113 protein-coding genes, 2 tRNA genes and 2 pseudogenes (2 of these 117 only partly in view) are annotated in these 112,819 nt (G+C 65.0%); 68 read left to right on the plus strand and 49 right to left on the minus strand.

The features are described from left to right. The 3 genes and pseudogenes from AAC645_RS07400 to AAC645_RS07410 all read left to right on the plus strand — a co-directional run. Positions 1-1,385: the 3' portion of an AMP-binding protein gene (locus AAC645_RS07400; RefSeq protein ID WP_340314953.1), read on the plus strand. It extends 205 nt beyond the left edge of the window; the window shows 1,385 of its 1,590 coding nt (coding positions 206-1,590); its start codon lies beyond the left edge, outside the window; the stop codon is at positions 1,383-1,385. Positions 1,386-1,763: 378 nt separating this feature from the next. Beyond that, positions 1,764-2,957 carry an aspartate aminotransferase family protein gene (locus tag AAC645_RS07405; protein ID WP_340314955.1) on the plus strand — a complete coding sequence of 398 codons (1,194 nt, stop codon included), beginning with the start codon at positions 1,764-1,766 and terminating at the stop codon, positions 2,955-2,957. Beyond that, positions 2,954-3,291, plus strand: a pseudogene (locus tag AAC645_RS07410) (ornithine carbamoyltransferase); the annotation flags it as partial. The gene AAC645_RS07405 and the pseudogene AAC645_RS07410, both read left to right, overlap by 4 nt. A 498-nt stretch (positions 3,292-3,789) precedes the next feature. Here the strand turns inward: AAC645_RS07410 and AAC645_RS07415 are convergent. The 3 genes from AAC645_RS07415 to AAC645_RS07425 form a co-directional block, all read right to left on the minus strand. After that, positions 3,790-4,266, minus strand: coding sequence for a DUF2274 domain-containing protein (locus AAC645_RS07415; RefSeq protein ID WP_340314956.1), 477 nt, complete (start codon positions 4,264-4,266; stop codon positions 3,790-3,792). Between the two features lie 51 nt (positions 4,267-4,317). Continuing rightward, positions 4,318-5,556 (minus strand): tyrosine-type recombinase/integrase, encoded by a 1,239-nt coding sequence (locus tag AAC645_RS07420; protein ID WP_340314958.1) that lies wholly within the window; start codon positions 5,554-5,556, stop codon positions 4,318-4,320. A gap of 191 nt (positions 5,557-5,747) precedes the next feature. Continuing rightward, a tRNA-Met gene (locus AAC645_RS07425) sits at positions 5,748-5,824 on the minus strand. A gap of 124 nt (positions 5,825-5,948) precedes the next feature. On the opposite strand from AAC645_RS07425, the gene AAC645_RS07430 reads away from it, so the two are divergent. Together AAC645_RS07430 and AAC645_RS07435 are read left to right on the plus strand one after the other, a co-directional pair. Then, positions 5,949-7,181, plus strand: a complete 1,233-nt coding sequence (locus AAC645_RS07430) for an NAD(P)/FAD-dependent oxidoreductase (RefSeq protein WP_340314959.1) — start codon at positions 5,949-5,951, stop codon at positions 7,179-7,181. A gap of 72 nt (positions 7,182-7,253) precedes the next feature. Next, positions 7,254-7,661: a DUF3775 domain-containing protein gene (locus tag AAC645_RS07435; RefSeq protein WP_340314961.1), complete on the plus strand. Its 408-nt coding sequence runs from the start codon at positions 7,254-7,256 to the stop codon at positions 7,659-7,661. Positions 7,662-7,694: 33 nt separating this feature from the next. Here AAC645_RS07435 and AAC645_RS07440 read toward each other — a convergent pair whose 3' ends face one another. The 5 genes from AAC645_RS07440 to AAC645_RS07460 form a co-directional block, all read right to left on the minus strand. Then, on the minus strand, positions 7,695-8,213 hold the full coding sequence (locus AAC645_RS07440) for a 2'-5' RNA ligase family protein (protein ID WP_340314962.1): 519 nt from the start codon (positions 8,211-8,213) through the stop codon (positions 7,695-7,697). 100 nt (positions 8,214-8,313) lie between these two features. Continuing rightward, entirely contained in the window at positions 8,314-8,553 is a 240-nt protein-coding gene (locus tag AAC645_RS07445; protein WP_340314963.1) for a hypothetical protein, read from the minus strand. 62 nt (positions 8,554-8,615) lie between these two features. Further along, entirely contained in the window at positions 8,616-10,550 is a 1,935-nt protein-coding gene (locus AAC645_RS07450; protein WP_422785806.1) for a potassium transporter Kup, read from the minus strand. A gap of 338 nt (positions 10,551-10,888) precedes the next feature. Continuing rightward, the gene (locus AAC645_RS07455) at positions 10,889-11,164 is read right to left on the minus strand and encodes a hypothetical protein (RefSeq protein ID WP_340314964.1); all 276 of its coding nucleotides are present in this window, start codon (positions 11,162-11,164) and stop codon (positions 10,889-10,891) included. 18 nt (positions 11,165-11,182) lie between these two features. Further along, positions 11,183-11,380 carry an Lrp/AsnC ligand binding domain-containing protein gene (locus AAC645_RS07460; RefSeq protein ID WP_340314965.1) on the minus strand — a complete coding sequence of 66 codons (198 nt, stop codon included), beginning with the start codon at positions 11,378-11,380 and terminating at the stop codon, positions 11,183-11,185. Between the two features lie 61 nt (positions 11,381-11,441). Here AAC645_RS07460 and ald point away from each other — a divergent pair, with 61 nt between their 5' ends. Then, entirely contained in the window at positions 11,442-12,539 is a 1,098-nt protein-coding gene (ald, locus tag AAC645_RS07465; RefSeq protein ID WP_340314966.1) for an alanine dehydrogenase, read from the plus strand. Positions 12,540-12,815: 276 nt separating this feature from the next. Here ald and AAC645_RS07470 read toward each other — a convergent pair whose 3' ends face one another. From AAC645_RS07470 to AAC645_RS07515, 10 genes are all read right to left on the minus strand, one after another. Beyond that, positions 12,816-13,244, minus strand: a complete 429-nt coding sequence (locus tag AAC645_RS07470; protein WP_340314967.1) for a hypothetical protein — start codon at positions 13,242-13,244, stop codon at positions 12,816-12,818. 171 nt (positions 13,245-13,415) lie between these two features. Further along, positions 13,416-14,042 (minus strand): tetratricopeptide repeat protein, encoded by a 627-nt coding sequence (locus AAC645_RS07475; protein ID WP_340314968.1) that lies wholly within the window; start codon positions 14,040-14,042, stop codon positions 13,416-13,418. After that, a complete protein-coding gene (locus AAC645_RS07480; RefSeq protein WP_340315190.1) occupies positions 14,042-14,389 on the minus strand; it encodes a cytochrome c-type biogenesis protein in 348 nt (115 codons plus the stop codon). Before AAC645_RS07480 ends, AAC645_RS07475 begins: the two co-directional genes overlap by 1 nt. A 248-nt stretch (positions 14,390-14,637) precedes the next feature. After that, entirely contained in the window at positions 14,638-15,165 is a 528-nt protein-coding gene (locus AAC645_RS07485) for a DsbE family thiol:disulfide interchange protein (protein WP_340314969.1), read from the minus strand. Next, complete coding sequence (locus AAC645_RS07490) at positions 15,162-17,087, minus strand: heme lyase CcmF/NrfE family subunit (protein ID WP_340314970.1); 1,926 nt, start codon at positions 17,085-17,087, stop codon at positions 15,162-15,164. Before AAC645_RS07490 ends, AAC645_RS07485 begins: the two co-directional genes overlap by 4 nt. Continuing rightward, entirely contained in the window at positions 17,084-17,578 is a 495-nt protein-coding gene (ccmE, locus tag AAC645_RS07495) for a cytochrome c maturation protein CcmE (RefSeq protein WP_340314972.1), read from the minus strand. Before ccmE ends, AAC645_RS07490 begins: the two co-directional genes overlap by 4 nt. Continuing rightward, entirely contained in the window at positions 17,578-17,709 is a 132-nt protein-coding gene (locus AAC645_RS07500; protein ID WP_340314973.1) for a hypothetical protein, read from the minus strand. Before AAC645_RS07500 ends, ccmE begins: the two co-directional genes overlap by 1 nt. A 13-nt stretch (positions 17,710-17,722) precedes the next feature. Next, positions 17,723-18,439: a heme ABC transporter permease CcmC gene (gene ccmC / locus AAC645_RS07505; protein ID WP_340314974.1), complete on the minus strand. Its 717-nt coding sequence runs from the start codon at positions 18,437-18,439 to the stop codon at positions 17,723-17,725. 232 nt (positions 18,440-18,671) lie between these two features. Continuing rightward, positions 18,672-19,721: a Glu/Leu/Phe/Val family dehydrogenase gene (locus tag AAC645_RS07510; RefSeq protein ID WP_340314975.1), complete on the minus strand. Its 1,050-nt coding sequence runs from the start codon at positions 19,719-19,721 to the stop codon at positions 18,672-18,674. A gap of 85 nt (positions 19,722-19,806) precedes the next feature. After that, a tRNA-His gene (locus tag AAC645_RS07515) sits at positions 19,807-19,883 on the minus strand. 150 nt (positions 19,884-20,033) lie between these two features. Between AAC645_RS07515 and AAC645_RS07520 the strand changes: the two genes are divergently transcribed. Together AAC645_RS07520 and AAC645_RS07525 are read left to right on the plus strand one after the other, a co-directional pair. Further along, complete coding sequence (locus AAC645_RS07520) at positions 20,034-20,447, plus strand: RrF2 family transcriptional regulator (RefSeq protein WP_340314977.1); 414 nt, start codon at positions 20,034-20,036, stop codon at positions 20,445-20,447. 218 nt (positions 20,448-20,665) lie between these two features. After that, positions 20,666-20,899, plus strand: a complete 234-nt coding sequence (locus AAC645_RS07525; protein ID WP_340314978.1) for a hypothetical protein — start codon at positions 20,666-20,668, stop codon at positions 20,897-20,899. Between the two features lie 87 nt (positions 20,900-20,986). Here the strand turns inward: AAC645_RS07525 and AAC645_RS07530 are convergent, their stop codons facing one another. From AAC645_RS07530 to ku, 4 genes are all read right to left on the minus strand, one after another. Further along, the gene (locus AAC645_RS07530; protein ID WP_340314980.1) at positions 20,987-21,841 is read right to left on the minus strand and encodes an SDR family oxidoreductase; all 855 of its coding nucleotides are present in this window, start codon (positions 21,839-21,841) and stop codon (positions 20,987-20,989) included. Between the two features lie 43 nt (positions 21,842-21,884). After that, positions 21,885-22,226 (minus strand): antibiotic biosynthesis monooxygenase family protein, encoded by a 342-nt coding sequence (locus tag AAC645_RS07535; protein WP_340314981.1) that lies wholly within the window; start codon positions 22,224-22,226, stop codon positions 21,885-21,887. Positions 22,227-22,397: 171 nt separating this feature from the next. After that, positions 22,398-24,917 (minus strand): DNA ligase D, encoded by a 2,520-nt coding sequence (gene ligD / locus AAC645_RS07540; RefSeq protein ID WP_340314982.1) that lies wholly within the window; start codon positions 24,915-24,917, stop codon positions 22,398-22,400. Between the two features lie 3 nt (positions 24,918-24,920). Beyond that, on the minus strand, positions 24,921-25,811 hold the full coding sequence (ku, locus tag AAC645_RS07545) for a non-homologous end joining protein Ku (protein WP_340314983.1): 891 nt from the start codon (positions 25,809-25,811) through the stop codon (positions 24,921-24,923). A gap of 284 nt (positions 25,812-26,095) precedes the next feature. Here ku and AAC645_RS07550 point away from each other — a divergent pair, with 284 nt between their 5' ends. Further along, positions 26,096-26,863, plus strand: coding sequence for a glutathione S-transferase family protein (locus AAC645_RS07550; RefSeq protein WP_340314985.1), 768 nt, complete (start codon positions 26,096-26,098; stop codon positions 26,861-26,863). Between the two features lie 208 nt (positions 26,864-27,071). Here the strand turns inward: AAC645_RS07550 and yghU are convergent, their stop codons facing one another. Then, the gene (gene yghU / locus AAC645_RS07555) at positions 27,072-27,938 is read right to left on the minus strand and encodes a glutathione-dependent disulfide-bond oxidoreductase (RefSeq protein ID WP_340314987.1); all 867 of its coding nucleotides are present in this window, start codon (positions 27,936-27,938) and stop codon (positions 27,072-27,074) included. A gap of 199 nt (positions 27,939-28,137) precedes the next feature. On the opposite strand from yghU, the gene AAC645_RS07560 reads away from it, so the two are divergent. Next, the gene (locus AAC645_RS07560; protein ID WP_340314989.1) at positions 28,138-29,016 is read left to right on the plus strand and encodes a TIGR03619 family F420-dependent LLM class oxidoreductase; all 879 of its coding nucleotides are present in this window, start codon (positions 28,138-28,140) and stop codon (positions 29,014-29,016) included. A gap of 53 nt (positions 29,017-29,069) precedes the next feature. After that, a complete protein-coding gene (locus tag AAC645_RS07565) occupies positions 29,070-29,969 on the plus strand; it encodes an LLM class flavin-dependent oxidoreductase (protein ID WP_340315191.1) in 900 nt (299 codons plus the stop codon). Between the two features lie 289 nt (positions 29,970-30,258). Here the strand turns inward: AAC645_RS07565 and AAC645_RS07570 are convergent, their stop codons facing one another. From AAC645_RS07570 to AAC645_RS07585, 4 genes are all read right to left on the minus strand, one after another. Continuing rightward, positions 30,259-31,164: an OmpA family protein gene (locus AAC645_RS07570; protein ID WP_340314990.1), complete on the minus strand. Its 906-nt coding sequence runs from the start codon at positions 31,162-31,164 to the stop codon at positions 30,259-30,261. Between the two features lie 151 nt (positions 31,165-31,315). Further along, a complete protein-coding gene (locus tag AAC645_RS07575; RefSeq protein WP_340314991.1) occupies positions 31,316-32,914 on the minus strand; it encodes a cisplatin damage response ATP-dependent DNA ligase in 1,599 nt (532 codons plus the stop codon). Beyond that, positions 32,914-33,906 (minus strand): ligase-associated DNA damage response exonuclease, encoded by a 993-nt coding sequence (locus AAC645_RS07580; RefSeq protein WP_340314993.1) that lies wholly within the window; start codon positions 33,904-33,906, stop codon positions 32,914-32,916. Before AAC645_RS07580 ends, AAC645_RS07575 begins: the two co-directional genes overlap by 1 nt. A gap of 33 nt (positions 33,907-33,939) precedes the next feature. Next, complete coding sequence (locus tag AAC645_RS07585; protein ID WP_340314995.1) at positions 33,940-34,314, minus strand: hypothetical protein; 375 nt, start codon at positions 34,312-34,314, stop codon at positions 33,940-33,942. Positions 34,315-34,438: 124 nt separating this feature from the next. Here AAC645_RS07585 and AAC645_RS07590 point away from each other — a divergent pair, with 124 nt between their 5' ends. After that, entirely contained in the window at positions 34,439-34,951 is a 513-nt protein-coding gene (locus tag AAC645_RS07590) for a hemerythrin domain-containing protein (protein WP_340315192.1), read from the plus strand. Between the two features lie 210 nt (positions 34,952-35,161). Then, the gene (purL, locus tag AAC645_RS07595) at positions 35,162-37,327 is read left to right on the plus strand and encodes a phosphoribosylformylglycinamidine synthase subunit PurL (protein WP_340314997.1); all 2,166 of its coding nucleotides are present in this window, start codon (positions 35,162-35,164) and stop codon (positions 37,325-37,327) included. 97 nt (positions 37,328-37,424) lie between these two features. Here purL and AAC645_RS07600 read toward each other — a convergent pair whose 3' ends face one another. The 3 genes from AAC645_RS07600 to AAC645_RS07610 all read right to left on the minus strand — a co-directional run bounded on the left by AAC645_RS07600 (position 37,425) and on the right by AAC645_RS07610 (position 39,686). Continuing rightward, positions 37,425-37,580, minus strand: coding sequence for a hypothetical protein (locus tag AAC645_RS07600; protein WP_340314999.1), 156 nt, complete (start codon positions 37,578-37,580; stop codon positions 37,425-37,427). 73 nt (positions 37,581-37,653) lie between these two features. Next, positions 37,654-39,279 (minus strand): chaperonin GroEL, encoded by a 1,626-nt coding sequence (gene groL / locus AAC645_RS07605; RefSeq protein WP_340315000.1) that lies wholly within the window; start codon positions 39,277-39,279, stop codon positions 37,654-37,656. Positions 39,280-39,398: 119 nt separating this feature from the next. After that, the gene (locus tag AAC645_RS07610) at positions 39,399-39,686 is read right to left on the minus strand and encodes a co-chaperone GroES (RefSeq protein ID WP_340315001.1); all 288 of its coding nucleotides are present in this window, start codon (positions 39,684-39,686) and stop codon (positions 39,399-39,401) included. Between the two features lie 265 nt (positions 39,687-39,951). On the opposite strand from AAC645_RS07610, the gene AAC645_RS07615 reads away from it, so the two are divergent. From AAC645_RS07615 to AAC645_RS07625, 3 genes are all read left to right on the plus strand, one after another. Further along, the gene (locus tag AAC645_RS07615) at positions 39,952-40,896 is read left to right on the plus strand and encodes an alpha/beta hydrolase (RefSeq protein WP_340315003.1); all 945 of its coding nucleotides are present in this window, start codon (positions 39,952-39,954) and stop codon (positions 40,894-40,896) included. 128 nt (positions 40,897-41,024) lie between these two features. Beyond that, a complete protein-coding gene (locus AAC645_RS07620) occupies positions 41,025-41,411 on the plus strand; it encodes a nuclear transport factor 2 family protein (protein ID WP_340315005.1) in 387 nt (128 codons plus the stop codon). An 85-nt stretch (positions 41,412-41,496) separates the two neighbouring features. Next, positions 41,497-42,075 (plus strand): nuclear transport factor 2 family protein, encoded by a 579-nt coding sequence (locus AAC645_RS07625; protein WP_340315007.1) that lies wholly within the window; start codon positions 41,497-41,499, stop codon positions 42,073-42,075. A 622-nt stretch (positions 42,076-42,697) separates the two neighbouring features. On the opposite strand, the gene AAC645_RS07630 is transcribed toward AAC645_RS07625, so the two are convergent. Then, positions 42,698-43,528 carry a 23S rRNA (adenine(2030)-N(6))-methyltransferase RlmJ gene (locus AAC645_RS07630; RefSeq protein ID WP_340315009.1) on the minus strand — a complete coding sequence of 277 codons (831 nt, stop codon included), beginning with the start codon at positions 43,526-43,528 and terminating at the stop codon, positions 42,698-42,700. A gap of 56 nt (positions 43,529-43,584) precedes the next feature. After that, positions 43,585-44,166, minus strand: coding sequence for a pseudouridine synthase (locus tag AAC645_RS07635; RefSeq protein WP_340315010.1), 582 nt, complete (start codon positions 44,164-44,166; stop codon positions 43,585-43,587). A gap of 339 nt (positions 44,167-44,505) precedes the next feature. Between AAC645_RS07635 and AAC645_RS07640 the strand changes: the two genes are divergently transcribed. Next, positions 44,506-44,796, plus strand: coding sequence for a hypothetical protein (locus AAC645_RS07640; RefSeq protein WP_340315012.1), 291 nt, complete (start codon positions 44,506-44,508; stop codon positions 44,794-44,796). A 237-nt stretch (positions 44,797-45,033) separates the two neighbouring features. After that, positions 45,034-45,174 (plus strand): annotated as a pseudogene (locus tag AAC645_RS20420) (HGGxSTG domain-containing protein); the annotation flags it as partial. Between the two features lie 102 nt (positions 45,175-45,276). Here the strand turns inward: AAC645_RS20420 and AAC645_RS07645 are convergent. Both AAC645_RS07645 and AAC645_RS07650 read right to left on the minus strand, forming a co-directional pair. Further along, entirely contained in the window at positions 45,277-47,931 is a 2,655-nt protein-coding gene (locus AAC645_RS07645) for an EAL domain-containing protein (protein WP_340315014.1), read from the minus strand. A 76-nt stretch (positions 47,932-48,007) separates the two neighbouring features. Continuing rightward, entirely contained in the window at positions 48,008-48,850 is an 843-nt protein-coding gene (locus AAC645_RS07650; RefSeq protein WP_340315016.1) for a metallophosphoesterase family protein, read from the minus strand. A 356-nt stretch (positions 48,851-49,206) separates the two neighbouring features. Between AAC645_RS07650 and AAC645_RS07655 the strand changes: the two genes are divergently transcribed. The 6 genes from AAC645_RS07655 (at position 49,207) to AAC645_RS07680 (ending at position 54,772) form a co-directional block, all read left to right on the plus strand. Beyond that, the gene (locus AAC645_RS07655; protein WP_340315018.1) at positions 49,207-50,031 is read left to right on the plus strand and encodes an FkbM family methyltransferase; all 825 of its coding nucleotides are present in this window, start codon (positions 49,207-49,209) and stop codon (positions 50,029-50,031) included. A 4-nt stretch (positions 50,032-50,035) separates the two neighbouring features. Beyond that, positions 50,036-51,235, plus strand: coding sequence for a hypothetical protein (locus AAC645_RS07660; RefSeq protein WP_340315020.1), 1,200 nt, complete (start codon positions 50,036-50,038; stop codon positions 51,233-51,235). A 160-nt stretch (positions 51,236-51,395) separates the two neighbouring features. After that, positions 51,396-52,388 carry a KpsF/GutQ family sugar-phosphate isomerase gene (locus tag AAC645_RS07665; protein ID WP_340315021.1) on the plus strand — a complete coding sequence of 331 codons (993 nt, stop codon included), beginning with the start codon at positions 51,396-51,398 and terminating at the stop codon, positions 52,386-52,388. 16 nt (positions 52,389-52,404) lie between these two features. Continuing rightward, complete coding sequence (kdsB, locus tag AAC645_RS07670) at positions 52,405-53,208, plus strand: 3-deoxy-manno-octulosonate cytidylyltransferase (protein WP_340315022.1); 804 nt, start codon at positions 52,405-52,407, stop codon at positions 53,206-53,208. Positions 53,209-53,218: 10 nt separating this feature from the next. Beyond that, positions 53,219-54,244 carry a phytanoyl-CoA dioxygenase family protein gene (locus AAC645_RS07675; RefSeq protein WP_340315024.1) on the plus strand — a complete coding sequence of 342 codons (1,026 nt, stop codon included), beginning with the start codon at positions 53,219-53,221 and terminating at the stop codon, positions 54,242-54,244. 51 nt (positions 54,245-54,295) lie between these two features. Further along, the gene (locus tag AAC645_RS07680; protein WP_340315025.1) at positions 54,296-54,772 is read left to right on the plus strand and encodes a YbaK/EbsC family protein; all 477 of its coding nucleotides are present in this window, start codon (positions 54,296-54,298) and stop codon (positions 54,770-54,772) included. A 50-nt stretch (positions 54,773-54,822) separates the two neighbouring features. On the opposite strand, the gene AAC645_RS07685 is transcribed toward AAC645_RS07680, so the two are convergent. Then, positions 54,823-55,152: a hypothetical protein gene (locus AAC645_RS07685; RefSeq protein WP_340315026.1), complete on the minus strand. Its 330-nt coding sequence runs from the start codon at positions 55,150-55,152 to the stop codon at positions 54,823-54,825. Positions 55,153-55,287: 135 nt separating this feature from the next. Continuing rightward, positions 55,288-55,803, minus strand: coding sequence for a DNA-deoxyinosine glycosylase (locus AAC645_RS07690; protein ID WP_340315028.1), 516 nt, complete (start codon positions 55,801-55,803; stop codon positions 55,288-55,290). Positions 55,804-55,884: 81 nt separating this feature from the next. On the opposite strand from AAC645_RS07690, the gene AAC645_RS07695 reads away from it, so the two are divergent. The 31 genes from AAC645_RS07695 (at position 55,885) to tatC (ending at position 87,944) form a co-directional block, all read left to right on the plus strand. Continuing rightward, the gene (locus AAC645_RS07695) at positions 55,885-56,883 is read left to right on the plus strand and encodes a cysteine synthase A (protein ID WP_340315030.1); all 999 of its coding nucleotides are present in this window, start codon (positions 55,885-55,887) and stop codon (positions 56,881-56,883) included. Positions 56,884-56,986: 103 nt separating this feature from the next. Next, positions 56,987-57,214 (plus strand): hypothetical protein, encoded by a 228-nt coding sequence (locus tag AAC645_RS07700; RefSeq protein WP_340315031.1) that lies wholly within the window; start codon positions 56,987-56,989, stop codon positions 57,212-57,214. 458 nt (positions 57,215-57,672) lie between these two features. Further along, complete coding sequence (locus AAC645_RS07705; protein ID WP_340315032.1) at positions 57,673-58,164, plus strand: division/cell wall cluster transcriptional repressor MraZ; 492 nt, start codon at positions 57,673-57,675, stop codon at positions 58,162-58,164. A 37-nt stretch (positions 58,165-58,201) separates the two neighbouring features. Next, entirely contained in the window at positions 58,202-59,143 is a 942-nt protein-coding gene (gene rsmH / locus AAC645_RS07710) for a 16S rRNA (cytosine(1402)-N(4))-methyltransferase RsmH (protein ID WP_340315033.1), read from the plus strand. Beyond that, positions 59,140-59,763, plus strand: a complete 624-nt coding sequence (locus tag AAC645_RS07715; protein ID WP_340315035.1) for a hypothetical protein — start codon at positions 59,140-59,142, stop codon at positions 59,761-59,763. Before rsmH ends, AAC645_RS07715 begins: the two co-directional genes overlap by 4 nt. Then, positions 59,760-61,517 (plus strand): peptidoglycan D,D-transpeptidase FtsI family protein, encoded by a 1,758-nt coding sequence (locus AAC645_RS07720; protein WP_340315036.1) that lies wholly within the window; start codon positions 59,760-59,762, stop codon positions 61,515-61,517. The genes AAC645_RS07715 and AAC645_RS07720 overlap by 4 nt, the downstream gene beginning before the upstream one ends. Next, a complete protein-coding gene (locus AAC645_RS07725; protein WP_340315038.1) occupies positions 61,504-62,961 on the plus strand; it encodes a UDP-N-acetylmuramoyl-L-alanyl-D-glutamate--2,6-diaminopimelate ligase in 1,458 nt (485 codons plus the stop codon). Before AAC645_RS07720 ends, AAC645_RS07725 begins: the two co-directional genes overlap by 14 nt. After that, positions 62,958-64,358: a UDP-N-acetylmuramoyl-tripeptide--D-alanyl-D-alanine ligase gene (locus AAC645_RS07730; protein WP_340315040.1), complete on the plus strand. Its 1,401-nt coding sequence runs from the start codon at positions 62,958-62,960 to the stop codon at positions 64,356-64,358. The genes AAC645_RS07725 and AAC645_RS07730 overlap by 4 nt, the downstream gene beginning before the upstream one ends. Beyond that, positions 64,346-65,416, plus strand: coding sequence for a phospho-N-acetylmuramoyl-pentapeptide-transferase (gene mraY, locus AAC645_RS07735; protein ID WP_340315042.1), 1,071 nt, complete (start codon positions 64,346-64,348; stop codon positions 65,414-65,416). The genes AAC645_RS07730 and mraY overlap by 13 nt, the downstream gene beginning before the upstream one ends. Further along, positions 65,413-66,693: a UDP-N-acetylmuramoyl-L-alanine--D-glutamate ligase gene (gene murD / locus AAC645_RS07740; protein ID WP_340315043.1), complete on the plus strand. Its 1,281-nt coding sequence runs from the start codon at positions 65,413-65,415 to the stop codon at positions 66,691-66,693. Before mraY ends, murD begins: the two co-directional genes overlap by 4 nt. After that, positions 66,690-67,907, plus strand: a complete 1,218-nt coding sequence (locus AAC645_RS07745; RefSeq protein ID WP_340315044.1) for an FtsW/RodA/SpoVE family cell cycle protein — start codon at positions 66,690-66,692, stop codon at positions 67,905-67,907. The genes murD and AAC645_RS07745 overlap by 4 nt, the downstream gene beginning before the upstream one ends. Further along, the gene (murG, locus tag AAC645_RS07750) at positions 67,904-69,064 is read left to right on the plus strand and encodes an undecaprenyldiphospho-muramoylpentapeptide beta-N-acetylglucosaminyltransferase (RefSeq protein WP_340315045.1); all 1,161 of its coding nucleotides are present in this window, start codon (positions 67,904-67,906) and stop codon (positions 69,062-69,064) included. Before AAC645_RS07745 ends, murG begins: the two co-directional genes overlap by 4 nt. Further along, positions 69,061-70,482, plus strand: coding sequence for a UDP-N-acetylmuramate--L-alanine ligase (gene murC / locus AAC645_RS07755; RefSeq protein ID WP_340315047.1), 1,422 nt, complete (start codon positions 69,061-69,063; stop codon positions 70,480-70,482). The genes murG and murC overlap by 4 nt, the downstream gene beginning before the upstream one ends. Beyond that, a complete protein-coding gene (locus AAC645_RS07760; protein WP_340315048.1) occupies positions 70,479-70,679 on the plus strand; it encodes a hypothetical protein in 201 nt (66 codons plus the stop codon). The genes murC and AAC645_RS07760 overlap by 4 nt, the downstream gene beginning before the upstream one ends. Continuing rightward, positions 70,679-71,632, plus strand: a complete 954-nt coding sequence (gene murB, locus AAC645_RS07765) for a UDP-N-acetylmuramate dehydrogenase (RefSeq protein WP_340315049.1) — start codon at positions 70,679-70,681, stop codon at positions 71,630-71,632. Before AAC645_RS07760 ends, murB begins: the two co-directional genes overlap by 1 nt. 118 nt (positions 71,633-71,750) lie before the next feature. Then, positions 71,751-72,692, plus strand: coding sequence for a D-alanine--D-alanine ligase (locus AAC645_RS07770; RefSeq protein WP_340315050.1), 942 nt, complete (start codon positions 71,751-71,753; stop codon positions 72,690-72,692). Beyond that, positions 72,689-73,600, plus strand: coding sequence for a cell division protein FtsQ/DivIB (locus tag AAC645_RS07775; RefSeq protein ID WP_340315051.1), 912 nt, complete (start codon positions 72,689-72,691; stop codon positions 73,598-73,600). The genes AAC645_RS07770 and AAC645_RS07775 overlap by 4 nt, the downstream gene beginning before the upstream one ends. Before the next feature lie 36 nt (positions 73,601-73,636). Then, on the plus strand, positions 73,637-74,899 hold the full coding sequence (ftsA, locus tag AAC645_RS07780; RefSeq protein ID WP_340315052.1) for a cell division protein FtsA: 1,263 nt from the start codon (positions 73,637-73,639) through the stop codon (positions 74,897-74,899). A gap of 139 nt (positions 74,900-75,038) precedes the next feature. Further along, positions 75,039-76,505: a cell division protein FtsZ gene (gene ftsZ, locus AAC645_RS07785; RefSeq protein WP_340315054.1), complete on the plus strand. Its 1,467-nt coding sequence runs from the start codon at positions 75,039-75,041 to the stop codon at positions 76,503-76,505. A 111-nt stretch (positions 76,506-76,616) separates the two neighbouring features. Continuing rightward, the gene (locus AAC645_RS07790; protein ID WP_340315056.1) at positions 76,617-78,008 is read left to right on the plus strand and encodes an SPOR domain-containing protein; all 1,392 of its coding nucleotides are present in this window, start codon (positions 76,617-76,619) and stop codon (positions 78,006-78,008) included. Positions 78,009-78,074: 66 nt separating this feature from the next. Further along, on the plus strand, positions 78,075-78,290 hold the full coding sequence (locus tag AAC645_RS07795; RefSeq protein WP_340315058.1) for a hypothetical protein: 216 nt from the start codon (positions 78,075-78,077) through the stop codon (positions 78,288-78,290). A 73-nt stretch (positions 78,291-78,363) separates the two neighbouring features. Next, positions 78,364-79,530, plus strand: a complete 1,167-nt coding sequence (locus AAC645_RS07800; RefSeq protein ID WP_340315059.1) for a deoxyguanosinetriphosphate triphosphohydrolase — start codon at positions 78,364-78,366, stop codon at positions 79,528-79,530. Further along, on the plus strand, positions 79,530-81,368 hold the full coding sequence (locus AAC645_RS07805; protein ID WP_340315061.1) for a M20/M25/M40 family metallo-hydrolase: 1,839 nt from the start codon (positions 79,530-79,532) through the stop codon (positions 81,366-81,368). The genes AAC645_RS07800 and AAC645_RS07805 overlap by 1 nt, the downstream gene beginning before the upstream one ends. A 60-nt stretch (positions 81,369-81,428) precedes the next feature. Further along, positions 81,429-83,159, plus strand: coding sequence for an arginine--tRNA ligase (gene argS, locus AAC645_RS07810; protein ID WP_340315062.1), 1,731 nt, complete (start codon positions 81,429-81,431; stop codon positions 83,157-83,159). Further along, positions 83,160-83,915, plus strand: a complete 756-nt coding sequence (locus tag AAC645_RS07815; protein ID WP_340315064.1) for an SPOR domain-containing protein — start codon at positions 83,160-83,162, stop codon at positions 83,913-83,915. A gap of 114 nt (positions 83,916-84,029) precedes the next feature. Next, positions 84,030-85,043: a beta-N-acetylhexosaminidase gene (nagZ, locus tag AAC645_RS07820; protein WP_340315066.1), complete on the plus strand. Its 1,014-nt coding sequence runs from the start codon at positions 84,030-84,032 to the stop codon at positions 85,041-85,043. A 94-nt stretch (positions 85,044-85,137) separates the two neighbouring features. Next, the gene (locus tag AAC645_RS07825) at positions 85,138-85,917 is read left to right on the plus strand and encodes a segregation and condensation protein A (RefSeq protein ID WP_340315068.1); all 780 of its coding nucleotides are present in this window, start codon (positions 85,138-85,140) and stop codon (positions 85,915-85,917) included. Continuing rightward, a complete protein-coding gene (scpB, locus tag AAC645_RS07830; protein ID WP_340315069.1) occupies positions 85,914-86,492 on the plus strand; it encodes an SMC-Scp complex subunit ScpB in 579 nt (192 codons plus the stop codon). The genes AAC645_RS07825 and scpB overlap by 4 nt, the downstream gene beginning before the upstream one ends. Positions 86,493-86,518: 26 nt before the next feature. Continuing rightward, complete coding sequence (locus tag AAC645_RS07835) at positions 86,519-86,776, plus strand: twin-arginine translocase TatA/TatE family subunit (RefSeq protein ID WP_340315070.1); 258 nt, start codon at positions 86,519-86,521, stop codon at positions 86,774-86,776. Positions 86,777-86,805: 29 nt separating this feature from the next. Beyond that, complete coding sequence (gene tatB, locus AAC645_RS20425) at positions 86,806-87,171, plus strand: Sec-independent protein translocase protein TatB (protein WP_422785807.1); 366 nt, start codon at positions 86,806-86,808, stop codon at positions 87,169-87,171. Then, positions 87,168-87,944, plus strand: coding sequence for a twin-arginine translocase subunit TatC (tatC, locus tag AAC645_RS07845; protein ID WP_340315071.1), 777 nt, complete (start codon positions 87,168-87,170; stop codon positions 87,942-87,944). Before tatB ends, tatC begins: the two co-directional genes overlap by 4 nt. Positions 87,945-87,995: 51 nt before the next feature. Here tatC and AAC645_RS07850 read toward each other — a convergent pair whose 3' ends face one another. From AAC645_RS07850 to AAC645_RS07860, 3 genes are all read right to left on the minus strand, one after another. Continuing rightward, entirely contained in the window at positions 87,996-88,136 is a 141-nt protein-coding gene (locus AAC645_RS07850) for an entericidin A/B family lipoprotein (RefSeq protein ID WP_340315073.1), read from the minus strand. Positions 88,137-88,436: 300 nt separating this feature from the next. Beyond that, on the minus strand, positions 88,437-89,978 hold the full coding sequence (locus AAC645_RS07855) for a sensor histidine kinase (protein WP_340315074.1): 1,542 nt from the start codon (positions 89,976-89,978) through the stop codon (positions 88,437-88,439). 60 nt (positions 89,979-90,038) lie between these two features. Continuing rightward, positions 90,039-90,248 (minus strand): NepR family anti-sigma factor, encoded by a 210-nt coding sequence (locus AAC645_RS07860; protein WP_340315075.1) that lies wholly within the window; start codon positions 90,246-90,248, stop codon positions 90,039-90,041. Between the two features lie 276 nt (positions 90,249-90,524). On the opposite strand from AAC645_RS07860, the gene AAC645_RS07865 reads away from it, so the two are divergent. Beyond that, complete coding sequence (locus AAC645_RS07865; RefSeq protein ID WP_340315193.1) at positions 90,525-91,319, plus strand: response regulator; 795 nt, start codon at positions 90,525-90,527, stop codon at positions 91,317-91,319. 164 nt (positions 91,320-91,483) lie between these two features. After that, positions 91,484-92,122, plus strand: coding sequence for a sigma-70 family RNA polymerase sigma factor (locus tag AAC645_RS07870; protein WP_340315077.1), 639 nt, complete (start codon positions 91,484-91,486; stop codon positions 92,120-92,122). A gap of 11 nt (positions 92,123-92,133) precedes the next feature. Here the strand turns inward: AAC645_RS07870 and AAC645_RS07875 are convergent, their stop codons facing one another. Next, positions 92,134-92,310: a hypothetical protein gene (locus AAC645_RS07875; RefSeq protein ID WP_340315078.1), complete on the minus strand. Its 177-nt coding sequence runs from the start codon at positions 92,308-92,310 to the stop codon at positions 92,134-92,136. A gap of 73 nt (positions 92,311-92,383) precedes the next feature. Here AAC645_RS07875 and AAC645_RS07880 point away from each other — a divergent pair, with 73 nt between their 5' ends. From AAC645_RS07880 to AAC645_RS07890, 3 genes are all read left to right on the plus strand, one after another. Continuing rightward, a complete protein-coding gene (locus AAC645_RS07880; RefSeq protein WP_422785808.1) occupies positions 92,384-95,074 on the plus strand; it encodes a bifunctional [glutamine synthetase] adenylyltransferase/[glutamine synthetase]-adenylyl-L-tyrosine phosphorylase in 2,691 nt (896 codons plus the stop codon). 231 nt (positions 95,075-95,305) lie between these two features. After that, entirely contained in the window at positions 95,306-97,237 is a 1,932-nt protein-coding gene (locus AAC645_RS07885; RefSeq protein WP_340315081.1) for a [protein-PII] uridylyltransferase family protein, read from the plus strand. Positions 97,238-97,442: 205 nt separating this feature from the next. Then, a complete protein-coding gene (locus AAC645_RS07890) occupies positions 97,443-97,904 on the plus strand; it encodes a peroxiredoxin (RefSeq protein WP_340315082.1) in 462 nt (153 codons plus the stop codon). Between the two features lie 49 nt (positions 97,905-97,953). Here the strand turns inward: AAC645_RS07890 and AAC645_RS07895 are convergent, their stop codons facing one another. Continuing rightward, the gene (locus AAC645_RS07895) at positions 97,954-98,430 is read right to left on the minus strand and encodes an RNA pyrophosphohydrolase (RefSeq protein ID WP_340315083.1); all 477 of its coding nucleotides are present in this window, start codon (positions 98,428-98,430) and stop codon (positions 97,954-97,956) included. Then, positions 98,427-99,377, minus strand: a complete 951-nt coding sequence (locus AAC645_RS07900) for an alpha/beta hydrolase (protein WP_340315085.1) — start codon at positions 99,375-99,377, stop codon at positions 98,427-98,429. The genes AAC645_RS07895 and AAC645_RS07900 overlap by 4 nt, the downstream gene beginning before the upstream one ends. Before the next feature lie 35 nt (positions 99,378-99,412). Here AAC645_RS07900 and AAC645_RS07905 point away from each other — a divergent pair, with 35 nt between their 5' ends. From AAC645_RS07905 to xth, 5 genes are all read left to right on the plus strand, one after another. Then, complete coding sequence (locus tag AAC645_RS07905) at positions 99,413-100,336, plus strand: histone deacetylase family protein (RefSeq protein ID WP_340315086.1); 924 nt, start codon at positions 99,413-99,415, stop codon at positions 100,334-100,336. Beyond that, positions 100,336-101,202: a ferritin-like domain-containing protein gene (locus tag AAC645_RS07910; protein WP_340315088.1), complete on the plus strand. Its 867-nt coding sequence runs from the start codon at positions 100,336-100,338 to the stop codon at positions 101,200-101,202. Before AAC645_RS07905 ends, AAC645_RS07910 begins: the two co-directional genes overlap by 1 nt. A gap of 51 nt (positions 101,203-101,253) precedes the next feature. Next, positions 101,254-101,934: a M23 family metallopeptidase gene (locus AAC645_RS07915; protein ID WP_340315090.1), complete on the plus strand. Its 681-nt coding sequence runs from the start codon at positions 101,254-101,256 to the stop codon at positions 101,932-101,934. A gap of 75 nt (positions 101,935-102,009) precedes the next feature. Beyond that, the gene (gene erpA / locus AAC645_RS07920; RefSeq protein WP_340315091.1) at positions 102,010-102,345 is read left to right on the plus strand and encodes an iron-sulfur cluster insertion protein ErpA; all 336 of its coding nucleotides are present in this window, start codon (positions 102,010-102,012) and stop codon (positions 102,343-102,345) included. A gap of 63 nt (positions 102,346-102,408) precedes the next feature. Then, positions 102,409-103,185: an exodeoxyribonuclease III gene (gene xth, locus AAC645_RS07925; RefSeq protein ID WP_340315194.1), complete on the plus strand. Its 777-nt coding sequence runs from the start codon at positions 102,409-102,411 to the stop codon at positions 103,183-103,185. A gap of 9 nt (positions 103,186-103,194) precedes the next feature. Here the strand turns inward: xth and AAC645_RS07930 are convergent, their stop codons facing one another. The 5 genes from AAC645_RS07930 to lptF all read right to left on the minus strand — a co-directional run bounded on the left by AAC645_RS07930 (position 103,195) and on the right by lptF (position 107,927). After that, positions 103,195-103,488, minus strand: coding sequence for a DUF1244 domain-containing protein (locus AAC645_RS07930; protein ID WP_340315093.1), 294 nt, complete (start codon positions 103,486-103,488; stop codon positions 103,195-103,197). A 120-nt stretch (positions 103,489-103,608) separates the two neighbouring features. After that, positions 103,609-104,757 (minus strand): GNAT family protein, encoded by a 1,149-nt coding sequence (locus AAC645_RS07935; RefSeq protein ID WP_340315095.1) that lies wholly within the window; start codon positions 104,755-104,757, stop codon positions 103,609-103,611. After that, positions 104,757-105,464: a sterol desaturase family protein gene (locus tag AAC645_RS07940; RefSeq protein WP_340315195.1), complete on the minus strand. Its 708-nt coding sequence runs from the start codon at positions 105,462-105,464 to the stop codon at positions 104,757-104,759. Before AAC645_RS07940 ends, AAC645_RS07935 begins: the two co-directional genes overlap by 1 nt. Before the next feature lie 169 nt (positions 105,465-105,633). Further along, positions 105,634-106,728 (minus strand): LPS export ABC transporter permease LptG, encoded by a 1,095-nt coding sequence (gene lptG / locus AAC645_RS07945; RefSeq protein ID WP_340315097.1) that lies wholly within the window; start codon positions 106,726-106,728, stop codon positions 105,634-105,636. Next, positions 106,725-107,927: an LPS export ABC transporter permease LptF gene (gene lptF, locus AAC645_RS07950; RefSeq protein WP_340315099.1), complete on the minus strand. Its 1,203-nt coding sequence runs from the start codon at positions 107,925-107,927 to the stop codon at positions 106,725-106,727. Before lptF ends, lptG begins: the two co-directional genes overlap by 4 nt. A 117-nt stretch (positions 107,928-108,044) precedes the next feature. Here lptF and AAC645_RS07955 point away from each other — a divergent pair, with 117 nt between their 5' ends. From AAC645_RS07955 to AAC645_RS07965, 3 genes are read left to right on the plus strand one after another with little or no spacing between them, the layout of a single operon-like run. Then, on the plus strand, positions 108,045-108,563 hold the full coding sequence (locus tag AAC645_RS07955; protein WP_340315100.1) for a DUF2141 domain-containing protein: 519 nt from the start codon (positions 108,045-108,047) through the stop codon (positions 108,561-108,563). Between the two features lie 3 nt (positions 108,564-108,566). After that, positions 108,567-109,529 (plus strand): diacylglycerol/lipid kinase family protein, encoded by a 963-nt coding sequence (locus tag AAC645_RS07960; protein WP_340315101.1) that lies wholly within the window; start codon positions 108,567-108,569, stop codon positions 109,527-109,529. Between the two features lie 11 nt (positions 109,530-109,540). Continuing rightward, positions 109,541-110,464: a hypothetical protein gene (locus tag AAC645_RS07965; protein WP_340315102.1), complete on the plus strand. Its 924-nt coding sequence runs from the start codon at positions 109,541-109,543 to the stop codon at positions 110,462-110,464. Positions 110,465-110,491: 27 nt separating this feature from the next. Here AAC645_RS07965 and AAC645_RS07970 read toward each other — a convergent pair whose 3' ends face one another. Together AAC645_RS07970 and spt are read right to left on the minus strand one after the other, a co-directional pair. After that, positions 110,492-112,441: an ATP-binding protein gene (locus AAC645_RS07970; RefSeq protein WP_340315103.1), complete on the minus strand. Its 1,950-nt coding sequence runs from the start codon at positions 112,439-112,441 to the stop codon at positions 110,492-110,494. 101 nt (positions 112,442-112,542) lie between these two features. Next, positions 112,543-112,819: the final stretch of a serine palmitoyltransferase gene (spt, locus tag AAC645_RS07975; protein WP_340315104.1), read on the minus strand. Its footprint extends 926 nt past the window's final position; only the last 277 of its 1,203 coding nucleotides appear in the window; its start codon lies off the right edge, out of view; its stop codon occupies positions 112,543-112,545.

Below are 112,819 nucleotides of genomic sequence, written 5' to 3' on the forward strand. Positions count from 1 at the left end.
GTGTTGCGGGCTTACTTCCTCGCGCGCCAGAACTGTTGATCACCATTCTTGCCGCTTGGAAATTGGGTGCTGTATACCAGCCGCTATTCACCGCGTTCGGTCCCAAAGCCATTGAACACCGCTTGAAAACCGGCGAAACAAAGGTCGTCGTTACCGATACAATCAACCGTCCTAAGCTGGTCGGTCTCGACGTTGACACGGCGATTGTGACCGTTGGTGCCGGTGAAGAGGCACAAGAGCCGGATTTTTGGAGCGCATTAAATGTAAAAAGCGATGCATTCGCGCCGGTGCCCTGTGCATTCGAAGATCCCTTTCTCTTGATGTTCACATCAGGTACGACGGGCCTTCCGAAGCCTTTGTTTGTGCCGATTTGCGCGATTGCTGCTTTCGTCGGCTACATGCGCGATGCCGTGGGGTTGCGCGAGGGTGACCGATTCTGGAACATGGCGGACCCGGGATGGGCCTATGGTCTCTATTATGCAGTTGTCGGGCCGTTGGCCATGGGCATCACGACGGTGTTCCATGAGGCTGGCTTCACTGTAGATTCCACATACGACGTGATCGCGGAATACGGGATTACGAACTTGGCAGGATCGCCTACAGCTTATCGCCTGATGGTAGGCGACGGGCCCGAAAAGGCTGACCGCGTCAAGGGCCAGCTAAAAAGAGTTAGCAGCGCAGGCGAGCCGCTAAATCCGGAGATTATCCGCTGGTTCGAGCAAAATCTCGAAGTAGCGATATATGATCATTACGGGCAAACCGAACTTGGCATGGTTCTTTGTAATCATCATGGCTTGGAACATCCCGTACATGTGGGAGCGGCAGGCTATTCGGTCCCAGGGCATCGGGTCGTTGTGCTGTCGCCGGAAGGACGCGAATTGGGGCCAACCGAACCCGGCGAATTGGCTCTCGATGTGCCTAACTCTCCGCTGATGTGGTTCAACGGCTATCATCGGCTCGGGACTCCCGCCTTTCAAGGCAGTTACTTTCTGACCGGCGACACGGCGGAAATAAATGATGATGGAAGCATATCTTTCGTTGGGAGGGCTGACGATGTCATCACAACGTCAGGCTATCGGGTCGGACCCTTCGATGTGGAAAGCGCACTGCTAGAGCATTCCGCCGTACTGGAGTCGGCAGTAATTGGGAAACCCGACTCAGAACGTACAGAAATCATTAAGGCCTTTGTGGTCCTGAAAACGGGCCTGAAGGCTGATGACGCACTTTCGGAAGAATTGCGGCAGCATGTGAAGCGTCGTCTGTCAGCTCATGCTTATCCGCGGGAAATCGAATTCGTCGACGCTTTACCCAAAACTCCGAGTGGAAAAGTACAGCGCTTTCTCCTGCGTAGTCAGGAACGGGCGAAAAGCAGCGCGCCTGCCTGATTGCTCGCCGCAGACAATGCAATAAATGCAAACTTCAACAAGGGACAGAACATGAAAGTGTAGGACGCACCCGTGATCGTGACTGGAGCCACTTCAGGACTTGGTCACGCTTCAGCACGTGCACTTGCTGCGGCTGGAGCAGGTCGACCGACGAGGAAGTACTCGGCGGTCAATTTGGTGCCGCGTCGGGGTTGATTCCGTCCGTACCGCCCCTGTCGTCTGACCAGAGGCTCGCGACAGCATAAACGCGCGCAAATGGCGGCCCCCATGAGTCTGCGGACGCGGGGACGCCATTTGTCGTTTGCGTTTCCCGAAGCATCGCAAAAGCGGCGATGTGACGATCAGACTTTCGATTTCGAAATGCAGAGGAAATTGACGATGTCCATCACCCCGCTCATGCCCGTCTACGGAAGGTGCGAGTTCCGGCCGGTGCGCGGCGATCACTGCCACCTCATAGGCGAGGACGGCCGGCGTTATCTCGATTTCGCCGCGGGCGTCGCGGTCAATGCGCTCGGCCACTCGCATGTCGGCTTGATCGGCGCGATCCAGCGCCAGGCGGGTGACCTGATGCACGTCTCGAACCTCTATGGCAGCCCGCAGGGTGAGCGCCTGGCGCAACGGCTGGTCGACCTGACTTTCGCCGACACTGTGTTCTTCACCAATTCGGGTGCCGAAGCGGTCGAATGCGCGATCAAGACCGCGCGCTCCTATCACCAGCACGGTGGCAACGAGCGCAAGTTCGAGCTGATCACCTTCAACCAGGCCTTCCACGGGCGGACCCTGGCGACGATCAGCGCCTCGAGCCAGGAGAAGATGCACAAGGGCTTCATGCCGCTGATGCCCGGCTTCAAATATGTCGAGTTCGACGATCTCGAAGCAGTGAAAGCGGCGATCGGGCCCAACACTGCCGGCTTCCTGGTCGAGCCGATCCAGGGCGAAGGCGGCATCCGCACGGCGTCCGATGCCTTCATGAAGGGCCTGCGCGCGCTAGCGGACGAGCACGACCTGATGCTCGCGCTCGACGAGGTCCAGTGCGGCTACGGCCGTAGCGGCACCTTCTTCGCCTATGAGCAGTATGGCATCACCCCCGACATCGTCGCCACGGCTAAGGGCATCGGCGGCGGCTTCCCGCTCGGAGCCTGCCTCGCCACCCAAAAGGCGGCGCGCGGCATGGTCGTGGGGGCGCATGGTTCGACCTATGGCGGCAACCCGCTGGCCATGGCCGCCGGCGAAGCGGTGCTCGAGGCCTTCTCGGCCGAGGACATCCTTGCCAACGTCTGCGACAAAGGTGCCAAGATAGCCGGCCGGCTCGAGCAATTCATCGGCAACTATCCCGAGTTGTTCGAGGAAGTCCGGGGCCGCGGGCTGCTGCTCGGCATCAAGCTCAAGGTCGAACCGCGCGGCTTCGTCGCTCATCTGCGCGACAACCACGGCCTGCTGACCGTCTCAGGCGGCAACAATACGATGCGGGTCGTACCCCCGCTCGTCATCGACGACAGCCATATTGACGAATTCATGGAAAAGCTTTCGGCCGGCGCCGCGAGCTATGGGACGGAGTCTGCAGGAAAATAACCCGGCATTTCATCGATCTCACCGACGCGGGCGGCGATGCCGCCGCCGCGATGCTGGCCGACGCGCTCGACCGTAAGGCCGCGGGCCAGGACTCTGCCGGGATTCCCTGGACGAAGGGCCGGCCCGATGCCGACGCGCCGCTCACCGGCCATGCCCTGTCGATGATCTTCGAGAAGAACTCGATGCGCACGCGCGTCTCGTTCGACATGGCGATGCGCCAACTCGGCGGCAGCCCGATCGTCATGGACGCGGGACCACGCAGATCGGCCGCGGCGAGAGCATCGCCGATACCGCGCGCGTGCTCAGCCGCATGGTCGATGCGATCATGGGCCGAGGATGACGGCGGCGGCCTTGGACGTGCTGAAGAAGCGGCAACGGTTGGCGCCGACTAGAGGGACAACCATCCGAAATTTGTGCCGCGTGCCTGTCAGCCGGGTCGAAATGCAGCTCCGGATCCGACGTCAGCCGTTTCCCCAACGGCGTGCTGCACATCCAGTCTTTCGGAAGTTTGGCCGCAGAGTGATATACGCGGTGTCAGACTTCAACAATTGGGCCGATGCCCGCGCATGCGCTTCGACTACCGAAGCAGCCTACAGAACAGGCGGATAGCGTATGCACTCGATGCTGTTCGTGATTCGCCGAAGGTCTGCCGACCGTCGGAATTGAAACGAGCCAGCGTGAAAGCGATGAGCGTATTTAATTTATTGAATTTTCTAGTTTCTCTAGAACGCATGGGCGGGAGGGATTCGAACCCTCGATACGTTCATTCGTTCTTGCTAGTTCTCATAGGTTCAGATTGGTTCGATGACTGCGCTGCTCGTACCGAGAGCCGTCAGCGCCACCGATGGCGCGAGCTAGTCGGAACCTTGAGGTTTTCGATCCATGCGAGAACCTCTGCCTCGCTCCAGCGCGAAGCGCCCGGAGAAAGCTTGTACGGAGGCGGGAAGCGGTTCTCCTGTATCATCCTGTAGATCATCGTCTTGCCCAGCCCGATAAGCTGCATCACCTCCCTCAGCTGAATCATTCTTTCCGGCGTATCAGTCAGCGGTTTGATCGGTTCGGGCGGTTCCTCAACCTTGGCCCTAGACCGCGCGGGTCCGCCGGCAGTTCCCGTCTCGAATTCCGCGTCGCTTGCCAGGAATTCTGAGAGGATCGCAGGTATCAAATCTGGGACCGAAATTTCCTCATCGTAGCTTGCACGATACAGCGCGGCATATCTGTCAAGCGCACGCCTCAGGTCGCCGGTGAGCCTGATCGTGACGTCGATCGGCTTTTGATCAGATTGTTTCGGCAGCTTCAACTGAGCCATCGAATTGCTCCTGGCAGGTGACGAGGTAGGGACAAGGCCATGAAGACACGATTACGCGTCTGGACGAGGGCACATCAACGCCTCTGCAGTCGACGTACACTCCACAAGCGACAGTAGGAATTCCTCCCACCGTCGAAAACCATCGGCGCGAAGGTCGAGTTGGGCGTTCTTGTCGTAGACCCCTTCAATGCCTCTGCGTTTATGGTTGAGCATAAGCTCGGCGATGTCCCGATCGATGCCCAGCCGGCGCGCATTCGACCTGAACGTCCGGCGAAAGTCGTGGAAATGCCATGAGGGGATTGATCGACCAGCCAGTTCCTCCATGCGCGCATGGACTCGATCGCGAACTTTGAACCAGCCCGACAGCTGCGGTCCGTCCACTCTTGGGGACGGAAAAAGCCAGACATGATTGGTTTGCGCAAGCGCCAGACTCCAAGGACCGAGCGCCACGAAATTGGGTTCGTTATTCTTCGATCGGTCCCCGGGCAACATCCAGACACCGCCAGCGACTTCGGACGTCGCTGCTCCGAAGAGCTCGTTCCGCCGCGCTGCCGTTAAAAGCAAAAGGACGAAGCCCCGCCGGTAGGGCAGAGACTCCGGGACCAGGGCCTGGAACAACCACTTCAACTCTTCATGGTTCAAAAAGCGTTGGTTTGCCTTCGGGCCGGTGTCGAACCAGTTCGAGTTCAGCGTGGGTGCGGGATGCGCGGCGAGTTTGATACCCGCCATCTGCCCTTCGCGGCCCGAGCACCACCTGAGGAAGCAACTCAACTCGCCGGCCATCTTGTTGGCGCGGACCTTTGACGCTTCGGCCTTGTCGTAGACGGCGTCCCAGCACTCGTCTTCAGTGAGGTCGTCAAGGAGGAGCGAACCCAATCGGGACTCGATGTCGCGGGTGAATATCACCTCCTTATCTTTGATGGTCCGAGGTTTGAGACGCTTGCGGTCTCCGCGGCGCATCGCCGCCATATATAGGCCGTGCGCCTTCTCGACCGTCATCGCTTTTCGGGATGCCTCCGCGCGCAACGCGACGCGGGGATCCTCTCCTCTTTCGACGGCCTCGTTGAACGCTGCAGCCCATTTGCGCGCAGCGGAGATGGCGAAGGCAGGGAAATATCCGAGCTGTGCCGTGACGATCGTGTGTGATTTCGTCACCCGGCGTCGATAACGCCAGACCTTACGGCCCTTACCGACAACTTGAATGTACAGACCCGGGATCAGCGGGTCGGAACGCTTGCCTTCGCTCAGCGAATCTATGCTGGATGGTGTGAAGCTCTGAATGCTTCCCATGGTGACCTCGACACTTCGAGGCGCATGAAGTCATGACACAAACCTCGACACAATATGTGTCACACGGTGGCATAAAACGGCTCGAAATGACCCGTGCCAGCAGCGACCCAATCGCGCGAACCTGACCAACCTCATCGCCTAAAAGCCGCGTAAAAGCGGCAGAAATGCGAAGTTTGGGCTGCGATTCGGAATGGTAGCGGAGGAGGGACTTGAACCCCCGACACGCGGATTATGATTCCGCTGCTCTAACCAGCTGAGCTACTCCGCCCCAAGGCGTCCGCCGATGCGGTGGAGCGGGCCTATAAGCGGGGCATCTGTCCCGGTCAACTGGACATTGGCGCTCCACTGGATAGATAGCGCGGACGAGAAGCCGGAGCAGGGGAGATTCGCAGTTGGCTCATTATGACGTGCTTATCGTAGGAGCCGGCCATGGCGGCGCGCAGGCAGCGGTCGCGCTCCGGCAGAACAAGTTCGAAGGCACGATTGCCGTGGTGGGCGACGAACCCGAACTCCCCTATGAGCGCCCGCCGCTGTCGAAGGAATATTTCTCCGGCGAAAAGGCGTTCGACCGCATCCTGATCCGCCCCGCCGCCTTCTGGGCGGATCGCCACATCGACATGCTGCTCAGCCGTCGCGTCGCATCGGTCGATCCCGCCGCGCATCTGGCGACGCTGACCGACGGCTCGACGATCGGTTATGGCAAGATGATCTGGGCCACCGGTGGAGCGCCGCGCAAGCTAGTCTGCTCGGGCCATGACCTGGCGGGCGTCCATGGCGTGCGTACGCGCGAGGATGTCGATCGCATGCTCGGCGAGATGGACGGCACCACCAACGTCGTCGTCATCGGCGGCGGCTATATCGGGCTGGAGGCAGCCGCGGTGCTCTCGAAGTTCGGCAAGAAGGTCGTCGTGCTCGAGGCGCTCGACCGTGTCCTCGCCCGCGTCGCTGGCGAGCCGCTGTCGCGCTTCTACGAGGCGGAGCATCGCGCCCATGGCGTCGATGTCCAGCTCGATGCAAAGGTGGACTGCATCCTCGGCGGTGCCGGAGATCGCGTCACCGGTGTTCGGATGCATGATGGCTCGGTGCTGCCGGCCGACATGGTGATCGTCGGCATCGGCATCGTCCCGGCGGTCGAGCCGCTGATTGCGGCGGGAGCAGCCGGCGGCAACGGCGTCGATGTCGACAGCTATTGCCGCACCAGCCTGCCCGATATCTACGCGATCGGCGATTGCGCGATGCACGCCAACGACTTTGCCGGCGGAGCGCGCCTCCGTCTGGAATCGGTGCAGAACGCCAACGACCAGGCGACCACCGCCGCCAAGGACATAATGGGCGTGGCCGAACCCTATCACGCGGTGCCGTGGTTCTGGTCCAACCAATATGACCTGCGCCTGCAGACGGTCGGGCTCTCGATCGGCTTCGACGAGGCGATCGTGCGCGGAGATCCCGGCGCGCGCAGCTTCTCGGTGGTCTATCTCAAGGACGGCCGGGTGCTGGCGCTCGACTGCGTCAACGCGGTCAAGGACTATGTCCAGGGCAAGGCGCTGGTCGTGGGCGGACTTTCCCCGGACAAGGCCAGCCTCGCCAACCCGGAGATCCCGCTGAAGACCCTGCTGGCGGCCTGAAAACGGCGCGGAACCGTAGCACCCCGTCCACGTTGGGGTCGGAATCCCCGGTGCTGGGGCGAGGATGATGCGATGGAATTGACGGTTTCACTGGAAACGATCTGCCGCTTGATAGCGCGCGCCCGCGAAATGGAAGCGCAGGTGCCCGCGATAGAGAATGACGATGAGGACGAGCCGACCGACACCGACGACCCCCTCGCCGCGCTCGAAGACGAATCCAACGAGGCGATCGAGGACGAGGTTCGTACCCTTCTCGACGATCTTTCCGACGATGAGGGGGCTGAGGTGCTGGCGCTCGCCATGGTCGGCCGCGGCACGTTCGACGCAAGCGAGTGGGACGAAGCGATCGAGGCCGCCAACGAAGAAGACGCCGATTCGATCATTGATCAGTTGCTCGATATGCCGATGCTTGCGGGCTATCTCGACGCCGGGCTGGCCGCGTTCGATCTGAGCTGCGACGGGCTCGGCCAGATCGACTGAATTGCTCCTGCGCGCTGCCGGCGCAAAGGCCGATCAGCCGCGAAATCGCCACTCGGCGATCGGCTCCAACGGCCCGCCGCGATACCAGTAGGCGGCAAGCCCGGCCAGCTTGATCGGGCGCGCTTTGAACTCCTCACGCAAAGCCTGGAGCAGTGCGCGCGCCTCGCTCGGCGCGGCCTTGTTCTGAATGGTGATATGCGGCCGCCACGCCGCCTGGTCCTGCGGGGTTAGCAGGCCATGCATCGCCTCGGCAATACGCGCGCGGATCGCCACCAGGCCGGGACTGTCGATCCCCAGCGCCACGCCGCGGCCGAGCGACAGCAGCCGCGCGACCCGCGCCGCGGGTGGCCTGGTCGAGCGGAGTTCCGAAGCGACCATGTGCTTCAGCGATTCGAGCGAAGACGGCGGCAGGTGGTGGAACAGCGTCAGGTGCGCGGGCCGCTGGTTGCGCTCGGCGGGAAAATGCGCCCGGCGCAAGCCGTCCGCCCAGGCAAAATCCTCAGGACCGATCGTGGCGGTGACGATGATGGGCGCATGTGCGGAGCCGGGCATTGGCTAGTGCTAGAGTGAATTTCAGCCTGGCTGAATAGTTATCCGCTCATCCTGAGTGGAACAGGCTCTATCATGCGTAGTCCGCCTGTGCCTACACTCTTCAGGCGGCGTTGCTGACCGTCTTGACGAAGCACATGCCCTCGCGGCCATCCCAGCTCATCGGTAGGCACTCGATGATCGAATCGGGTTTCTGCGCCAGCACCTGGAGGCGCGCTTCATCGCGCCATATGGTGCGGGCATAGCCGGGGAACTCGCCCATCGCGCTCCATGCCTGGCCGGCGCCGGCCGCCAGCCGCACTGCGATGTCATCGAGGGGGATGGTGTCGATCTTCTTGCTCATGATCCGCGTCTACGAGCCCGGCGAGCAGCCCGCTGTTGCAAAGATCACAGACTGTAAAATGCCTAGATTTCCACTTGGCTGCCCAGCTCGACCACGCGGTTCGTGGGCAGCTTGAAGAACTCCATCGCGCTTTCCGCGTTGCGCAGCATCCAGGAGAACAGCTTCTCGCGCCAGATCGCCATGCCGGGCCGCGCCGATGCCAGCAATGTCTGCCGCGCCAGGAAGAAGCTCGTGTCCATCATCTTGAAGTCGGCGCCGCAGCTCTTGGTCTGGGCGAGCACCCCGGGCACGTCGGGATCCTCCATGAAGCCGTAGTTGATCACCATCCGGTAGAAGCCCTGGCCGAGATCGGCGAACTCCATCCGCTGGGTGGAGACGACATAAGGGACGTCCGCGATCCTGACGGTGAGCAGGATGACCCGCTCGTGCAGCACCTTGTTGTGCTTGAGATTGTGGAGCAGCGCATGCGGCACGCCCTGCGCCTGCGAGGTCATGAACACCGCGGTGCCGGGCACCCGCACCGCCGAGCTCACCGCCGACTGGACGAACACCTTCACCGGCATCGCCGCCTCGCGCAGCCGGTCGATCATCAGCGCACGGCCCCGCGCCCAGGTTGTCAACATCGTGAAGGCGATGAAGCCGATCAGCAGCGGGAACCAGCCGCCATTGGGCACCTTGGTCAGGTTGGCGCCGAAATAGGCCAGATCGACCAAGCCGAATATCGCGATCAGCGGCGCGGCGAGCCACTTGTTCCATCCCCACAGGTGGATCAGCACCACCGCGATCAGGCAGGTGTCGATCGCCATCGCCCCGGTCACCGCGATGCCATAGGCGGCGGCGAGGTTCGACGAGGTGCGGAACGAGATGACCAGCAGGATCACCATCACCATCAGGCCCCAGTTGATCGCCGGGATGTAGATCTGCCCGATCGACCCGGCGCTGGTGTGGGTGATGCGCAGGCGCGGGATGAAGCCGAGCTGGATCGCCTGCTGGGTCACCGAGAAGGCGCCCGAGATCACCGCCTGGCTCGCAATCACGGTCGCCATCGTCGCGAGGATCACCAGGGGCAGGCGGAGCATCTCGGGGGCGAGCAGGAAGAAGGGATTGTGGATGGTGTGGAGCGCGGTCGCCATGTCCTGAGACAGGATCATCGCGCCCTGACCGAGATAATTGAGCATCAGCGCGGGCAGCACGAACACCAGCCAGGAAAGCCCGATCGGCTTGCGCCCGAAATGCCCCATATCGGCGTAAAGCGCCTCGGCGCCGGTGACGGCCAGCACCACCGACCCCATCGCCAGGAATGCCATGCGGCCCTCGCTGAGGAAGAACTGGACCGCATACCAGGGGTTCAGCGCGATCAGGACATGCGGGTTGCCCAGGATGTGCGAGACGCCGAGCACACCCAGCACGGTGAAATAGACCAGCATGATCGGCCCGAACAGCAGCCCGACCTTGGCGGTGCCCCGCGCCTGGATCGCGAACAGGCCGATCAGGATGCCCACCGACAGCGGCGTCACCATCGGCGCGAAGCCGGCCTCCACCGTCGTCAGCCCCTCGACTGCGGACAGCACCGAGATCGCCGGGGTGATCATGCTGTCGCCGTAGAAGAGCGCAGTGGCGAACACGCCGAGCAGGACGATGCCCTTGCTCCAGCGCCGCCCTTCCGACTTGCGGTTGATCAGCGCGAGCAGCGCCAGGCTGCCGCCCTCGCCCTTGTTGTCGGCGCGCATGATGATCGCGACATATTTGAACGTCACCACCAGCATCATCGACCAGAAGATCAGGCTGAGCACACCAAGGATGTGCAATTCGTCGGGCGGCAGTGGGTGATGGCCGGCAAAGGTTTCGCGGAAGGCGTAGAGCGGGCTGGTGCCGATATCGCCGAACACCACGCCGATGGCGCCCACCACCATCGCTCCCATGCTGCCATGGCCATGGGCGGCCGGCACCGGAGACGCAAGCGCCCCCTCTGCGCCGGCTGGCGTGCCGCTGGTCATGCGAGGGTGGACTTCATGTGAACAATGCCCATGTGGAGCGCCCTGGTCCCCCCAACGGCGCATAGCGGCGGGCAACTAGCATTTGTTCCCCGGCCCCGCAACACGACGCCGGAAAAGGCGAGGATAATCGGCTGAACGCGCGCATCCTTCCATACTCGTCAGCCCGACGAAAGTCGGGACCCATACCCGCCAAAATGAAGAGGAAATGCTGGGCTATTCGACCATATCCGCTGCATTGCGGCTATGGGTCCCGACCTTCGTCGGGATGACGGTGTGGGGAGGCCAGGGCACTGGCGTAAACGACTGTCGGCCGCGTTCGCACCCTGCCCGGGAGCAGCTCAGCTCCCCGACGGCGGCAAGGAACTGCTCTCCAGTTCGACGATGTCGACGTCATAGCCGGTCCAGCCCCGGTTGGCGGCGGCATCGGCGGTAGCGCTCCGCTTCTTCTTCGCCTCTGCGAGCGACTTGCTGTGCCCCCAGAAAACTTCGGTCTTCCCGTTGCCCAGCCGCGCGACGATCCGCCAATAATGGGTGAATTCGACCGCCGTGGGACCGATCGTCTTGATCGTGCCGTCCGGCAGTCTCGCCGTCAGGTACATCTTCTTCCTGGCCATCCGCCACCGGCTCCCGCCCTAATCTTCCGCCACCAGCGTCCGGATCGTGAACAGCGTCACCAGCCCCAGCACGCCGGGCAGCACCGACAATATCTCGCGATGGACACGCTCATAGCTGTCATCCTCGGGAATCAGAACCTTGATCAGATGATCGGACTGCCCGCTGAGCAGATAAGCCAACGCAAATTTATTGCGGGAGAGGTTCGCATCGTCCAACCTTCGCAAACTTTTCCTGCACCGGAAGCGTTATGATCCGCGACCGGCTTCGGAGGCAGCGATGCGGATCGGCGTTCCCAAGGAAATCAAGAACCATGAGTATCGCGTCGGCCTGACCCCCGCCTCGGTCGCCGAACTGGTCGCGGCCGGCCATGACGTCGTCGTCCAGACCGGCGCCGGCCTCGGCATCGACTTCGGCGACCAGGATTATCGCGATGTCGGCGCCACCATCGTCGCCGATGCGCCGGCGGTGTTCGCGAGCGCCGACCTGATCGTCAAGGTCAAGGAGCCGCAGCCATCGGAGATCGCGCTGCTGCAGCCGCACCAGACCCTCTTCACCTATCTGCACCTCGCGGCCGACAAGCCGCAGGCCGAAGGTCTGATGGCATCGGGCGCGACCTGCATCGCCTATGAGACGGTCACCTCGCGCTCCGGCGCGCTGCCGCTGCTGAAGCCGATGTCCGAAGTTGCCGGACGCATGTCGATCCAGGTCGGCGCGCATTATCTGGAGAAGGAACAGGGCGGCCGCGGCGTGCTGCTGGGCGGCGTGCCCGGCGTGGCCCCGGCGAGGGTTGCGATCCTGGGCGGCGGTGTCGCCGGGATCAACGCCGCGCAGATGGCGGTCGGGCAGCGCGCCGACGTGACCATCTACGACATCAACAATGATCGCCTTGCCGAACTCGACATGCATTTCGGCAGCCAGATCAAGACCGCCTATGCCAGCAAGGCTGCCATCGCAGCCGCCGTCTCCCGCGCCCATCTGGTGATCGGCGCCGTGCTGGTGCCGGGCGCAGCCGCGCCCAAACTGGTCACCCGGGAGATGCTCAAGACGATGAAGCGCGGCTCGGTGCTCGTCGATATCGCCATCGACCAGGGCGGCTGCTTCGAAACCAGCCATCCGACCACCCACGACGATCCGGTGTTCGAGGTCGAGGGCGTGATCCACTATTGCGTGGCGAACATGCCCGGAGCCGTCGCCCGCACATCGGCCTTCGCGCTGAACAACGCGACGCTGCCGTTCGTGCTGAAGCTCGCGAACCTCGGCGCCGAACAGGCGATGGCGGCCGATCCGCACCTGGCGGCCGGGCTTAATGTTTCAGGCGGCAAGATCCGTCACCAGGCCGTGGCCGAGGCGCTCGACCTGCCGTTCACGGCCTGATCGCCAGTTCCTCCCTGCCCCGGGGAGGATAGGGAGAGGGGCCGGTCCAGCCCCCCTGTCGGGCCGACGCGCGGTCCCCCCTGCGCGCCCTCTCCCGCAAAAGCTGGAGCGGCCGATCCGAAATCCAACGGTTCGGTCGCTCCAGAACTCGGCAGCGCCAAACGCTCGGCCGTCATCCTGAACTTGTTTCAGGATCCACCCCGCCACGCGGGACTGCCGGAGAATATGGGTGCGAGCCGCTAAGCGGGAGTGACCGAGATTCGTGAAAAGCGGTCATTACATGATCATGCCACCCGATAGCCGTCCGTTTCGAACGCGGCCGCACTTCCAGTCATAAACTCCCAAGCGCGAAGATAATGCTTGCTGCTTGCTCAGTGCAGCGGCTCGAAAACCGCCCTGCTTTGCGCTGATTTTTCCATGAAAGAGAATCATGCTTGAATCGTCGATGAAGTGCTGAGGAGACGGATTCGGGAGCGGATCGTGAAAGGTCGCTTCAAACTGATCAAGTAGTTGATTTGCTCGCCTATATTTATGGGTGGCTATAGCTTCCTCCGCGTGCCGCATAAGGGAGCGGCTACGCGCAACGCTCGCGTTATCGACGCACCTCCGAGGACTGGCCCGCGACGCCATTACCGTGGTCGGGCAGAACATCAGGCTCGCAGCGCAGACCATCCAACCAAGCGCAATGATTTTCACACTGGCCACCAAACATCCTCCCAGTTCCAGAGTGGCCATCAAGCATAGTGCCCGCAGGGGGTCGGAAACCGCCATTCCGCTTCACATGTTCGACTTGCAAGAACCGCCTGATCGAGCTCAAGTCTCCCGGTGGATGCGGAAACAAGTTCAGCATGACGTCGGAATATACCTCTTGGCCCCTCAGCGCATCCCCTGCTTCATCCGCTCGATCTCGAGCAGCCGCTGTTCGAGCTCGGGCCGGAAGGAGGCATTGGCGGGGCTGCGGTCGAGCAGCGCGCGCCAGACCGTCTCGGCCCGGTCGAGTTGGCCGGCCTGAGCATAGGCCAGCCCCATGAAGAAAGGCGGCCCCGGATGATCCGGCGCGATCGCCGCGGCGCGCTGGAAGGCGAGCTGCGCGGCCGGCGACATCATTCCGCCGCCATGGATCACCAGTTCGTTGCCCAGCCCCACCCAGAGGTCCGCGCTTTGTGGCCGCTTTTCGAGCCCGTTCTTGATGATCGCGATGGCATAAAGGGTGAGGCCCTGGCTCTGCAGGCCATCGGCGCTGCGCAGCACGTCGGCATCGCTGCCGATCTTGCTGAACATCTTCTGGCGTTCGACCGCGGCCTCGTTGTCCGGCGTCCTGACTTCGGCGGGCGGCGGGGTCGGCTTGCCCGATAAGCCGGGACTGCCCTGCCACGCATAGCCGGCGACGGCGAGGAACAGGGCCGCCGCAACCAGTTCGATGCCGCCCTTGGGAAGCTTGCCGAAGCGCCACAGCAGCCCGACGACGATCAGCGCCATGAACAGGAAAATCAGCCAGCCCATCAGCTCTTCCTCCGGCGCTTCAGCCGTCCGCTCACAATCCACAGACCGAAAGCGAGAAATATCACCGGCAGCGCATAAAGCGGCCAGGTCAGCGCATCGAGCGGCGGCGTGTAGCTGACCCAGTCGCCATAGCGCTCGATCAGCCATTTGCGGATCGCCTCGGGCTTCTCGCCTGCCGCGATCCGGGTGCGGATTAGCGCGCGCATGTCGCCCGCCATCTCGGCCTCCGAATCGGCGATCGACTGCCCCTGGCAGACAAGGCAGCGGATCGTCTCCATCAGCGCCTTGGCCTTCGCCTCCTGCGCGCGATCGGGAAGCTGCTCGTTCGCATATTTCGCGGCCGGCATCAGCGAATCGGCGAGGAGAGGCGAGGAGAGGAAGAGCGCGAGCGCGATCCCAATTCCTCCCCTGAACGCGGCAATCGGATCCGCATATCGTCTTGCGAAACCGCCGCTTCTTTTGATCGTCATCCCAGCGAAAGCTGGGATCTCAGGAGGATATGCGCGCGCCCTCAACCTCACGAAACCCCAGCTTTCGCTGGGATGACGCAATTTGAGGAGAAGATGCGTGAATGCCATAGGAACGGGGAAGCGCCTCATCGTGCCGCCGCCAGCGCCGACATCATGCCCGGCACATCCTCGGCCTTGATGTCGCCGATATGCTGCATCCGGATGATCCCCCTGCCATCGACCAGGAAGGTTTCCGGCACGCCCGAAGAGCCCAGCGCGATCTGGACGCTGCTGTTGGCGTCGCCGCCGATCGCCCTATAGGGATCGCCGTTGCGCTGCAGGAAACGGGACAGGTCCTCCGCGCGGTCGCGGATAGCGATGCCGTAGATCGGCGCGCCCGCGTCGGCCAGTTGCTTGAGCTGCGGCGCCTCCGAGATACACGGCAGGCACCAGCTGGCGAACACGTTGACGAGATGCGGTTCGCCACTGGCCAGCGCCTCGCTGTTCAGGCCCGGCTTGCCCGGCAGCGCCGCCGGCAGCGCGAAGCCCGGCATCGGCTTGCCCACCAGCTTGGATGGGATCGTCTTGCTCTCCGGGCTGATCAGCCCCCCCGCGAACACGCCGAGGAAAACGAGGAACAGCCCTAGCGGCAGCCAGATCAGCAGCTTTCTCATATATACTCGCGCGGCGGCGCATGCCGCATCTCGCGGCGAACCCGGCCGATCAGCGACAGGAAGCCGCCGAAAGCGACCATCGCGCCGCCCAGCCAGATCAGCGTGACGAACGGCTTCCACCATAGCCGCAGCTGCCAGCGGCCATCATCGTCGGGCTTGCCGACCACGACATAAAGCTGTCCGTCGAGAACGGTGGTGATCGCCGCCTCGTTGGTTTCGGTCTGCGGCGAGGGGAAGCTGCGCGTTTCGGGATGCAGCGTGAACGGCTGGTTGTCGCCGCGCTGCGCGGTCACCGTGGCTGCGACCGCGGTATAGTTCGGTCCGGCGACAGGCTCGACGCCGTCGAGCCGGATCGTATAGGGCCCGACGCGGTGGACCTCGCCGACGCGGGCGGCGACCAGCGTCTCCTGGTTGAACGCGCTTTCGGAGGCCATGCCGGCAAGGGCAACGGCGATGCCGAGATGCGCGACCACCATGCCATATATATAGAGCGGCGTGCGGCGCAGGTTGCGCTTCCACAGAGGCGCGAGGCTGGCGAGCGCCACGCCCGCGGCCGCGACCAGCCCGAGCAGCGGCAGGATGCGGATGCCCGGCGCCAGCAGCACCACCGCCAACAACGCCAATGCGGAGAGCAGCAGCGGCGGCGCAAGCCGCAGCAGCGTGAGCTTGAGGTCGTCGCGCCGCCACTTCATGATCGGCCCCGCCGACATCACCAGCACCAGGATCAGGGCGAGCGGTCCAGCCGCGCTGTTGAAATAGGGCGGGCCAACCGACAGCTTTTCGCCGGTCACCGCCTCGGCCACCAGCGGATAGAGCGTGCCCACGAGCACGATGCCAAGGATCGCCGACAGCAGCAGGTTGTTGATGACCAGCGATCCCTCGCGGCTGACCGCATCGAAACGCGATCCCTCGCGCACCGTGCCGACGCGCAGGGCGAACAGCGCCAGTGCCCCGCCAATATAGATGGCGAGCAGCGCAAGGATGAAGGAGCCCCGCCGCGGATCGACCGCGAAGGCGTGGACGCTGGTGAGGATGCCCGAGCGGACCAGGAAGGTGCCGACCATCGACATCGAGAAGGCGACCACCGCCAGCATCACCGTCCAGGCGCGGAGGCCTTCGCGGGTTGCAAGCACCGTCACCGAATGGAGCAGGGCGGTGGCGGCGAGCCACGGCATCAGCGATGCATTCTCGACCGGGTCCCAGAACCACCAGCCGCCCCAGCCCAGCTCATAATAGGCCCAGTAGCTGCCGGCGGTGATGCCGAGCGTCAGCAATATCCAGGCGCCGAGCACCCAGGGCCGCATCGCCCGCGCGAACGCCGCGCCGACATCGCGCGTTACCAGTGCACCGACCGCAAAGGAGAAAGCCACCGACAGGCCGACATAGCCCAGGTAAAGCGTCGGCGGATGGAAGGCGAGGCCGGGATCCTGCAGCAGCGGATTGAGGCCCTGCCCTTCGGCCGGCGCCGGGTTCAGTCGCGCGAACGGGTTCGAGGCGAACAGCAGGAAGGCGTAGAAGCCGAGGCCGATCGCCGCCTGCGCCGCCAGCGTGGCGATCAGCGTCCGTTCGTTGAGCCGCCGCTCGAACAGCGCGACCGCGCCGCCCGCCACGGCCAGGATCGTCACCCACATCAGCATCGAGCCTTCGTGGTTTCCCCAGGTGCCGGCGAATTTATACAGCAGCGGCTTGGTGGAGGCGTCATTGGCCGCGACCAGCGCCACCGACAGGTCGACCGTCACGAACAGCCAGATCAGCGCAAGAAAGGCGACCGCAGTCAGACCCGCCTGCACCAGCGCGATCGGCCGAACCGCACCGAGCAGATCGCTGCGTCCGCTCGCCACCCCCATCGCGCCGAGCACGAGTTGCAGCGCAGCAAGCGCCGCGGCCAACCACAAGGCGGCCAATCCTGCTTCGGCGATCACTTCTGCACCTTCTGCTGGTCGCCGCCCGGCTGGCCACTGCCGCTCTGGCCGTCCGCCTCCAGGCTCTCAGTCTTGTGCATCTCGCCGGCCACCTGCGGCGGCATGTAGCGCTCGTCATGCTTGGCGAGGATGTTGGTCGCGACGAAGCCGCCATCGGGCCGGAAGCTGCCCTCCGCCACCACGCCCGAATCCTCCTTGAACAGATCGGGCACGATGCCGGTGAAGCGCACCGGCACGGTTTCGGCATTGTCGGTGACGATGAAATCGATAGTGACGCCATCGGCCTGGCGCTTGATCGATCCCTTCTGCACCATCCCGCCCAGCCGAACCGCGCGGCCGGGCTCGACATGATCGCGCTTCGCGTCGGACGGCGTGTAGAAATAGGCGGCCTGATCCTTCAGCGCCGACATCGCGAGCAACGCCGCGCCGACGATCGCGACGAGCGCGAGCAGGGCCAGGATCAGCCGCTGGTTCTTGGCCTTGACCGCCATCAGTCGCGCCGGGTCAGCGCATCGGCCTGCCGCTCCGCGCGGCGCATGGCCGTGAAGCTGGCGATCGAAATGCCCAGGGTGCCGGTGATGGTGATCGCATAGGCCGCGATGATGAAGGGCCAGTGGTTCATGAGAATATCCGGTTCATTCCGCGGTCATCCGCTTGAGCCGTGCCACCACCTTGGCCTGCGCCAGCAGGGCGCGCATCCGCATCAGCACGATCGCGCCGAACAACAGGCTGAAGCCAAGCGCGGCGATCGGCAGCGGCCACAGGATCGAACCGTCGATGGTCGATCCGCTCAGGCCGATGCTCTGCCCCTGGTGCAGCGTGCGCCACCATTCGACCGAATAGTGGATCACCGGGATGTTGGCGGCGCCGACGACGCCGAATATCGCCGAGATGCGATCGTTGCTGCCGCGCTCCGCGCCCGCCGAAGCGAGGGCAATATAGGCGAGGTAGAGGAAGAACAGCACCAGCATCGAGGTCAGCCGGCCGTCCCATTCCCACCATGTGCCCCAGGTCGGCCGGCCCCAGATCGAACCGGTCACCAGACAGATCGCGGCGAACAGCGCACCCGGCACGGCAATCGCCCGCGCCGCGACCGCAGCCAGCGGATGGCGCCAGATCAGCTGCATCAGGCTGGCCATGGCGATGCCCGACCATCCCGCCATCCCCAGCCACGCTGCCGGGACATGGACATACATGATCCGCACGCTCTCCCCCTGGAGATAGTCGCGCGGCGTGACGAACAGGCCCGCATAGAGCGCGACGACGATCAGGACGGCGCCGGCCCAGCCGAGCCAGGGGGTCAGCGGGCGCGCGATCGACAGGAAACGGGCGGGGTTGGCGAAGATGTGCACGGAGGGTGGGGAATAAGGATCAATCGCGTAGACCGCAATGGGCCCTGGATCAGCCCGAGGGCAATCGGATCAATAGCGCGATCGGCTCTCCCCCACGCGTCATCCCGATGAAAATCGGGACCCGGACACGCTACGAAGAGGGCTGTGCCCTTATAGTGCGGCAATCTTGCTTGCTGCTCAGCGCATATAGATCCCGATTTTCATCGAGATGACGAACTTGGGGCAGGCAGGATCAGCCCCGCCCGATCAGCTTCATCGCCATCCGGTCGGCGACCACCGCCGCCGGCAGGTCCGCCGCCGCGCTCTCGGCCCAGATCTGGTCCAGCCGTTCGGGGATCTTCGCGACGCGCGCGTTCACCTCGGCCCGATCGCCCTGCCCCAGATATTCGAGCGCGACGTTGATAATGCCGCCGGCGTTGATCACATAGTCGGGTGCATAGAGGATGCCGCGGTCATGGATGCGGTCGGCGTCAGCCGGGGTGGCGAGCTGGTTGTTCGCACCGCCGGCCACGACCGGCGCCTGCAGGGCGGCGATCGACCGCTCGTCGAGGATCGCGCCGAGCGCGCAGGGGCTGAGTACGTCCGCCTCGACGGTCATGATCTCGCCGGCGCCGACCGCCACCGCGCCGAGTTCGGCGGCCAGCGCCTTGGCACGCTTGGCGTCTGCATCGGCAAGGGTGAGGCGCGCGCCGTCCTTCGCCAGCAGCCGGGCGAGTCCACCGCCCACGCTGCCGACGCCCTGGATCGCGACATGCACGCCGGCCGCGCTGTCCTTGCCGAGCGCGCGCGCAATCGCGGCGAGAACGCCCAGATAGATGCCTTGCGCAGTTGTCGGTCCCGGATCGCCGCCGGCGCTGCCCGCCGCAACCGGCAGGCCAGAGACGTGCTTCGTGGTCCGGGAGATCGCGACCATATCGGCGTCGCTCATGCCGACATCCTCGGCGGTGACATAACGGCCGCCCAGCGAATCGATCGCACGGCCGAATGCCGCCAGCATCTCCGGGGTCTTGGTGCGCAGCGCATCGGCCAGGATCACGCCCTTGCCGCCGCCCATCGGCAGGCCCGCCATCGCATTCTTGAAGCTCATTCCCCGCGACAGCCGCAACGCGTCGGTTATCGCGTCGGATGGATCGGCATAATGCCAGAACCGTGTGCCGCCGGCGCCCGGGCCGAGATGGGTCGAATGCAGCGCGATCACCGCCGTCAGGCCCGAAGCCGCATCCCGGAACAGATGCACGCCTTCGTGATCATCGAAATCGGGATAGGTCCAGGGAGCGGTCATGCCATTCTCGCGAAATTACATTACAGGCGAGCGCAATAATATTGTTAACGCTATATGGCTAGCGCCAAAGCAGCATCGCGAAAAATGGGGCGATCGACGGGGATTGAACCCGCAACCTCCGGTACCACAAACCGGCGCTCTAACCAATTGAGCTACGATCGCCACAGGGGACGCCCGCAGGCGTCGCCGATCCGGCGCTCCATAGGCAAAGGCCCCCCGAGACGCAAGCGGGTTACGCGCGCTCGTTAACTCTACCAAAGCATTATAGATGGGGTTGCCTCGCCTGCCCGCAGGTTCCACATAGGCATCACCGTGCTGTCCCAACGAACCCGCTATGCTATTCGCGCCCTCCTCCACCTGGGGGATCATTATGGCCAGGGCCCGATCCAGCTGGCGGAGATCGCCGACCGCCAGAATATTCCCGGCAAATTTCTGACGGTGATCCTCTCCGAAATGAAGCGGGCCGGCTTCGTCGAGACGATGCGCGGCAAGGAAGGCGGCTATTGGCTGTCGCGCCCCCCGAGCGAGATCACCTATGGCGACATCGTCCGTGCCACCCGCGGATCACTGGCGCTGGTGCCTTGTGCCGCGCGCCTTGCCTATGAACCGTGCGATCATTGCGTCGACGAAACGGAGTGCCGATTGCGCCGCGTGATGCTGTCGGTGCGCGACGAAACCGCCAATATTCTCGACCGGCTGTCGCTCGCCGAAACCGTTTCGATTTGAGCGACGGGCGCTGTCGGACGACGGCGCAACGATCCCCGATTTCTGCGGCGCTCGGCATGCCCGGCCGAGCCTGAACGCCTCGCGCAAACCTCTCCAGCTCACTGCTTAACCCTTCGATTCATGTCGATTTTCCGTTGACGGACTCTTCTTCAGCGTTATGTCAGCGGCAGGAACGGCATTCGAGCCGGGCCGATATAGATGCTATGGGAGCTGCTCGAATGAACAAGTTGACCCTCGTTTTGGTTGCCGCTGGCCTGATGTCGGTTGCAGCGTGCAGCAAGCAAACTCCGGCCGAAAACGCCGCCGACAACACGGCAGCTGCGCTTGAGAACCAGGCCGATGCGCTCGACAACGCCGCCGATGCAACCTCGAACGATGCGGCCGCCGCAAACCTCGAGAACGCAGCCGACGCAGCCGAGAACGCTGCTGACGCAGTCGAAGACAAGAAGTAATCGGCGGGCTCTTCGGAGCCGCCGTTACCAACAGGATGGGCGTCCCTTCGGGGGCGCCCATTTTGTTTGGGCTCGCGTGATCGCCCCCTACCCGTTGACGATCGTGCCACCGTTGGGATGCAGCACCTGCCCCGACATATAGCTTGAATCGTCACAGGCGAGGAACAGGAAGGCCGGTGCCACCTCATTGGGTTGTCCGGGCCGCCCCATCGGCGTGCTCTCGCCGAAATGCTCCAGTTTTTGCGAGCTGGCCCCGCCGAACGGGTTGAGCGGCGTCCAGATCGGCCCCGGCGCGACCGCATTGACGCGAATGCCCTCGCCGACGAGGTTTTCCGACAATGAGCGCGTGAAGGCGGTGATGGCGCCCTTGGTGCTCGAATAGTCGAGCAGCTCCCCGCTGCCCTGATACATCGTCACCGACGTGCAGTTGACGATCGTGGCGCCGGTCTTGAGGTACGGGCGCGCCGCCTGGGTCAGGAAGAACATCCCGAAGACATTCGTCTGGAAAGTGCGGCGGAGCTGCGCTTCGGTGATATCGGTGATGTCCTTGTCCGGATGCTGCTCACCGGCATTGTTCACGAGAATATCGAGCCGGCCGAGGCTGTCGATCACCTCTGCGACGGCGCGGTCGCAGAAATCCTTGTCGCCGATGTCGCCGGCGATCCGTACCGCCCGGCGTCCTTCGCCATGGACGATCTCCTCGGTCTTGCGGGCATCCTCATGCTCGCAGAGGTACAGGATCGCGATGTCCGCCCCCTCGCGCGCATAGAGCGCGGCCACCGCTCGGCCGATGCCGCTGTCCGCACCGGTAATCAGCGCGACCTTGCCCTGGAGCCGGCCGGAACCGGGATAACGCGGCACCCAGTCGGGCTTGGGTTCCAGGTCGGCCTCCCGCCCGGGAAGCTGATCCTCGTGGACCATCGGCTGCGGCTCGTCGGTCATGGCTCTCTCCTTTCGCGTTCAAACGAAAGGGAAACCTGCCGGTTCAGTCCGTTGCGGGCACAGCGCGGCGGGTGGTGAGGCGATCACTCACCACTTCCATTTGGAAGATCGGATCGGCATCCGGCGGCACCTCGGCGACCGCATCGACGAAGGCGGCGCGCGTCTCGGGATCGTCATAGACCATCTTGAGGTCGAACGCCTTGCGCCAGGTCGCCTCGTCCGGCCACTCGGCATAACCGACGAACCGGCCATCGCCGTCGCGATGCAGGCGCGAGCCATAGCTGCCGTAGATTTCACGGATCAGGTCGGTGCCGCGCGCCCAGGCGCGGACGAACTGCTCCTCCTTGCCGGGATGGACCCGCCACCAATAGACCGCGACGAACATGTTCGATCCTCCCTGGCAACACCCTTCATCTACCCCAACCGTAATTCCCGTACCCCCAACCGTCATTCCCGCGAAGGCGGGAATCCATGGACGGCGGAACATCCCGTCAAAACGTCCCGCTTCCGTGGATCCCCCTTTCGCGAGGATGACGATGAAGGAGAGCGCATTGGCTCATACATCCGGCAACAGCTGCTCCGCCTGCCCCCATCCCTTCAACGCCTTGGACGATCCGCGTTCCAGCAGTTTCTGTGCATCCCGAATCGTGAAGGCGCTCGCCTTGTCGAAGCTGTCGAGCTCGTCCCAGCTGATCGGCGCCGCCACCGGCGCATTCTCCCGTGCCCGCGCGCCATAGGCGACCACTGCGGTCGCGCCGCGCTGGTTGCGCAGATAATCGATGAAGATGCGGCCCACCCGCTTCGCCTTGGCCATGTTGGCGACGAACCGCTCGGGTTCCGACTGCGCCAGCGCCTCGGCGAAGCGATGGGAAAAGTCCTTCACCGCCGGCCACTCCGCCTCCGGCGTCAGCGGCACGACGACATGGACGCCCTTGCCGCCCGACAGCATCGCGAAGCTGACCAGCCCGATGTCGGCCAGCATCGACCGGATATCCTGCGCCGCCTTCTTCACATCGCCGAAGTCGAGCCCGACATCGGGATCGAGATCGAAGATCATCCGGTCGGGCTTTTCGATGTCCGCGATCCGCGATCCCCAGCCGTGGAACTCGATCGTGCCCATCTGGACACAGGCGAGCAGCCCCGCGACATCCTCGACATAGAGATAATCCTCGGTGCTGCCGTCCTTCTCGCGCACCGGGATGTGGTGGACATATTCACCGAAACTGCCGGAATCATGCTTCTGGAAGAAGCATTGCTTGCCGCGGCCCTGCGGACAGCGGACCAGACTGATCGGCCGCCGCGCCGCCCATGGCAGGATCAAGGGCCCGATCGCCTGATAATAAGCGGCCAGGTCGCCTTTGGTCGCCTTCGCCTCCGGAAAGATCACCCGGTCGGGATTGCTGATCATGACCAGCGGTGCCTCGGCGACGGCCTGCGCCACCGGCACCGGCTCCTCGCGCGTCACCTCCTCGGCCTTCTTGTCCGATCGCAGGCCGATGAAACTGGCATGGCGCAGCACATCGTCATGGGTGAACTCCGCGAAGGCGATCTCGGCGACGAGGTCGGGCTTGACCCAATGCGCCCCCCGCGCCTCCGCGCGCGGCACCGGCGCGGCGGGTGACGTCGCCTCGCGCTCCGCGAATTTCTCCGCAAGCATCTCCATGCTGTCCTGGTTGAAGCCGGTGCCGACCTTGCCGGCATAGACGAGCTTGCCGTCCTTATACTGGGCCAGCAGCAGCGCGCGAAACCGGCGGCTGCTGGCGCTGCTGCTCGACCAGCCGATGATGACGAACTCCTGCCGCCGCGTGCATTTGACCTTGAGCCAGTTGTTCGTCCGTGCGCCGCGATAGGACGCATCGGCCTTTTTCGAGATGATGCCTTCCTGGCCCGCCTTGCACATCGCCTCGAACAGCCGCTCGCCCGACCCGATGACATGATCCGCATAATGAACCATCATGTTGTTGCCGGACAGCAGCCCTGCCAGTCGCGCCTTGCGCTCGACATTGCTCAAGCCGGTAAGGTCTTCGCCGTCGAGCGACAGCAGATCGAAGGCGAACAGCTCGAAGCCGCCGCCTTCGCCCTTGATGGCCTTCTGCAGGGCAGAAAAGCTCGGATTGCCCTTCTCGTCGGGACTGACGATCTCGCCGTCGATCAGCACCGGCGGCAGGTCGAGCTTCGCCACCGCCTCCGCCACCGGCGCGAATTTGTCCGTCCAGTCCAGCCCCGAGCGCGTATAGATCTTCACCCTGTCGCCCGCCGCCGCGACCAGGGCGCGATAGCCGTCGAACTTGATTTCATGGAGCCACTGGCTGCCGCTCGGTACATGGTCGACAAGCGTTGCCAGCTGCGGCTTCTGAAAGCCCGGCAGGTCGCCGCCGCCGCGCTTTTGCCGGCTCGCTCTCCCGCTCGGGCGCCTGCTCACCGCCTTGCTGTGCGCATCGGCCTCGGCCATCACCATGTCGAACGCCTTGCCGCGCTTGCCTTTCAGGCTGGTGCTGCCCTTCTTGTCGGCGGCGATCTCGGCCATCGTCCGCCCGGTCTTCACGCTGGTCAGCGCACGCGCGACCAGGTCGTCGCTGCCGCCCGCCTCTTCATCGTCGATCTTGCGCAGCAGCCAGTTCTCGTTGCGCTCGCCGGGCTTGCCCTTCATCCGCACCAGCAGCCATTCGCCCTTCATCCGCTCGCCTTCGAGCGTGAAGTGGAGATGGCCTTCGTCCAGGTCGCGCTCGCTCTTGCCTTCGATCGGCGCCCAATGGCCCTTGTCCCACAACATGACGGTGCCGCCGCCATATTCCCCTTCGGGGATGGTGCCCTCGAACTCAGCATAGGAGATCGGGTGATCCTCGGTGCGGACCGCCAGCCGGCGATCGTCGGGGTTGAGGCTCGGCCCGCGCGTCACCGCCCAGCTCTTCAGCACGCCGTCCATCTCCAGCCGGAAATCATAATGGAGCCGGGTCGCGTCATGCTTCTGGACGATGAAGCGATGCTTGTTCTCGCTGCCCAGCTTGCCTTCGGGCTCGGCGGTGCGCTTGAAGTCGCGCTTGCGATTATATTCGGAAAGGGTAGCGCGGCCCATCGATCAGGCCCGCTTGCGCGCCGGCGCCTTCTCGGCAGCAGGCTTTGCCCGCGGCTTTTTCGGCGCCGGGGATTTCCGGGCCGCTGGCTTCGGCTCATCCTCCGTGCCGCCGCCCACCGACTTCTTGAGCGCGGCCATCAGGTCGATGACATTGCCCTTGCGGGTCGGCGTGTCGTCCTCGACATCCTCGAGGATCTTCTGGCCCTTGGCCTTGCGCTTCTTCTCGATCAGCGCCTTGAGCGCGTCGACATAGCGGTCGTGGAACTCGCTCGCATCGAACTTGGCGGTCTTCTTCTCGATCAGCGTCTCGGCCAGCTCCAGCAGGTCCTCGTCCGGCTTGGTGTCTGGGATGTCGCGGAAATAGCCCTGCGCCTTGCGCACCTCGTCGGCATAGCGCAGCGTCTCCATCACCAGCCCGCGCCCGCACGGCTTCAGGCTCACCACATATTCGCGCCCGCGCATCGCCAGCTGGCCCAGGCCGACCTTGCGGGTGCGCCGCAGCGCCTCGCGCAGCACGATGAACGCTTCTTCGGCCAATTCGTCGGCCGGAACGACATAATAGGGCTTCTCGAAATAGAGCACGTCGATCTCATCGGCATCGACGAACTGGATTAGGTCGAGCGTGCGCTTGCTCTCCAGTTTCACCGCATCGATCTCGTCCTGTTCGAGCAGGACGTAATTCCCCTTCGATACCTCATAGCCCTTGACGATTTCGTCGGTGTCGACCGGGCCGATCCCCGGCACCACCTTCTCATATTTGATCCGCTTGCCCGAAGGCTCGTGGATCTGGTGGAAGGCGACCTGCGCGCTGCTGCTGGTCGCATTGTAGATCTCGACCGGGATCGAAACGAGCGCGAGGCGGATCTGCCCCTGCCAATAGGCGCGCGCGGCCATGGTGATTCCTCCTGCGGAACGACAGGTGGATTCAAACCATCAGCGCGCGGATCGTTCCCGGTGGGTGATCGGCGGAGTGTGAAGGGTGAACGGAATGGCGGTGAGAGGTGGCTAGCGGCCTGTCGGCTAATCCGGTCAACGGCTCTGCGTCTGAAATACGTTATCTTACGAGGCAAAGACATCTCGCTACACGGTGCCCGCGCGGATTGCTGTTGCTGCGCGGGCGGCGTCCCGTGTAATCTTGCGCACCTTCGAGAACGGGGGCGTTTTTGAAAGATAAATTTATGGCCGACGGTAATGCTCCCAACTATGTTCCCATCGAAATAGCGAAAACAATGCCGGGGCTCCGTGTGGCGTTCACACGCGGTACGCCAGGAGCCTGGAGCGTCGCTATCAAGGCTATTCTCGACATCAAAGGCATAGAGTATATCCCTGTTCCGCAAGAAGTAGGCGGAGCCAATGAGGCCCTGAAGGACTGGACCGGGCAAACGTCGGCCCCGGTCGTCGTGTTCAACGATGACAGAGCCCGTCCGCACTGGTCGGAAATGTTGGCGCTTGCTGAACAGTTGCAGCCGGAACCCCGCCTCGTTCCCGTCGATGAAGAAGATCGTTTAACGATGCTGGGGCTGTGCCACGAAATCTGCAGCGAAGACGGACTGGGATGGAATATCCGCCTGATGTTGACGTCGGGCGAGCATGGCGGAGGCGGCCCCAGCCCTCTGGCTATCAAATATAAGTCTCCCGTCACAACCGATCATGCCCGGCAGCGTGTCTTAACGATCGTAAAAACACTGTCCGGAAGGCTCGAGCGTCAGGCCGCACTCGGCAATCGCTATTTCATGGGCGATCGGCTGACTGCCGCCGATATATACTGGACGGCGTTCAGCAATCTGTTTTCCCCGATGACGGCAGACCTATGCACCATGCCGGATGGCTATCGAGGCCTTGGCCCTCTCCTCGAACAATATCTCGGGGAGGCGCCGCCGCAGATATTGCTTGATCACCGGGACTATGTTGCCCGCCATCATTTCCAGATCCCGATATGCTTGTGAAGGACGATCGATCCTGTCGGAAGCAGGATCGGTCCGGTTCCTCGCAACCAGAGCCTGATCATCTGAGGTGGAAGCGCTATGCGCTTCCACCTCAGATGATCAGGCTCTATTCAAATAGTTACGACCTTGATTCAGCTTTCAGGCTGAATCACCTGAAACCATCAAGGTCTGGTCAAACCTTTCAAGCTCATCGATGATGAGCATCGCTCTATTTTGGGATGAGGGCGTCGAAATCGCTCGCGTCGTGTCGCTCGCGCAGCCCTTCCGATGAATCGCTGGACGAGCGGTTGACGATGGCGCCGCGGCGGACCCCCGGCCTGGCACCGACTGCCTTTACCCATCGCTGAAGATGCCGATAATCCTGCACGCTCAGGAACTGACCGGCCTCATATATCTCACCCTTGGCAAGGCCACCGTACCACGGCCAGATGGCGATGTCGGCGAGGGTATAGTCCGGCCCCGCAAGATATTCGCTCTCAGCCAGGCGCCGGTCGAGTACGTCCAGCTGTCGTTTCACCTCCAAAGCAAATCGATCTATGGCATATTGTATCTTTATCGGTGCGTAAGCGTAGAAATGGCCGAAGCCGCCGCCAACAAAGGGGGCGCTGCCGACCTGCCAGAACAGCCACGACAAGCATTCCGCCCGGGCTTTCTTCTGCTGCGGTAGGAATACGCCGAACTTCTCGGCCAGATAGACTAGAATTGCACCTGATTCGAAGATACGGATCGGCTCACTGCCGCTGCGGTCGACCATAGCTGGAATTTTCGAGTTTGGATTGACATCGACAAACCCGCTGGTGAACTGGTCACCTTGACCGATGTCGATGTACCAAGCGTCATACTCTGCTTCCTTGACACCGAGCGCGAGCAATTCTTCGAGAAGAATTGTCACCTTTTGACCATTTGGCGTCCCGAGCGAATAGAGTTGCAGCGGATGACGCCCTATCGGCAACGTCTTCTCGCTTATAGACCCGGAAATAGGCCGATTGAATCGATTGATGTTGGTGAACTTGCCGCTGCTTTCCGTATCCCAAACCCACACCGGGGGCGGGATATAACCGCTTTCGTCATTCATTGCGGACTCCTGCTGATCTCCAAGGGAAGAGCGAGCCGCAATCCTAGTTTGAAATGGTGCCAAGGGAAGGGACTTATGAAGGAACGCTCGCGTTGGCAGCGGCTCACGCACCGCCCCCTGATCGTTGCCAAGTCGCTACGAAACGGTAATAAGACGGCCGGCGGCGGGTCGATGCTAATGAGAGGATGAGAGGACAACCATGAGTGACGGACCAGTCTTCGGCATAACAAGCGCTTTCACGAAGTTCATGCTTCCGCCAAAGGAAGTCGCCCAGTGGGCGGAGGCGAATGGCTTTGAATCGATCTGGATCGGCGAACATTCCCATGTTCCCACCGGGCAGAAGTCGCTGCGTCCGGAATATAAGGAAACGCCCGCCACCTATCGCGAGCTTTACGACCCCCTCCTCACCCTGATGACCATCGCCAACGCGACCACCACGCTCAAGCTCGGAACCTCGATACTGATCCTTCCCGAGCATCATCCGATCCGTCTTGCGAAGATGATCGCGACACTCGATCAATTGTCGGGTGGTCGCGTCCTCCTGGGCATCGGCGCCGGCTGGAGCGCCGAGGAGATGGCGGACTACGGTATCGAGTTCAAGGATCGCTGGAAGTTTACGCGTGAATGCGTGCTGGCCATGCGCGAGATCTGGAATAACGAGATCGCGGAATTCTCGGGCGAAATGATAAAGTTCGATCCGATGTGGTGCGGTCCAAAGCCGGTTCAGCCCGGTGGCCCGCCGGTTCTGATGGGCTCATGGAACAGGTTCGGCTTACCCCGGGCCGCAGAATATTGCGACGGATGGCTGCCGGTCGACCAGGGCGAAAGAATGGCCAGCTATGTAAGCGACCTCCGCGCCGAGTGCGATCGCGCCGGCCGATCCTTCGACGATCTCGATCTCACCGTCCTTATCGATCCTCTGGCAGCCTTTTCGGCTTCGGGGAGCGTAGAAAAGCGAGTCGAAGAGTTGCACGCGATCGGCTTCCGCAGAATGCTCCTCTACTTCATGCAAGAACCGGCTGAGGTACAGTGGGCAAGCCTGGATGGTCTGGGGGCGATAGTGAAATCATTTCGATAGGCTCGCAGCCTGTCTGAGAAAGGTTGAGCGGCCGGGAGATTGAGATGAACCAGATGCCGGGCTTTAGTACGGGCGGATCATCTGTCATCGGCCATCGTCGGCAGATAATGGACCTCGCCGGTGAAATAGAGCGCCGGGGCTTTCCGTTGATTTCCACGCCGAGCTCAGGGGATTGCGTCGCAATGTCGCAGTCCATTCTCGAAGTTACCCGGTCCATCAAGGTGATGGCTGCGGTGCAGCCCATATATCACCGTGTTCCGGTATCGCTGGCGGAAACGGGGGCGCATCTGCATGAACTCGGCGGCGGACGATTCCGGCTGGGGATAGGGGTTGGCCACGAGCTGTCCAACCAGGTCTACCATGTCCAGCCGGGGCGGCCGCTTGACGATGTCCGTGCCTATGTCGCCCGCATGCGAGCGGCGATCGAGTGGACGGGACCGCAAGCGCCCATCATCATGGCCGCGCTAAGGAGCCGGATGTTCGATCTCGCGGTAGACATCGCGGATGGTGTGTTGACGTCCCGGGCGTGCAGGGCGGCTCTTGCAAAACAGCTCGCCCGCATTCCAGCCGACCGCCGCGCGGCAGGCTTTTTCGTCGGCAATGCGGTTCCGACCGTCATCGATGACGATCCTGAGATCGCGCTGAACGTCATGCGGCAGAGCCAGGTTTTCTACATGGGGCTTCCCAATTACCGCAATTATTGGCGCTCGGTCGGCTATGTCGAAGAGATGGATGCGGTCGAAGCGGCTTTGGCGAAGGGCGAGCACGATCGGATTCCCGCATTGTTAAGCGAAGCCTGGCTCAGAAACGTCACGCTGTTCGGTACGCCATCGACCGTGCGTGAGGGCATAGAGGCCTATTTCGACATCGGCGTCCTGCCTGTCCTCAGCCCGGTCTTGAGGGACGCAGGCCCATCGGCCCATTATGAGAGCGTTCTGGCGCTTTACGATTAGGGTCCAGGTGACGGATTTCGGGATTGGTGGCGATTTCCTATTTCGGAAATGCAGTCCACCATTGTGCAGTCCATAACTCTCACCATGGGCTCTCGCGGGTGGAATCACCTGATGACTCGGACATCACGGCAACGACAGGAAAACTGGACTCGATCCGGTTCAATCTGAACGGGATCGAGTCTAGCCGGGCAAAGCTGACTTCAGCCTCCGAACATCGCAGTTGGATGCCTTGGAGCGCGCGGTCAGGTCAGGCGTGGACTGTCCACTCCCGACCCTATCGCGCAGAACATTAGAAATGTTCGCTCGAAGCCATCTCGTCGACGCTCTTGCTGACCAGAATATTCACCGCAACGCGGCGGTTCTGCGCCTTGCCTTCTTCTGTGTCATTGCTCGCCGCCGGGTCCGCCTTGGCCATCCCGGTCGGAGTGAGCATGCGATAGGGCTTCCAGCCGCAGGCCTGCTGAAGGTAATTGATGACGCGGCCGGCCCGCTTTTCGCTCAGCTGCTGATTGAAATCATCGCTGCCGGTCGAATCGGTGTAACCGACCACCAGGATCAGGGCGTTTTCGGTCGCCTCGGCCGAGGTTGCCGTGCTGCAGAGATTGGCCTTGTCCTCAGCGGACAACTCCGACTTGCCGGTATCGAAGTGCACGTTCGTCGTGTTCTTGACGTTATATTTGTCGATATCGCCCAGGCGACCGCGCAGCGACTCCGTTGCCGCGGTCTGTTCATCGAAGCGCTGAGCTGTCGCGTTGTGGATCATCGTCGCGGTCTTGAGGTCGTTGTTCCGGAAAACGACCTGGCTCGCGACCAGGCCATCGCCCGATTGCCCATTGGCCGGTTGCATCGTCTTGACGGTCACGGGCAGCCCGTTGAGCAGCGAGGCTGCGGCCAGCTTGCTGCGATTGGCGCTGAACAGGCCGCCGCCGGTCTTGATCCGCGTAGCATCATTGATCGCAATGATCGTGCTGGTGCCGTCGGCGGCCGTGACTTTCAGCTTGTCGCCATTGCGCGCGGAGATGACGCCCTTGATCTCAGGCCCTGCGGTCATCACAGGCGCCTCCTGCGCGGCTACGCCATCGACCACGATAGCCGGATCCCGGCTCTGCTGCTGCGCATGCAAGCCACCCGACACAGGGACGGCCATCATGGCAAGCAGGACGTAAACATTCGGTCTCTTGGGAATGATATGCATTGGGCGACTCCTTCATCCTACCCCACTCGACCCGGCCTGTTCAGATCGACCTGTCTGGCACATGAACGCGCCCCGCATAACCATTGGCTATGCGGGCCATTCGAGCGCCCCGTGCGACGAACCGATGCGAACGGATGTCCCCGCACGGAACCTAAACGATCAGCTTCTTCAGCCCCGCGATCGTGTCCGCTTCCTCGGGCGGCTTGTCCTTCCTGATCCGCGCGATCCTCGGAAAGCGCATCGCCACCCCCGATTTGTGGCGCCGGCTCTCGTGGATGCTGTCGAACGCCAGCTCGATCACCAGCGTCTTCTCCACCTCGCGCACCGGACCGAAGCGGTTGACCGTGTTGTTGCGCACGAAGCTGTCGAGCCATTTCAGCTCCTCGTCGGTAAAGCCCGAATAGGCCTTGGCGACGGGTAGCAACTCGCCCTCTTCGGACCAGCAGCCGAAGGTATAGTCCGAATAGAAGCTCGAGCGTTTCCCGTGCCCGCGCTGGGCGTACATCATCACGCAGTCGACGGTGAGCGGATCGCGCTTCCATTTGTACCACAGCCCGGTCCGCCGGCCCGCGACATAGGGGCTGTCGCGCCGTTTGAGCATCACCCCTTCGATCGCCGCGTCCCGCGCGCCGGCCCGCGTCTCGGCCAGCGCCTCGAAATCGCGCGCCTCGATCACCGCCGAGACATCGAACCGCGCCGGATCGAGCCGCGCGGCGAAGGCTTCGAGCCGGGCGCGGCGTGCCGTCCAAGCCAGGTCGCGCAGATCCTCGTCGCCTTCGATCAGCATATCGTAGAGCCGCACGAACGCCGGATAGTCGGACAGCATTCGGGCGGAGACGGTCTTGCGTCCCAGCCGCTGCTGGAGCGCATTGAACGACGCCGCCGATCCGCCATGCTCGGCCGCGCCCTGCGCCTCGCCCTGCACCAGCATCTCGCCGTCGAGCACCGCGTCGAGCCCTTCGGCGGCGCGGACGATATCGGGGAAGGTCGCGGTGATGTCGTCGCCGGCGCGGCTGTATAGCCGCACCTCGCCGCCGGTGCCGACGATCTGGACGCGGATGCCGTCCCATTTCCACTCGGCGGCATAATCGGCGAGGTCGACCGTCCCCTCCTCGAGCGGATGGGCGAGCATGAACGGGCGGAAGAAGGGCGTGCCGCGCGGATCGGGCCGCTCGCCGCCATCGCCCCATGCGAACAGCTCGGCATAGGGCGGGCGCAGCGCGTGCCACACCTCCTCGACCGCATCGACATCCAGCCCGAACGCCTGCGCGAAGCCGGTCTTCGCCAGCCGCGCCGAGATGCCGACGCGGAGGCCCCCGGTGGCAAGCTTGAGCAACGCGAAGCGCCCGCTTGCGTCGAGATGGTCGAGCATCTCGCCGAGCGCACCGGGCGCCTCCGCACGCCCGAGCCGCGCCAGCCGGTCGACGATTGCGGCCAGGGTCAACGAGCCGTCGTCGATCTCGGCGGGCTGGTCGAGCCGCTTGGGCCAGATCAGCGCGACGGTCTCGGCCAGGTCACCGACATAGTCGCGGCTCATCAGGAACAGCACCGGATCGACCCGCTCGCCGACGATCGCATGGATCGCGGCACCCTTGACCGCCGGCAGGCTGAGGTCGCCGGTCAGCGCCGCCAGCGCCCAGCCGCGATCGGGATCGGGCGCCTCGCGCATATAGTCCGCGATCAACGCCAGCTTGGCATTGCGCGAGCGGGTGTAGACGAGGCCGTCCAGGAGTTGCGAGAAGGCGCGCATCACCCCTCGTCCTCATCCTCATAGCCGACCACCGCTAGCGCCCGCGCCTGCATCTGGTGCAGTCCGCACCAGTGGACCAGCGCCTCCTCGCGCCCATGCGTCACCCAGATTTCCGATGGCGCCACCTCCAGAATCGTCGCGGTCAGCTCGTCCCAGTCGGCATGGTCGGAGATCACCAGCGGCAGCTCGACATTCTTCTGGCGCGCGCGCTGGCGCACCCGCATCCAGCCCGACGCCATCGCCGTGATCGGATCGGGCAGCCGCCGCGACCAGCGATCGTTCAGCGCCGAAGGCGGGCAGACGACGATCTTGCCGCGCAGCTGGTCGATCGACGCGGACGTCGCCGGATGGAGCTCGCCCAGCTCCACCCCGAAGTCGCGGTACAGGTCGCACATCCGCTCCAGCGCGCCGTGGATATAGATCGGATCGCCATGGCCATGCGCGCGCAGTTCGGCGATCACCCGCTGCGCCTTGCCCAGCGCATAGGCGCCGACCAGGACGCAGCGTTCCGGCGTGGCGTGGAGCGCGCCGAGCAGCCGGTCCACCTCCTGCCCGATCGCCGGATGGCGGAACACCGGCAGGCCGAAGGTCGCCTCGGTGATGAAGATGTCGCACGGCACCGGCTCGAACGGCGCGCAGGTCGGATCGGCGCGCCGCTTGTAGTCGCCGGTGACGACCACCCGCTCGCCGGCATGTTCGAGCACGATCTGCGCGGAGCCGAGCACATGCCCCGCCGGTACATAGCCGATATCGACGCCGCCGAGCCGCACGCTCTCGCCCAGCGCCACCGGCGTGCCCTGGCTGGTGCCGTAGCGCAGCGCCATGATCGCCAGCGTCTCGGGCGTCGCCCAGCTCATGCCATGTCCGCCGCGGGCATGATCGGCATGGCCATGGGTGATCAGCGCGCGATCGACCGGCACGGTGGGATCGATCCAGGCATCGGCCGGCCGCACATATATTCCCTGCGCGGAAGCTTCGATCCAATGCGCCATCGCCCTACACGCTTAGCGGATCGAAGCAGGTCTTCAACGCCGGCCTCGGCTTTCCCGCTTGAGGGCGCGCGCGCCGAGGAAGTCGACCGCCGCGACACCCGCCACAATTCCCAGCGCCAGCAACGCCGTCTTGCGCTTCGGATTGGCCGGCGCCGCGATATAGCCGAGCGCGGCCAGGTCGAAGATATCGCCCGCCAGCCGCCACTGCACTGGAGCCGCGCTGGCCGGCGCGATCAGCCCGGCGACACCGGTCGCCACCTCGCGCGCACCGACCACCTGGAACAGCCGCCCGCCCATCTCCTCGCCGGCGCCGATGCCGCGGCCCAGCCGCTTGCCGAGAAGGATATCGGTGATGCCGAAGGCCAGGCTGGCCACCCCGATCGCCCGCCCGATAGTCTGCCTGTTCATCCTCGTTCCTCCGACAGCGCCTCTCTCCTTCCCTCCAACGCGGCGGAGGCGTTCAGGCTCCGCCGTGGCACTTCTCCGCCGTGCCATGCGTTGAGCGCCGGTCCCCCAACAGGAGTTCATGACCATGGCTCAAGCCGAGTTCACAGATGCCATCGCGCTGCTGAAGGCCGATCATCGCACCGTCGAGGAACTGTTCGAGAAGTTCGAGAAAGCCAGCGGGTCGTCGGCGAAGCAGAAGCTCTGTCACCAGATCTGCGTCGAGCTGAAGATCCACACCATGATCGAGGAGGAGATCTTCTATCCGGCGCTGCGCGGCAAGATCGAGGACGACACGCTCGACGAGGCCTATGTCGAGCATGACGGCGCCAAGGTGCTGGTCAACGACCTCGAAAGCGCGAGCCCCGACGCGGATTTCTACGACGCCAAGGTCACCGTGCTGTCCGAGGAGGTCAAGCACCACGTCAGGGAGGAAGAGGCCGCCAAGGAAGGCATGTTCGCCCAGGCGCGCCAGGCCGATGTCGACCTCGTCGCGCTGCGCGACCAGCTGCTCGCCCGCAAGAAGGAACTGATGGCTCAGGAAAAGAGCGCCGGCCTGCCGCTGGCCGTCCCGAGCGCCGTCAACCTCGTCACGGCGTAATAAAACCCCTCTGCCACCTGGGGAGAGGGATGGGCCCGCGCCAAAGGCGTGGGAGGGTGAGGGCACGCGGCATATATCCGCAGCCGGCTTATTTCCGCCGCACCAGGCCCTCACCCTCCCGTTGCTGCGCAACGGGCCCCGCCCTCTCCCCGAGCGGGAGAGGGAAAAGGGGGATAGGCGCAGCCGCTCCAAGTCGCTATCGGCTCGCGCATGACCGAGATCACGCCAGCAATCGTCGCCGAGCACGGCCTCTCCATCGAGGAATATGAGCGCATCCTGCATGCCATGGGGCGGGCGCCGAACCTCACCGAGCTGGGCATCTTCTCGGTGATGTGGTCCGAGCATTGCAGCTACAAGTCGAGTCGCATCCACCTCAAGAAGCTTCCCACCACCGGCCCGCAGGTGATCTGCGGCCCCGGCGAGAATGCCGGCGTGGTCGACATCGGCGACGGCCAGGCCGCCATCTTCAAGATGGAGAGCCACAACCACCCCTCCTATATCGAGCCCTATCAGGGTGCCGCGACCGGCGTCGGCGGCATATTGCGCGACGTGTTCACCATGGGCGCGCGGCCGATCGCCAATCTCAACGCGCTGCGCTTCGGCCGGCCCGACCATCCCAAGATGCGCCACCTGATCGCCGGCGTCGTCCACGGCATCGGCGGCTATGGCAATTGCGTCGGCGTGCCGACCGTCGGCGGCGAGGTCAATTTCCACAAGGCCTATGACGGCAACATCCTCGTCAACGCCATGACGGTCGGCGTCGCCGACACCGACAAGATCTTCTATTCGGCCGCCTCCGGCATCGGCAACCCGATCGTCTATGTCGGCTCGAAGACCGGCCGCGACGGCATCCACGGCGCCACCATGGCCTCGGCCGATTTCTCCGAGGATTCGGAGGAGAAGCGCCCCACCGTCCAGGTCGGCGATCCCTTTACCGAGAAGCTGCTGATCGAAGCCTGCCTCGAGCTGATGGCGACCGACGTGATCGTCGCGATCCAGGACATGGGCGCCGCCGGCCTCACCTCCTCCTCGGTCGAGATGGCGTCGAAGGGCGGCGTCGGCATCGAGCTCGACATGAACGCCGTCCCCTGCCGCGAAACCGGCATGACCCCCTATGAGATGATGCTGTCCGAATCGCAGGAACGCATGCTGATGGTGCTCAAGCCCGGCCGCGAGGCCGAGGCCGAGGCGATCTTCCACAAATGGGAGCTCGACTTCGCGGTGATCGGCCGCGTCACCGATACCGGGCGCATGGTGCTGCGCTTCGACGGCGACGTGGTGTGCGACATCCCGCTCGGCCCGCTCGCCGACGAGGCGCCGCTCTACGATCGCCCCTGGGTGCCGACCCGCGCGCCCAAGCCGCTCGGCACCGTCCCGGCCAGGGGCAGCATCGGCGAGAACCTGATCGCGCTGATGGGCAGCCCCGACCTCGCCAGCCGCCGCTGGATCTGGGAGCAATATGACCACATGGTCGGCGCCGACACTGTCCAGCGTCCCGGCGGCGACGCCGCCGTCGTGCGCGTCCACGGCACCAGGAAGGCCATCGCGATCAGCACGGACTGCACGCCGCGCTATGTCTTCGCCGATCCGGTGATGGGCGGCGCGCAGGCGATCGCCGAATGCTGGCGCAACATCACCGCGGTCGGCGCGAAGCCCCTCGCGACCACCGACTGCATGAACTTCGGCAATCCGCAGCGGCCCGAGATCATGGGCCAGTTCGTCGGCGCGATCGAGGGCATGGCTAAGGCCTGCCTGGCGCTCGACTTCCCGATCGTGTCGGGCAATGTCAGCCTCTATAACGAGACCAAGAACGACGACGGCACAGGCAGCGCCATCCTGCCCACGCCGGCGATCGGCGGCATCGGCCTGCTCGCCGATGTCGACAAAATGGCGACGATCGCCTTCAAGGGCGCGGGCGAGCATATCGTCCTGATCGGCGAGACCGGCGACCATCTCGGCCAGTCGCTATGGCTGCGCTACATCGCCGGCCGCGAGGAAGGCCCGCCGCCGCCGGTCGACCTTGAGCTCGAAAAGCGCAACGGCGATTTCGTCCGCGAGCTGATCCTCGACGGCCGGGTCAGCGCGGTCCACGACATCGCCGACGGCGGCCTGCTCGTCGCCATCGCCGAAATGGCGCTGGCCGGCGGCATCGGCGCCGAGATCGAACAGCTCGGCCACGCCGCCGCCTTCGGCGAGGACCAGGCCCGCTACGTCGTCACGACCACCAACTCGAACGCCGTCCTCGCCGCCGCCCTCACCGCCGGCGTCACCGCCCGCCGCCTCGGCACCACCGGCGGCGACAAGCTCGCCGGCGTCGCCCTCAGCGCCCTGCGCACCGCGCACGAGGCGTTCTTCCCGGAATTGATGGCGCAGTAGGCGGGCTGGGAATCGGAGGGAGGCGGACGCTCTCCTCCATAAATCGTCATCCCGGACTTGATCCGGGATCCCGCTGCCTTAGCCCGGCCGTGCACGCTCATCGGGTCGTCTTCGCGATCACCCATGCCTGCCCCCCGGGCGGCTTCACCATCGCGCGGCCGCACAGCCGGCAGGTCGTGACGAAGCGGCCCTCGTCCCAATGGCTCGCCTTCAGATCGGGATCATGCAGGCCGAACAGATCGTGCAACGTCATGGCGGCGATCCTTCGCATACGGCCGGAGCCGCCGGCCGGCCCCGGAAGCATGTCCGGGCCCGGCTATGCGACTCTAGTAGTCCGAGCTGCCATAGCTCGGCGCCGGGGCCGATTTCTCGTCCATATAGTCGGCGATGCCGGCTTCGGTGGTGATGAGCAGACCGGCGATCGATGCCGCATCCTGCAGGGCCGAACGCACCACCTTGGTGGGATCAATCACGCCCGACTGGAACAGGTTCTCATAGTCTTCGGTCTGCGCGTTGAAGCCCATATTCTCATCGCCGCCGTCGATCAGCCGCCCGGCGATCACGCCGCCGTCATGCCCGGCATTCTCCGCGATCTGGCGGAGCGGTGCCTGGAGCGACTTGCGGATGATGTCGATGCCGCGGGTCTGGTCCTCGTTGATCCCGGTCAGGCCGTTGAGCGCCTTGGCCGCGAACAGCAGCGCGGTGCCGCCGCCCGGCACGACGCCCTCTTCAACGGCCGCGCGGGTCGCATGCAGCGCGTCGTCGACGCGATCCTTGCGCTCCTTGACCTCGACTTCGGTCGAACCGCCGACCTTGATGATCGCGACGCCGCCGGCGAGCTTGGCAAGACGCTCTTGGAGCTTCTCCTTGTCATAGTCGCTGGTGGTGTTATCGATCTGCGCCCGGATCGCCTCGACGCGGCCCTTGATCGCCTCGGAGCTGCCCGCCCCGTCGACGATGGTGGTATCGTCCTTGTCGATCGTCACGCGCTTGGCGGTGCCGAGCATGTCGATGGTGACATTCTCCAGCTTGATGCCGAGATCCTCGGAAACCGCCTGAGCACCCGTCAGGATCGCGATATCCTCGAGCATCGCCTTGCGGCGATCGCCGAAGCCCGGCGCCTTGACGGCGGCGACCTTCAGCCCGCCGCGCAGCTTGTTGACGACCAGCGTCGCCAGCGCCTCGCCCTCGATATCCTCGGCGATGATCAGCACCGGCCGGCCGCTCTGCACTACCGCTTCGAGGATCGGCAGCAGCGCCTGCAGGTTCGACAGCTTCTTCTCGTGGATCAGGATATAAGGGTCGTTGAGCTCGACCAGCATCTTCTCGGCATCGGTGATGAAGTAGGGCGACAGATAGCCGCGATCGAACTGCATGCCCTCGACGACGTCGAGTTCGAACTCGACCCCGCTCGCTTCCTCGACCGTGATCACGCCTTCGGTGCCGACGCGCTCCATCGCCTCGGCGATCTTCTGGCCGACCGTCTCGTCGCCATTGGCCGAGATGATCCCGACCTGCGCGATCTCCTGGTTGTTGGCGACCGGCTTGGATCGCGCCTTCAGCTCGGCGACCACCGCGGTGACGGCCAGGTCGATGCCCCGCTTCAGGTCCATCGGGTTGATGCCGGCGGAAACCGATTTCATGCCTTCGCGGACGATCGCCTGCGCCAGCACGGTCGCGGTGGTGGTGCCGTCGCCGGCATGGTCATGCGTCTTGGAGGCCACGGCGCGCAGCATCTGCGCGCCCATGTTCTCGAACTTGTCCTTGAGTTCGATTTCCTTGGCGACGGTGACGCCGTCCTTGGTGATGCGCGGCGCGCCATAGCTCTTGTCGATCAGCACATGGCGGCCTTTCGGCCCCAGCGTGACCTTCACGGCATTGGCGATGATATCGACGCCACGGGTGATGCCCTCACGGGCGTCGCGGGCGAATTTTACGTCTTTGGCCGACATGATGATAGTCCTTTGAAAACGGAGCTGCGGCCCGCAATCGGGCCGGCGTCACGCAGGTGAAGCGACGAATGGCTCGGGCCGATCGAGCAGATCATCCGCCCCGGATCGGCCGATCCGGATCAGCCGACGATGCCCAGTACGTCGCTTTCCTTCATGATCAGCAGGTCTTCGCCGCCGATCTTGATCTCGGTGCCGGACCATTTGCCGAACAGGATCTTGTCGCCGGCCTTCACGTCCAGCGCGGTGATCGTGCCGTCCTCGGCGCGCAGGCCGGTGCCGGCGGCGACGATCTCGCCTTCCTGCGGCTTTTCCTTGGCATTGTCGGGAATGATGATCCCGCCTGCGGTCTTCTCGGGGGCTTCGAGACGGCGGACGAGAACGCGGTCGTGCAGGGGCCGAAATGTCATGGGACTATCCTCTCGCTGGGCAGCGACGGGATCATCGCTTTCACAAGCGGAAGCCAGCGCCACCAGATTGCGATCTGGCAGTCCCTCTGGGGGAGTGCCAATACAGCGGCTGTGCGCGCATCGGGGCGGCGCGTCAAGCTAAGCCTCTGTCAGGTTGGGAAAGCTCCTCCAGGATCACGCGGTTGACAAATCTGCGGCACGATCCTCAAATCGACGTTAGAATATTCTGCGGCACCGGCCGGCACGAGAGGAGAACGATAGAGAGATGCCCGAGCAGGTAAGATTTCTCGTCGACGGCACGGAGGTGCATGCGGATCTCTATGTCCCTCCGGACATGCAGCGTGGCGAAAAACGGCCCGCGATCGTTGCGGGCCACGGCTTCAGCGGTGTTCGCGAAATGCTGGCTCCGCAAGGCGAGTTTTTCTCGAAGGCGGGCTATGTCACGCTCGCGATCGACTACCGAAGTTTCGGTACAAGCGGCGGGGAGGTTCGCGGCGAAGTCTTCCCCGAGCGACAGATGGACGATCTCAGCGCCGCAATCAGTTACCTCCAGACCCGCGACGAAGTCGAGCATGATCGTATCGCGCTGTGGGGAACCAGCTTCGGCGGTGCCATGGTGCTCGGTGCCATAGCGCGCGACCGCCGTGCTCGTGCCGTGATCGCCCAGGTGCCCATCGTCGACGGCCGCGGGTGGATGCGTGCGCTGCGCAATGCCGAACAGTGGGAGACGCTCCTGGACGCGATAGATGAGGATCGTGCCCGGCGCTTTCAGGGCCACCCAAGCCTGCGCATTCCCGTTTCACTGCCTTTCTCCTCGGAGGAGATCTGCGCCATGCCGGCCAGCCAGGACACGCTCGCTTTTCAGACGATGATGCCCGACACTTGGCGCGGCGACATAAGCCTCGAATCGCTGGAAAAGGTCCTTCAGTTCAGTCCGGCGGCGACGATCTCCCAGATCTCGCCCCGTCCGCTGTGCATTGTCATGAATACTGGCTATGAGGTCATCCACCCCATCGGACCAGTGGTGGAAGCCTATGGCAAGGCGGCGGAGCCGAAGAAGCTTGTCCTGCTGCCCTACGATCAACTGGGATTTTACGCAGACGAGGGGCAGGACGCGGCCTTGGGAGCCGCACTTCGCTTTCTCGAAGAAGTGTTGCCGGTCGGGAGCAAGATCGGCGGCGCAGTCCCGCGGTCCCGCTTCGCTTCCTGACTGCCGGGGCAGGATTTCGGACGTCCAGAACCAGGCGATGTGCGAGATGCTCCAGTTCACCCCGGAAACTGCCATGTTATAACGGTCATCAAACCCTTTAGAACTCAGAGCTCAAGAGAGGACATCCAATGGAAAGCGCAAAAAAGCAGGCCGTACGTCAATATTGCGACGCCGTCGGGCGGGGAGACGCGAAAACCATCCTCAGCCTTGTGACGGAAGATTACACGCACGAGTTCCTGGGCAGCACCGTGCTGCGGGGCACGCGGACGCTGTCCCAAATACTGGAACAGCTCGAAGCATTTTCGTCGGCATTGGTGGGGCCTGGTCAATTCACGTTCCACGAGATGGTCGAGGAAGGCGATCTCGTGGCTGCAACATTTTCCGGCAAATGCGAATTGGTGAACGGCAAGAGATTTGATGGTGACTATGCCGCATTCATTCACTTCAGGGGTGACAAGATCCTGATGATGCGCGAGCTGATCGATACCAAGCTTGCGGATAGCGTGCTTGCCTGACCTGGCATGACCAATCCCGCTTTTGATCGGCTGCGATTTCACGCATTTGTGCTGACGCTGCATCCCTCATTGGGTTAAAGACACTATGGAAAATCAGTCGCTTGCAATCGCGCAGCTGCTGGATCGCCAGCAAATCACCGATGTCATTCACCGATACGCCCGTGCGGCAGACCGGCTCGACGTTGAACTTTTCAAGACCACTTTCTGGGAAGACGGCGGATTTGACGGCGGACCGGCGGAAGGTCCGGCGGTCGAGATCATCCCTGGTCTGTTTGAAAAGCTGATACCCGACATGTGGGAGGCCAGCCAGCACAGCATCTCCAACATCCTGATCGAACTGGACGGAGATCGGGCTTTCGTGGAGATGTACCTGACCGCCTTTCACCTGTCCTATCCAACCCATGCGAGCCGCGCGGCCCTGCTGGGAGAACAGAATGCCCTGGCAGCGGGTTTCAAGGACGACGACGTCATCGAATTCACCTTCGGCGGTCGCTATATCGACATCTTCGAGCGCCGAAATGGCGAATGGCGGATCTTCAAACGCAAGATCGTCCCCGGCTTCAACCGCGTGGAGCTTTACACCGGGATCAGGAAGGGCGGGCAATATGACCTGCTCAAGCACCGGGCCACCCGCGGATACGGCGATCCTGTCTATTCGCGATAAGCGCGGTCAAGACGACGCTTGCCGCGGCGCGCGACGCCAAAGGCTATCATTGATAAATTGAGTATTGTGCCCCCGGAATTGGAGTTGAATGCGGGTTGTCTTACGACGTTCGTCGTTGAGATAGATGCCGCTTTCGCCTGAGCGGCTCGAACTGGCCTTTGGGATACTACTCAAGCAGCTGGTGGGGTAGGTCGGATGATGATTGGTGCCGAGCATCTCGGCGACTGGGAGGCAGGTGGCTGTTGTTAGGAGCGGCCCTCAGCCTCCCGGTGCGGAATAATCTCAACGAGTTGAAGCTGCCCTTTCGGCTTTAGTATCGATGCGGCGGCTACGCGCCCTAATATCTGCCATTGCAGCTGGCCCGCCGATCACCTGAAAGCAGACCAGCGTTACCAATGGGTCTGGATGACTAGATCTGGGGGACTTAGCTGCCGTTCCCAGTGCCTTAGACAATCTAGCTGCGGAGAAAGCGGACCTACCGGCGTTGCGTGATTAACGTAGTGCAAGTGAAGCGATGGTCACCAGCCAAAATCCGACATCGAGCGAAACTCGCGAGATGCTTTGCTGCAACCTGCCGTGCGGCAATTCCTCCTTTGGGACAAGGCGGCGATGCAGGTCTATTTTAATCGTCCAACCAATCAGCTGTGATTTTGCCCCTATGCCCTTCCGGCGCCAGTGCGGCGCGGAGGGCTTCCAACAGAGGCGGCAGCGCCTGCGTGAAGGCGTATGGCGGGTTGACGATGAAAAGACCCGCGCCGTTGTAGGAACCGGGCTGAACGCTATCATACAGCCAATGCTCCACGCCCATAAATTTTGGGATGCCGAGCTTGCGTAACTGCTCCTTCCACCGCCAATGCGTGGCCTGGTCTTTCAGCGGATACCAGATCACCGTCACGCCATGCGCCCATTTGCGGTAAGCGGCGGCGAGGGTGGCTGTGATACGGGCGCGTTCGTCTGTCTGCTCGTACGGCGGATCAACCACCACCACGCCGCGCCCGGTGCGGGTCGGGAGCATCGCCAGCCAAAGCTCGTAGGCGTCGCGCTCATGCACGGAAGCGGGTGTGCCGCGCATCGCGCCGCGCAGGATACTGGCGTCCTCGGGATGTTTTTCATTGAGGATCAGGAAGTCCTGCGGGCGTAGAAACTGCGCCAGAATGCGCGGCGAGCCGGGGTAGAGGTGCGGCTCGGCCCCGACATTCACCGCCTGTACGGCGGCGCGGTAGTCGTTCAGCAAAGGGTTCGGGTCGGCAAAGGTCTGCAGCACGCCCTGCGTGGCCTCGCCGGTGCGTTGGGCCCGATCGTCGTCAAGGTCGTAGAGCCCGCAACCGGAATGGGTGTCGATCAGGGTCAGCGCGCCCTGTTTGAGCTGCAAGGCCCGGACGAGGGCGATCAGGAGGCTATGCTTCACGACATCGGCGCTGTTGCCAGCATGGAAGGAATGGCGATAATTCATTGCAAATCAAAACCCTGCCGATTGGCCTTTGTACGAGCTGCTAGGCGAGGACTGCGTCATCGGTCATACGTGCCACTGGTAATCTCGCCCAGACTAGGGAACTCCTCGAACTGGCCCGGCGCGATACCGGCGACAGCCCAGTCGCCGATCGACCAGCGCACCAGCCTCAGGGTGGGCAACCCGACCGCCGCCGTCATTCGGCGCACTTGCCGGTTGCGCCCTTCGCGGATGGTGATTTTTAGCCAGCTGTCGGGGATGAGCTTGCGCTGGCGTATCGGCGGATCGCGCGGCCACAGGTCCGGCTCATCAATGCGAGCAACGTCGGACGGCAGGGTCATGCCATCCTTGAGCCGGACGCCCTGCCGCAAGTGCTCTAGTTCCAGCTCCTGCGGATCGCCTTCGACCTGCACAAGGTAGGTCTTGGGCAGCTTAAAGCGTGGATCGGCAATTCGCGCCTGCAGCCGCCCATCATCGCATAACAGCAGCAGGCCCTCACTGTCCCGATCAAGCCTCCCCGCGGGATAGACGCCCTTCACCGCAATGAAGTCGGACAAGGTCGACCGAACCGTTGGCGATCCGCGGTCGGTGAATTGCGATAAAACCCCGAAGGGTTTGTTGAACAGTAGCAGCCGGGCCATCCTGAGTTCATATCGTTCGTTTGCGGCTATGTCTTCAGGCCCATGCTACCGCTGGATAGGCAACGCCTGCTAGACCCACCCGAAAGCTGTCGGTCAGCTTTCCTGTTTTCTCAGCTAGACCGGCCGTTCAGCTATCGGCCCATAGCCAGCCACGACCACGTCCCGCGCTGGCCAGCCCCACTTCCCATTTGTTCGGTTTTTGTTCTTGTATTTCCCCTCTATTCCCGCTACGCATCCCTGTCTCCAAACCGCACCCGAGCGCCCTTGACCGGCCCGACGCACCCTCTCCCATCGCGACGCCGCGCCGGCCCTTATGCGCCCGCATCGAAAGGCAGGCCGATGAACGAGATGAGCAGCACCCCCCAGCTATCGCACGGCGAAGCCGCCGGCGCCGAGCCGGACGATCCGTTGGCGCTGATGCGGGAGCTTATGGAGCACGCGGTCTCGCTCGATGGCATCTTCTTCGACATGACCAATCACGCCGTGGAGGTTTTCAAGGATTCGCGGGGCGCGGCGAAGGACTATATCCGTCTGGCGCTGCGAGCGCAGTCGAGCTGCCGCACCTCGCTGGAGGCGATCGCCCGCGCCGATCGCGCCACGCGGCCGGCAAGCCCCGGCGGCGGCAAGTGAGCAGCCGCCCTCTCCCCCTCTTCCACACCATCGTCATCCCGGACTTGATCCGGGATCCCACTGCCTTTCGCCGATGCGCAACGGGCCGAGCGAGGAACAGAGAAGCGGGATCCCGGATCACGTCCGGGATGACGGAAATGGATGTATGATGGCCTCGACCATGGCGTCGCCTGGCGCGGAGGGACGGGGAATCGCGGCCACCGGAACTTCCTTCCCGGCCGGCATCAGCCGAAGAAAATGAAAAATCCGGCGAACAACCCCTTGCAACCGGAAATTCTGGCCAATGCACCACGCTGCGGAGCGCGCACCCGGGCCGGGTCGCCGTGCCGCGCGCCGGCGGTGGGCGGGCGGGCGCGTTGCCGGATGCATGGCGGCAAGGGCAGCGGCGCGCCGCGCGGCAATCGCAACGCCCGGAAGCATGGCGCGCACTCCGGCCGGATACTGGCGATCGCCCGCTATCTGCGCGAAAGCCGGGCGCTGCTAGCCCGCTGCGCTTCGCAACATGCGCTGCGGGCTCATCTGCTCGGCTTCGATCGGCTCGTCGAACCCCACGCCGAAGCGGTCCTCGTCCGCCCAGCGGATCACGCCGCGCACCGGCCGGCCGTCGCCGAAATCGAGCGTCACCGCCTCGCCGGGCCGAAAGCCGATCCCGCATTCGATCATCGCCCCGGAGCGCGACAGGTTGCGGACGCGGCCGGTCTCGGTGCCATGCCGGCTGCGGATCGTCGCGGCGCGGAGCACCGCGGTGCGCGGGTCGCGGCTGACCAGCAGCGCCGGCATGACGAGCTTGCTCGAACTCGCCACCCGCGCCCGCGCTTCGTCCGACAGCATCGGCCGCCCGAAGATATAGCCCTGAATGTGGCTGCAGCCGAGCGAGCGGATCAGCGCCAGTTCCTCGGGCGTCTCGGCGCCCTCGGCGGTCGTCTCCATGTCCAGGCTCTGCGCCAGCGCCACGATCGCGCGGATGATCGCCGCGTTGCGGTTGCCCGGCACGGCGGCGCCCTGCACGAAGCTCTGGTCGATCTTGATCTTGTTGAACGGCGCCTTCTTCAGATAGCCGAGCGACGAATAGCCAGTGCCGAAATCGTCGAGCGCGAAGCGGACGCCGATCGCCTTGAGCTTCGCGAACATCGCGTCGGTGGCGGCATCGTCGTTCAGGAAGACGCCCTCGGTAATCTCCAGCTCGAGCCGGTGGGGCGGCAGCTGGGCCGCGGCCAGCGCGCTCATCACGATGCCGGGCAGCGCCGGGCTGGCGAACTGGATCGGCGAGATATTGACGGCGATGCGCACCGGATCGGGCCAGTTCGCCGCTTCCATGCAGGCGGTGCGGAGCACCCATTCGCCGATCTGCGCGATCAGCCCGATTTCCTCGGCAATCGGAATGAAGTCGCTGGGCGACACCGGCCCGCGCGTCGGATGGTTCCAGCGCGCGAGCGCCTCGAAACAGACGATCGTCTCGCTCTCGGCGTCGACCACCGGCTGGTAGACCAGATGCAGCCCGCCCTCGCCCATCACATTGCGCAGGTCCATTTCGAGCAGCCGCCGCTCCTTGGCGGTGGCGTGCATCTCGGCTTCGTAGAAGCGGTGGACGCCCTTGCCGTCGGCCTTGGCCGCGTAGAGCGCGAGATCGGCGTTGCGGACCAGCTTGTCGGCGCTCGCGCCGTCGTCGGGCGCGATGGCGATGCCGATCGACGCGCCGATCGAGACATGCGAACCCTCGATCGAATAGGGCTTGGAGACCTCGGCGATGATCGCGCTGGCGAGGGTCGCCAGCCGGCTCGTCTCGACGATGCCGGGCAGCACGACGTTGAACTCGTCGCCGCCGAGCCGGCCGACCTGGCCATCATTATGGACGACGCGGCGCAGGCGATCCGCGACCTGCCGCAGCAATATGTCACCGATCGGGTGGCCGAGCGTATCGTTGACCGACTTGAAGCGGTCGAGATCGAGCATGAACAGCGCGGTCGGCTTGGCGCGCCCGGTGACGTTATGCAACGACTCGTCCAGGGTGCGGCGCATCAGGATGCGGTTGGGCAGGCCGGTCAGCGCATCATAGCTGGCCAGCCGCTTCACCTCGGCTTCGGAGCGGCGCATCTCGGTCAGGTCGGTACCGCTGCCGCGAAAGCCCAGGAAAGTGCCATATTCGTCGAAGGCCGGCCGTCCGGACAGCGACCACCAGCGGACGTCCTGCCCCGCCGCGGCGCGCACCGCGATCTCGGAAAAGGCGAGCCGGGTCGACAGGTGGAAGCCCAGCGTGCGCTCGCCGTCGCCGGTGCCGCGCACGTCGCGTCGTTCGTGCAGGACGAGGCCGGTCATCGGCGTGCCGAGCAGGTCGTCGAGCGACAGGTCGAGCGCGGCCGCGATCTGCGGCGAGATATAGCTGAGCAGGCCGCGCGCATCGGTCTCCCAGAACCAGCCGCGCCGGTTCTCCTCGAACTCGCGCAGCAGCACCGCCGCCTTCAGCGCGGAGGCGGCGTTGGCGAGCCAGCGGCGCGAGGCGAGGTAGCTGCGCTCCGAAATGCCGCCGAGCGCGACCGTGGCGATGCCCAGCAGCGGGATAAGAATGACCAGCGTCATCCAATGACCCACCGCCAGCGCGACGCTGATCGACAGGGTCAGCCAAAGCGCCAGCGCGGCTGTGGGGACAGGCGCAAAAACCAATGTCGTGATCACAAGCAGCGCCGAATAGGCGATCGCCGCGACCGGCCAGTTCGGCGAGGTCATGTCGCGCGCCGCGCCGAGCATCCACGTCGACCAGCACAGGCCCTGCGCCAGTCCGAACAGCGCGACCAGTCCGTGCATGTGTTCCGGCGACCTGCGCCCTGGCTGCCTGTGGCGGGCGAGGCGGCGGACCGCTGCGCCGGCGGCGAGGAGCAACGCCAGCGGCGCGACGATCGACCAGAGCGCCAGGCCGAGCCGCGGCGCGCGGACCAGCCACAGGCCGCAGGCGACGGCGACGTTCGCCAGCAGCAGCATCGGCAGCGCGTCGACCGCCATGCGGACGCGGTTGGCCAGCGACTGCTGGTCATGCTCGCCGCCGCGCGGGAACAGGCCCCGCACGAAGCGAAACCGGACCGCATCGATCTCCTCATGGGCTTCGACGGCAAGAGCCGAACGTCCGCGCACCCGCCGCATGCGGCGCTCCTCCTCGTTACCGGCGAGGCGCGCCGCCGGTTCCCCCAGCCGCAGGCGCCCACCCCCGAGTCGGGGCTTAACCCAAGCTGCTTAATTTCGTTTGAACTTCGCCATCGACGACGCTGGCGCGCACCAGCCACCGCCTGTCGCCTTCCAGCCCCAGCGCGGTCAGCACGCCGCTGCGATAGGCGCCGGTATCGATGCCGATGCGATTGGCCTGGACGTCGGGCTCGGTCGAGATCGAGTGGCCGTGGACGATGCATGCGCCGAACTCGCCGCGATGCTGCAGGAACTCGTGACGGATCCATCGCATGTCGGTCGAAACCTGCTCTTCCAGCGGCACCCCCGGCCGTATGCCGGCATGGACGAACACATAGTCGCCGAAGCGGATCGCATCCGGCAGGCTGTCGAGGAACTGGCGATGCCGTTCGGGGATATAGTGCCGCAGCATCTCGACCGGCGGCAGCTGCTCGCCCAACGTCGCGACCGGGACGCCATAGCTCGCCAGCGTCTCATAGCCGCCGAACTTCAGCCACAGATTCTCGCTGCGGTCCTCCAGCGGATCGAGAGCCCGGAGCATCGCCTCCTCATGATTGCCCATTAGCAGGTGGAAGGTGGCGAAGCCGGGGAGATGGGACAGGACATATTCGATCGTCTCCGCCGAATAAGGCCCGCGATCGACCAGGTCGCCGAGCAGCACGACATGGTTGTCGGCCGGCGCGCGGGCGGCGATATCGTCGCGGATCTGCGCCAGCAGCGGCAGCAGCAGGTCGAGCCGGCCGTGGACATCGCCGATCGCATAGACACGCTGCCCCGCCGGAACCTGCGGCCGCGGCCCGTCACCGCGCCGGGCGGTCAGCGTATTCATGCGCTGCAGCCAGCCTCTGTCGCCGCCCTGCCCAAATCCAGCCTGGTTCAAATTCAATCTCCGCACACGGAATATGGCGCTGCACCTGGCGATTGGCAATGCTGGCGGCCCGGATCATCTGCGTGGTTGAAACGCTGTACGGCTGCGGCTATCGAGCAGCCAAAGTAACATGACGATCAACGCAATTTCCGTTCAGCATGCGTTGCAGCAAGAGGCTTTCGGACTTTTCGACATATTTCACGCGTTGCCGCGGGCGCTCATGAGCTCCATCCCCATACACCCATACCGCTGCCAAGATCGCGGTTCACGAATAGGCGAACTCAATGCCTTTAGCTTCCCTGTACCATGCGTGGAGAAGGGTATCCCGTCCAAGTTCGGCCCGGAAGCACGGCAGGGGCAAGGGCATATTGGATCTCGGCGCGCTGAAGAAGTCGCGACGCGACCATAACGAGGCCGTCATTCGCGGGATGTGTGCCAATGCTTATCTGGGCAAGGGAACGTCGCTCTGCAACGTGCTCGGCCGCTACAAGATGTTCGTCGACACCAGCGATATCGGCTTCTCCTCGCACATGCTTCTCGATGGCTACTGGGAGATGTGGGTGACAGAGGCGATCGTCCAGCGCATCGCCGCCGGCATGGTCGCGGTGGATTGTGGGGCCAATCTGGGTTACTTCACGCTGCTGATGAGTGATCTGGTCGGACCATCCGGCCAGGTGCATGCCTTCGAACCTAATCCGGCCATCGCGGCGCGGTTGGTCAACACCGTCGCGATAAACGGCTTCTCCGATCACACGGTCGTCCATGGCGCGGCGCTATCGGACAAGTCCGGCGAGGCAGTGTTGTTCATCCCGCACGGCGAACCGAAAAACGCTTTCGTTGACGCAGCAGTGGTGGGCGACCCGCAGTTCGAATCGGTTGCGGTGCCTACCTTGCGGCTGGACGAGTTGCCCAATGCCGAGAAGATCGACTTCATCAAGATCGACGTCGAGGGCGCCGAGGAACGCGTGTGGTCGGGCATGCAGGGAATCCTGCGCAGCGGCCGGCCGCTCACGATCGTTCTCGAGTTCGCCAGTAGCCGCTATTCCGATGCTGGCGCTTTCCTGAGGGAGATAATGAGCCACGGCTTCGCCTTCCAGATCATCGATCCGATCGAGGGCGTGTTCCAGACCACAATCGAAGGCATCCTCGCGCGGCCCGCGCGAATCGATCAGATGCTGATCTTGTCGCGGTAGGATTTTGACCGGAACGGAATCCCAAGCCGCAGTACGCGAGATCGACGCCTTCAGCTATCTCGCGAGCATTGCCAGCGCCATCAAGCCGCTCGGCGGACCCGAGCCAAGCCCTGATCCGAAATATGGATTCCACACCCAGTATCTCGAATTCCGTCCAGGACGGGTGGTCTTTACGATCCGTTTCGATGCCCTGAAAGCCGCTAGAGGCGAACTTCGAGTCCAACTGCAAGCCTATTCGCCGGGCCGTCAGAGCGTGTCCCTCGTCGATGCGACGGCCGGTTCGATGGCGGCGCTTGCGCAGGATGGTGGCGAGCTCACCCTGCGCATGCATGCCGTCGCCGGCGTCACCTATGCGATCTACGGCTATTTCCCCCAGGGCACCGATGCCATCGCATCCGGAGTGCTGATCGAGGCGCGGGAGCTGGGCGCAGACGGAAGCAATGTCCCTGCAGAGGCGCTCGAGCCGACGCGGTTTGGAACCAACGCGCTCGATCATCCGCACCGCTTGGTCGATAACGGACCGGCACTGTTCGATGCGCCTGTTTCACAGCCAATGACCTCGGCGCAGTTGCGCGAGGGCGCCTTCAGCACGCGCAGCAGTGCCGTTCAGGAGCGGGGGGCAACCGAATCTGAGACGTGGAGCCGGGCGTTCTTGCTGCAGGTTCTCGACGTTTATGGGCTGTTGCGGCCGGGCGCGCGCGGTTTGTCCTTGTCGGGCCAGGATCATGCTCTCGACCTCGCTCTGTCCGGAGACGATTGCACGACCATTTCCTTCGATCGCGCCGTCGAGATGAACGGACAGCTACCGGACGATCTCCGCGGGTTTGATTTTCTGTGGTCGATGGGGACAGTCGGCGCTTTCGATTCGGTCGGTGCCGCAGCGGATTTCGTCGAGCGCGCCATGCATTGCCTTCGCCCGGGCGGCATCGCCGTTCACCTGTTCCCTCTCGCTCTTCAGTCAACGCGACCGACCGCCTCCGGTGGCGTAGTCTCCATTGGACGCGCCGATGTCGAGCGCATGGCCCTTACATTGATTGCGCGAGGCAATGATGTCGCACAACTGAAGTTCGGATCGGGGGATGGCGGCGATGCGCCCCTGGCCGTTGAAGGGCCCCAAGTCGGTAACGAGCGAGCTAGATCGTCAGGGAAGGTGCCTTACGGGCTGATCGCCCGCCGCGCGATCGAACGGCGAGCGCAAACTTGAGCCTGGCGCGACGTTTCCAAGTTGATCACCGACAATGGGGACGTTGTTATCGGATTAGGCTCATAAAAGGCACGGATTTGTGCATTGCCGCAATAAGCTGTTGCAACAAATGCCAGTCGGGCTATTTTACGGTAACGCTGTGGGGGCCAGGGAGACGAGCGTGATAACCCACGATATCCGGTCCAACGCGACCAATCCGAATATATTGTCCCGGGGTCGGGAGGTCTTGAAGGCCGAGATCGATGCCCTAGTGCAGCTCGAGGCTTTCCTCGACGATAGTTTCTCTTCGGCTGTCCGGCTGCTTGAGGCTACCAAGGGGCGCGTCGTCGTCACTGGCATGGGAAAATCCGGCCACATCGCGCGCAAAATCGCCGCCACTCTTTCGGCCACCGGCTCCCCGGCCATTTTCATTCACCCCGCCGAAGCCGCCCATGGCGATCTCGGCATGGTGCAGCACGGCGACACCATGATTGTGCTGTCCAATTCCGGTGCCACCACCGAATTGACGCCGATCATGCAGCATTGCCGCAGCCTGCGCATCCGCATCATCGGTATCGCTTCACGCGCAGATTCGCCGGTCATGCAGGCTGCCGACGTGCGGCTGCTGCTGCCGCAGGTGCGAGAAGCCTGCCCCAGCAACATCGCGCCTACCACCTCGACCATAATGATGCTGGCGCTCGGCGATGCGCTGGCGATGGCGTTGATGGACGTGCGCGGCGTCGCGCGTGACAGCCTCAAACTCCTCCATCCCGGCGGCGCGATCGGGCTGCGGCTGATGGCTGTGACCGAAATGATGCACAGCGGCGCCAGCTTGCCGCTGGTAGCGCTCGACACGCCGATGCGCGACGTGATCATGACGATGACCTCGATCGGCTTCGGCGTTGCCGGCGTCGCCGATGACGATGGCCGGCTCGTTGGTGTGATTACCGATGGCGATCTGCGGCGCCATATCGGGGACTTGCTCGACGGGACCGCTGCCGCGGTGATGACGGCCAGCCCCAAGACCGTCCCGCCGGACACGCTCGCCGAAGATGCGCTGATGATCATGAACGACTGCAAGATCACCACCGTCTTCGTGATGGACCAGGATCGGCCGGAATTTCCCGCCGGCATAGTCCACATCCACGACTTCGTCCGCTACGGGCTGAGCTAGGCTTGAAGCTTTCGTCATGACCGATCTCGCGGTCATCATCCCGGCCCGCTACAAATCCTCGCGCTACCCGGCCAAACCCCTGGCGCCGCTCGTCGGCGCCAGCGGCGTGGCCAAGCCGCTGGTACAGCGCAGCTGGGACTGCGCGACGGCTATCGCCGATCCCGGCTCGATCTGGATTGCCACCGACGACGAGCGCATCGCCGACGCGGTGCGCGATTTCGGCGGACAGGTGGTGATGACTGCGGAGAGTTGCGCCAACGGCACCGAGCGCTGCGCCGATGCCATCGCCCGGCTGGGGATCTCCCCCGAAATCGTGGTCAATCTGCAGGGCGATGCCCCGCTCACGCCGGCGCATGTCGTCACCGCCTTGATCGACACGTTGGCCGCGGCACCGGACGTCGCAATGATCACTCCGGCAATCCGCTGCTCGCAGAGTGTTTACGACCACCTCGTCGAAGATCAGGCGCAGGGCCGCGTCGGCGGCACGACCGTTGTGTTCGGCAGCGACCATCGCGCGCTGTATTTCTCGAAGCGGGTAATCCCGCATCTGCCACCAGAAGCAGCCGCACAGGCCTTCCCGCCGGTCCACCTCCACATCGGCGTCTATGCCTATCGGCCCGAGGCGCTGCGCCGCTACGTCGCCTTGGAAATTTCGCAGATCGAGCGGCTCGAGGGGCTCGAGCAGCTTCGCTTCCTTGATGCCGGCATGGCGGTCGGCGTTGTGCCGTTTGAGCCGATCGGCTGGGATGCGATCGAACTCAACAACCCCAGCGACGTAGGCCCGATCGAAGCCATATTAAAAGAGCGAGGAATCGCTTAAGGGCCACCGCATGACCGGTTCAATCCTCCGCTCGCTGCTTACGCCCTGGTGGGCGGCGCAACTGCTTACCGGCGCCAAATCCTTCCGCGACAACCCGCTTATCGGGTCTGAGCGACTGAACCGGCGCGGCCTGCATGCGCGCCGCGTCGAACTTGCGCGAGCACTGGCGGAGCGCCGTCGCGTCAGGCTTGGGAAGGCCGCGGATCCCGCCGATGTTGCAGCCTTCGAACGCGATGGATTTGTCATGAAGCGCAACTTCCTGGCGCCGGACGTCTTTGCAGCGCTGCACCGCCAGCTACTCGCATGGAAGGGGCCCGCCCGAGAGATGGTGCAGGGCGACACCATCACCCGGCGCTACGCCGTCGATCCGGAGCTTCTCGCCGCGGTTCCGGCGATGCGGGCCTTCGTGCGCGACCGACGCTGGCGCACACTGGCGCGCTATGTCGCGAGTTTCGATATCGAGCCCCTGCTCTATGTCCAGACGATCCTCAGCCAGCGCCTCGATGCACCGCCGGATCCGCAGACCCACCTCCACGCCGACACCTTTCATCCGACGATGAAGGCCTGGCTGTTCCTCGAGGATGTCGCGCCCGAAGAGGGACCTCTGACCTATGTCGCAGGATCACACCGGCTGACGCCCCAACGCCTCGCCTGGGAGCAAGGCCGCAGCCTCACCGCAGGGAAAGGAAGCGACGTGTTGTCGGCGCGCGGATCATTGCGGATAACGCGTGACGAATTAGCCTCCCTCGGCCTACCGGAGCCTAGCGCCTTCGCCGTGCCTGCCAATACGCTGGTGGTCGCGGACACCTTCGGCTTTCATGCACGTGGTCACAGCGAGCGGGCATCCACCCGTATCGAACTCTTCGCCTATAGCCGGCGAAACCCGTTTCTTCCGTTCGCCGGCTTCGACATGTGGAGCCTGCCGGGTCTCGCGGAGCGCCGGATTCCGCTGCTCTGGCTCACCCACGACATCTATCGGCGCTGGATCGGCCAGCCTTGGGGGAAGGTTGGTCTAAAGCACCCCGATGCGGAATGATGTGAAAGGGACACTTATGTCAGCCCAGCACCCTCAAACTCATACGAACCCATGAGCCTCGAATCCGTTCGCGCCTTCCTTACAAAACACGCACCCGAGATTGCTATCACCACCCAGGCTACCAGCACGGCGACGGTAGCAGAGGCTGCGGAAGCCCTCGGCGTCCTGCCCGGCCAGATCGCCAAGACGCTGTCGGTGCGGATCGCCGATGTCGTGATGCTGATCGTCACGCGCGGCGACGCGCGGCTCGATAACCGCAAGACCAGGGATGCGCTAGGCGGGCGCCCGCGAATGCTTGGCGCAGACGAGGTCGAGGCGCTGACCGGGCACCCTGTGGGCGGCATATGCCCATTTGGGCTCGCACGGCCGCTGCCGGTTTATTGTGACGTATCGCTGCGGGATTTCGAGATTGTCTATCCGGCCGCGGGGTCGCGGACGGCTTCGGTGCGCATCAGCCCCGATCGGCTTGCCGAGCTGACGGGCGCGCGCTGGATCGACATGTGCCGGCCGGGCGACGCAACGCAATAAAAAGGCCGGCGGAGCATTGCTCGCGCCGGCCGGTATTCAGGGAAAGCGGATCAGGCCTTGCAGCCCTGGGCGGGCTTGCCGGGAGCTGCGATCTCGACCTGCGGGCCATCGCCGCTCACCGAATAGCCTTTGGCCGTGTAGGGCTTGCCAGGCTCGGCGGCGGTGAGCATCGTGGGCGTGCCCTCCTTCGAGGTCTTGTACGCAGCTGTGTTGTTGCTGAAGAAGTCGACATAGACGAGGCTGGCGTCCTTGCACCGGTAGGTGCGGCTCTGCGTCACCATCGGCGGCAGTTCGACCGGAACGGCGGCATTGAGCGCCGCCGCATCGGGATCGGATTCGCTGGCAGTGATCGTTTCCGGTTTGCCACAAGCGGTAAGCATGAGAGCGGAGCCGAGGACGGCGGCGGTTAAGAAGCGGGTATGAATGTGCATAGCGGCGGTGTTTGCGGTCCTTTTGTGCAGTGCGTCAAGTACAGGAATGTCATGAAGCCAGCATGAACATATGATTTTTTTCCATCAGGTCCTAAAATCCGACGAAGGATCGATAAATGCCCGCAGCCGAAGCCAGCTCAGCCGCTTTTCCGAAAGCGCCAGTGTATAGGCAGGGCTGCTAGACGGCAGATCGATCAACTCCGGCACGGTAACGGCGGCGATCTTCTTCCGCCCGATTCGCGATGCGGTTGCTCCGTTGAATCCGATGGCGCACAGCGCTGGCAAGGTCGCGACCAGCGCCGCCAGGTCGTTCGGCCGGTGGTCGCGAATTGCGCCATCAAGGCTCCCCGGCCGCACAGCGTCGGCAACGACGTCCCACAGGCCGACACCGGCGGCACCAAGCAAAGCCAGGCGTTCCGAATACGCGAGTTCGTTCAGCTCTTCCCGGCCGATGACCGCACCTATCAATTTCCAGAACTGATTCCGCGGATGCGCATAGTAGCGTTCGGCGCGCAACGACGCCTCGCCCGGCAAACTGCCCAGCAGCAGCAGGCGGGTATTGGGACCGACAACGGGCGGGAAGCTGGCCTTGCGGATCATGTAAGGCCGACAAGCAGCACAGACGAACGCCAAAGAGAAGCTATGTTGGCAAGCGCGACCGCGCTCGGCTAGATTCCGCCGATGGCAAAGGACAAGATTGCGCACGACGCGCTCACGCTCATCGGCAATACTCCGCTGGTTAGACTGAAGGGCCCGAGTGAGGCCACGGGCTGCGAAATTCTCGCAAAGTGCGAATTCATGAACCCGGGCGGTTCGGTCAAGGACCGCGCTGCGCTTGCGATCATTACCGACGCCGAGGAACGCGGCCTGGTCGAGCCGGGCGGGGTCATCGTCGAGGGCACCGCGGGCAACACGGGCATTGGTCTGGCGCTGGTCGGAAATGCGCGCGGCTATCGCACGATCATCGTGATGACCGACACCCAGAGCCAGGAGAAGCAGGCCACGCTGCGCGCGCTCGGCGCCGAGCTCGTCCTCGTCGCCCCCACCGCCTATTCCAATCCCGCCCATTATGTACATACATCGCGCCGCATAGCCGAGGAGACGCCAGGTGCGTTCTGGGCCAACCAGTTCGACAATACCGCCAATCGACTAGCCCATATCCGCACCACCGCACCTGAAATCTGGGCACAGACTGGCGGTCGGATCGACGGCTTCACCTGCGCGGTCGGCACCGGCGGTACGCTCGCGGGGGTCGGCCTCGGGCTGAAGGAGTATAGCGAAGACATAGTGATCGGCCTGACCGATCCGCACGGTGCCGCGCTCTACAATTATTTCGCGCATGGCGAGTTGAAGGCAGAAGGATCGAGCCTCGCCGAAGGCATCGGGCAGAGTCGCATCACCGCCAACCTCGATAGCGCGCCGGTGGATACCCAATTTCGTATTTCCGACGAGGAGGGCCTCGATCAGGCCTTCGGACTGCTGCAGAACGAGGGGCTGTGCGTCGGCCTCTCCTCCGGCATCAACGTTGCCGGCGCGATCGCGCTCGCGCGGGAGCTGGGGCCAGGCAAGACCATCGTGACCATGTTGTGCGATTCTGGGATGCGCTATCTCTCGTCCATGTTCAATCCAGCCTGGCTGGAGGCGAAAGGCCTGCCGGTCCCGGCCCTGCTCAGGCGCTGAAGGGGGGCGCCAATCGTCGCGGCGACGTCCGAGCTGCATTACATTTGCAATTGACCTCCGCCCAAGCCTGGCGGAAATTGGCGCTCATGGGAATTACCGCCTGATGCAGCGCGTGCGGATCGGCATTACCGGATTGGCCGTGGTGTTCCTGGTCGTGCTGCTGGCTGCCGCGATCGTCGGCTTCCATTCCAAGGACAAGGCCGCCGACGCCAGCGGCTCGTCGGCAGCGGCCAACAATAGCGAAGCCCCGCCAGCCGACCCGCTGGCCGAACTCGGCGTCGCGCCGGGCGGCACGTCGGGCGACGAGCCGGGACCGTCCTCCCAGAAATAATGGTGGCAAAGTCGGGTTGCGATTCGCGGCTCGATTGAGTCGCTTGCAAAGCTACGTCCGCATTACCACGCCGGCCTGAGCCGCTCGCCCACCTCACTCCGGGGCCCATGCGGCGCCGGGCGCTACTGCCCACAATGTTCTCGACATAGTTATCCACAGGCATGGCCGCTCCGGCAGCGCCGGATTCCGGCGGCCATCGGGCGGTCCGCACGTTGCGACACTGTCCACAGGATTCCTGAAATCCACAGCCTGGAGGCAGGTAAAACCACGAAATGGTATAAAAATGCTTTGAAAACCCGACCTAAACCAAGTACATCGAAGCGGTGAAATGGGGTTGGGAGTATCGCTCGGCGTATTGACGCCTCCCGCCGTCCGGAAAGGGCGGCGCGGCTCCGGCGATCCTCCTCCCTCGAACGGGGTACGCGGTGGCGGCGGGTGCGGTCTTTAATGACGTTCATTTGAACGGCGTCGACGCCAAGGGGCGGGTCTCGCTGCCGGCTGCCTTTCGCCAGACCATCGATATCCGCTGCACCACCGGAACCGTAGCCAAGGGCCTCGAAAAGACGCTGCGCATGGCCAAGCACCCGACCCTGCCGTGCATCGAGGTCAGCGACGCGCTGCAGATCGCCGAAACCGAAGACCAGATGAACGCCCATGCCGCCCGGACGGCAGAGCAAACCGGTCAGCTGCACGGCGATGTGCTCGATGAACTCGAGGCCAAGACCTATCCGCAGATGAAGGACGTCGGTTATGATTCCGCGGGGCGCATGGTCCTGCCGGAGCGGCTGCGCGCCAAGGCGCAGATCGGCAGCGACGCGCTGTTCGTCGGCCGTGGTCGGCGCTTCCGCATATGGAATCCTGAGATTCTCCGCGCCAACCCCGACGCCGAATCGGAAGACGTCCTCGAGGAAATGGACGACTTGCTGGCTAAGCGGAAGGACCGGGGATGACCGCTCCCCCTCCCATAGCCCTGCCCCGCATGTCCCGGTGCTTCTCGACGAGGTGCTCGCGGGTCTGGCCCCGAGGGCAGGCGAGACGCATGTCGACGGCACGTTCGGGGCTGGCGGCTATACGCGCGCGATCCTGCGCAGCGGCGCGCACGTCATCGCCTTCGACCGCGATCCCGACGCCATCGCCGAAGGCCGCGCCCTCGAGGCGGAGAATGAGGGCGCGCTGATCCTGGTGTCCGACCGATTTTCGCGGATCGCCGAGGCCCTGCACGAACGCGGCGTCGATCAGGTCGACGGCGTAACCCTCGACATCGGCGTCTCGTCGATGCAGCTCGACCAGGCCGATCGCGGATTTTCGTTCCAGGCCGACGGCCCGCTCGATATGCGCATGGAGCAGGCCGGAATGACCGCTGCCGATTTCCTCAACGAAGCCGACGAGGCCGATATCGCCGATGTCCTGCACGAGCTGGGCGAGGAGCCGCGTGCGCGGCGCGTCGCGCGTGCGATCGTGGCGGCGCGGCCGATCACCCGAACGGCGCAGCTGGCCGAGGTGGTCCGCCGCGCCCTCGGCCATCGTCCGCACGAGAAGAAGGATCCTGCCACTCGCACCTTCCAGGCGATCCGGATCCACCTGAATGCCGAACTCGACGAACTGGAACAAGGCCTTGCTGCGGCCGAACGGGTGCTTCGCCCGGGCGGCCGTCTCGCCGTTGTGTCGTTCCATTCGATCGAGGACCGGATTGTAAAGCGTTTCCTGCGCGAGCGGAGCGGGGCCACCCCCGCCGGCTCGCGGCACCTTCCAGATGTGCGCGGCGGGGGGCCGCGTCCAAGCTTCGAGGCCGTCGCCAAGCCAGTGCGTGCTGGCGATGCCGAGATTGCCCGCAACCCCCGGTCCCGGTCGGCGACATTGCGCGTCGCACGTCGGACCGAGGCCTCGCCATGGGGGCCCGCTGCACAAAAAGAAGGACGTCAGGGATGATCACGACCCGATTCAGAGAGGTGGTCTGGACAGGGGGCATCTGCGCCGCAGCGCTCTCCTTCTACATGGTGTCGCAGACCGTGGCGACAAAGCGCGCGGAGCTGACCGGGGTCGAGCGCAAGATTGCCGCGACAAGTCAGGAGATCCGCCAACTCCGCACCGAGATCGACACGCGCGGCGGGCTCGCCCAGATCGAGAGTTGGAATCAGCGGGTCTATGGCTTGCAGGCGCCTGGCGCCGGTCAGTTCGTCGACAGCTCGGTCAAACTGGTGGCGCTCACCCAGCCGCAGACGGCGCCGGCGCTGCCGCTCGATCCGGCTATCGTCGCCAGCCATGGCGCGGTCAGCCAGGTCAATCTCAAGGTCATCGAGGATGGCGGCATCCGCGCGGGCTCGGTCAAGACCGTGGTCGCCGCAACGCCGTCGCCTCAGATCGCGCAGCCTACGCTGCGCCAGGCCAGCTTCGTCCAGGCCAAGCCATCGGCACTCGCACCTTCGACTCCGTCGCCGATCCGGGAGATCGCCCAGCACCGGCCGGCAAGAGCCGGGCTGGGCGACGACTTCCTCGCCGATCTCGGCGACGAAGCATCCGCTGGCCGCACGCGCAAAGCGCGGCCATGAACGTGATCGCCGTCGGGCTCGCCCCGCCGCGCGATCGCGCCCTCGCCAAGGTAAACGACGCCACCCGGATCGCACATTACCGGCTGATGATCCTGATGCTGCTGTTCGCGCTGCTCACGGGCGTGATCGGGCTGCGCCTGCTCTATCTCGCGGTGTTCAACGCGCCCGCTCGCGGCGCGGTCGCGGCTGCCACAGGTCCGCGCGCGGACATCACCGATCGCAACGGCGTCGTGCTCGCCGCAACCATCAGCGGCATCAGCCTGGCCGTTCGCCCGCCACGCGTGATCGGAGACAAGGAGAAGCTGGCGGTCGAGCTGGCACGACTCTTCCCCTCACGTCCGGTGGACTATTATCGTCGGATCCTGCGCGGCCCGCGCAAATTCGTCTATCTCGAACGTGGCGCCACGCCGGCCAAGATTCACGCCGTGCGCCTGCTCGGCGAACCAGCGATCGAGGAGGTTCCCGAGCCCAAGCGCTTTTATCCGCAAGGCACCATGGCGAGCCAGGTGATCGGCTATATGGACATCGGCGGCGTGCCGGTAAGCGGCATGGAAGCTTATCTCGACAAGCGCCTGACCAGCAGCGCAAACGGCGGCCAGCCGGTGGCGCTGTCGATCGACAGCCGCGTCCAGGCGGCCATGGAGAGCGCGCTGGCCATGCAGGTCGTCAAGCACAGCGCCGTGGGAGGCGCCGGCATCGTGCTAGATGTCCACACCGGCGAGGTGCTGGCAATGGCGTCGCTGCCGGTGTTCAACTCCAACGCGCCGGGGCTGGTCCCGGTCGGCACCGACCCGCTTCGCCCGGATGCCCGCTATAATCGCGCGATCAGCTCGGTCTACGAGCTGGGCTCGACCTTCAAGATGATCACCTTCGCCAATGCGATAGAGAGCGGCGTCATCACCGATTTCGGCAAGCGCTATGACGCGACGGCGCCGCTTCACGTCGGAGGATTCACGATCCGCGACGATCATCCCGAAAATCGCTGGATGTCGATCCCGGACATCATGATCCACTCGAGCAACATCGGCACCGCGCGAATCGCCGACGAGCTGGGCGAGGCGCGGACCTCCGCCTTCTTCCGGAAGCTCGGCTTCGATCGCCCGGTCGATCTGGAACTCGGCGCGCGCGGCAAGCCGCTCTGGCCCGGTTTCTGGGCGCGAACCACGGTGATGACCACCGCCTATGGTCATGGCATCGCCGTCAGCCAGCTCCACCTCGCCAATGCCTATGCGGCGCTCGTCAACGGCGGCATCCTGCGCCCCGCGACAATGCTCAAGCGTGCACCTGGGACGGCGCCGGCCGGTCGACGGGTCATCTCGGAGGCGACAAGCGCGCGGATGCGGCAGCTGATGCGGCTCGTCGTAACCCATGGCACCGGCAAGAGCGGCAATGTCCCCGGGCTGCGGATCGGCGGCAAGACCGGGACCGCCGAGAAAAACCTCAACGGTCACTACATCCACAACAGCCTTGTCACGACCTTCGCCGGCGTCTTCCCGATGGACGCGCCGCGCTATGTCGTTGTCGTGACGATGGACGAGCCGCAGGGCATCAAGGAAACCTACGGCTTCCGCACCGCCGCCTGGACCGCACTGCCTGCGGTAAAGAACGTTATCTCGCGGATCGGCCCGCTGCTCGGCATCATCCCCGACCCGAGCCGGGATATCGATTTGTCCGACATGCTTCCCTATGTGTACGAGGAGCAGCAGAAAGCGAAGGGCGAGCAGAAGGACACGGCAATCCATGCGATTGACTGACATCCTTCCCGATATCCTGGGCGAAGCGGGGCAGGCGCGCGTCACCGGCTTCGCCATCGACCATCGCAAGGTCGCGCCCGGGACGGTGTTCGGCGCCTTCAAAGGCGCGCGCTTCAACGGCGAGGACTTCATCGGCCAGGCGATCGCCGATGGCGCCGTGGCGGTAGTCTCGGCGCCGGACGTGTCTGTCGAAGGAGTGGTGCACGTCAGCGATGCCGAACCGCGCCGCGCCTTTGCAGCGCTCGCCGCGCGCTTCTTCGCCCCTTTTCCGGACACCACGGTCGCGGTCACCGGCACCAACGGCAAGACCTCGACCGTCGAACTAACCCGCCAGCTCTGGAGGATGGCAGGTTTCCACGCGGCGTCGATCGGCACGCTGGGCGTCACTACCGCCGACGAGCAGGTGTCGACCGGTCTCACCACCCCCGACATCGTCACCTTTTTGTCGAATATGGCCGGGCTGCGCCGAGAGGGCGTCACCCATGCCGCGTTCGAAGCATCGAGCCACGGCCTCTCGCAATATCGAACCGAGGGCCTGCCGGTCCGCGCCGCCGCCTTCACCAATCTCAGCCGCGACCATCTCGATTATCACGGCACGATGGAGGCCTATTTCGCGGCCAAGCTGCGCCTGTTCACCGAAATCGTCGACACGGACGGCGCAGCGGTCATATGGGCGGACGATCCCAAGTCGGCGGAGGTCATGGCAGCGATCTCGGCCCGCGACATCAGGCTAATCAGCGTTGGCGCCAAAGGCGAAACCATCCGCCTGCTCGGCCGCACTCCAACGGCGCTGGGCCAGACCCTGCGCCTCGAGATCGGTGGCACGGAGCGCGAGATCAAGCTACCGCTGATCGGCGCTTACCAAGCGGCCAATTCGCTCGTTGCCGCTGGCCTGGTCATCGCCACCGGCGGTGAGATCGACCTCACCCTCGCAAATCTGCAGCGAGTGGCGCCGGTGCGTGGCCGGCTCGAGCGCGCGGCGATTACCAGCACCGGCGCACCTGTCTATGTCGATTACGCGCACACCCCCGACGGGCTGGAGGCCGCGATCAGCGCACTGCGTCCGCACGCCCGCAATCGGCTGATTACGGTCTTCGGCGCCGGAGGCGATCGCGATACCGGCAAGCGGCCGCTGATGGGCGAGGTGGCGGCGCGCCTGTCCGACCGCGCGATCGTCACCGACGACAATCCGCGCAGCGAGGATCCCGCCAAGATCCGCCGCGACATCATGGCCGGGGCGCCGGGTGCCGTAGAGATCGGCGGGCGCCACGAGGCCATCGCCGCCGCGATCGGCGAGGCTCGGGACGGCGACATCGTGCTGATCGCCGGCAAAGGCCATGAACAGGGTCAGATCGTCGGCGATCGCGTGTTGCCGTTCGACGATGTCAGCGTGGCGCGGGAGTGCGCGGCGCATGACGGATCGGGAGGGGAGATGTGGAAATGACCCCTCTCTGGACGGCATTCGACATCGCCGCCGCCGTCGACGGCGAAGTCCATGGCGACTTCTGCGCGACCGGCGTCGCCTTCGACTCGCGGGAGATCGGCCCCGGCGACCTGTTCATCGCGCTGCAGGGCGAAGCGACTGATGGACATCGCTTCCTCGACACGGCCTTCGCGGCAGGAGCCGCCGGCGCGATAGTGTCGAAAGCCTGCACCGGTCCGCACGTCCGCGTCGCCGATACGATGGCGGCGCTGGACGCGCTGGCTGTCGCAGCCCGCGCGCGGATGAAGGGCCAGGTGATCGGCGTCACCGGCTCGGTGGGCAAGACCGGGACCAAGGAAGCGCTGTTCGACTGCCTCGACAGGTCGCTGCGCGGCAAAGTCCATCGCTCGGTCAAGAGCTACAACAATCATACCGGCGTTCCGCTGAGCCTCGCCCGGATGCCCGGCGATACGCGCATTGGCGTGTTCGAGATGGGGATGAATCACAGCGGCGAACTGGCCGGGCTGACCCGGCTGGTCCGTCCGCATGTCGCGATCGTGACCGCCATCGCCCCCGCCCACAGCGCTTTCTTCGCGAACGAGGCCGCCATAGCCGACGCCAAGGGCGAGATCTTCGAGGGACTGGAGCCCGGCGGCACCGCGATCATTCCCTATGACAGCCCCCACCGTGAACGGCTCCTCGCCGCCGCCCGGCCCTTCGCCGGCCGCATCCTGACCTTCGGCGCCAACCGGGCCGCGGATATCCACGTCCAGGACATGGTGCCGCTCGACAATGGCACGCTGGTATCGCTGATCCTGCCCGACGCCGAGCTCACCTTCACTATCGCGCCTCCCGGCGAGCATTGGGTGTCGAACGCGATGGCCGTGATCGCCGCGGTCTGGGCAATCGGCGGCGACCTCGCCGCGGCTGGACTCGCTTTTGCGGACATGGCGGGCCTGCCCGGGCGGGGGCTGCGAAGTCATGTCGCCGCGGGCAATGGGACGGCGCTGGTCATCGACGAGAGCTATAATGCCAACCCCGCCTCGATGGCGGCGACCATCAAGATGCTGGGCGAGGAAAAGGCGGAGCGGCGGATCGCCATACTCGGCGAAATGCGCGAGCTGGGCGCCGGATCGGCCGGCTATCACGCCGATCTCGCCGGACCGCTGCGCGAGGCCAGGGTGGATTTTGCACTGCTCGTCGGCGGGGAGATGACCGCGCTCGCCAACGCCCTTGAGGGACGCATCGATTTCGCGCATGTGCCCGACGCCGGCGCGGCGCTCGATTCGATCGAGACACTGATCGCGCCCGGCGATACCATATTGATCAAGGGATCGAACGCGATCGGCCTTTCGCGCCTCGTCGAGCATCTACGCTCGAAGGCAGGAGCCGGCGAAAGGACGACATGCTCTACCTGATTGCCGATCAGCTTGGGTTTCCGGGAATCCTGAACCTTATCCGGTACATCACCTTCCGGGCGGGGGCCGCGGCGCTGACGGCATTGTTCATCGGCATGCTCATCGGCCCACGCTTCATCGGCTGGCTACGCATTCGCCAGGGCAAGGGTCAGCCGATCCGCGCCGATGGCCCGCAGACCCATCTCGCCAAGGTCGGCACGCCCACCATGGGCGGGCTGATGATCCTGATCGCGGTGATGATCTCGCTGTTCCTGTGGATGGACCTCACCAACCGCTATGTCTGGGCCTGTATCGGCGTGACGCTCGGCTTCGGCCTGATCGGCTTTCTGGATGATTACGACAAGGTCACCAAGCGCAGCCACAAAGGCGTTTCCGGCAAGGTGCGCCTGCTCGGCGAGTTCGTAATAGCCGGCCTGGCGAGCTGGCTGATCGTCTCCGGCAACGGCACCGAGCTGTACCTGCCCTTCTACAACGGGCCGGTGATCGACCTCGGCCCCTTCTATATCCTGTTCGCCGCCTTCGTGATCGTCGCCTTCGGCAACGCGGTGAACCTGACAGACGGACTCGACGGACTGGCCACCATGCCGGTGGTGATCGCCAGCCTCGCCTTCTTCGTGATCGTCTACCTCGTCGGCAATGCGAAATTCGCGCATTATCTCGGCATTCCGCACGTCTTCGGCGCGGGCGACCTGACGATCATGACCGCCGCCATCATCGGTGGAGGGCTCGCCTTCCTGTGGTTCAACGCGCCGCCGGCGGCGGTGTTCATGGGCGACACCGGCAGCCTCGCGCTCGGCGGCGCGCTCGGCGCGATCTCGGTGGTCGCGCACCATGAGATCGTGCTGGCGATCGTCGGCGGCCTGTTCGTGATGGAGACCGTCTCGGTCATCCTCCAGGTGTTCTTCTACAAGCGCACCGGCAAGCGCATCTTTCGCATGGCGCCGATCCACCATCATTTCGAGCAGCTCGGCTGGAGCGAACCGACCGTGGTGATCCGCTTCTGGATCATCGCCTTCGTCCTCGCCCTAGCCGGCCTCGCAACGCTCAAGTTGCGGTGATCACCAGCAGCGCCTTTGCAGGGAAGACCTACGCCGTCCTCGGCCTGGCGCGCTCGGGGCTCGCGACGGTCGAGGCTCTGCTGGCAAGCGGCGCAAAAGTGACGGCGTGGGATGGCAAGAAGGAAGCGCGTGACCGACTTCCAGGCGGCGCCACCGTGGCCGACCCCCTCACCCTTGATCTGACCGGCTATGAGAGCGTCATCGTGTCGCCGGGCGTACCGCTGAACAAGCACCCGATCGTGGCGCATGCCGCGCAGTTCGGCGTGCCGGTGATCGGCGACATCGAGCTGTTCGCGCAGGCGCGCCCCGATCTGCCTGCCCACAAGGTGGTGGGCATCACCGGCACCAACGGCAAGTCGACCACCACCGCGCTCATCAAGCATATCATCGAAACGGCGGGCGTGCCGACCCTGATGGGCGGAAATATCGGGCTTCCCATCATGGGCCGCGATCCGCTTGAAAAGCACGGCATCTACGTCCTCGAACTGTCGAGCTACCAGATCGACCTGACCTTCAGCCTCGACTGCGACGTGGCGGTGCTGACCAACATCACCCCCGATCATCTCGATCGCTATGACGGCTTCCAGGGCTATGCCGACAGCAAGGAACGGCTGTTCGCGATGCAATCGGCCGAGCATGTGGCGATCATCGCCGTCGAGGATGCGCCCAGCCGGGCGATAGCGTCGCGCTACCCCCAGGTGATCGGCGTGTCCTCGAGCGAAGTATCCGGCCAGGAACATTGGCCGGCCCTGCAAGGCCCGCACAACGCGCAGAACGCCGTCATCGCGATACAGGTCGCCCGCGCTCTGGAGATTCCGGAGGGTGCGATCGACAAGGGTCTCGCGACCTATCCCGGCCTGCCCCACCGGATGGAGCGGATCGCCGAAAAGGCGGGCATCCTGTTCGTCAACGACAGCAAGGCGACCAACGCCACCGCCACCGCTCCGGCCCTCGCAGCCTATCCCAAGATCCACTGGATTCTCGGCGGCTTGCCGAAGACCGACGATCTTGACGACTGCGCGCCGCAGTTCGGCCATGTGGTGGCCGCCTATACGATCGGCCAGGCCGGCCCGATGTACGCACAAATTCTCAAGGCGGCCGGCAAGCCCGTCGCCGAGAGCGGCACGCTCGATCAGGCGGTGCACGACGCCGCAGCAGCAGCCAAACCGGGCGAGGTCGTGATGCTGTCTCCGGCCTGCGCGTCGTTCGATCAATTCAGCGATTATGAAGCACGCGGCGACGCTTTCCGTCGCGCGGTGGAGGGGCTTTCGCTATGAACGTCTCAGTGAATTTCGACTCTGCCGTCCCGCCCTCGCCCCGTCCCGTCAAGCGCTCTCGGTTCGGACGCGGCAAGCGCACGCCCTTCGCGCGTTGGTTCTGGGAGATCGACCGCGTCCTGCTGCTGCTGGTAACGATGCTGATCGGTATCGGCCTGATCGCCGTCGCGGCCGCCTCGCCGGCGGCGGGCGTGCGCTATTCCGGCAATGGCGTCACCGTCGCCGCACGCCACTATTTCTGGATGCAGCTCGCCTGGACGATCATCGCCGTACCCGTGATGATTGGCGTCTCGGCGCTGCCGGTGAAGGTGGCGCGGCGGATGGCGCTAATCGGCGGCGGCATCTTCCTGCTGCTGCTGGCGCTGGTGCCGGTGGTCGGCAGCGCCGCCAATGGCGCGACCCGCTGGATCGCGCTCGGCCCGGCCAAGATCCAGCCGTCGGAGTTCCTGAAACCGTTATTCGCGGTCGGCATGGCCTGGCTGTTCTCGCTGCGCACCCGCAACCCGGGCGTTCCCTTCGCGCTGATCTCGGTCCTACCGATGGCCCTGATCGCGGCGCTGCTGATGAAGCAGCCGGATTTCGGCCAGACAGTGATCTTCGTCTCGGTCTGGATTGTGCTGCTGATGCTGTCGGGCGCGTCGCTCAAGCTGCTCGGCATGCTTGGCGCGGGCGGTCTGGGCGCGATCGTCTCGGCCTATCTATTCTATTCGGTGGCCACCGAGCGCATCAACAAGTTCCTGTTCAAGCAGGGCGACACCTACCAGATGGACCGCGCCCACGCGACGCTGACCAATGGCGGACTGCTCGGCACCGGCCCGGGTGCGGGAACCGAGAAGTTCACCCTGCCCGAGCCGCACACCGACTATATCTTCTCGGTTATCGGCGAGGAATTCGGGCTGATCGCCTGCATCGCCATCGCCTGCCTCTATCTCGGCATCGTCGCCCGCGTCTGCCTGCGCCTGCTGCGCGAGGAGAATGATTTCCTGCTGCTCGCCTCGGCCGGCCTCGTGTCGCAATTCGGGCTGCAGGCGCTGATCAACATGATGGTCAATGTCGGCCTGGCTCCGTCCAAGGGCATGACCCTGCCGTTCATCAGCTATGGTGGCTCGTCGATGATCGCGCTGTCGATTGGATTCGGCCTGCTCCTCGCCTTCACCCGCGAGAACCCCCACCTCAAGGAAGCCGCCTATACGGTGCGCTGGAACGGCCGATGACGGTCGTTCGCCATTTCGCCCTCGCGGCCGGCGGAACCGGGGGCCATATGGTCCCCGCGCACGCATTGGCGGCCGAGCTGATGCGGCGCGGCCACCGCGTCGCCCTCGTCACCGACGAACGCGGCGCGCGCATCCCCGGCCTGTTCGACGGCGTCCAGACCCATATCATTCCGGCGGGGCGTCTTGGGGGCGGCCCGCGCGCATGGCTGAAGGCCTGGCGTGACATCCGCGCGGGTACCGCGATGGCCCGCACCCTCTACGAAACCTTCGATCCGGCGGCAGTGATCGGTTTCGGTGGCTATCCCGCCCTTCCCGCGCTGCGCGCTGGCTTCAGGGCGCGCATCCCGACGCTGGTGCACGAGCAGAATGCGGTGCTCGGGCGGGTCAATCGCCTCGTCGCGGGTAAGGTCGACGCGATTGCCACTGCCTATCCGCAGGTCCAGCGGCTCAAGCCGAAATATGAGGAGAAGACCTTCCTCGTCGGCAATCCGGTGCGCGACATCGTCCGCGACATCCGCGATCAGCCCTTCCCCGAAATCGGCCCCGACAGCATCTTCCGGGTGCTGGTCACCGGCGGCAGCCAGGGAGCGTCGATTCTCTCGGACGTCGTGCCCGACGGCCTCGCGCTGTTGCCGCAGGGCTTCCGGCGCCGGCTGCAGGTCACGCAGCAATGCCGCCCCGAGGATATCGAGGCGGTACGCAGCAAATATAAGGTGCTCGGCATCCCTGCTGATCTCGCCACTTATTTCACCGACCTGCCAGAGCGGCTGGCCTGGGCGCATCTGGTGATCGCGCGCGCCGGCGCATCGACCATCGCGGACATCAGCGTCGCCGGCCGGCCGGCTATCCTGATCCCGCTGCCGTCCGCCGCCGACGACCACCAGACCGCCAACGCCCGCGAACTGGCGGCGGTCGGCGGCGCGCGATCGATCCGCCAGGAGAATTTTACGCCGCAGGAACTGGCGAAGCAGATGCAGAAGCTGGCGCTCGATCCCAAGGCGCTGATCAATGCCGCGAAACGTGCCTATGGCGTCGGCCGTCCCAACGCCGCGGAGGATCTCGCCGACCTGGTCGAGCGGATCGGGCTCGCCCCGCTCATGGATCCCATCCCGGTACAAAAACTCGAACTCCGTCCGTTAAAAGGCGCATTTGCATGAAGGGTGTCGCAATAGACATCGGCACCATCCATTTCATCGGGATCGGCGGGATCGGCATGTCCGGGATCGCCGAGGTGATGCACAATCTCGGCTATAAGGTGCAGGGATCCGATGTCGCGGAAGGCTATGTCGTCGAGGGGCTGCGCAAGCGCGGCATCGAGGTGATGATCGGCCACAAGGCAGAGAACCTGCGCGACGCCGCGGTGGTCGTCACCTCGACGGCGATCAAACGCGGCAATCCCGAAGTCGAACTTGCGCTCGAGAAGCGTATCCCCGTGGTCCGCCGCGCGGAAATGCTGGCCGAACTGATGCGGCTCAAGTCGACCGTCGCCATCGCCGGCACCCATGGCAAGACCACCACGACCTCGATGGTAGCGGCACTGCTCGATGCGGGCGGGGTCGATCCGACCGTGATCAACGGCGGCATCATTAACAGCTATGGCTCCAACGCCCGGCTCGGCGCATCCGACTGGATGGTGGTCGAGGCCGACGAGAGCGACGGCAGCTTCCTGCGCCTCGATGGCACCATCGCCGTCGTCACCAACATCGATCCAGAGCATCTCGATCATTACGGCTCGTTCGACAAGGTGAAGGACAGCTTTGTCGAGTTCGTCGAGAACGTCCCTTTTTACGGCGCGGCGCTGCTGTGCATCGACCATCCCGAGGTGCAGGCGATCATTCCCCGCGTCCGCGACCGCAAGGTCGTCACCTATGGCTTCTCGGCGCAGGCCGATGTGCGCGGCGACAATGTCACTCCGATCCCCGGCGGCAACCGCTTCGACGTCGTGGTCCGCAATCGCGATGGCGCGACCCGCCGGATCGAGGGCGTGACCATGCCCATGCCCGGCCGCCACAATGTCCAGAACGCGCTGGCGGCCATCGGCGTCGCGCTGGAGATGGGCATAACCGACGACATCATCTCTACAGGCTTCGCCAAGTTCGGCGGGGTCAAGCGCCGCTTCACCAAGGTGGGCGAAGTGCCGATCGGCAACGGCGTCGCCACGATCATCGACGATTATGGCCACCACCCCGTCGAGATCCGCGCCGTGCTGGCGGCGGCGCGTGAAGGCGCGCGCGCGAAGGTGATCGCCGTCGTCCAGCCGCATCGCTACACCCGGCTGCGCGACCTGATGACCGACTTCCAGACCGCCTTCAACGATGCGGACACGGTCTATGTCGCCCCGGTCTATGCCGCCGGCGAGGCGCCAATCGACGGCGTCGATGCGGCTGCGCTGGTCGCGGGGCTCAAGCAGCGCGGACATCGTGCCGCACAGACCATTTCTGGTCCCGATGCCCTGGCCGACACGCTGGCGCGGACGATCGGCCCGGATGACATGGTGATCTGCCTCGGCGCCGGTGATATCACCAAATGGGCGGCGGGACTTTCGGGGGCGATAACCAAGGAGAAGGCAGCATGACCGACCACTTCGCGTCCTGGAAACTCCTGCAGGACCAGGCCCTGCACATGCACAAGACCGCCGTCGAAGCCGCGTTCAAGGCGATGGGCAGCGGTGAGCAGTTCAACAACGCGGCCAAGGCAGCCAAGGATCTCGCCGACATGCAGGCCAAGGCCTGGGAACAGTGGATGGCAATGTGGGGTCTCGACAAGAAGTGATGCCGGCGTCCGCCACGTCCTTGCAAACGCCAGCGCTGCCGCCCTTGCGCGGCAGCGTGGAGGCGCGCGCGTCGTTGGCGGATTTCATCTGGTTCCGGACAGGCGGACCCGCCGAATGGCTGATCCGCCCCGCGGATGTGAACGATCTGTCCGATTTTCTGAAAAGCCTCGATCCGGCGGTGCCGCTGTTCCCGGTCGGGGTCGGATCGAACCTGATCGTACGCGACGGCGGCGTGCCAGGCGTGACCGTACGGCTACCCAAGAGCTTCGCAAAGGTGACGATCGAGCCAGGTAGCCGGGTTCGCGCGGGTGCTGCGGCGATGGGCATCACGGTGGCGAGCGCCGCCCGCGATGCGGGCGTGGCCGGACTCGAATTCCTCCGCGGCATCCCGGGCACGATCGGCGGTGCGGTTCGGATGAACGCCGGCGCCTATGGCCGCGATGCCTCGAACATCCTGATCGAGGCGACTGTGGTGCTGCGCGACGGGAGTGTGGAAACCTGGCCCGCAGCGCAGCTCGGCTATAGCTACCGCCATTCGGCGCTGCCCGAGGGCGCGGTCGTGGTCGAGGCGCTGTTCGAGGGCGTGCCCGGTGAACCGGCCACGATCGGCGCCGAGATGGACCGCATCGCCGCCGAACGCGAGGCGAGTCAGCCGCTGCGCAGCCGCACCGGCGGATCGACCTTCAAGAACCCCGATGGCCACAAAGCCTGGGCGCTGGTCGACGCGGCCGGCTGCCGCGGCCTCACCCGCGGCGACGCGCAGGTCAGCGAGAAACACTGCAATTTCCTGCTCAACCTGGGCGCGGCGGTATCGGCCGATATCGAGGCGCTGGGCGAAGAGGTGCGTGAGAAGGTGAAAGCGGCGTCGGGCGTGACGCTGGAGTGGGAGATACAACGGGTGGGGGTGTTTGGCGACGGCGCAGATGGAAGTGCAGCGAGAGTGATCAAGTGAAAGCTTGCCTCAGCCCGTCGTGCCAGCGCAGCCTGGCATCTCGGTCGTCTCGCGCGCCACGCTGCTCCCGTAACCCCAGCCTCCGCTGGGGTGACGGCGTGGGTTTGGTGGTCGCCGCATGACCTACGCGAAGCTACATGTCGCCGTCCTCATGGGCGGCTGGTCTTCGGAACGCGAGGTTTCGCTGACCTCGGGCAATGGAGTCGCCGATGCGCTGGAAAGCCTCGGCCATCGGGTCACCCGCATCGACATGGATCGCGATGTCGCGCTACGCCTTGCCGAGGCGAAGCCCGATGTGGTGTTCAACGCGCTCCACGGCACGCCCGGGGAAGACGGCACGGTGCAGGGCCTGATGGACCTCATGGGCCTGCCCTATACCCATAGCGGGCTCACCACTTCGGTGATCGCGATCGATAAGGAGCTGACCAAGCAGCAGCTCGTTCCCCACGGCATCCGCATGCCGGAGGGCAGGATCGTCGCGAGCGCCAGCCTGTACGAAGCGGACCCAATCCCGCGTCCCTATGTGCTGAAACCCGTCAACGAGGGCTCGTCGGTCGGCGTGGCGATCGTGAAAGAGCGTGACAATCACGGCACGCCGATTCATCGTGACGCGCATGGCCCCTGGCAGACCTTCAAGACCCTGCTCGCAGAGCCCTTCATCCGGGGCCGCGAGCTGACCGTCGCGGTGCTCGGCGACCGCGCCCTGTGCGTGACCGAGCTGGTGCCCACCAGCGGCTTCTACGATTACGAGGCCAAATATACCGACGGTCTCACCACCCATATCTGTCCGGCAGACGTTCCGCAGGATATCGCCGATGCGGCGATGAAGATGGCGCTCGACGCCCATCGCCTGCTGGACTGCAAGGGCACGTCCCGCTCGGATTTTCGCTGGGACGACGAAAAGGGCGAAGCAGGGCTCTACCTGCTCGAGGTCAACACCCAGCCCGGCATGACGCCGCTCAGCCTGGTGCCCGAACAAGCCCGCCAGGTCGGCATGAGCTATGCCGATCTCGTCCAGGCTATCGTCGACGAAGCGCTGCCCCGGGGCGAGCGCGGATGACCGCCGCGCGCGCCCGCTCCGCCGACCGCCGCCCCAGCGCCAAGGCACCACCGCGCCGCACACCGGCCAAGCGCCGCGCATCGACGATCGATCGCGCCGTCGACCATCTGCCGGTGTCGCGCGATACGCTGCGGCGAACCGGCAACTGGATCCTCGGCGGCGGCATCTGTGTCGGGATCATCGCCGGGCTGATCGCGATGGGCCTCCCCCAGATGGTCGGCCTCCTGATTGCCGACGGGATCGGCGATGCCGGCTTCAAGGTTCGCAACGTCGAAATTCTCAACCGCCGCCAAGTCGACAGCGCGGTGGTCTATGACATCGCCATGCGGCAGCAGGCGCGGCCGATGCCGCTGGTCGATCTCGACGGCACCCGCGCCGAACTGATGAAGCTCGGCTGGATCGCCGACGCCCGCGTCTCGCGGCGACTGCCCGATACGCTGGTCGTCGATATTGTCGAGCGCGTGCCGACAGCGATCTGGCAATATCGGCATCGCCTCGCGCTGATCGACAAGGATGGCGTGGTGATCGGCCCGGTCGACGACCGCGCGATGCCCGATCTGCCGGTCGTCGTCGGCCCCGGCGCCAATCGCCGCGCCACCGAACTCGCCAGGCTGATCGGGACGACGCCGTCGCTCAGGCCGCTCGTCACCGCCGCCAGCTGGCAGGGCGACCGCCGCTGGGACATCATCTTCCAATCGGGCGAGAAACTGATGCTGCCGGAGGGCGACCAGGAGGCGGCGAAAGCGCTCGCCTTCTTCGCGCTCGAGGATCGCCGCGCTGGCCTGCTCGGCAAGGGACTGGTCTCGATCGACATGCGCGATCCGACCCGGGTGGTCGCCCGCATGTCGCGCGAGCCGGGAACCAAGATAGAAGTGCCAGCGCCGCTCAGCGCCAAGTCGGTGACATGAGGTGGATGGATGGCGATGTGGGGAAAGGGAGCTGTGATGGCGCAATCGCGTAACGACGGTCTGATCACCGCCATCGACATCGGTTCGTCGAAGATTTCGGCGCTGATCGGCCGCGTCGACGAAGGCGGCGAGTTCGAAGTGCTCGGCACCGGCCAGCGCGAGAGCCGGGGCGTTCGCCGTGGCTATATCGCCGACATGGAGGCGACCGAGGCGGCGATCCGCGAGGCAGTCGAGCAGGCCGAGACGATCGCCCGCACCAATATCGACCATGTCTGGGTAAGCTTCTCGGCAGGCGGGCTGGTCAGCGACGTGGCGCAGGTCGAGGTCAACCTGGGCGGCGTACAGATCGAGCAGCAGGACATCGACGAACTGCTCCGCCAGGGCCGGCGCTCGCTCAATCCCGAAGGGCGGATGGTCCTCCACGCCCAGCCGACGCTCTACACGCTCGATGGCCTGACCGGCGTCAAGAATCCGCTCGGACTCCACGCGGACAAGCTCGGGGTCGAGATCCATGTCATCGCCGCCGAGCCGTCGCCGGTGCGCAACCTGGCGCTGTGCGTCCGTTCGGCCCATCTCGGCGTTAAATCGATCGTCGCCTCGCCGATCGCGACCGGGGTTTCATGCCTGACCGAGGAAGACCGCGAGATGGGTATTGCGCTGGTCGAGATGGGCGCGGGCGTCACCAATGTCGCGCTGTTCGCCGGCGGCCTGCTCGTCGGCCTCACCTCGCTGCCGATGGGCGGCTCCGACATCACCGACGATATCGCATCGGCCTTCAACATCCGCAGAGCGCAGGCCGAGCGGCTCAAATGCTTCCACGGCTCGGCGCAGAACTCGCCGCGCGACAATCACGAAATGATCGAGATCGGTTCGCCCGAGGAGACCGAGGACGGCGCCGAGCCGCCGCGGATCAGCCGTGCGCAGCTGATCCAGGTAATCCGGCTGCGGCTCGATCACTGGATGGACGCGGTCGCCAAGGCGCTGACCGAACTCGGCTATGTCGGGCCGGTCGGCCGCCAGGTCGTGATGACCGGCGGTGGCGCCGAGCTCAAGGGCATCGCCGATTATGCGCAGGGCTTGCTGGGCCGGAGCGTGCGGATCGGCCGACCCAAGGCGATGCACGGCCTGCCGGATGCGCATAGCGGCCCCGCCTTCGCCACTCTCGCCGGGCTGGCCCAGGTTGCTGCGACCAATCCGGCCGACCTGAGGCCATTCTCGGCTGAACCGCAGACCGTCCATCGCGCCCAGGCCAGCGGACTGGTATCACGCCTGATAACGGCCCTGAAGAGTGGCTATTGACCGTGGGTTTTGACGCCTCGCCTCCGTTAACCCCGAAAATTGTGGATAGCACAACTTTTCGCGTGATTCGGCGATTCGCGTCTGGCAAGATTCGCCGCGTGATGCGGTTCGGCGGACAGGGCCGCAAAGGAGAAATTATATGACGATCGAGTTCATGCGCCCGCAAGTCGACGAGCTGAAACCCCGCATTGCCGTGATCGGGGTCGGTGGCGCGGGCGGAAACGCGATCGCCAACATGATCGCTGCCGATGTGCAGGGAGTCGACTTCGTCGTCGCCAACACCGACGCCCAGGCACTCAACGCGTCGCCCGCCGAGCGCCGTATCCAGCTTGGCCTGAAGATAACCCAGGGCCTCGGAGCCGGCAGCCGTCCCGAAATAGGACGGGCAGCCGCCGAAGAGACCATGGATGCAGTCGAGAAGGCGCTCGACGGATCGCACATGTGCTTCATCGCCGCCGGCATGGGCGGCGGCACCGGGACCGGTGCTGCGCCGGTCATCGCCAAGGCTGCGCGCGACCGCGGGATTCTGACCGTCGGCGTCGTCACCAAGCCGTTCAGCTTTGAGGGCAATCGCCGGATGCGCTCCGCCGATGCCGGCATCGAAGAACTGCAGAAGCATGTCGACACGCTGATCGTCATCCCGAACCAGAACCTCTTCCTGATCGCCAACCCGAACACGACCTTCAAGGAAGCGTTCCAGATGGCCGATCAGGTGCTCCAGCAGGGCGTCCGCGGCATCACCGACCTGATGGTGATGCCTGGCCTGATCAACCTCGATTTCGCCGACATCCGTTCGGTGATGAGCGAGATGGGCAAGGCGATGATGGGCACCGGCGAAGCGTCCGGCGACAACCGCGCCATCGAAGCGGCGGAAAAGGCCATCGCCAATCCGCTGCTCGACGGCGTGAGCCTGAACGGCGCCAAGGGCGTGATCGTCTCGATCACCGGCGGCGACGACATGCGCCTGCTCGAAGTCGACGAAGCCGCAAATCATATCCGCCAGCTGGTCGATCAGGATGCGAACATCATCTGGGGTTCGGCGTTCAACAACGATCTCGAAGGCCGGATCCGGGTTTCGGTGGTTGCCACGGGGATCGAAGTCGACGCCGCAACCATGCCGGAGCCGTCGAAGAGCTTCAGCTTCCCGCCGCGTACGCCCGCGCGTGAGGAGCGCTCGGTCGCCGTGCCGCAGGCTGCGGCACCTGCGCCTGCGTCGACGGCTGCCGCTCCGCTGGCGGCACCGACGATCCAGCCCGCCGTCGAGACGCCCGCCGAGGAACGCATCGTTCTCGAGGCGCCCGAAGCCGCGGCGGAACCGCTCGAGCTGACCAACCTGTTCAATGACGAGTTGCTGCTCCAGCCCGAGGCGGCGATGCCGACCCCGGCCCCCGAAGCGAAGACGGAGGAAGCTCCCGAGGCCGCCGGCAACCGCCGCTGGGTAGCCGAGCCCGAGCCTGCCCGCCGCCAGTCGGCCGCGGGTGCGACCCTGTTCGAGCGGATGTCGAACATCGCGCGCGGTGCTGCCAAGGCACAGGTCGCGCCCGAAGATGCCGCCGCGGAAGGTGCGGAGATCCCGCGCTTCCTGAACCGCCAGGGCAATCAATAATCGTTGGACGGGGCCGGCCGCGCCGATTGGCGCGATCCGGCCCCGCTTCGGCGTTCTGCCCTCATTCACTTCTTGTCGGCGACAAAGCGAGCGTCTGTAAGCGATGCGCCCATGAAGATACATCATATCATCTCGATATCAGTGCTGTTCGCTGCCATGCCGACACTCGCGCAGAGGACGGACTCCCAGCCGATCGGCGAGGAGCCGCTGATTCTCGACCCGATGGCGTCGGCGCGGGACGCGATGGCGCGGGGCGATCCCGCCGAAGGCCTGGCCCGCTATCTGCGCGTGCTGGCGCGCGATCCGGGTGATCTCGATGCGTTGTCGGGCGCTGGCGCCGCGGCGCTCGCGGTCGGCGACGCCGATGCCGCAATCAACTTTTATGTCCGCGCCGACAGGATCTCGCCGCGCGACGGCCGCATCAAGGCTGGGCTCGGATCGGCGCTCGTGCAGAAGGAGCAGCCGCGCGCGGCGCTGAAGCTGTTCGACAGCGCCACCGATCTGGGCGTGGCGCCGTTCGAAGTCGCCCTCGACCGCGGCCTGGCCTATGATCTGCGCGGCGACAACAAGCGGGCACAGGCCGAATATAATCTGCTGTTGCGCGTCCGCCCCGATCCAGAGGCGATCCGCCGCCTGGCGCTCTCGCTGGCGATGAGCGGGGACCGGGTCGGCGCGCTCGCCATCCTCGATCCGCTGCTGCGCAAACGCGACATTCCGGCTTGGCGCGCACGCGCCTTCGTGCTGGCGATGACGGGGGACACGGCCGGAGCGGAGGCCGCGGCCGACGCCGTGTTGCCGCGCTACCAATCCAATGCGCTCAAGCCATTCCTGGAGCGGCTACCCGCGCTCAGGCCCGCCGAGAAGGCCGCCGCAGTCCATTTCGGCCACTTTCCGGAAGACAAGGTGCCGATGCAGATGGCAGCCGCCAATCCGGTCGCATCGAGCAAGGCGGCGCCTGCGCCGGTCGCTGCCGCTCCTTCCGCGAAGGTGCAGTTCGACAATGCTGGCCGGCTGATGGTGAAGACCGAGGGCCCCACGGCCAAGGCCGGCTCGACGTCGCAGATTGCCGCCCCTGTCATCTCCGCCGACCCAGCCTCCGATCCCGAGCAGCGCGCCAGCGATGCGCGCAGCCTAGCCCAGGATCGCCGCGCCGCGCAGAAGAAGGCCGCCGCGGAGAAGGCTGCGGCCGAGAAGAAGGAAAAGGCGCAGGAGGAGGCCAAGGCCAGGAAGGCGAATCCGGAACGCTATTGGGTCCAGATCGCCAGCGGGTCGTACAAACCCGATCTCGACAAGGAATGGGCCAAGCAGAAGTCGAAGTTTGGCAAGCAGCTTGCTGGCCGGACGCCATGGACAGCACCGTACAGGTCCACCAACCGGCTGCTGATCGGCCCCTTCTCCAGTTCGTCGGCCGCGCAGGACTATGTCAACGACGCCCGAGCGGCGGGCTTCAGCTGCTTTCCGGTGACAACCTCGTCCGGGCAGAAGGTCGAGCGGCTCGACTGACGATTTCTTAACCTTGCTGCGGCATGTTAGCCTCTCAAAAGGACAGGGGGCGATATGCTGAAACATATGATTCTTGCGCTCGTCACGCTTACGGCAGTACCGGCTGTGGCTTCCACGGGAACGGTCGGCCTCAAGCAGGCCTCGATGCCGGTGGACATGCTCTACCCGGAAATCCAGGTGAGCGAGGATGCGTGGCGCGGGCTTTTGCCGGTCATCCTGCTCGACATCGACGATGTCGCCGAACGGCCCATGAAGAACGACGAGCGCAGCGAGCTGCACTGACGCGGCGGCTTAAGGCCGGGCGGATCGCGAAGCCCCCTCGACTTGCGCACCTCGCTCGGCCATCACGGCGCCGATGCCGATGCTTGCGCCTTATGCCTCCGATCCGGCCCGTAGCCGGGGCAGGTTCCACGCTCCGGGCGGCGGCGAGACGCGAGGACCGCGCGATGCATTCCAGCGCGACCGCGACCGCATCATCCATTCCATCAGTTTTCGCCGGCTGCGCCAGAAGACCCAGGTATTCGTTGCGCCCGACGGCGACCATTACCGGGTCCGCCTCACCCACAGCCTCGAGGTCGCCCAGATCGGCCGCACCATCGCGCGCGCGCTGGGCCTCAACGAGGACCTGACCGAAGCGCTCTGCCTTGGCCATGACATCGGCCACCCACCCTTCGGCCATGCCGGCGAGGAGGCGCTGCAGGCGGCAATGGCGGAGGTCGGCGGCTTCGATCACAATGCCCACACGCTGCGCATGCTGACGCGGCTGGATTCCCCCTATCCGCTGCACGACGGGCTCAATCTCAGCTGGGAGACGCTCGAGGGCCTCGCCAAGCATAATGGCCCGCTGGCGCGCAGAACCTGGGCGATGACGGAAATCGACGCCGCCTGGCCGCTAGATCTCGACAGCTGGCCCGGCGCCGAGGCGCAGGTCGCGGCGCTTGCCGACGACATCGCCTATGACAATCACGACATCGACGACGGCGTGCGTGCAGGATTGCTGACGCTCGACCAGGTGCTCGAAGATCCGCTGGTCCGTTCCAACTGGGACAAGGTCCGGGCTCGCTATCCGGATGTCCCGCAGCCGCGCCTGCTCGGCGAGCTGGTGCGCGAGCAGATCGGCTGCATGGTCAACGATCTGCTCGCAGAAAGTCGCCGCCGCCTCGACGCGGCCGCCCCCGGCTCGGTCGAGGATGTCCGCGCAGCCGGCCGGGCGCTTATAGGATTTTCCGATGAGATGGCATCGCGCGAGAAGGCGCTGACCCGCTTCATGTACGCCAATCTGTACCACCATCCCCAGCAGCTCGACATCGCGGCCCGCACCGGCCGGGTCATCGCGGGACTGGCGGACGCCTACAAGGGCGACCCCGGCAGGTTGCCGGCCCACTGGCGCGAGACCATGCCGCAGGCGGAGCCGGGACGGACCCGCCACATCGGCGACTTCATCGCCGGCATGACCGACCGCTATGCGCTGTCGCGGTATCGCGAGCTGGTGGGACCGATCGAGTTCGACGAGGGCTTCTGATGGCGCGCGCCATCGCCCTCGTCGCGGGACTGGCGGGCGCTATCCTCTGGGCGGTGCTGAGCGTGATGCCACCCGCTCCACGCGGTTCAGACACCCCGCCGACCGCATTCTCAGCCGATCGCGCCTTTATGGATATCGTGGCAATCGGCCGCGCGCCCCATCCAGTGGGTTCGCCGGAAAACGCAAGAGTGCGCGCCTATCTGGTCGGCAGATTGCGCGCGCTCGGCGCCAAGGTTTCGGAGCAGGCCGCGCTGCTGCCGCGAAAGTCGCTCGACCGGCTGGGCAAGTGGAGTGGGCGCAGGGAACAGGGCGTCGTCGCGCATAATGCCATCGGCGTCATCGCTGGCCGTGATCGCGCCCGTCCCGCGCTGCTGCTGATGGCGCATTTCGACAGCGTGTGGGGATCGCCCGGTGCAGCGGATGATGCGATGGGCATAGCTGCGGCGCTCGAGGTCGCCCGAGCGCTGCGGGCGCAGGGGCAGCCGCTCCGCGATGTGATCCTGCTGTTCACCGACAGCGAGGAGATCGACCTCGACGGCTCGACCGCCTTCTTCGCCCAGCATCCGCTCGCGGCGCATGTCGGCATGATCATCAACATGGAGGCGCGCGGCGCAAGCGGGCGGGCGAACATGTTCGAGACCGGATCCGCCAATGGCGCGCAGATGCGGCTCTATGCCGACAACGTCGCACGGCCGGCGACCAATTCGCTGTCCGTACTCATCTACGACATGATGCCGAACTACACCGCCTATACCATCGCCAAGCGGCGCGGGATCGCCGGCTTCAACCTGGCCGTGCTGGATCGCGGCTATGCCTATCATTCGCCGTTCGCTGTCCCGAAAGCTGTCGATGCCGGTTCGCTACAGGACATGGGCGATCAGGCGCTTGCGCTCGCATCGGCAATGGCCTTCGCGGCCAATCTTCCGGCCAGGACACCCAATGCCGCCTTCGCCGATCTGCTGGGACGGGTGACGATCGCCTACCCCACGGCAGCCGGCTGGGCGATCCTGCTGCTGGCCGGTACGCTGATCGCCGCCGCGCTGTCCCGGACAAGACCGGGACTACGTTCGATAGGCCGCGCCATGATCGTGACGGTCACGCTGCTGCTCCATGCATCGCTGCTGTTGACCATGTTCAATGCGGTGTCAGGGAGCGGCGGCGCCAACTATTATGACCGGCTCGCGGCGCTGCCCCGATTGGAGGCAGTCGCGGCATTGGCCATCGTTGCGCTGATGCTGCTGCTCGATCGCTTTCGGCGTCCCCAGCTGCGTGCGATGGCGATCGCACCGGCCATGGCGCTGATGTGGGTGGGTCTGCTGACCGGCGGTCCGCTTGTCCCGCTGGCCGGGGTCGCGCTGACGGCGATGGCGGCGGCCTGGTTTCTGCCGGTGTCCAGCGACGACCGCGGCGAGGGCGCGGCCTTGCTGCTGCTCGGCGCCGGAGCGGTGGTCCAGGCCGTGGAGCCTACCGCTGCGCCGCTGCTTCACTGGCCACTGCTGCTCGGCGCGATCGCGCTGGCGGCGCGTGCCTGGTTGCCGGCCGCGCTTGGCCTGGTGATCGGCGCAATCTGCGCGGCGATCGGCATTGGCCATCTGCTCGCGCAGGCGCACTTCATCTTCCTGGCTATCGGCGCCGAGATGCCTGCAGTGATGATCGCCCTGCTGTTTGCAGCGCTGCCGCTGATCCTGCCGCTGCTGCCGGCGCAGTTCCCGCGCTGGATGCCGGGCATCGCCCTGGCCGCGGCGATGCTGCTCGCGCTGTGGGTACGGCTTGATCCGATCGCCCCATCGGTTCCGGCCTACAGCCGAGCGGAAGGCGGCACCAAAACTAGGGACTGACCTTTCGCGGTAGTTCGGTTAGAGCGGCGCTCCATTGACCAAGTGCTGACGGAACATCCCTTGCCCACGCTTTATGCCAGTTTCGCCGTCCATGTCGGCGCCATTCTCGACGACCTCGAAGCGACGGGGGCGCTGCCGGCCGGCATCGATCGACGAAATGTCGCGGTCGAGCCGCCGCGCGATCCTGCGCATGGCGATCTGGCGACCAACGCGGCTATGGTGCTGGCCAAGCCCGCCGGTACCAATCCGCGCGCGCTGGCCGAACTGATCGTGCCGAAGCTCGCAGCTCTTCCCGAGATCGCCGGCGCCGAAGTGGCCGGCCCGGGCTTCATCAATGTTCGACTGACCGAGGATAGCTGGCGCAGCGAACTCGCTACGATCCTTGCAGCCGCCGGGGATTACGGCCGCTCGCAGCTCGGCACCGGCAAGCGGGTCAATGTCGAATATGTGTCGGCCAACCCCACTGGCCCGATGCATATGGGCCATTGCCGCGGCGCGGTAGTGGGCGATGCGCTCGCCGCCCTGCTCGAATATGCCGGCTATACGGTCACCCGGGAATATTATGTCAACGATGCCGGCGCGCAGGTGCAGACGCTCGCCCGCTCGGCGCACCTGCGCTACCGCGAGGCACTCGGCGAGACGATCGAGATTCCCGACGGCTTCTATCCGGGCGACTATCTGATCCCGATCGGCGTGGCGCTCGCGGCAGAGTTCGGCTCGCGCTATGTCGGTACGCCCGAGAGCGAGTGGCTCGACCTGTTTCGCGAGAAGACCGTCGCCGCGATGATGGAGATGATCCGCGCAGACCTCGCGCTGCTCGGCATCGAACATGAGGTGTTCGCTTCCGAGGCAGCTGTCCAGAAGGCTGGCAAGGTCGATGCCGCGCTCGACCGACTGCGCGCCGAGGGGCTGGTCTATGAAGGCACGCTCGAACCGCCCAAGGGCGAGCTCCCCGACGACTGGGAACCGACCGAGATGACCCTGTTCCGGGCTACCGCGTTCGGTGATGACAGCGACCGACCGGTGCGCAAGTCCGATGGCGGGCTCACCTATTTCGGCACCGACCTCGCCTATCACGCGCAGAAGGCCGAAGGCGCCGACATGCTGATCGACATCTGGGGCGCCGATCATGCCGGCACGGTCAAGCGGATCAAGGCGGCGGTGCAGGCGCTGACCGGCGGCAAGGTGCCGTTCGACGTCAAGCTGGTGCAGATGGTGCGGCTGCTACGCGGCGGCGAACCGGTCAAGATGTCGAAGCGCTCGGGCAGCTTCGTTACCCTGGCCGATGTCGTGCGCGAGGTCGGCAAGGATGTCGTGCGCTTCACCATGCTCACCCGCAAGGCCGATGCGCAGATGGACTTCGACTTCGCCAAGGTGGTCGAGGCGTCGAAGGACAATCCGGTCTTCTACGTCCAATATGCCCATGCCCGCGGCCGGTCGCTGCACCGCCGCGCCGCCGAGGCGGGGATCGACGTCACGCCGGCCGCCGACCTGTCGCTGCTCGACGCCGAGGAGCTGGCGCTGGTCAAGCTCGCCGCCCAATATCCCCGGATCGTCGAAGCCGCGGCTATTGCGCATGAGCCGCACCGGATCGCCTTCTATCTCTACGATCTGGCGGCGCTGTTCCATGCACTGTGGAATCGCGGCAACGACGATCCGTCTCGTCGCTTTTTGCTGGCCGACAGACCCGAAATCACCCGCGCGCGGCTGGCGCTCAGCGACGCGATCGGGCAGATTATCCGCAACGGCCTTGGGGTGATGGGCGTCGCCGCCGCGGAGGAGATGCAGTAGATGACCGATTACTCGCGCGACCGCCTCGGCCCCAACGACGAGGATCGCCTGCCCTGGCTTGAACCGGTGGAGGAAGAGCCCGAGGAAGGCGGCATATCGACCGGCAGACTGATCCTGTGGGCCGTCGCCGCGCTGCTGGTGATCGGCGTGCTCATCGGCGGCTACTTCTGGATGCGCGGCAATGACCGCGCCGCATCCGGCGAAGGCGCGCTGATCGAGGCGCCCGACAGCTATTACAAGGAACGCCCGGCAGACCAGACCCCCGCGACCGGCGACGACGAGATCGTCTACAGCGCGAGCAAGGGCAATGAGGTCGAAAGCGTCATCGACACGAGCAGCGCCGCGGAAACGCCCGTCAATGTCGCTCGCGCGCCGATCGAGGAGCCCGCGCCGCCAGTGCCTGCACCGGTGGCGGCGAAGCCGGGCGCCGCCAAGCCTGCCGCTCCCGCCCCGGCCGCGACGGTCAAGCCCGTGCCGAAGCCCAGGCCTGCCGCACCCGCCGCTGCGCCCGAAGCCGCACCGGTCTCGGGCGGGTCGACTATCCAGCTCGGCGCCTTCTCCAGCCAGGCCAAGGCCAATGCCGCGTGGAAGAACCTGTCGACGCGCTTCTCCTTCCTGGCCGGGCTCACCCAGTCGGTGGTGCCGGTGCAGTCAGGCGACAAGACGCTCTATCGCCTCCGCGCCAGCGGCGGCAATGCCGGGGATATCTGCGGTCGGCTGCGGACCGCGGGCGAGAGCTGCTCGGTGATCGGATGATATTCAACGTCCGTCACCCCAGCGCAGGCTGGGGTCTCGGGAGGCTCACGCGCTACGCTGCTTCCGAGATCCCGGCCTCCGCCGGGATGACGGACATAACAAGAAAGTAGCCCTGTGACCCCCCTCTTCCTCGGCCTTGCCGGCACCGTGCTGAGCGACGCCGAACGCAGCTTCTTCGCCGATCTGGATCCGGCCGGCTATATCCTGTTCAGGCGCAACATCGCCGACCCGGCCCAGCTGCTTGCGCTGACCGACAGCCTGCGCGCCCTGTCCGGCCGCGATGACGTGCCGATCCTGATCGACCAGGAGGGCGGCAGGGTGGCGCGGATGCAGCCGCCGGCGTGGCCGGCCTTCCCAAAGGCCGAGCTGTTCGACCGGCTCTACGACATCGCGCCGATGACTGCGATCGAGGCCACTCGCCACAACGCCCAGGCGCTCGCGGTGATGCTGGGCGAGGCAGGGATCAACGTCGATTGCCTGCCGCTGCTCGACGTGCGCCAGCCCGGCGCCCACGACATCATCGGCGACCGTGCGCTGGGCACCGAGCCGCTCCGCGTCGCCGCGCTGGGGCGTGCGGTGATCGAGGGGCTGCGCGCCGGCGGGGCGGTCGGCGTGGTCAAGCATGTGCCAGGCCATGGCCGGTCGATGTCCGACAGCCATGTCGAACTGCCGGTCGTCGATGCCGACGCGGCGGCGCTGGAAACCGATCTCGCGCCCTTCATCGCGCTCAACGACGCACCGATGGCGATGACGGCGCACGTCGTCTACACCGCCTGGGACGCCGAGGAGTGCGCCAGCCTGTCGCCCAGGGTGATCGGGGACATCATCCGCGGGCGGATCGGCTTCGATGGCCTGCTGATGTCCGACGATCTCGGCATGCACGCCTTGTCGGGCGACTTCGGCGCGCGCGCGGCCGGCGTGCTGGCGGCCGGTTGCGACATCGCCCTGCACTGCTCCGGCGAGATGGCCGAGATGGAGGCCATTGCCGGAGCGGTAGGTCCTATCGGAGAAGCGGCCAAGGCGCGGCTCGACCGCGCCATGGCAACCGTCGCTGGCGGGAAAGCAGCTGCTTCGCTTGACGAACTGATCGCGAAGCGCGACGCGCTGATGGCGTATCTGCCCGCCTGATCCGGGACTCCTGTTCGTCATCTCGATTGGGATGGACGATGATTTTCATAAAGCGTCGGTTTCAAAGATCCGCAAATCCTGTTTTACTCGCGCGATGCTGGGGGACGACGCCGACGACAATTTCGACCTGCCGCTGTCCGAGGCGGGCGCGGATGTGCTCACGCTCGAGCTCGACGGGTGGGAGGGGCCGCTTGACCTGCTGCTCAGCCTCGCGCGAGTCCAGAAGGTCGACCTGCGCGAGATTTCCATTCTCGCCCTGACGGAGCAATATCTGTCCTTCATCGACAACGCCAAGACGCTGAAGCTTGAGATCGCCGCCGATTACCTGGTGATGGCGGCGTGGCTCGCCTATCTCAAATCCTGCCTGCTGCTGCCAAAGGATCCTACCGTCGATCCAAGCCCGGAAGAATTGGCGATGCGGCTTCAGCTGAGGCTCCAGCGCCTGCACGCCATGCGCGAGGCCGGCGCGCGGCTGATGGGGCGCGACAGGCTGGGCCGCGACGTATTCGCGCGCGGCAGCCCCGAAGGGCTCAAGGTGATCCGCAAGGCCGCCTGGGACGCGAGCATCTATGATCTGATCGCCGCCTATGGCGTGGTGCGTGCCCGCGCCGACGTGCCTGTCCACATCGTCCAGCGCCGCCCTGTGATGACACTCGAGCAGGCGATCGAGCGGGTGTCGCGGATGGTGGGCGTCCTGATCGAGTGGACCAGCCTCGAAGCCTTCCTGCCGCCCGACGCCGTCGGTGAATATCGCCGTTCGGCGCTCGCTTCGAGCTTTGTCGCAGCGCTGGAACTGGCGCGGCAAGGCCGCATCGCCCTGATGCAGGACGGAGCATTCGCGCCGCTCATGCTGAGAGCGCCGGAGGCGGCATGATCGAGGAGCCGGACGACCTGCTTCGCGCCATCGAAGCCGCCCTGTTCGCGGCCGAGGCCCCGATGAGCCCGGCCGAACTGATGAGCGTGATCGGTGCCGGGGGCCTGGGCGACGCACTGCCGCGGCTGGCTGCGCTCTATGCCGGCCGCGGCATCGAACTGGTCGAACGCGGCGGACGCTGGCATTTCCAGACCGCCGCGGACCTCGCCCATATCCTCAGGCGCACCCGTGACGAGCCGCGCAAGTTGAGCCGCGCCGGGATCGAGACGCTGGCGATCATCGCCTATCACGAACCGGTGAGCCGCGCCGAAATCGAGGCGATCCGCGGCGTGCAGATTTCCAAGGGCACGCTCGACGTGCTGCTCGAAGCGGGGTGGATTCGGCCGGCCGGTAGGCGCGAGGCTCCGGGCCGGCCGCTGCTGTTCGCGACCACGCCGGCGTTCCTTGCCCATTTCGGCCTGGGCAGCCGCAAAGACCTGCCCGGCGTCGCGGACCTGAAGGCGGCGGGCCTGCTCGATCCGGTCGATCTCGCCTTTGAGCAACTACAGATGGAAAAAGGCGGCGAGGACGACTAGATGACACGCATCCAAGGAGATTCATGATGGGTGGTTTGAGCATCTGGCACTGGCTCATCGTCGGCGTGGTCGTGATGCTGCTGTTCGGCAAGGGCCGTTTTTCGGACCTGATGGGTGATGTCGCCAAGGGCATCAAGAGCTTCAAGAAGGGCATGGCCGAGGAAGACGAGCCGGTGCAGCCCGCACCTCCGCGTCCCGCCGCGCGCCTGCAGCAGCAGCCTCCGGTAGACCCGAATCCGGATCCCGCGCTGCAGCCGATGCAGGACGATCGGCCGCACAGCTGATTCCTCGGACGGATCGCTGATCGCTCGCGATGTTCGATGTCGCTCCAACCGAACTGCTGCTCGTGGCGGTTGTCGCGCTGCTCGTGATCGGCCCGAAGGATCTGCCGCGCGCGATGCGCTTCGTGGGTCAATGGGTTGCCCGGGCCCGGGGAGTCGCGCGCCATTTCCGCTCCGGCATTGATGAGATGATCCGCCAGGCCGAACTCGAGGACATGGAAAAGAAATGGGCGACGGAGAATGAGCGGATCATGCGCGAGCATCCTGCGCAGCCGGAGATGATCGAGGGCGAGATGGTGCCGCTGGGCGGCCCGCCGGAGGCACAGCCGACAATGGATGCGTCGGTGGTAGCTCGCGACGATATCGAAGCAGAGTCGGCCAAAACGCCGCTGCCATGAACCAGGCTGCCGACATCGACGAGAGCCGCGCGCCGCTGCTCGACCATCTGCTCGAACTGCGCCGGCGGCTGCTGATGTCGGTCGCGGCGCTGGCGGTCGCGTTTGGCGTGTGCCTCTATTTCGCGCGGCCGATCTTCGCCTTCCTCGTCCAGCCGCTGCTGCGCGCCGGCCAGGGCAAGCTGATCTACACGCAGATTTTCGAGGCCTTCTTCGTCGAGATCAAGGTCGCATTCTTCGCCGCGATGATGCTGTCCTTCCCGATCATCGCAAACCAGATCTGGCAGTTCGTCGCCCCCGGCCTCTATCGCAACGAGAAGCGCGCGCTGCTGCCGTTCCTGTTCGCAACGCCGATGCTGTTCCTGAGCGGGGCAGCGCTCGCTTATTATGTCGCGATCCCGGTCGCGCTGCATTTCCTGCTCGGCTTCCAGGGCAATCTCGGCGGCGTGCAGCAGGAGGCACTGCCCGGTGTCGGCAATTATCTGTCGTTCGTCATGCAGTTCCTGTTCGGCTTCGGCCTGTCTTTTCTGCTGCCGATCCTGCTGATGCTGCTCGAGCGGGCGGGCGTGGTCACCCGCAAACAGCTGGTCGGGGCACGGCGCTATGCAATCGTCGGCGCCTTCGCCATCGCCGCGGTGCTCACGCCGCCTGATGTCGGCTCCCAGCTGCTGCTCGCCGTCCCACTGGTCATACTTTACGAACTGGCGCTGATCGGCATCTGGATCACCGAGCGGGGCCGAAAGAAGGACGGTAACGAAAAGCCCGAGACGGCGTGAACCGTCCCGGGCTTGCGTTCTGCGCCGGCAACGCCGGGCAGTTCCGTGTCGTTACTTCGCGTCGTCTGCAGCGTTGGCAACCGCCTTGCCAGCCGAGGACACGTCCTTGCCGGCACCTTCGACGGTGTTGCACGCGGCGATGGCGAGCAGGCTGACGCTGACGAAAGCAATGGCGATGGTGCGCTTGAACATGGTGAACCCTTTCGGTTGATCCGAGGCCTCTCCTCGGAGAGGCTCGACCGTCAATGCTCCCGCGAAGGCTTTGTTCCCGCGCGGTAACATGTGCGTGTGCGTGAATGATGTGCGGGGAAATTTATTGGGCCCGGCCGCATCTACGGGGGGGATGACGCGACCGGGCCCTTGTTGAACGGATAGCGGGAGCGGGGGGGGCAAAGCATCGCTATCCGAGGGGGAGAACGGGTTGCCGCTGATATGGTTCCTGTCGCCGCGAAATTTTTCGAAAAGGGGCTACTGGGTCGTGGAACCGGCGCGTCAGCCCAGGATGCTGATCTGAATTTCGAACCGGCCGGCGTGTAGATCTTCCGCCAACGGCGCGCGGAACTGACGGGCAATGCCGGTCACCACCCGCTCGAACCGCGTGATGCCGGAATAGCGATCGAACGCTCCTTCCGGCATGCCCACCGTCTCGATGCGCAGATTCGCGCGATCCGGGCGATCGGTCCTCTCCAGCGATATCAGCACCGAACCCACTGGATTGCAGTGCATCAGCAGCTCCACCACCTCGGTGATCAGGAACGCCGCCGGCACCGCGACATCCTGGGTCACATAAACATCGATCATGTTGAGCGCGATCGACATTCCCGCCGCAGAGGCAGGGGCGGAGGCGCGGAGCGAACTAGCAAGCTCGCCGGCCAGCGACCGCATTGAGACGCCGCGATTCTCCTCCAGCTCCGCATAATGGTTGCGATGGACGACCGCGAGAGCATCGACGCGGCGCTGGATCGCGCCATAGGCGTCGGCAACCGCCCCCTCCGCGCCGCGCGCGTGCAAGTTAATGAGGCTCGACACCACCTGCAGGTTGTTCTTGACGCGGTGATGAACTTCGCGGGTCAGCTTGGTCTGGCGGGCGAGCCCCTCCTCCAGCTCGCGCTCATGGTTGTAGATACGCGCCGACACAGTCGCGAAGCTCTCCGCGAGGTCGCGGATCTCGTGGCTCGGTGTGTTGATCCTGGGCAGGATGAGAGGGCCTCCGGTGCCCTGCCAGGCATCGATCGATTCCTTGAGCTGAACCAGCGGGAGCACCAGCAACCGGCTGACGATGAACCAGCCGGTGAAGGCAGCCGCCGCCCACATCAGGATCGGCAACATCACCAGCAGCAGCGTCCTCGCCCGCACCGGCGCCAGCCTGTATTCGGCCGACAGCGTCAGCCGGCCGCCGGCCAGAGGCTGCGACAGGCGGAGTAGGTTATCATCCCCCTTGGTCGGGCGATTAAGGAGGACGAGCATGGCATCGCCTTGCCGCAAGCGCAGATGCGTCAGCGGCAATCCCTCCTCCTGCCGCCGGTTCAGGTGAATGGCGGCAAGCCGCAGCTCGGATTGGATGATCACGCTTCCATCCGCGCGTGCAGAGGTGAAGCGGAAAAGTCTTCTTTGGGGATCGAGTTCGAGACGGTCGGTTTCGGGAGGCACCGTGGTCGCGAGCCGGATCGGCGCGCCAAACGACTGGCACAGCTTGCGACCGGCTCGGTCGAACATCGCGGTGGGCAGGCGGCGGATACCGGTGAACTGCGCCTGCCGGCTCAGCGCGGCACATAGATTCTGGGGCGCTTGGACGCTCACCGCTGCGCCGCGCACCGTATCGAGGCCGGCCTTCAGCGCCGCATCCAACTGGGCTGCGTACATGGCGGTGGTGGTCTGCGCCGCGGTCCGGCTTTCGAGCGATGCAGAGCGGGCCATGTCGAGCGATGTGAGCAGCGCGATGAAGCCCAGCGGCAGCATCGCGGCCGAAAGGATCATCAACATCTTGGTGCCGGTGGAGAGACGGGCAAAAGCGAGTTTGGTCGTCAGCTTCATCCGCAGGCGTCACCAGCGACTATAGCCCGGCCCGGCCGAGGGATAGCCAGCATCATGAAATCAATCCAGCTTGCTCAGCAGGTCCAGAAACTCATTGGGAACAGGTTCATCGACAGTCTGGGAATATACCGATCGCAGAGCGGCGCCGACATTCGTATCGCGCGCGGCTTCGCTGCGGCGGCGCTTGGCTGGCTTGCTCGCCGCGCCATCGTTCGCGGGTGCTTGTGATGTATCTTTTTGTGCCAACCGGCCCACGCCCCTGAACATCATCTATTGCCCAACACACTTTCCAGCAAAACGGCGCCCCGCGACACCGCCCCTCGGATCGATCCGGATGCGTATCATCTTATGGAGTTCCATAAAATGCGCGCTGTGCGGATGAAACAAAAAACTCCTCCGTTGGTTCCATAGGCCGAATGTCTCTTTTCGCACATTCAAATATTGGAGGCTGCGGGTGGCTTCCGCGACACGGGTGGGGCTGCTATTTCCCCGATCATCGTGGCGGCGTACGCCTGCGGTCAATGAAGTCAGGGAGTGCAAATACACATGTCGCTCGGCCAGAAACTCGCCCCCCACTTGCCCTTCCTGCGGCGCTACGCGCGGGCACTCACCGGCAGCCAGAGCCATGGCGACAATTACGTCCGCGCCACGCTCGAAGCGATCGTGGCCGCGCCCGATGATTTCCCGAAGGATGTCGATGCCCGCGTCGGCCTGTACCGCACTTTCCAGGCGATCTGGGCATCCACCAATTATGACGAGATCGACGGCCCCCCGGCCGGAGCGGAGCGCGAAGTCATCGCCCAGGCCCGCCTTCAGGGTATTACCCCATTGTCACGCCAGGCGCTGCTGCTGACCGCGATGGAAGGCTTCACCGTCGCCGACACTGCTTATCTGATCGATACTACGTCGGAGGATGTCGAGGCGCTGGTCGCCGACGCGATCGCGGAGATCGACCGCCAGACCCGCACCGATGTCCTCATTATCGAGGACGAGCCGATCATCGCGATGGATCTCGAAACCATCGTCCGCGATCTTGGCCACAGCGTCAGCGGCGTTGCCGTCACCCGCGACGAAGCGGTCGCGCTGGCGCATGCGCATCGGCCGGGCCTCGTCCTCGCCGACATCCAGCTGGCCGACGACAGCTCGGGCATCGATGCGGTCAAGGATATCCTCTCCGAGTTCAGCGTGCCCGTCATCTTCATCACCGCCTTCCCGGAGCGGTTGCTGACCGGCGAACGGCCGGAGCCGACTTTCCTGATCACCAAGCCGTTCCAGCGCTCCACGGTGAAGGCCGCTATCAGCCAGGCGCTGTTCTTCAACGCCGCAACGATCGAAGCCTGACAGTGATATCGTTACGGAGGCGGTTTTATTGGAACCGGGACCCCCGGCTTTTGTTCTAGCCTCGGAACGGACGGCCCCCGCCGTCCGGCCACATCCGGGTGGGATTTTCAGTGCTATTGACGAAACGCGCAAGGGCTCACTCGTTTAGCGGGACACGGCAAAAGATGGATGATGACGATCAGGACGACGTCGCTGGCGTTGCGACGCCGGCCGCCGAACTGGTTTCGCTTTCGGACGACGATTTCAAGGCGGAGCTGGCCCGCGTCATCCCTCACCTGCGTGCCTTCGGCCGATCCTTGTCGGGCAATCGCGACCTCGCCGACGATCTCGTCCAGGAGACGCTGATGAAGGCCTGGGCGGCGCGCAAGCGCTTCCAGGCCGGGACCAACATGCGGGCATGGACCTTCATCATTCTGCGCAACCTGTTCCTCTCACAGATGCGGCGGGCCCGTTTTCGCGGCGAATGGGACGAGCATACCGCGAACCGGCTTCTCGCCGCTCCAGCCTCGCAAGATCGCCATATCGAGTTGGCCGACATGCAGCGCGCCCTGCTCCACTTGCCCCAGCCGCAGCGCGAAGCGCTGATTCTGGTGGGTGCAGGGGGCTTTGCCTATGAAGAAGCGGCCGAGATCTGCGGCTGTGCGGTCGGCACGATCAAGAGCCGCGTTGCCCGCGGCCGGGCTGCGCTCGAGCAGTTGCTAGACCATGGCCAACTGCCCTCACGCCGCGATCACAAGACCGACCCTTCGACAACGACGCTTCAGCAGATCATGGCAGACGTCGATTTCCTGAGTAAGGAATAGGGAATAGCGCCTTACCTGTTGATTTTTCTGAGCAGCCCAGCAAATTCGTCGGGCAACCCGGAAATGGCGGCGTCGAAGGCAACGCGAAGGGCATTGCCGATCCCCTCATGCCGCGTGGGCGCGTTGATCGCGCGGGCACCAGCGATACGCGCATGGGACGCGAGGTAAGAGGGGCTGGGCTTTTCCATAAATTCATAACGCAGGGGCAGCGCGCAAGTTTCCTGTTATTGCACTAGACGACAAATCCCCTATTCCGACAGGATGATATTGCGCGCAAATATCGCTGATTTTTCCGACACTTTACGCCGGATCGACAGCCATTCCCCCTTCCTCGCCGGGCTCGTCCAGCGTCATCCTGGCACCGTTGCGGCGGTCCGCGACCAGGGCCTTGCGCGCGCGATCCGGGACGGATTGGCCGAGGCGCGTTCGCCGGATATCGGCAAGATGCTGCGCCGCCAGCGCCAGGTGGTGTCGCTTGCGACCGCGCTTGCCGACCTCTCGGGAATGGCACCCCTCGAGGAGGTGGTAGAGCATCTTTCCGCCTTCGCCGATCATGCGCTGGACCTGGCGATCCGCACCGCGATCATCGAGCGCATGCCCGACGCCGAACCTCGCGGCTTCGCTGCCCTCGCGCTGGGCAAGCATGGCAGCCGCGAGCTCAACTATTCGTCGGACATCGATCCGATCCTGATCTTCGATCCCGACACCTTGCCGCACCGCCCGCGCGAGGAGCCGGTCGAAGCCGCGGTCCGCATCGCCCGCCGGGTGATCGAGCTGCTGCAGAATCGCGACGAGCATGGCTTCGTGTTCCGCGTCGATCTGCGCCTGCGCCCATCGCCCGAAGCCTCGCCGCTGGCGCTGCCGATCGATGCGGCTCTCACCTATTACGAATCGGCGGCGCTGCCGTGGGAACGGGCGGCGTTCATCCGCGCCCGCGCCGCCGCTGGTGACACCGCACTTGGCCAGAGCTTCCTCGACGCGATCCGCCCGTTTATCTGGCGGCGATCTATCGATTTTGGCGCCGTCCAGGAAATACGCCTGATCTCGCGGCGAATCCGCGATCATTTTGCGCAAGGGCAGTTGCTCGGCCCCGGTTATGATCTCAAGCGCGGGCGCGGCGGTATCCGTGAGGTCGAGTTCTTCGCGCAGATCCAACAGCTGATCCACGGCGGGCGCGAGCCGCAGCTTCGCGCGCCCGCCACGCTCGACGCGCTGCGCGCACTGGGCGAGGCGGGCCGGATCGATGGCGACATCGCCGCCGCGCTGTCCGAAGCCTATCGCCTCTATCGCACCATCGAGCACCGGCTGCAGATGGTCGACGATCAGCAGACCCATCGGCTGCCCAAACAGACGCAAGCGCTCGACAATGTCGCCCGGCTCCACGGCCTCGACAGTGGCGATGCCTTGCTCGCGGTGCTGCGCCCGCACATCGAAACGGTCGGCGCCGCCTATGACGCGGTCGACAGCGGCGGCGAGGAGCGGCTGCCGCACCAGCCCGAGAAGCTCGATGCGCTGCTACGCGAGAGCGGCTTTCCGGATCCACCCTCGGCCCGCAAGCGTATCGAGATATTGCGCGCCGGCAAAAGCCGCTCGCTGCGCACCACGGTCGCCCAGGCGGCGCTCGAGGCGATGCTGCCGACACTGATCGCGGCGCTCGCGAAGGCGCCGTCGCCGCAGGATGCGCTCAACCGCTTCGAAGACCTGATCGCCGGCCTGCCCAGCGCGATCAACCTGTTCCGGCTGCTGGAGGCGCGCCCGTCGCTGGCGCGTGCGCTGATCGATGTGCTGAGCCATGCGCCCACGCTGTCGCAGGCGCTCGGCCGTCGGCCTGCGCTGATCGACGGCCTGATAGACTCGACGGCGCTGGAGCCGCCGCCATCTCTCCCCCGACTGATCGCGGAACTGGGCGCGGGAGAGCGCAGCGACAGCTACGAGCAACTGCTCGACGGGGTCCGCCAGAAAGTCGGCGAACGGCGCTTCGCGCTGGGCGTGCAGCTGATAGAGGGAATCGCCGATCCGATCGACGTGGCGCAGGGCTATGCCCGTGTCGCCGAAGCCGCGTTCGACGTGCTGGCCCGGGCCACCATCGCGGCATTCGAGGAGACGCATGGCAAAGTGCCGGACAGCGAATTGCTCGTGATCGCGCTGGGCAGACTCGGCGGCGGCGTGCTCACCCACGCCTCGGACCTCGACCTGATCTACCTGTTCACCGGCGACATCATGGCCGAGTCGGACGGGCGGCGCCCGCTCGGCGCAACCACCTATTACAACCGGCTGGCGCAGCGCGTCTCCGCCGCGCTGTCCGTACCGACCGCCTCGGGTCCGCTCTACGAGATCGACACCAGGCTGCGTCCGTCGGGGACGCAAGGCCTGCTCGCGGTTTCCACGGCGAGCTTCGCCCAATATCAGCGCGAGAGCGCGTGGACCTGGGAGCATATGGCGCTGACCCGGGCACGACCGATTTTCGGCTCGCCCGGCGCGCGCGACGAAGTTGGGGCCATCATCGCCGAAGCACTGTGCCGCGAGCGCGACCCGGCGACGCTGACCGCGGATGTAATCAAGATGCGCGGCGACATCGCCCGCCATAAGCCGCCGTCAAGCCGGTTTGACGTCAAGCTGATCGATGGCGGGCTGATCGATGCCGAGTTCGCGGTACACCTGCTCCAGCTGCGCCATCGCACCGGCTTCGATCCCCGCCTGCGCACCGCCATGCGGCTGCTGGCGGATCGGGAGCTGATCGATCCGGCCGTCATCCATGCCCATGAGTTGCTGACTCGGATGCTGGTCATGCTGCGGCTCGTCTCGCCGGCATCTGGCGAGCCGCCTGCGGCATCGAAACCGCTGGTCGCACGTACCTGCGGCGAAGAGGACTGGGATTCGCTGGTTAAAGCCTATGAAACCGCGCGCGCGCTGGTCAGTGCCGCCTGGGCTCGAGCCGCGGACAGCCGCTGACGGGCCCCCCAATCCCGCTTTTCCGGCCTCGTGGGGGGTCCGGGCAATCCAGGAAAAGAACAGGGTTTCCGCCATTTTAACCACTCTAGGCGACGCCGGTTTAAAGACTGGCTGCTAGTCAGGGAGCATCAACTGTGTGTTGTTGCTTAGCGTGAGAAAATCGATGGTCGTATTCATCGAAGGGCGCCCCAGCGTATCGGGGCGCCCCCTTTCCCTCGAGCCGGAAACGGCATGAGGCATGATCCCAGGCTCCAGGATGCCGCGGACGGCATCGTTCGTGCGGCCGAGCCCCAGGTGCCGGCGGCCCTGCTCCTGTCCGAGCTCGAACGGCGCTGCGTCACCCTCAAGGTCGCGTCGGGCGGCGAGCGGATAGACGCGCTGTTTACCAGGCTCGACGCGTTTGCGGCGCTGGCGGCCGATCTTACCGACTGTCTTTCGATACCGGCGTCGCTCCAGCCATCGATGCGGCGCAGCTTCGATGCGGCCTATGCCGATCTTGAAACCGCCTTCGGTGACGCCGAGGCTATCCTGGCACCGCTGTCCGATCTCCTGCTCAGTGGCAACGGATTCGACGGCGCGGTGGCGGCCGCGGCCGAACTGCTCGCCACGCTGGCTCCGATCCACGCCGATGCCGCGCGGCTCTACGACCGGCTGTCACGCGATATCCGTGCCCTGCTCTATCGCGACGTCCGCGACGCTACCGAAGTCGCTCTGATCGACGCCGGTTTCGCCGATCCGATCACTGCTGCGAGACGATTACGCGAGTGGCAGGCCGGGGTGCCGGCGGCGCTGCGCAGCGGCTCCGAGCGGCGTGCGTTCGAAGCGGTGCTGCCCATGCTGGTGACGGAGCTGGAAAGTTTCGAGGACCCTGACGGCGCCCTAGCGGCTCTCGACGAAATCGTGTCGCGGCTGCCGCCCGACATCACATTGTTCGCCCCGCTTGCAGCGCGGCCGTCGCTGATGAGGTCACTACTGTCGCTGCTCGGCCATGCGCCGGCGCTGTCGCGCCACCTGATCGCGCAGCCGGGACTAATCGGCCGGCTGATCGACAGCAGCGCCTATGCGCCACTTCCACCAGCCGCCGATCTGGATGCCGAGTTCAAGCTGCTGATCAGCGGCGGCGACCGTGCCGCAGGCCAGCTGCGCGTCGCCCAGGCGATAGGCGGCTATCGCTTCGGCCTGGGGCTGCAGCTGCTCGAGGCGACCGCCGATCCGCTCGATCTCGCCATCGCCAATTGCGAGCTCGCCGAAGCCGGCCTGCGCGCTATGGCCGACGATGTGCTGGCGCGGATGAAGGAGAATCACGGCGAGGTGCCAGGCGCCGAGCTCGTGATCCTGGCGCTGGGGCGGTTTGGCGGTCGATCGCTGACCAGCCTCTCGGATCTCGACCTGATCTATCTGTTCAGCGGCGACGCCCGCACCCATAGCAACGGGCGCAAACCCCTGGACGCCAATGAATATTTCAGCCGGGTCGCGCAACAGATCACCACCGCAATGTCGACGGTGACGACGCTGGGCCCGCTCTACGAGATCGACACCAGGCTGCGGCCATGGGGCGCGAAGGGGCTGCTCGCCTGCTCGATCGAAACCTTTGAACGCTACCATGGCGAAAATGCCTGGACATGGGAGCATATGGCGCTGACCCGCGCGCGGCCGGTCTACGGAGCGGACGCGGCGCGCAAGCAGGTCAAGCTGACCGTAGACCAGCGGCTGCGCTGCCCGCGCAACCGCGCCGCGCTGCTGCTCGACGCGATGAAGATGCGCGGCGACATCGCCCGCCACAAGCCGCCGCGCGGCCCGTTCGACGTCAAGCTGGTTCCGGGCGGACTCGTCGATCTCGAATTCGCCGTCCATGTGAATCAGCTCGACCAGCATGTCGGCATCCACCCGCGGCTGCGCACCGCGCTCCGATCGCTGGTGAGCGCGGGGCTGATGGAGACAGCCGTAATCCCGGCACACGAAGTGCTCAGCCGCATGCTCATCGTGCTGCGCCTGCTGTCGCCGCACAGCCAGGAGCCCGCGCCTGAGCAGCGCGGAGTGATCGCCCAGGCCTGCGGCTTCGAGAGCTGGGACCTGTTGACCGCCGCCTATGCCGAGGCGCGCGAAACCGTGCAGAAGGTCTGGTGCAGCGCGATATCCCAGCCGGCCGCGCGAGCCGGTTGAACTTCGGGCCCAGCCCGTCCTATAGAATCTCGTATTGGATTTGGATCACTTCGCACGTCGCCCCAGCGAAGGCTGGGGCCCATGTCTCTCACCTCCAAGCCGCCGTTTGCGGAAGCAGTCATGGACCCCAGCCTTCGCTGGGGCGACGATGTGTTGAGTGCATCCAAGTTCATATAGCTAGCCGCTACCCTCGAGAGGACGAACGATGCTGCAGCAAGGCGACAAGGCCCCGAACGTCACATTGACGCTGCCAGACGGGACCGCAACCAGCGTTGCCGACCAAGCCGGCAAGATCCTCGTCCTCTATTTCTACCCGAAGGACGACACGCCGGGCTGCACCACCGAGGCGCAGAGCTTCACCGCGCTGGTCGACGACTTCGCCGCCGCAGGCGCGACGGTCATCGGGGTCTCGAAAGACACCCCCGCGAAGCACAAGAAGTTCATCGATAAATATGGTCTGAAGGTCCAACTCGCGTCGGACAGCGACGGCAGCGTCTGCGAGGCGTTCGGCACCTGGATCGAAAAGACGCTCTACGGCCGCAACTATATGGGCATCGACCGCGCGACCTTCCTGATCGGCCCGGACGGCAGGATCGGGCGGATCTGGCGCAAGGTGAAGGTCAAGGGGCATGCCGAGGAGGTGTTGGCGGCGGTGGATGGGATGTGAGGCAAGACCGCCCATGAAGGCGGATCAAGGGCGCTCCAGGCTTCCCACCTTACCGCGGCAGAAACTCCGCAAAAGCCTCCACCACCTGCGCGTATAGGTCGCGCTTGAACGGCACGATCAGGTCGACCAGCTCGCGCGCATCGGCCCATTTCCAGGCGCGGAACTCGGGTTCGGGGGTGTTGATGTTCACATCCGCGTCGGTGCCGAGGAAGCGTGCTACGAACCAGTACTGGCTCTGGCCGCGATATTTTCCGCCCCAGATCCTGCCCTGCAGCTCAGGCGGAAGATCGTAGAACAGCACATCGGGCGCCCGGCCCAATATTTCGACGAGATGCGGCGGGATGCCGGTCTCCTCCTCCAACTCGCGCAGCGCGCCGGCCTGGGGATCTTCGCCGGGATCGAGGCCGCCCTGCGGCATCTGCCACGCCTCGAGCTGGCTGTCGATGCGTTGGGCGACGAACACCTTGTCCTCGCTGTTGAGCAGCATCACCGCCGCGGCGGGGCGGTAAGGCAGAGTCTTCTTCATGGCCGATATTCCTCGATCATCATCCGGAATGCGGCGAGGCAGCCGCGCAGATCCTCCTGCGACGACGGGATCGCCCGCCGCAGCGTCAGCCAGCCATGGATATTCCCCTTGGCTTCGCGATAGGCCACCGGCACCCCGGCCTCGATGCACGCCATCGCATAGGCGCGGCCCTGATCGAGCAGCGGGTCGAGCGTCGAGGTGACGACCAGCGCCGGCGGCATGCCGCGCTGATCGCCGAGGCGGGGCGATGCGCGCCAGTGGTGGAAATCCGGATTATAATGCTCGTTGAACCAGCGCAGCGTATCCAGGCTGAGCATATAGCCTTCGCCCAGCCGCTCGGTCGACGGATAGCGCCTGCGCAGATCGACCGCCGGGTAGAGCGGCCAGATCGCGATCACCGGCAAGGCCGCCGGATGATTGCGCAGCGCCATGGCGGTGACGATGCTCAGCGTTCCGCCCGCGCTGTCACCGGCCAGCGCGAGCGAGTTGATACGGCGGCCAAACAACATACCCTGCTCCGCCACCCAGCGGGTCGCGGCTTCGCAGTCATCGGGCGCTGCCGGCCAGCCATGCTCGGGCGCCAGCCGATAATCGATGGAGAGGAGCGGCAGATCGAGGCCGATCGCGATATCGGCGCAGGCCGCGTCGTAGAGATCGAGATCGCCGAGCACGAAGCCGCCGCCATGGAAGAAGACCACCAGTGGCCCGTCCGCGCGCCGTTCGCGCGCGTCATAGAAGCGCGCCGCAATCGAGCGACCGTCGGCAACCGAGATGTAGAGATCCTCCCGCGTCGCGATCGGCGGGGCCTCCAGCTCGCCGATCTGACGCAGCTTCGCCGACATCCGGCGCGCCGTCGCCACGTCCACTTCATGTGTCTTTGGACCATCCCGGCCGTTGAGATCGTCGAGGAAGGCGCGGACATCGGGGCGGACAAATTCCTGGGTCATGGCCTTCCATCGGTAAAAGGCGTTACGCTGGCAAGATGCTGCAGCTCGTCCATCATCCTTATTATGTCTCGCCGGCGGCGCCGGGCAGCGGCTTCAGCTTCGACAAATACGGGCTCGTGATGATCGCGATGGCCGAGACGAAGCTGCCGCACCAGCTACACCAGGCGGAGCCGATGCCGCGCTACTGGATCGAGGCGGTGCATGATCCAGCCTATGTCGCGGAGGTCGCGTCTTCTCAGGTTCCGCCCGAAAAGACCCGCCGCATCGGTTTTCCCGTTACCGAACGGGTGACGCGCCGCGCCTTCCTGGCCCCCGGCGGGACCTGGCTGGCAGCGAAGCTGGCGCTCGACCATGGCTATGCGGCGAACAGCGCAGGCGGCAGCCACCATGCGCTTGCGGATACCGGCGCCGGCTATTGCATCTTCAACGATCTGGCGATCGCGGCGAACCGGCTGATCGCCGAAGGCGATGCCGCACGGGTGATGATCGTCGATCTCGACGTTCACCAGGGCGACGGCACGGCCGTCCTCCTGGCGGGACGCGAGGACGTGTTCACCCTTTCCATTCATGCGGAACGGAATTTCCCCGCCCGCAAGGCGCGGTCCACTTTCGACCTGGGCCTGCCCGACGCAACCGGCGACGAAGCCTATCTCGCCGCGCTCGCCGAACATCTGCCGCCCGCGATCGACGGCTTCCGACCCGATCTGATCCTGTACCAGGCAGGTGTCGACCCGCATCGCGACGACAAGCTAGGCCGTCTTGCACTGAGCGACGACGGCCTGTGGGCGCGCGATCGTTTCGTAATGCGGCAGGCGCGGATGCGCGGCATCCCGCTCGCCAGCGCGCTGGGCGGTGGCTACGGCGACGACCGCCTCGAAGTGGCGCGGCGGCATGTTCGCTCGATTCTTGCGCTCCACGAAGCGCATCGAGAATATACCGGCGCCGAGGCGGGCTCCTAATGTCTGATCGCTTGACGATGGATGTCTCCGCCGCGTGCCGTGCGGTGCTCGATGAGCCTGATCCGTTGGCGAAGGTGAAGGCCGCGCGCCGCGCCGCGCGCTGGTGGCGGCTCGGCCAGCTCGACTGGGCTTTTGCGACGCCGATGCCCGACAGACCCGCCAGGACCGACCGACCGCCACTGCTGCCGCCGTCGCGCATGCCGAGGCGCGGGCGGGCCGGATCGGAGCGGGGGCGGATCGCGATGCTGCACGCGATCGCCCATATCGAATATGTCGCGATCGACCTTGCCTTCGACCTTATCGGCCGCTTCGGCGCCGCCTTCCCCCGCGCCTTCGTCGATCGCTGGATGAAGGTCGGCGCCGAGGAGGCCATGCATTTCGCGCTGCTCGAACGACGGCTGAATGCGTGCAGTGCACGCTATGGTGACCTGCCCGCGCATGACGGGCTGTGGGAGGCCGCGCAGCAGACCGCCGCTGACCCGCTCGCGCGGCTGGCGGTGGTGCCGATGGTGCTGGAAGCGCGCGGACTCGACGTAACTCCTTCATTGATAAGCCGATTCGAGGATGCGGGAGATTGCCGTTCGGCGCAGGTTTTGCGCCGCATCGCCAAGGACGAAGTGGCGCATGTTGCAGCCGGCGTCGAATGGTTCGGCTTTTTGTGCAGCGCGATGCGAATCGATTGCGTGCAGAGTTGGCAATCGCAGGTGCGCTTGCATTTTCGGGGAAGCATTAAGCCGCCATTCAACGACTCAGCGCGCCATGAGGCCGGGCTAACGAAAGAAATGATGGCCGGGGTTGCCGGACCCTGTGATCTTTTCCACACCCCCCCTGTCGCAGAAGGGGGGGCAAATCCCGACCGCGACTAACAGGGCCCGGCCGGGTGTTTCGGTCGGGATCGTTCCGGTCGCGGGGGAATAATGCACTTCCTGAGCAATTTCATACGGGCCGGTCTGCGCCTTGTCTCCAACTGCCTCGGATCGACGCGCACGAAAGGCATCGCCGCAGCCCTGCTGTTGACGTCCTCGGTAACGCCCGGCCTGGCGCAGACCGGGGAAGCTTCACCAAACGCCCAGTCGGCTGCCCAGTTCCAGGCGCTGTTCCAGTCGTGGAAGAAGCTCGATGCGATGGACAACGGCGTCATCTCGATCCCGTCGATCCAGCCGATCGCCAACTACACCTTCACCAGCGCCTTCGGTGTGCGCTCCGATCCGTTTCGCGGCTACGCCGCGATGCATGCCGGCGTCGATCTCGCCTCGCCGACCGGGACACCGATCTACGCGACGGCCGACGGCATCGTCGACCGCGCCGAGTGGTTCGGCGGCTATGGCAACATGGTCGAGATCGATCATGGCAAGGGCATCGCTACCCGCTACGGCCATATGTCGCGCATTTCCGCCCATCCGGGGGAGCGCGTCAAGCGCGGCGAACTGATCGGCTATGTCGGCTCGACCGGCCGCTCGACCGGCAGCCATCTCCATTATGAGGTCCGGATCGATGGCCACGCCGTCAACCCGATCCCATTCCTTCAGTCCGCCAACTATCTGATGGCGGCGAGCCAGCAGGGCTCCGACGTCGCGCTCGGTGGCCCGGAAGACTGAGCCGACCCGCATAAAAGGACTGCGGAGGCCCGCCAACGATTGTCGGCGGGCCTCCGAGCGCCTATCTTCACCGTCATGACCGCCATTGCAGAAATCGACCTGACCCCATCCGCCGCTGCGCGCGTCGCCGCAATCGCGAAGAAGACAGGCAAGCCGGCGATCCTCCGGCTTGCGATAGACGGCGGCGGCTGCGCCGGCTTCCAGTACAAGTTCGAACTGGCCGAAGCGCCTGCCGAGGATGACGTGGTCACGATCCGCGACGGCGTTTCGCTGGTGGTCGATCCGATGAGCCTCGACCTCGTCCGCGGCGGCGCCGTCGATTATGTCGAGTCCCTCGGCGGCGCGGCCTTCCAGGTGACGAACCCGAACGCCGCCTCGGGCTGCGGCTGCGGCTCGAGCTTCTCGATATAGCCTATATATCGAGGGGAACTTGAGCGGGTGACGCCGCTCTCGCTGCGCGCTATCTCCTCGCGCATGAAAATCGCGACGTTCAACATCAACGGGATCAAGGCCCGTCTTCCCCGTCTGATCGAGTGGCTCGAGCAGAAGGCACCCGATGTCGCCTGCCTGCAGGAGATCAAGACCTCGGACGAGACATTCCCGATCGCCGAGATCGAAGCTGCTGGATATGGCGCCATCTGGCACGGCCAGAAGGGGTTCAACGGCGTCGCTATCTTGGCCAGGGGAAGCCAGCCGATAGAACGGCGCAAGGGGCTACCCGACGATCCAGATCCCAGTCATAGTCGCTATATCGAAGCGGATGTCGATGGTGTGGTCGTCGGATCGATCTACCTGCCCAACGGCAATCCGCTGCCGGGCCCGAAGTTCGACTATAAGCTCGCCTGGTTCGACCGGCTGATCGACCATGCCGCCGAGCTGTGGAAAAGCGAGGCCCCGGTCGTGCTGTGCGGCGACTATAACGTCATCCCCACGCCATCGACCGACGACGTCTTTTCAGAGCGGGCGATGGCAAGCGACGCACTCACCCAGCCGGAAAGCCGCTCCGCGTTTCGCCGGCTGTGCAACGCCGGATGGACCGATGCGGTTCGCACGGTCCATCCGCACGGCCCGGTCTATACCTTCTGGGACTATCAGGCGGGCGCGTGGCAGCGCGACGCGGGATTCCGCATCGACCACCTGATGTTGAGCCCCTCCGCCGCCGACCGGCTGACCGGCGCCGGCGTCGACAAGGATACCCGCGCCATGGAAAAGGCGAGCGACCATGCGCCGACCTGGATCACGCTGCGGTAGGACGCGCACTCAGGCGCGGTTCTTCGCCACGCTTGCATCCATGCGCGCGAGCTGCTCAGCCGTCGCCGCCGGCTGCCTCGCCTTCCACTGCGAATAGGGCATGCCATAGACCGCCTCGCGCGCCGCCTCCTTATCGAGCGCGCCGCCAGCCGCCTCGCCGACCCAGTCCGACAGGCAATTGCGGCAAAAGCCGGCGAGCCCCATCAAGTCGACATTCTGCGCGTCGTCGCGATGCTGGAGGTGGCGGACCAGCCGCCGGAACGCGGTCGCGGCGACCGCATCGTCGATATCGTCGATCGTCAATGTCTCTCTCCCTAGCGGTGGCGCCAGGCCAGCAGCGACACACCGAACAGTATGAGCAGCCGGCCCGTAGCGCGATTGAACATCCTCTGCCATCTCGGCCGGCGCCTAGGCGCACGAGCCTCACAAAGCTTTCGAATATATCCGGTAGGTCTTGTTGACGCTGCCCTCGACCGTCTCGGCGATCGAGCGCATCCCCTGGTTGTTCTCGAGAATCCAGCCGATCTCGGCGCGGGTCGCACCATAATTGGCCACCGAGTCACGGCGGATATACTCGATCATCATGAAGGCGAGCTGGCTGGCGAGGCGGGTCGCCTGGAGCTTTTTCACGACGCCCATCAGCGGTACGCGCATCGTGCTCACCTGCGGTTTGCGTAGCCGCCACAGCAGCTTGGCCCAGCCGAACGGAAACAGCCGCCCGTCGAGGTCGGCAGTCAGTTCATTGAGGTCGGGCAGGGTCAGCATGAAGGCGACGGGCTCGCCGTCGACCTCGGCGACCCGAATCAGGTCCTCGAAGACGATCGGCTTGAGCTTGCGGCCGGTATAGGCGATCTCGCTGGGAGTGATCGGCACGAACCCCCAATTGTCCGACCATGCATCGTTGAGGATCGACAAGATCAGCGCCGCTTCCTCGTCAAAGCGGCTCTTGTCCACCGTGCGGATGCGGATTCGCGAATTCCGCTCGCCGGAACTGACGATGCGCTGCACGAGCGGTGGGAAAGGCTCCGCGATGTTAACCGCATAGCAGAGCAGATCCTTGATGCCGGCATAGCCGAGCGGCTCGATCCAGCCCTGATAGGCGGCGTTGTGGTGGCCCATCATCACCGTCGGCGGATGATCGTGCCCCTGGACGAGCAGGCCCGGCTCTTCCCAGATCGAACAACTGATCGGCGCCATCACGCTCGTCATGCCCTTGCCCTTGAGCCATGCCTCGGCCTGGGCGATCAGCGCTGTGGCGATCTCCTGGTCCGCGGCTTCGAGCAGGCCCCAATTGCCGATGTCGGGGCCGCCGCCCTGCTCGGCCGGCATCGACAGCCAGAGATGATCGATATGCGCCGAGATGCGCCCCAGCGGCTTGCCATCGCGCTCGGCAATGAACAGCTGCTGCTCGGCATGCTCGTAAAAGGGGTTCTTGCCCGGGGTGATGAGTTCCATCGCCTCGGATCGCAGCGGCGGAATCCAGTTCGGATCGCCGGCGTTGAGCCGGTAGGCGAGGTCGATGAAGAGCTTCCGATCCGCCTTACCGGTGACCGGACGGACCGCGATGGCCATCAGTGCTTGATACGCTGGCTCGGGTGGCCGGTGGCGACGCCCCCCGACAGGCGGGCAACGTGCGGATAGCGCTCGGCCACCTCGGGCGTGTAGCCGAGGTTGAACACCGTCTCGCTCTTCTTGTCCTTTTCGATCCGCTCGTAATAGGTGCCGAACAGCCTGTCCCAGAAATAATTGGTGATGCCGAAATTGCCACGCTCGTCATGGAAATGATGGGCCATGTGGCGCGCCTTCATCTCGGCGAGCGTCCTGTTTTTCGGCTTGTAGGCCAGATGCTGGATGCAGTGGCAGAACTCATAGAAGCAGGTGGTCAGCAGCCCCGTCGCGAAGCCGGCCAGCGCCCCGCCGGTGCCGCCGATCGCATAGCCGATCGGTGCAGTCGCTAGTGCAATCGTAGGCAAGGTCGTGTGGAGCGCGCCAAACAGGATTTCGAGTCGGTTCGGATCCTGATGATGGTCGTAATGGATTCGCTTCCAGGTCGCGGCCAGCAGCGGCACCTTGAACATCCACCGGCTGTGCAGCACCCAGCGGTGAAGGCAATACCACACCAGCGGGTAGACCATCACCGCGATGCCGATCGACGCCAGCGTCGGCAGCAGCGGCGCCGGGTGCCGGACATACAAGCCAATGGCGACAGCAGCGCAGGCGAGATAGCCCATGATCGCCGGATATTGGAAATAGGCGACGACCAGCTCGCGCAAGGTCATGCGGTCGAGATGGTGTTCCTTGGCCCAGAAAGAGGGCTTGATGGCGGTCAGCTTCACTCGGAACCTCGAAATCAGTCGATAGCCCCTGTCAGGGACCCATATGGGGCTGCGCTCTGGCTTGGCAATGCGGCGCTTTTGCGACGGCGGCAAGGCCAAGCTTTGAAAGCTGCTATTCCTCGGTGCGGATCAGCACCGCCTCGCCGATCAAAAGGAACAGCAGGAAGGGCGCCCAGGCAGCCAGTACAGGCGGGTACGCGCCGAGATTGCCCATCGCCAGAGCGAAATTATCGGCGACGAAATAGGCGAAGCCAAGCGCCATGCCGAGGACGGCGCGGATGAACAGATGTCCGGTGCGGGCGAGACCGAAGGCGGCGACCGCGGCGAGGAGCGGCATCAGCACGGCCGAGAAAGGTCCCGACAGCTTGTGCCACAGCCCTGCTTCGAGCGGACCCGTCGGCCGCCCCGCGGCGTCGAGGTCATGGATTGCCGAGCGAAGCTGCAGGATCGACCGCGCTGCAGGATCGACGCTGGCGAGGGTGAAACGATCGGGTGTCACCCCGCGCCCGAACTCGAAGGCCGGCAGCACCGTGGTCACCCCCCGCGAGACATCGAAGCGCGACGCGTTGGCGAGTTGCCAGGCGCCGCCGGCCTGCACAGCCCGTGCGCCCTTGACGATCGAGATGAGACGGCCGCCGTCTCGATCGTAGATGGTGACGGTATCGAGCTTTGTCTGCGCCTGCCGCCCACGCGCCGACACCGCATGGATCAGGTCGTCGCCATCGCGGACCCAGACGTTCGCGACGATGCCACGATCCCTGGGAATGGGGCCGTAGCCCGCATCCTGCCAGGCGCTGAGAGTCGCGGTTGAGCGCGCTACCACCCGCTCGTTGAAGACCAGGGAAACCAGCGCGACACCGATGCTGGCGACGACCAGCGGCGCCAGGATCTGGTGCGCCGAAATCCCGGCCGCCTTCATCGAGATGATCTCGCTGTTCTGGTTCAGCGTGACGAACGTGATCAACGTCGCGAGCAGCGCCGCAAAGGGCAGGAAGCGGGCGATGATCTGCGGCGTCCGCAAGGTCGCATAGACCCATAGTTCATGATCGCCGTTGCCCGGATAAGCGAGGATGTCGCCCGATTCGCCGAGCAGATCGAGCGCCATCAGCACGATCACCAGCGCCGCGAGGACAGCGACGAAACGGACCAGGAACATCCGCGCCATATAGAAGGTGATCGTTCGCGACGCGAAGAAGGAGATGTTCACGCTGCCCGCCTCCGGCCGAGCTTGATCCAGCGGATCACCGCCTTCGCTACCTTGTCGGCCGCACGTTCGAGCGCGCCGATCGGCTGGCCGCCCGGCACATGCGCGATCGTCCGGTACATCCACCAGACCAGCGCGGCGAAGCAGAGGAAAGGTATCCAGAGCGCCAGGATGGGTTCGATCCGGCCCAGCGCCGCCACGGAGGCGGCATATTCGTTGATCTTGTGCTGGGTGACGATCATCACGATCGACAGGAATACTCCGAGTGCGGACGAGGAGCGCTTGGGCGGGATTGCCAACGCCAGGGCGAGCATCGGCAGCAGCAGCATCGTTGCCACCTCTACCAGGCGGAAGTGGAACTCGGCTCTGAACTGGGCGCGCAGCTTCTCCGGCGTGCTCTCCTTGTGCGCGATCACCGCAAGTTCCGGCATCGTCATTTCGAGATCGCGGCCGCCACGCTGGCGAAACGCCTCCATCTTCGGCAGGTCGATCGGGAGATCATGGCCGACGAACTGCAGAACGCGCGGCTCCTTGAAAGTCGGCGCATCGTGGACGAGCACACCCTTCTGCAACCGCAGGATGATCGTGTCCGGATCGTCGGTCGCCATGAACTGACCATGCTCTGCGGTGACCGCCAGGCTCTTGCCGTCGTTGGTTTCGGTCATGACGAAGATGCCGGACAGCTCCCGTCCACCGTCGCGGCTGGTTTCGACGCGAATCGTCATCCGTTTGCCTAGCCGGGTGAACTCGCCCACCTTTATCGAGGCGCCGAGCGCGCCCGAGCGCAACTCGAAGCGAAGCCCCTCATAGGCATAACGCGAATAAGGCTGGATAAAACCGACGATGGCGAGATTGAGGAGCGCCAGCGCGATCGCGTAATAATAGGGTACGCGCAGCAACCGGCCGTAGCTCATGCCGACCGCCCGGAACACGTCGAGTTCGGATGACAGTGCCAATTTGCGGAAGGCCAGCAGGCAGCCGAGCATCAGGCCGATGGGAATACCCAGCGACATATATTCGGGGATGAGATTGGCCAGCATCCGCCACACGACGCTGACCGGCCCTCCTTCCGAGACGACGAAGTCGAACAGGCGGAGCATCTTGTCGAGGGTCAGCAGCATTGCCGCGATCACCAGTGTCGCGAACAGCGGGGTTGCGATCAGTCGTGCGAGGTAGCGGTCGGTAAGCGTGTCAAATCTCAACTTTTGGACGCCCCGTGACCATGTTCTGGCCGCAATCGCAGCCCAGTTTCCGACTCATGGGACAGCGTACCGGCCCTGCGTCTTCGCAGGGCTATAGCTTCCAGGAGTAGAGAGGTCATGTCGAAACTTGTGGCAGGGATGGCTGGATTGATGCTTGCGGCGGCGTCTCCCGCCGGGGCGCGCGCAGCCGTGCTTGGCCCGGACACGGCGGCGTGCGACGGCAATGGCCCGGCGATGCTCGTTCATGTCGAAGGCTTGAAAAAGCGTAGCGGCACGATCCGCGTGCAATCCTATGGCGGCAATCCCAGCCATTATTTCGACAAGGGCAGCTATTTGCGGCGCATCGATGTGGCCGTACCCGCCACCGGGCCGATCGATATCTGCGTGTCCGTACCGGGCAACGGCAACTATGCCGTTTCGGTTCGCCACGACATCGACAATTCGGGGAAGACCGGCGCCGCCGATGGCGGCGGCATGTCGGGCAATCCGCGGCTGTCGCTGTTCGACGTGATGTTCAAGCGCAGGCCCGACCCGCGCCAGGTGCAGGTGTCCGTGCATGGCGTCGCGCATGTTCCGGTGGTCATGAATTATGTCCAGGGCGGCTCGTTCGGCCCGGTCGCGATGGCGGCGCGCTGATCGATGGCCAGCGTCGCGCTCCTTTCCAATCCGCGCTCGACCGGCAATCTGTCGATGCTGCCGCGGATGCGGAGCTTTTGCGCATCCCACAGCGACGTCTTCCATTATGAGGTCGAGTCGATCGAGCAGATCGGTGAAGCGCTGCGCACGATCGCCCGGGTGAACCCCAAGGTGCTGGTGATCAACGGCGGCGATGGTACCGTCCAGGCAGCGCTCACCGAACTGTATCTCGGCGACCATTTCGATGGCTCGCCACCGCCGGTCGCGGTGCTGCCGAATGGCAAGACCAACCTGATCGCGCTCGACCTCGGATCCGCCGGCGATCCTATCGCGGCGCTCAACCGCGTGATCGAGATCGCCCGCACCGGCATCGAGGAGCATGTGGTTGTGCGCGAGCTGATCGCGCTCTCCGACGGCGTCGCTGGCACGCGCCCGGTGCTGGGGATGTTCCTCGGCGGCGCGGGGCTCGCCGACACGATCCTCTATTGCCGCAACAAGATCTATCCGCTGGGCCTGCCCAACGGGATCAGCCACGTCCTCACCGCTATTGCGGTGCTCGTGACGCTGATCCTCGGTATCCGCACCGCCTTCCTGCCGCCCGCCGCGACGCCCCTCAAGGTGTCGATGATGCGGCACGGGCAGCTTCACGGGCGCTTCTCGCTGCTGATCGTGACGACGCTGCACAAGCTGCTGCTGGGCAGCAGCGTTCCAGGCACGGGGTCGCTGCAGATGATGGTGGTCGAACAACGCCCCCTGCCGCTGCTGCGGGCGATCTTCGCCGGCATGTTCGGGCGGGTCGGCCGCGATCAGATGGACGGCGTTCATTTCGAGCGTGGCGACGAGATCCGGATCGAGGGCGACCGTTCGAGCGTGATCCTCGACGGCGAGATCTTCCAGGCCGATGCTGGCAAGCCGATCATCCTTAAGACCACTCCGCCGGTTCCGTTCCTGCGCCTCGCCGCCTGAGCGAGCCTCGCATGACTATCGAGCAGTTGGTCGCGGCCGAGCTGGGGGCGCCGGTCGATGCGCGCGTCACGGCGATGGCCGAGGCCATTGCGGCGCGCCACAGCCACGCCGCGCGGGCCGTGCTGTTCTACGGATCCTGCCTGCGCGAGGCCAATCTCGACGGGCTGATGCTCGATTTCTATCTGATCGTCGATGATTATGCGCGGGCGTTCGGCAAAGGCTGGCTCGCCTTCGCCAACCGGCTGCTGCCGCCGAATGTCTTTCCGTTCGAGCATGACGGGCTGATCGCAAAATACGCCGTGCTCAGCGAAAGCGATTTTGCGCGTCTTGCGTCGTCGAAAACCCGCAACGTGTCGGTCTGGGCACGCTTTGCGCAGCCATCGCGGCTGATATGGGCCGCCGACGATGCGGCGCGGAGGAGCAGCATCGCTGCCGTCGCAGGCGCGGCGCCGGCGCTGCTTGGAGCAGCGCGGCCGATGCTGCCCGACAGACTCTCGGTCGAAGCGCTGTGGGAGGGGGCGTTCGCGTTGACCTATGGCGCCGAACTGCGCGCCGAGCGGACCGGGCGCGCGGCATCGGTGGTAAGCGCCGATCTCGAGCGTTTCCGCCGCTTCACCGCACCGGCACTCGACGCAGCAGGGATCGAGGCGGAGATCAAGGATGATGTCGTGCGATTTCGCGGTCCGCTCAGTGCCGCGGACCGCCGCGCCGGCGCGGCCGCCTGGCAGCGGCGCCGGCGCGAGGGGAAGGCGCTGACCATCGCCCGGCTCGCCAAGGCCAGCACCACCTATGCCGGCGGGATCGATTATCTGGCGTGGAAGATCAATCGCCACGCCGGCGCCGCGATCATGATCAAGCCCTGGCAGCGCCGCTGGCCGATCCTGGGCGCGATCAGCCTGCTGCCGCGTTTGCTGATCAAAGGTGCGGTGCGCTGATCGGCCCGGCCGGATGAAGCTGGCGGATCAAGCCGCCTGATATGTCGGCCGTTCGTCCTGGCGACTCATCGCCTGACTTATGGCATTGCCGAGCGCTGCGATGGTGAAGGGCTTGCGCAACACCTCGTGGCCGGCAAAGTCGTCGCTTTGGCCGGCCTCCCCCACATAACCGGTCACGAACAGCACGGCGATGTGCGGGTAATCGCGGCCGATCGCTGCCACCAGTTCGGGACCGGTCATGCCCGGCATCATCACATCGGTCAGCACCATGTCGAATCGCGCATCCTCGGCCAGTATCTCGAGCGCTTCGTCGCCCGAACCGCAGGCGCGCACCTTGTGGCCCAGCTCCACCAGACCATGGCGCGTCGATGCCTGGACGCGCGGATCATCCTCGACCAGCAGAATCGACAGCGGCCCCGACCTCGGCTTGGCCGTGGCCGAACTGTCCGTCACTGACCGGTCGATCGCTGCGCCGGTGTAGCGCGGCAGATAGAGCATGATCGTCGTGCCCACGCCGACAGTTGATTCGACACGAACATCGCCCTGCGATTGCCGCACGAAGCCAAATATCTGACTGAGGCCGAGGCCGGTCCCCTTGCCGACCGGCTTCGTCGTGAAAAAGGGCTCGAACGCCCGCGCGACGACCTCCGGCGACATCCCGCAGCCGGTGTCGCGGACACTGATGCGGACATATTCGCCGGCGGCGATCCCGCTCCGGTCGCCGGCGCCGATCGGCACGTCCGCTACGTCGATGTCGAGCCGACCCGCTCCGTCCATCGCATCACGGGCGTTCACCGCCAGGTTGAGGATGGCGTTTTCGAGTTGATGTGCATCGGCCCAGATCGGCCAGTTCGCCTCGGACGCATCGACATTGACGCTGATCCGGTCCCCCAGCGTGCGATCGAGCAGGACGTTCATCCCCGCCACCAGCTTCGACGGCAGCACCGCGCCGGGCAGCAGAGGCTCGGCCCGCGCGAAGGACAGCAGGCGGCGAGTCAGCGCAGATGCCCGATCGGCGCCTTCCATCGCCCCATCGATATGGATCATGACATCGGGCGAGCGCTGCGCCAGCTTGCGCCGCGCGAGATCGAGCCCGCCGACCACCACGGCCAGCATATTGTTGAAATCATGCGCGATGCCGCCGGTCAGCTGGCCGACCGCTTCCATCTTCTGGGCTTGGGCGAGCTGCGCCTCGGCGCGAGCGCGGGTCTCCGTCTCGGCGCGAAGCTTGTCGTTGGCGCTGAGCAATTCCTGGGTCCGCTCGGCGACTGCAGCTTCGAGCATGGCGGCGCGGTCCCCCTCTGCCTCGGCGAGTTCGTTCGCATAGGCGCGCTGCGCTGCCGCCGCCGCCGCAAGCCAGCCGAGCAGGATAGCAAGCGCGACCAGCGCAAGCCCGAGTACCGACAAAAGGGTGGAGAAGCTGTTTGCCCGCTCGGCCGAGAAGAAGGTCGCCTCGGACCTCTGCCCCAGCCGGGCACGCTCATTAGCCGCGATCCGGTCGAGCGTATCGGAAATCGCGCGCACGTTGGACGACTCACCGGCGCGGTTGAACATGCCGATCGCGTACCAGCCCTTGCCGACATTGGCGAAGGCCGCCGCCGCCGCCAATTCCTTCGCGCGCGCCTCGGACAGCCGGTTGAGCCGGCGCACCAGCGGAGTCTGGTCTGCCTGTCCTTCGGTGAGCCTTTCCAGCTGGCGTAGCTGGCTGCCCGCGCGCCGCCACTCGTCATAGTAGATCGTGCCGGTGCGGCGGTCGCCGCTCACCACATAGCGGCCCAGCGATGCTTCCGCGCGCGCAAGTGAAGCGTCGAGCGACCGAGTCAGCACCATGATGTCATAGCTGCGCTGCTCGCGAACCAGCGCCTGATCGCGGGCCGCATTGGAACGCGCAACCATCGTCACCACGGCAACAAGCAGGCCCAGCGCCGCCAGCGCCAATATCGCCGCAGCGACCACTCGCCCGGTGGCCGGTGACAATCCCCGCCTCAAGGCCTCCGGAGAGAACGTCGCCATAAGTCCGTTGTACCGCAGCCGAACCGACGGGCAAAGCCGTCTATGTGCCGAATGCGATAGATTGCTCAGGCGATCACTCCGGTCGCCCGGCCGGCCCGCTCGAACATGCCGAGAATCTCGTCGACCTGGGCATCGCTATGCTCGGCGCATAGCGAGCAGCGCAGCAGGAACATGCCGGCCGGGGTGGCCGGTGGACGCGCGGTGTTCACATAGAGCCCCGCTTCGAGCAGCCCCTGCCATAGCCCGACCGCCTGAGCCATGTCGTCCAGAATCACCGCGATGATCGCCGACTGGGCGGTTTCGGTGCCGAGCTTGTACCCCATGTCGCGCAGGCCCTGGTGC

The sequence above is a fragment of the Rhizorhabdus argentea genome, from assembly GCF_037861105.1.
Classification (GTDB): Bacteria; Pseudomonadota; Alphaproteobacteria; order Sphingomonadales; family Sphingomonadaceae; genus Rhizorhabdus; species Rhizorhabdus argentea.

Coding starts and splice junctions, on each gene's coding strand:
- AAC645_RS07405 (WP_340314955.1), top strand. CDS start 1,764: ATGTCCATCACCCCGCTCATGCCCGTCTACGGAAGGTGCGAGTTCCGG.
- AAC645_RS07415 (WP_340314956.1), bottom strand. CDS start 4,266: ATGGCTCAGTTGAAGCTGCCGAAACAATCTGATCAAAAGCCGATCGAC.
- AAC645_RS07420 (WP_340314958.1), bottom strand. CDS start 5,556: ATGGGAAGCATTCAGAGCTTCACACCATCCAGCATAGATTCGCTGAGC.
- AAC645_RS07435 (WP_340314961.1), top strand. CDS start 7,254: ATGGAATTGACGGTTTCACTGGAAACGATCTGCCGCTTGATAGCGCGC.
- AAC645_RS07440 (WP_340314962.1), bottom strand. CDS start 8,213: ATGCCCGGCTCCGCACATGCGCCCATCATCGTCACCGCCACGATCGGT.
- AAC645_RS07445 (WP_340314963.1), bottom strand. CDS start 8,553: ATGAGCAAGAAGATCGACACCATCCCCCTCGATGACATCGCAGTGCGG.
- AAC645_RS07450 (WP_422785806.1), bottom strand. CDS start 10,550: ATGACCAGCGGCACGCCAGCCGGCGCAGAGGGGGCGCTTGCGTCTCCG.
- AAC645_RS07455 (WP_340314964.1), bottom strand. CDS start 11,164: ATGGCCAGGAAGAAGATGTACCTGACGGCGAGACTGCCGGACGGCACG.
- ald (WP_340314966.1), top strand. CDS start 11,442: ATGCGGATCGGCGTTCCCAAGGAAATCAAGAACCATGAGTATCGCGTC.
- AAC645_RS07475 (WP_340314968.1), bottom strand. CDS start 14,042: ATGGGCTGGCTGATTTTCCTGTTCATGGCGCTGATCGTCGTCGGGCTG.
- AAC645_RS07480 (WP_340315190.1), bottom strand. CDS start 14,389: ATGCCGGCCGCGAAATATGCGAACGAGCAGCTTCCCGATCGCGCGCAG.
- AAC645_RS07485 (WP_340314969.1), bottom strand. CDS start 15,165: ATGAGAAAGCTGCTGATCTGGCTGCCGCTAGGGCTGTTCCTCGTTTTC.
- ccmE (WP_340314972.1), bottom strand. CDS start 17,578: ATGGCGGTCAAGGCCAAGAACCAGCGGCTGATCCTGGCCCTGCTCGCG.
- AAC645_RS07500 (WP_340314973.1), bottom strand. CDS start 17,709: ATGAACCACTGGCCCTTCATCATCGCGGCCTATGCGATCACCATCACC.
- AAC645_RS07510 (WP_340314975.1), bottom strand. CDS start 19,721: ATGACCGCTCCCTGGACCTATCCCGATTTCGATGATCACGAAGGCGTG.
- AAC645_RS07525 (WP_340314978.1), top strand. CDS start 20,666: ATGAACAAGTTGACCCTCGTTTTGGTTGCCGCTGGCCTGATGTCGGTT.
- AAC645_RS07530 (WP_340314980.1), bottom strand. CDS start 21,841: ATGACCGACGAGCCGCAGCCGATGGTCCACGAGGATCAGCTTCCCGGG.
- AAC645_RS07535 (WP_340314981.1), bottom strand. CDS start 22,226: ATGTTCGTCGCGGTCTATTGGTGGCGGGTCCATCCCGGCAAGGAGGAG.
- ligD (WP_340314982.1), bottom strand. CDS start 24,917: ATGGGCCGCGCTACCCTTTCCGAATATAATCGCAAGCGCGACTTCAAG.
- ku (WP_340314983.1), bottom strand. CDS start 25,811: ATGGCCGCGCGCGCCTATTGGCAGGGGCAGATCCGCCTCGCGCTCGTT.
- AAC645_RS07550 (WP_340314985.1), top strand. CDS start 26,096: ATGGCCGACGGTAATGCTCCCAACTATGTTCCCATCGAAATAGCGAAA.
- yghU (WP_340314987.1), bottom strand. CDS start 27,938: ATGAATGACGAAAGCGGTTATATCCCGCCCCCGGTGTGGGTTTGGGAT.
- AAC645_RS07560 (WP_340314989.1), top strand. CDS start 28,138: ATGAGTGACGGACCAGTCTTCGGCATAACAAGCGCTTTCACGAAGTTC.
- AAC645_RS07565 (WP_340315191.1), top strand. CDS start 29,070: ATGCCGGGCTTTAGTACGGGCGGATCATCTGTCATCGGCCATCGTCGG.
- AAC645_RS07570 (WP_340314990.1), bottom strand. CDS start 31,164: ATGCATATCATTCCCAAGAGACCGAATGTTTACGTCCTGCTTGCCATG.
- AAC645_RS07575 (WP_340314991.1), bottom strand. CDS start 32,914: ATGCGCGCCTTCTCGCAACTCCTGGACGGCCTCGTCTACACCCGCTCG.
- AAC645_RS07580 (WP_340314993.1), bottom strand. CDS start 33,906: ATGGCGCATTGGATCGAAGCTTCCGCGCAGGGAATATATGTGCGGCCG.
- AAC645_RS07585 (WP_340314995.1), bottom strand. CDS start 34,314: ATGAACAGGCAGACTATCGGGCGGGCGATCGGGGTGGCCAGCCTGGCC.
- AAC645_RS07590 (WP_340315192.1), top strand. CDS start 34,439: ATGGCTCAAGCCGAGTTCACAGATGCCATCGCGCTGCTGAAGGCCGAT.
- purL (WP_340314997.1), top strand. CDS start 35,162: ATGACCGAGATCACGCCAGCAATCGTCGCCGAGCACGGCCTCTCCATC.
- AAC645_RS07600 (WP_340314999.1), bottom strand. CDS start 37,580: ATGACGTTGCACGATCTGTTCGGCCTGCATGATCCCGATCTGAAGGCG.
- groL (WP_340315000.1), bottom strand. CDS start 39,279: ATGTCGGCCAAAGACGTAAAATTCGCCCGCGACGCCCGTGAGGGCATC.
- AAC645_RS07610 (WP_340315001.1), bottom strand. CDS start 39,686: ATGACATTTCGGCCCCTGCACGACCGCGTTCTCGTCCGCCGTCTCGAA.
- AAC645_RS07615 (WP_340315003.1), top strand. CDS start 39,952: ATGCCCGAGCAGGTAAGATTTCTCGTCGACGGCACGGAGGTGCATGCG.
- AAC645_RS07620 (WP_340315005.1), top strand. CDS start 41,025: ATGGAAAGCGCAAAAAAGCAGGCCGTACGTCAATATTGCGACGCCGTC.
- AAC645_RS07625 (WP_340315007.1), top strand. CDS start 41,497: ATGGAAAATCAGTCGCTTGCAATCGCGCAGCTGCTGGATCGCCAGCAA.
- AAC645_RS07630 (WP_340315009.1), bottom strand. CDS start 43,528: ATGAATTATCGCCATTCCTTCCATGCTGGCAACAGCGCCGATGTCGTG.
- AAC645_RS07635 (WP_340315010.1), bottom strand. CDS start 44,166: ATGGCCCGGCTGCTACTGTTCAACAAACCCTTCGGGGTTTTATCGCAA.
- AAC645_RS07640 (WP_340315012.1), top strand. CDS start 44,506: ATGAACGAGATGAGCAGCACCCCCCAGCTATCGCACGGCGAAGCCGCC.
- AAC645_RS07645 (WP_340315014.1), bottom strand. CDS start 47,931: ATGCGGCGGGTGCGCGGACGTTCGGCTCTTGCCGTCGAAGCCCATGAG.
- kdsB (WP_340315022.1), top strand. CDS start 52,405: ATGACCGATCTCGCGGTCATCATCCCGGCCCGCTACAAATCCTCGCGC.
- AAC645_RS07675 (WP_340315024.1), top strand. CDS start 53,219: ATGACCGGTTCAATCCTCCGCTCGCTGCTTACGCCCTGGTGGGCGGCG.
- AAC645_RS07680 (WP_340315025.1), top strand. CDS start 54,296: ATGAGCCTCGAATCCGTTCGCGCCTTCCTTACAAAACACGCACCCGAG.
- AAC645_RS07685 (WP_340315026.1), bottom strand. CDS start 55,152: ATGCTTACCGCTTGTGGCAAACCGGAAACGATCACTGCCAGCGAATCC.
- AAC645_RS07690 (WP_340315028.1), bottom strand. CDS start 55,803: ATGATCCGCAAGGCCAGCTTCCCGCCCGTTGTCGGTCCCAATACCCGC.
- AAC645_RS07695 (WP_340315030.1), top strand. CDS start 55,885: ATGGCAAAGGACAAGATTGCGCACGACGCGCTCACGCTCATCGGCAAT.
- AAC645_RS07700 (WP_340315031.1), top strand. CDS start 56,987: ATGCAGCGCGTGCGGATCGGCATTACCGGATTGGCCGTGGTGTTCCTG.
- AAC645_RS07715 (WP_340315035.1), top strand. CDS start 59,140: ATGATCACGACCCGATTCAGAGAGGTGGTCTGGACAGGGGGCATCTGC.
- AAC645_RS07720 (WP_340315036.1), top strand. CDS start 59,760: ATGAACGTGATCGCCGTCGGGCTCGCCCCGCCGCGCGATCGCGCCCTC.
- AAC645_RS07725 (WP_340315038.1), top strand. CDS start 61,504: ATGCGATTGACTGACATCCTTCCCGATATCCTGGGCGAAGCGGGGCAG.
- AAC645_RS07730 (WP_340315040.1), top strand. CDS start 62,958: ATGACCCCTCTCTGGACGGCATTCGACATCGCCGCCGCCGTCGACGGC.
- mraY (WP_340315042.1), top strand. CDS start 64,346: ATGCTCTACCTGATTGCCGATCAGCTTGGGTTTCCGGGAATCCTGAAC.
- AAC645_RS07745 (WP_340315044.1), top strand. CDS start 66,690: ATGAACGTCTCAGTGAATTTCGACTCTGCCGTCCCGCCCTCGCCCCGT.
- murG (WP_340315045.1), top strand. CDS start 67,904: ATGACGGTCGTTCGCCATTTCGCCCTCGCGGCCGGCGGAACCGGGGGC.
- murC (WP_340315047.1), top strand. CDS start 69,061: ATGAAGGGTGTCGCAATAGACATCGGCACCATCCATTTCATCGGGATC.
- AAC645_RS07760 (WP_340315048.1), top strand. CDS start 70,479: ATGACCGACCACTTCGCGTCCTGGAAACTCCTGCAGGACCAGGCCCTG.
- murB (WP_340315049.1), top strand. CDS start 70,679: ATGCCGGCGTCCGCCACGTCCTTGCAAACGCCAGCGCTGCCGCCCTTG.
- AAC645_RS07770 (WP_340315050.1), top strand. CDS start 71,751: ATGACCTACGCGAAGCTACATGTCGCCGTCCTCATGGGCGGCTGGTCT.
- AAC645_RS07775 (WP_340315051.1), top strand. CDS start 72,689: ATGACCGCCGCGCGCGCCCGCTCCGCCGACCGCCGCCCCAGCGCCAAG.
- ftsA (WP_340315052.1), top strand. CDS start 73,637: ATGGCGCAATCGCGTAACGACGGTCTGATCACCGCCATCGACATCGGT.
- ftsZ (WP_340315054.1), top strand. CDS start 75,039: ATGACGATCGAGTTCATGCGCCCGCAAGTCGACGAGCTGAAACCCCGC.
- AAC645_RS07790 (WP_340315056.1), top strand. CDS start 76,617: ATGAAGATACATCATATCATCTCGATATCAGTGCTGTTCGCTGCCATG.
- AAC645_RS07795 (WP_340315058.1), top strand. CDS start 78,075: ATGATTCTTGCGCTCGTCACGCTTACGGCAGTACCGGCTGTGGCTTCC.
- AAC645_RS07800 (WP_340315059.1), top strand. CDS start 78,364: ATGCCGATGCTTGCGCCTTATGCCTCCGATCCGGCCCGTAGCCGGGGC.
- AAC645_RS07805 (WP_340315061.1), top strand. CDS start 79,530: ATGGCGCGCGCCATCGCCCTCGTCGCGGGACTGGCGGGCGCTATCCTC.
- AAC645_RS07815 (WP_340315064.1), top strand. CDS start 83,160: ATGACCGATTACTCGCGCGACCGCCTCGGCCCCAACGACGAGGATCGC.
- AAC645_RS07825 (WP_340315068.1), top strand. CDS start 85,138: ATGCTGGGGGACGACGCCGACGACAATTTCGACCTGCCGCTGTCCGAG.
- scpB (WP_340315069.1), top strand. CDS start 85,914: ATGATCGAGGAGCCGGACGACCTGCTTCGCGCCATCGAAGCCGCCCTG.
- AAC645_RS07835 (WP_340315070.1), top strand. CDS start 86,519: ATGGGTGGTTTGAGCATCTGGCACTGGCTCATCGTCGGCGTGGTCGTG.
- tatB (WP_422785807.1), top strand. CDS start 86,806: ATGTTCGATGTCGCTCCAACCGAACTGCTGCTCGTGGCGGTTGTCGCG.
- tatC (WP_340315071.1), top strand. CDS start 87,168: ATGAACCAGGCTGCCGACATCGACGAGAGCCGCGCGCCGCTGCTCGAC.
- AAC645_RS07850 (WP_340315073.1), bottom strand. CDS start 88,136: ATGTTCAAGCGCACCATCGCCATTGCTTTCGTCAGCGTCAGCCTGCTC.
- AAC645_RS07855 (WP_340315074.1), bottom strand. CDS start 89,978: ATGAAGCTGACGACCAAACTCGCTTTTGCCCGTCTCTCCACCGGCACC.
- AAC645_RS07860 (WP_340315075.1), bottom strand. CDS start 90,248: ATGATGTTCAGGGGCGTGGGCCGGTTGGCACAAAAAGATACATCACAA.
- AAC645_RS07865 (WP_340315193.1), top strand. CDS start 90,525: ATGTCGCTCGGCCAGAAACTCGCCCCCCACTTGCCCTTCCTGCGGCGC.
- AAC645_RS07870 (WP_340315077.1), top strand. CDS start 91,484: ATGGATGATGACGATCAGGACGACGTCGCTGGCGTTGCGACGCCGGCC.
- AAC645_RS07875 (WP_340315078.1), bottom strand. CDS start 92,310: ATGGAAAAGCCCAGCCCCTCTTACCTCGCGTCCCATGCGCGTATCGCT.
- AAC645_RS07880 (WP_422785808.1), top strand. CDS start 92,384: ATGATATTGCGCGCAAATATCGCTGATTTTTCCGACACTTTACGCCGG.
- AAC645_RS07885 (WP_340315081.1), top strand. CDS start 95,306: ATGAGGCATGATCCCAGGCTCCAGGATGCCGCGGACGGCATCGTTCGT.
- AAC645_RS07890 (WP_340315082.1), top strand. CDS start 97,443: ATGCTGCAGCAAGGCGACAAGGCCCCGAACGTCACATTGACGCTGCCA.
- AAC645_RS07895 (WP_340315083.1), bottom strand. CDS start 98,430: ATGAAGAAGACTCTGCCTTACCGCCCCGCCGCGGCGGTGATGCTGCTC.
- AAC645_RS07900 (WP_340315085.1), bottom strand. CDS start 99,377: ATGACCCAGGAATTTGTCCGCCCCGATGTCCGCGCCTTCCTCGACGAT.
- AAC645_RS07905 (WP_340315086.1), top strand. CDS start 99,413: ATGCTGCAGCTCGTCCATCATCCTTATTATGTCTCGCCGGCGGCGCCG.
- AAC645_RS07910 (WP_340315088.1), top strand. CDS start 100,336: ATGTCTGATCGCTTGACGATGGATGTCTCCGCCGCGTGCCGTGCGGTG.
- AAC645_RS07915 (WP_340315090.1), top strand. CDS start 101,254: ATGCACTTCCTGAGCAATTTCATACGGGCCGGTCTGCGCCTTGTCTCC.
- erpA (WP_340315091.1), top strand. CDS start 102,010: ATGACCGCCATTGCAGAAATCGACCTGACCCCATCCGCCGCTGCGCGC.
- xth (WP_340315194.1), top strand. CDS start 102,409: ATGAAAATCGCGACGTTCAACATCAACGGGATCAAGGCCCGTCTTCCC.
- AAC645_RS07935 (WP_340315095.1), bottom strand. CDS start 104,757: ATGGCCATCGCGGTCCGTCCGGTCACCGGTAAGGCGGATCGGAAGCTC.
- AAC645_RS07940 (WP_340315195.1), bottom strand. CDS start 105,464: ATGACCTTGCGCGAGCTGGTCGTCGCCTATTTCCAATATCCGGCGATC.
- AAC645_RS07955 (WP_340315100.1), top strand. CDS start 108,045: ATGTCGAAACTTGTGGCAGGGATGGCTGGATTGATGCTTGCGGCGGCG.
- AAC645_RS07960 (WP_340315101.1), top strand. CDS start 108,567: ATGGCCAGCGTCGCGCTCCTTTCCAATCCGCGCTCGACCGGCAATCTG.
- AAC645_RS07965 (WP_340315102.1), top strand. CDS start 109,541: ATGACTATCGAGCAGTTGGTCGCGGCCGAGCTGGGGGCGCCGGTCGAT.